Annotated in this window: 116 protein-coding genes, 1 tRNA gene and 1 pseudogene (2 of these 118 running past the window's edge); 49 read left to right on the top strand and 69 right to left on the bottom strand. The window is 64.9% G+C overall.

Features of this window, described 5'->3' with window-relative positions; genetic code table 11:
• From F3H35_RS14190 to F3H35_RS14155, 8 genes are all read right to left on the bottom strand, one after another.
• Nucleotides 1-1,106 carry the 5' end (the start) of a xanthine dehydrogenase family protein molybdopterin-binding subunit gene (locus F3H35_RS14190; protein ID WP_149780205.1) on the bottom strand. Its footprint begins 1,264 nt before the window's first position, so 1,106 of the gene's 2,370 nt are visible here — the first part of the coding sequence; the start codon lies at nt 1,104-1,106; the stop codon falls past the left edge of the window.
• Between the two features lie 55 nt (nt 1,107-1,161).
• Complete coding sequence (locus F3H35_RS14185; RefSeq protein WP_149780204.1) at nt 1,162-1,647, bottom strand: (2Fe-2S)-binding protein; 486 nt, start codon at nt 1,645-1,647, stop codon at nt 1,162-1,164.
• 78 nt (nt 1,648-1,725) lie between these two features.
• A complete protein-coding gene (locus tag F3H35_RS14180) occupies nt 1,726-2,745 on the bottom strand; it encodes a molybdopterin-binding protein (RefSeq protein WP_149780203.1) in 1,020 nt (339 codons plus the stop codon).
• Entirely contained in the window at nt 2,742-3,728 is a 987-nt protein-coding gene (locus tag F3H35_RS14175) for an XdhC family protein (RefSeq protein WP_149780202.1), read from the bottom strand. The genes F3H35_RS14180 and F3H35_RS14175 overlap by 4 nt, the downstream gene beginning before the upstream one ends.
• Nucleotides 3,729-3,841: 113 nt before the next feature.
• Nucleotides 3,842-4,423, bottom strand: coding sequence for a YeeE/YedE thiosulfate transporter family protein (locus F3H35_RS14170; protein WP_149780201.1), 582 nt, complete (start codon nt 4,421-4,423; stop codon nt 3,842-3,844).
• 3 nt (nt 4,424-4,426) lie between these two features.
• Nucleotides 4,427-4,996 (bottom strand): YeeE/YedE thiosulfate transporter family protein, encoded by a 570-nt coding sequence (locus F3H35_RS14165; RefSeq protein ID WP_223228421.1) that lies wholly within the window; start codon nt 4,994-4,996, stop codon nt 4,427-4,429.
• A 177-nt stretch (nt 4,997-5,173) separates the two neighbouring features.
• On the bottom strand, nt 5,174-6,436 hold the full coding sequence (locus tag F3H35_RS14160) for a vWA domain-containing protein (RefSeq protein WP_149780200.1): 1,263 nt from the start codon (nt 6,434-6,436) through the stop codon (nt 5,174-5,176).
• Nucleotides 6,437-6,493: 57 nt separating this feature from the next.
• Nucleotides 6,494-7,414, bottom strand: coding sequence for an AAA family ATPase (locus F3H35_RS14155; protein WP_149780199.1), 921 nt, complete (start codon nt 7,412-7,414; stop codon nt 6,494-6,496).
• Nucleotides 7,415-7,611: 197 nt separating this feature from the next.
• On the opposite strand from F3H35_RS14155, the gene F3H35_RS14150 reads away from it, so the two are divergent.
• From F3H35_RS14150 to F3H35_RS14070, 17 genes are all read left to right on the top strand, one after another.
• Nucleotides 7,612-8,574, top strand: coding sequence for a phosphoadenosine phosphosulfate reductase (locus F3H35_RS14150; protein WP_149780198.1), 963 nt, complete (start codon nt 7,612-7,614; stop codon nt 8,572-8,574).
• A gap of 78 nt (nt 8,575-8,652) precedes the next feature.
• Nucleotides 8,653-9,696 carry a dihydroorotase gene (pyrC, locus tag F3H35_RS14145; protein ID WP_149780197.1) on the top strand — a complete coding sequence of 348 codons (1,044 nt, stop codon included), beginning with the start codon at nt 8,653-8,655 and terminating at the stop codon, nt 9,694-9,696.
• An 81-nt stretch (nt 9,697-9,777) separates the two neighbouring features.
• A complete protein-coding gene (locus F3H35_RS14140; protein ID WP_149780196.1) occupies nt 9,778-10,452 on the top strand; it encodes an orotate phosphoribosyltransferase in 675 nt (224 codons plus the stop codon).
• 258 nt (nt 10,453-10,710) lie between these two features.
• Nucleotides 10,711-12,204: a replicative DNA helicase gene (locus tag F3H35_RS14135; RefSeq protein WP_149780195.1), complete on the top strand. Its 1,494-nt coding sequence runs from the start codon at nt 10,711-10,713 to the stop codon at nt 12,202-12,204.
• Between the two features lie 179 nt (nt 12,205-12,383).
• Nucleotides 12,384-13,424 carry an alanine racemase gene (gene alr / locus F3H35_RS14130; RefSeq protein WP_149780194.1) on the top strand — a complete coding sequence of 347 codons (1,041 nt, stop codon included), beginning with the start codon at nt 12,384-12,386 and terminating at the stop codon, nt 13,422-13,424.
• On the top strand, nt 13,421-14,206 hold the full coding sequence (locus tag F3H35_RS14125) for an MlaE family ABC transporter permease (protein ID WP_149780193.1): 786 nt from the start codon (nt 13,421-13,423) through the stop codon (nt 14,204-14,206). Before alr ends, F3H35_RS14125 begins: the two co-directional genes overlap by 4 nt.
• A complete protein-coding gene (locus tag F3H35_RS14120) occupies nt 14,203-14,949 on the top strand; it encodes an ABC transporter ATP-binding protein (RefSeq protein ID WP_149780192.1) in 747 nt (248 codons plus the stop codon). The genes F3H35_RS14125 and F3H35_RS14120 overlap by 4 nt, the downstream gene beginning before the upstream one ends.
• 23 nt (nt 14,950-14,972) lie before the next feature.
• Nucleotides 14,973-15,419 (top strand): paraquat-inducible protein A, encoded by a 447-nt coding sequence (locus F3H35_RS14115; protein WP_149780191.1) that lies wholly within the window; start codon nt 14,973-14,975, stop codon nt 15,417-15,419.
• A gap of 144 nt (nt 15,420-15,563) precedes the next feature.
• On the top strand, nt 15,564-16,328 hold the full coding sequence (locus tag F3H35_RS14110) for a DNA repair protein (protein WP_149780190.1): 765 nt from the start codon (nt 15,564-15,566) through the stop codon (nt 16,326-16,328).
• A 51-nt stretch (nt 16,329-16,379) separates the two neighbouring features.
• Complete coding sequence (gene radA, locus F3H35_RS14105; RefSeq protein ID WP_149780189.1) at nt 16,380-17,744, top strand: DNA repair protein RadA; 1,365 nt, start codon at nt 16,380-16,382, stop codon at nt 17,742-17,744.
• A 28-nt stretch (nt 17,745-17,772) separates the two neighbouring features.
• On the top strand, nt 17,773-18,384 hold the full coding sequence (locus F3H35_RS14100; RefSeq protein ID WP_149780188.1) for a CvpA family protein: 612 nt from the start codon (nt 17,773-17,775) through the stop codon (nt 18,382-18,384).
• A 35-nt stretch (nt 18,385-18,419) separates the two neighbouring features.
• A complete protein-coding gene (locus tag F3H35_RS14095) occupies nt 18,420-18,866 on the top strand; it encodes a DMT family transporter (RefSeq protein WP_188129978.1) in 447 nt (148 codons plus the stop codon).
• Nucleotides 18,867-19,135: 269 nt separating this feature from the next.
• Entirely contained in the window at nt 19,136-20,590 is a 1,455-nt protein-coding gene (purF, locus tag F3H35_RS14090) for an amidophosphoribosyltransferase (protein WP_149780186.1), read from the top strand.
• Between the two features lie 75 nt (nt 20,591-20,665).
• Nucleotides 20,666-21,310 (top strand): SDR family NAD(P)-dependent oxidoreductase, encoded by a 645-nt coding sequence (locus F3H35_RS14085; RefSeq protein WP_149780185.1) that lies wholly within the window; start codon nt 20,666-20,668, stop codon nt 21,308-21,310.
• Between the two features lie 91 nt (nt 21,311-21,401).
• Complete coding sequence (gene surE, locus F3H35_RS14080; protein WP_149780184.1) at nt 21,402-22,184, top strand: 5'/3'-nucleotidase SurE; 783 nt, start codon at nt 21,402-21,404, stop codon at nt 22,182-22,184.
• Nucleotides 22,181-22,837 carry a protein-L-isoaspartate(D-aspartate) O-methyltransferase gene (locus F3H35_RS14075; RefSeq protein WP_007813499.1) on the top strand — a complete coding sequence of 219 codons (657 nt, stop codon included), beginning with the start codon at nt 22,181-22,183 and terminating at the stop codon, nt 22,835-22,837. Before surE ends, F3H35_RS14075 begins: the two co-directional genes overlap by 4 nt.
• 16 nt (nt 22,838-22,853) lie before the next feature.
• Complete coding sequence (locus F3H35_RS14070; RefSeq protein ID WP_149780183.1) at nt 22,854-24,056, top strand: LysM peptidoglycan-binding domain-containing M23 family metallopeptidase; 1,203 nt, start codon at nt 22,854-22,856, stop codon at nt 24,054-24,056.
• Between the two features lie 107 nt (nt 24,057-24,163).
• Here F3H35_RS14070 and F3H35_RS14065 read toward each other — a convergent pair whose 3' ends face one another.
• From F3H35_RS14065 to F3H35_RS14030, 8 genes are all read right to left on the bottom strand, one after another.
• On the bottom strand, nt 24,164-25,000 hold the full coding sequence (locus tag F3H35_RS14065) for an ATP-binding protein (RefSeq protein ID WP_149780182.1): 837 nt from the start codon (nt 24,998-25,000) through the stop codon (nt 24,164-24,166).
• Entirely contained in the window at nt 24,997-26,043 is a 1,047-nt protein-coding gene (gene tatC / locus F3H35_RS14060; RefSeq protein WP_149780181.1) for a twin-arginine translocase subunit TatC, read from the bottom strand. Before tatC ends, F3H35_RS14065 begins: the two co-directional genes overlap by 4 nt.
• Nucleotides 26,040-26,570, bottom strand: coding sequence for a Sec-independent protein translocase protein TatB (gene tatB / locus F3H35_RS14055; RefSeq protein ID WP_149780180.1), 531 nt, complete (start codon nt 26,568-26,570; stop codon nt 26,040-26,042). The genes tatC and tatB overlap by 4 nt, the downstream gene beginning before the upstream one ends.
• A gap of 7 nt (nt 26,571-26,577) precedes the next feature.
• Nucleotides 26,578-26,802 carry a twin-arginine translocase TatA/TatE family subunit gene (locus F3H35_RS14050; RefSeq protein WP_149780179.1) on the bottom strand — a complete coding sequence of 75 codons (225 nt, stop codon included), beginning with the start codon at nt 26,800-26,802 and terminating at the stop codon, nt 26,578-26,580.
• Nucleotides 26,803-26,946: 144 nt separating this feature from the next.
• The gene (locus F3H35_RS14045) at nt 26,947-28,038 is read right to left on the bottom strand and encodes an ABC transporter ATP-binding protein (RefSeq protein ID WP_149780178.1); all 1,092 of its coding nucleotides are present in this window, start codon (nt 28,036-28,038) and stop codon (nt 26,947-26,949) included.
• A gap of 115 nt (nt 28,039-28,153) precedes the next feature.
• The gene (locus F3H35_RS14040; protein ID WP_149780177.1) at nt 28,154-29,296 is read right to left on the bottom strand and encodes a trans-sulfuration enzyme family protein; all 1,143 of its coding nucleotides are present in this window, start codon (nt 29,294-29,296) and stop codon (nt 28,154-28,156) included.
• On the bottom strand, nt 29,278-30,036 hold the full coding sequence (locus F3H35_RS14035; protein WP_149780242.1) for an aspartate racemase/maleate isomerase family protein: 759 nt from the start codon (nt 30,034-30,036) through the stop codon (nt 29,278-29,280). The genes F3H35_RS14040 and F3H35_RS14035 overlap by 19 nt, the downstream gene beginning before the upstream one ends.
• Nucleotides 30,036-31,157: an anhydro-N-acetylmuramic acid kinase gene (locus tag F3H35_RS14030; RefSeq protein WP_149780176.1), complete on the bottom strand. Its 1,122-nt coding sequence runs from the start codon at nt 31,155-31,157 to the stop codon at nt 30,036-30,038. The genes F3H35_RS14035 and F3H35_RS14030 overlap by 1 nt, the downstream gene beginning before the upstream one ends.
• A 63-nt stretch (nt 31,158-31,220) precedes the next feature.
• On the opposite strand from F3H35_RS14030, the gene tyrS reads away from it, so the two are divergent.
• Together tyrS and F3H35_RS14020 are read left to right on the top strand one after the other, a co-directional pair.
• Nucleotides 31,221-32,471, top strand: coding sequence for a tyrosine--tRNA ligase (tyrS, locus tag F3H35_RS14025; RefSeq protein WP_149780175.1), 1,251 nt, complete (start codon nt 31,221-31,223; stop codon nt 32,469-32,471).
• Nucleotides 32,472-32,605: 134 nt separating this feature from the next.
• Nucleotides 32,606-33,841 (top strand): tetratricopeptide repeat protein, encoded by a 1,236-nt coding sequence (locus F3H35_RS14020; RefSeq protein WP_149780174.1) that lies wholly within the window; start codon nt 32,606-32,608, stop codon nt 33,839-33,841.
• Nucleotides 33,842-34,038: 197 nt separating this feature from the next.
• Here F3H35_RS14020 and aroB read toward each other — a convergent pair whose 3' ends face one another.
• The gene (aroB, locus tag F3H35_RS14015; protein ID WP_149780173.1) at nt 34,039-35,154 is read right to left on the bottom strand and encodes a 3-dehydroquinate synthase; all 1,116 of its coding nucleotides are present in this window, start codon (nt 35,152-35,154) and stop codon (nt 34,039-34,041) included.
• Nucleotides 35,151-35,771, bottom strand: a complete 621-nt coding sequence (locus tag F3H35_RS14010) for a shikimate kinase (protein WP_223228424.1) — start codon at nt 35,769-35,771, stop codon at nt 35,151-35,153. The genes aroB and F3H35_RS14010 overlap by 4 nt, the downstream gene beginning before the upstream one ends.
• Before the next feature lie 51 nt (nt 35,772-35,822).
• Here F3H35_RS14010 and F3H35_RS18895 point away from each other — a divergent pair, with 51 nt between their 5' ends.
• Genes F3H35_RS18895 through F3H35_RS14000 form a run of 3 tightly spaced genes read left to right on the top strand, consistent with a single transcriptional unit; the run spans nt 35,823 to nt 38,459 of the window.
• The gene (locus F3H35_RS18895) at nt 35,823-35,972 is read left to right on the top strand and encodes a hypothetical protein (protein WP_188129977.1); all 150 of its coding nucleotides are present in this window, start codon (nt 35,823-35,825) and stop codon (nt 35,970-35,972) included.
• Nucleotides 35,959-37,491: a hypothetical protein gene (locus F3H35_RS14005; RefSeq protein ID WP_149780172.1), complete on the top strand. Its 1,533-nt coding sequence runs from the start codon at nt 35,959-35,961 to the stop codon at nt 37,489-37,491. The genes F3H35_RS18895 and F3H35_RS14005 overlap by 14 nt, the downstream gene beginning before the upstream one ends.
• Nucleotides 37,488-38,459, top strand: a complete 972-nt coding sequence (locus tag F3H35_RS14000) for a site-specific tyrosine recombinase XerD (RefSeq protein ID WP_149780171.1) — start codon at nt 37,488-37,490, stop codon at nt 38,457-38,459. The genes F3H35_RS14005 and F3H35_RS14000 overlap by 4 nt, the downstream gene beginning before the upstream one ends.
• On the opposite strand, the gene F3H35_RS13995 is transcribed toward F3H35_RS14000, so the two are convergent.
• Nucleotides 38,396-39,220, bottom strand: a complete 825-nt coding sequence (locus tag F3H35_RS13995) for a metallophosphoesterase family protein (RefSeq protein WP_317510573.1) — start codon at nt 39,218-39,220, stop codon at nt 38,396-38,398. The genes F3H35_RS14000 and F3H35_RS13995 overlap by 64 nt on opposite strands.
• Nucleotides 39,221-39,284: 64 nt before the next feature.
• On the opposite strand from F3H35_RS13995, the gene F3H35_RS13990 reads away from it, so the two are divergent.
• Nucleotides 39,285-40,592: an HlyC/CorC family transporter gene (locus F3H35_RS13990; RefSeq protein WP_149780170.1), complete on the top strand. Its 1,308-nt coding sequence runs from the start codon at nt 39,285-39,287 to the stop codon at nt 40,590-40,592.
• Between the two features lie 105 nt (nt 40,593-40,697).
• Here the strand turns inward: F3H35_RS13990 and F3H35_RS13985 are convergent, their stop codons facing one another.
• Both F3H35_RS13985 and F3H35_RS13980 read right to left on the bottom strand, forming a co-directional pair.
• Complete coding sequence (locus F3H35_RS13985) at nt 40,698-43,127, bottom strand: GcvT family protein (RefSeq protein WP_149780169.1); 2,430 nt, start codon at nt 43,125-43,127, stop codon at nt 40,698-40,700.
• Between the two features lie 302 nt (nt 43,128-43,429).
• A complete protein-coding gene (locus tag F3H35_RS13980; protein ID WP_149780168.1) occupies nt 43,430-45,061 on the bottom strand; it encodes an acyl-CoA dehydrogenase family protein in 1,632 nt (543 codons plus the stop codon).
• Between the two features lie 136 nt (nt 45,062-45,197).
• Between F3H35_RS13980 and F3H35_RS13975 the strand changes: the two genes are divergently transcribed.
• From F3H35_RS13975 to F3H35_RS13960, 4 genes are all read left to right on the top strand, one after another.
• A complete protein-coding gene (locus F3H35_RS13975) occupies nt 45,198-45,497 on the top strand; it encodes an FtsB family cell division protein (protein WP_149780167.1) in 300 nt (99 codons plus the stop codon).
• Nucleotides 45,498-45,619: 122 nt separating this feature from the next.
• Nucleotides 45,620-46,630 carry a pyruvate dehydrogenase (acetyl-transferring) E1 component subunit alpha gene (gene pdhA / locus F3H35_RS13970; protein WP_149780166.1) on the top strand — a complete coding sequence of 337 codons (1,011 nt, stop codon included), beginning with the start codon at nt 45,620-45,622 and terminating at the stop codon, nt 46,628-46,630.
• Nucleotides 46,631-46,645: 15 nt separating this feature from the next.
• Nucleotides 46,646-48,028, top strand: coding sequence for a pyruvate dehydrogenase complex E1 component subunit beta (locus tag F3H35_RS13965; RefSeq protein ID WP_149780165.1), 1,383 nt, complete (start codon nt 46,646-46,648; stop codon nt 48,026-48,028).
• A 13-nt stretch (nt 48,029-48,041) separates the two neighbouring features.
• Entirely contained in the window at nt 48,042-49,382 is a 1,341-nt protein-coding gene (locus tag F3H35_RS13960) for a pyruvate dehydrogenase complex dihydrolipoamide acetyltransferase (RefSeq protein ID WP_149780164.1), read from the top strand.
• A 93-nt stretch (nt 49,383-49,475) separates the two neighbouring features.
• Here F3H35_RS13960 and cysE read toward each other — a convergent pair whose 3' ends face one another.
• The 23 genes and pseudogenes from cysE to fabD all read right to left on the bottom strand — a co-directional run bounded on the left by cysE (nt 49,476) and on the right by fabD (nt 69,969).
• The gene (gene cysE / locus F3H35_RS13955; RefSeq protein ID WP_149780163.1) at nt 49,476-50,291 is read right to left on the bottom strand and encodes a serine O-acetyltransferase; all 816 of its coding nucleotides are present in this window, start codon (nt 50,289-50,291) and stop codon (nt 49,476-49,478) included.
• 127 nt (nt 50,292-50,418) lie between these two features.
• Nucleotides 50,419-54,471: pseudogene (locus tag F3H35_RS13950) on the bottom strand (baseplate multidomain protein megatron).
• A gap of 3 nt (nt 54,472-54,474) precedes the next feature.
• Nucleotides 54,475-54,918, bottom strand: a complete 444-nt coding sequence (locus F3H35_RS13945) for an NlpC/P60 family protein (RefSeq protein WP_149780162.1) — start codon at nt 54,916-54,918, stop codon at nt 54,475-54,477.
• Entirely contained in the window at nt 54,915-55,802 is an 888-nt protein-coding gene (locus tag F3H35_RS13940; RefSeq protein WP_149780161.1) for a DUF2163 domain-containing protein, read from the bottom strand. Before F3H35_RS13940 ends, F3H35_RS13945 begins: the two co-directional genes overlap by 4 nt.
• Complete coding sequence (locus tag F3H35_RS13935; RefSeq protein ID WP_149780160.1) at nt 55,799-56,431, bottom strand: DUF2460 domain-containing protein; 633 nt, start codon at nt 56,429-56,431, stop codon at nt 55,799-55,801. Before F3H35_RS13935 ends, F3H35_RS13940 begins: the two co-directional genes overlap by 4 nt.
• A gap of 18 nt (nt 56,432-56,449) precedes the next feature.
• Entirely contained in the window at nt 56,450-57,118 is a 669-nt protein-coding gene (locus F3H35_RS13930) for a phage tail tape measure protein (RefSeq protein ID WP_149780159.1), read from the bottom strand.
• A complete protein-coding gene (locus tag F3H35_RS13925; RefSeq protein WP_149780239.1) occupies nt 57,102-57,314 on the bottom strand; it encodes a rcc01693 family protein in 213 nt (70 codons plus the stop codon). Before F3H35_RS13925 ends, F3H35_RS13930 begins: the two co-directional genes overlap by 17 nt.
• A gap of 29 nt (nt 57,315-57,343) precedes the next feature.
• On the bottom strand, nt 57,344-57,667 hold the full coding sequence (locus tag F3H35_RS13920; RefSeq protein ID WP_149780158.1) for a gene transfer agent family protein: 324 nt from the start codon (nt 57,665-57,667) through the stop codon (nt 57,344-57,346).
• Between the two features lie 5 nt (nt 57,668-57,672).
• Nucleotides 57,673-58,086 (bottom strand): phage major tail protein, TP901-1 family, encoded by a 414-nt coding sequence (locus F3H35_RS13915; protein ID WP_007813552.1) that lies wholly within the window; start codon nt 58,084-58,086, stop codon nt 57,673-57,675.
• Nucleotides 58,087-58,112: 26 nt separating this feature from the next.
• Nucleotides 58,113-58,526, bottom strand: coding sequence for a DUF3168 domain-containing protein (locus F3H35_RS13910; protein ID WP_149780157.1), 414 nt, complete (start codon nt 58,524-58,526; stop codon nt 58,113-58,115).
• The gene (locus F3H35_RS13905) at nt 58,523-58,861 is read right to left on the bottom strand and encodes a head-tail adaptor protein (protein WP_394852318.1); all 339 of its coding nucleotides are present in this window, start codon (nt 58,859-58,861) and stop codon (nt 58,523-58,525) included. Before F3H35_RS13905 ends, F3H35_RS13910 begins: the two co-directional genes overlap by 4 nt.
• Nucleotides 58,861-59,460 carry a head-tail connector protein gene (locus F3H35_RS13900; RefSeq protein ID WP_149780155.1) on the bottom strand — a complete coding sequence of 200 codons (600 nt, stop codon included), beginning with the start codon at nt 59,458-59,460 and terminating at the stop codon, nt 58,861-58,863. Before F3H35_RS13900 ends, F3H35_RS13905 begins: the two co-directional genes overlap by 1 nt.
• Before the next feature lie 162 nt (nt 59,461-59,622).
• Nucleotides 59,623-60,804 (bottom strand): phage major capsid protein, encoded by a 1,182-nt coding sequence (locus F3H35_RS13895; RefSeq protein WP_149780154.1) that lies wholly within the window; start codon nt 60,802-60,804, stop codon nt 59,623-59,625.
• A gap of 37 nt (nt 60,805-60,841) precedes the next feature.
• Nucleotides 60,842-61,405, bottom strand: a complete 564-nt coding sequence (locus F3H35_RS13890; RefSeq protein WP_149780153.1) for an HK97 family phage prohead protease — start codon at nt 61,403-61,405, stop codon at nt 60,842-60,844.
• Between the two features lie 38 nt (nt 61,406-61,443).
• Nucleotides 61,444-61,683 (bottom strand): GTA head formation protein, RCAP_rcc01685 family, encoded by a 240-nt coding sequence (locus F3H35_RS13885; RefSeq protein WP_007813563.1) that lies wholly within the window; start codon nt 61,681-61,683, stop codon nt 61,444-61,446.
• Entirely contained in the window at nt 61,676-62,866 is a 1,191-nt protein-coding gene (locus tag F3H35_RS13880) for a phage portal protein (protein WP_149780152.1), read from the bottom strand. The genes F3H35_RS13885 and F3H35_RS13880 overlap by 8 nt, the downstream gene beginning before the upstream one ends.
• Before the next feature lie 84 nt (nt 62,867-62,950).
• The gene (locus F3H35_RS13875) at nt 62,951-64,210 is read right to left on the bottom strand and encodes a DNA-packaging protein (protein ID WP_149780151.1); all 1,260 of its coding nucleotides are present in this window, start codon (nt 64,208-64,210) and stop codon (nt 62,951-62,953) included.
• Between the two features lie 10 nt (nt 64,211-64,220).
• Complete coding sequence (locus F3H35_RS13870) at nt 64,221-64,571, bottom strand: hypothetical protein (protein WP_149780150.1); 351 nt, start codon at nt 64,569-64,571, stop codon at nt 64,221-64,223.
• 306 nt (nt 64,572-64,877) lie between these two features.
• Complete coding sequence (mltG, locus tag F3H35_RS13865) at nt 64,878-66,032, bottom strand: endolytic transglycosylase MltG (protein WP_149780149.1); 1,155 nt, start codon at nt 66,030-66,032, stop codon at nt 64,878-64,880.
• The gene (fabF, locus tag F3H35_RS13860; protein WP_149780238.1) at nt 66,032-67,291 is read right to left on the bottom strand and encodes a beta-ketoacyl-ACP synthase II; all 1,260 of its coding nucleotides are present in this window, start codon (nt 67,289-67,291) and stop codon (nt 66,032-66,034) included. The genes mltG and fabF overlap by 1 nt, the downstream gene beginning before the upstream one ends.
• Nucleotides 67,292-67,549: 258 nt before the next feature.
• Entirely contained in the window at nt 67,550-67,783 is a 234-nt protein-coding gene (locus tag F3H35_RS13855) for an acyl carrier protein (protein ID WP_007813575.1), read from the bottom strand.
• 427 nt (nt 67,784-68,210) lie between these two features.
• The gene (gene fabG, locus F3H35_RS13850) at nt 68,211-68,948 is read right to left on the bottom strand and encodes a 3-oxoacyl-[acyl-carrier-protein] reductase (RefSeq protein ID WP_149780148.1); all 738 of its coding nucleotides are present in this window, start codon (nt 68,946-68,948) and stop codon (nt 68,211-68,213) included.
• Nucleotides 68,949-69,027: 79 nt separating this feature from the next.
• Nucleotides 69,028-69,969, bottom strand: a complete 942-nt coding sequence (fabD, locus tag F3H35_RS13845) for an ACP S-malonyltransferase (RefSeq protein WP_149780147.1) — start codon at nt 69,967-69,969, stop codon at nt 69,028-69,030.
• 161 nt (nt 69,970-70,130) lie between these two features.
• Between fabD and F3H35_RS13840 the strand changes: the two genes are divergently transcribed.
• A complete protein-coding gene (locus tag F3H35_RS13840; RefSeq protein ID WP_149780146.1) occupies nt 70,131-71,348 on the top strand; it encodes a cytochrome b/b6 domain-containing protein in 1,218 nt (405 codons plus the stop codon).
• A gap of 81 nt (nt 71,349-71,429) precedes the next feature.
• On the opposite strand, the gene F3H35_RS13835 is transcribed toward F3H35_RS13840, so the two are convergent.
• Together F3H35_RS13835 and F3H35_RS13830 are read right to left on the bottom strand one after the other, a co-directional pair.
• A complete protein-coding gene (locus F3H35_RS13835; RefSeq protein ID WP_149780145.1) occupies nt 71,430-72,005 on the bottom strand; it encodes a YceI family protein in 576 nt (191 codons plus the stop codon).
• Between the two features lie 143 nt (nt 72,006-72,148).
• Nucleotides 72,149-72,637, bottom strand: coding sequence for a hypothetical protein (locus F3H35_RS13830; protein ID WP_149780144.1), 489 nt, complete (start codon nt 72,635-72,637; stop codon nt 72,149-72,151).
• Between the two features lie 260 nt (nt 72,638-72,897).
• Between F3H35_RS13830 and rpsF the strand changes: the two genes are divergently transcribed.
• The 3 genes from rpsF to rplI are packed head-to-tail and all read left to right on the top strand — an operon-like array spanning nt 72,898 to nt 74,146.
• Complete coding sequence (gene rpsF, locus F3H35_RS13825; RefSeq protein ID WP_149780237.1) at nt 72,898-73,251, top strand: 30S ribosomal protein S6; 354 nt, start codon at nt 72,898-72,900, stop codon at nt 73,249-73,251.
• A gap of 28 nt (nt 73,252-73,279) precedes the next feature.
• Nucleotides 73,280-73,507 (top strand): 30S ribosomal protein S18, encoded by a 228-nt coding sequence (gene rpsR / locus F3H35_RS13820; RefSeq protein ID WP_007813591.1) that lies wholly within the window; start codon nt 73,280-73,282, stop codon nt 73,505-73,507.
• A gap of 12 nt (nt 73,508-73,519) precedes the next feature.
• Nucleotides 73,520-74,146 carry a 50S ribosomal protein L9 gene (gene rplI, locus F3H35_RS13815; protein ID WP_149780143.1) on the top strand — a complete coding sequence of 209 codons (627 nt, stop codon included), beginning with the start codon at nt 73,520-73,522 and terminating at the stop codon, nt 74,144-74,146.
• Nucleotides 74,147-74,347: 201 nt separating this feature from the next.
• On the opposite strand, the gene tig is transcribed toward rplI, so the two are convergent.
• Nucleotides 74,348-75,679 (bottom strand): trigger factor, encoded by a 1,332-nt coding sequence (gene tig, locus F3H35_RS13810; protein ID WP_149780142.1) that lies wholly within the window; start codon nt 75,677-75,679, stop codon nt 74,348-74,350.
• 189 nt (nt 75,680-75,868) lie between these two features.
• Nucleotides 75,869-75,953, bottom strand: a tRNA-Leu gene (locus F3H35_RS13805).
• Between the two features lie 189 nt (nt 75,954-76,142).
• On the opposite strand from F3H35_RS13805, the gene F3H35_RS13800 reads away from it, so the two are divergent.
• Entirely contained in the window at nt 76,143-76,640 is a 498-nt protein-coding gene (locus F3H35_RS13800; protein ID WP_149780141.1) for a Hint domain-containing protein, read from the top strand.
• 41 nt (nt 76,641-76,681) lie between these two features.
• Here the strand turns inward: F3H35_RS13800 and F3H35_RS13795 are convergent, their stop codons facing one another.
• Nucleotides 76,682-78,262 (bottom strand): NAD(P)H-hydrate dehydratase, encoded by a 1,581-nt coding sequence (locus F3H35_RS13795; protein ID WP_188129976.1) that lies wholly within the window; start codon nt 78,260-78,262, stop codon nt 76,682-76,684.
• Between the two features lie 174 nt (nt 78,263-78,436).
• Here F3H35_RS13795 and F3H35_RS13790 point away from each other — a divergent pair, with 174 nt between their 5' ends.
• The 5 genes from F3H35_RS13790 (at nt 78,437) to F3H35_RS13770 (ending at nt 83,152) form a co-directional block, all read left to right on the top strand.
• On the top strand, nt 78,437-78,775 hold the full coding sequence (locus F3H35_RS13790) for a P-II family nitrogen regulator (RefSeq protein ID WP_007813600.1): 339 nt from the start codon (nt 78,437-78,439) through the stop codon (nt 78,773-78,775).
• A gap of 45 nt (nt 78,776-78,820) precedes the next feature.
• On the top strand, nt 78,821-80,227 hold the full coding sequence (glnA, locus tag F3H35_RS13785; RefSeq protein WP_149780139.1) for a type I glutamate--ammonia ligase: 1,407 nt from the start codon (nt 78,821-78,823) through the stop codon (nt 80,225-80,227).
• Nucleotides 80,228-80,503: 276 nt separating this feature from the next.
• On the top strand, nt 80,504-81,319 hold the full coding sequence (locus F3H35_RS13780) for a hypothetical protein (protein ID WP_149780138.1): 816 nt from the start codon (nt 80,504-80,506) through the stop codon (nt 81,317-81,319).
• Between the two features lie 174 nt (nt 81,320-81,493).
• Complete coding sequence (locus F3H35_RS13775; protein ID WP_149780137.1) at nt 81,494-82,300, top strand: lytic murein transglycosylase; 807 nt, start codon at nt 81,494-81,496, stop codon at nt 82,298-82,300.
• A gap of 114 nt (nt 82,301-82,414) precedes the next feature.
• Nucleotides 82,415-83,152: a hypothetical protein gene (locus tag F3H35_RS13770; protein WP_149780136.1), complete on the top strand. Its 738-nt coding sequence runs from the start codon at nt 82,415-82,417 to the stop codon at nt 83,150-83,152.
• 9 nt (nt 83,153-83,161) lie between these two features.
• On the opposite strand, the gene F3H35_RS13765 is transcribed toward F3H35_RS13770, so the two are convergent.
• Together F3H35_RS13765 and F3H35_RS13760 are read right to left on the bottom strand one after the other, a co-directional pair.
• Nucleotides 83,162-83,911, bottom strand: coding sequence for a heme-dependent oxidative N-demethylase family protein (locus F3H35_RS13765; RefSeq protein WP_149780135.1), 750 nt, complete (start codon nt 83,909-83,911; stop codon nt 83,162-83,164).
• An 85-nt stretch (nt 83,912-83,996) separates the two neighbouring features.
• Nucleotides 83,997-84,428: a DUF6314 family protein gene (locus F3H35_RS13760; RefSeq protein WP_223228420.1), complete on the bottom strand. Its 432-nt coding sequence runs from the start codon at nt 84,426-84,428 to the stop codon at nt 83,997-83,999.
• Nucleotides 84,429-84,531: 103 nt separating this feature from the next.
• Here F3H35_RS13760 and purB point away from each other — a divergent pair, with 103 nt between their 5' ends.
• The 8 genes from purB to F3H35_RS13725 all read left to right on the top strand — a co-directional run bounded on the left by purB (nt 84,532) and on the right by F3H35_RS13725 (nt 90,345).
• Entirely contained in the window at nt 84,532-85,839 is a 1,308-nt protein-coding gene (gene purB, locus F3H35_RS13755; protein WP_149780133.1) for an adenylosuccinate lyase, read from the top strand.
• 138 nt (nt 85,840-85,977) lie between these two features.
• Nucleotides 85,978-86,139 carry a hypothetical protein gene (locus F3H35_RS18890; protein ID WP_007813611.1) on the top strand — a complete coding sequence of 54 codons (162 nt, stop codon included), beginning with the start codon at nt 85,978-85,980 and terminating at the stop codon, nt 86,137-86,139.
• 150 nt (nt 86,140-86,289) lie between these two features.
• Complete coding sequence (locus F3H35_RS13750) at nt 86,290-87,375, top strand: flagellar motor switch protein FliG (protein ID WP_149780132.1); 1,086 nt, start codon at nt 86,290-86,292, stop codon at nt 87,373-87,375.
• Nucleotides 87,376-87,430: 55 nt separating this feature from the next.
• Nucleotides 87,431-87,952 (top strand): CIA30 family protein, encoded by a 522-nt coding sequence (locus tag F3H35_RS13745; protein WP_149780131.1) that lies wholly within the window; start codon nt 87,431-87,433, stop codon nt 87,950-87,952.
• A 49-nt stretch (nt 87,953-88,001) separates the two neighbouring features.
• The gene (locus F3H35_RS19150; protein ID WP_262975133.1) at nt 88,002-88,367 is read left to right on the top strand and encodes a nitrile hydratase subunit beta; all 366 of its coding nucleotides are present in this window, start codon (nt 88,002-88,004) and stop codon (nt 88,365-88,367) included.
• Nucleotides 88,360-88,623 carry an SH3-like domain-containing protein gene (locus F3H35_RS19145; RefSeq protein WP_149780130.1) on the top strand — a complete coding sequence of 88 codons (264 nt, stop codon included), beginning with the start codon at nt 88,360-88,362 and terminating at the stop codon, nt 88,621-88,623. Before F3H35_RS19150 ends, F3H35_RS19145 begins: the two co-directional genes overlap by 8 nt.
• Before the next feature lie 4 nt (nt 88,624-88,627).
• Nucleotides 88,628-89,293, top strand: a complete 666-nt coding sequence (gene nthA / locus F3H35_RS13730) for a nitrile hydratase subunit alpha (protein WP_149780129.1) — start codon at nt 88,628-88,630, stop codon at nt 89,291-89,293.
• Nucleotides 89,294-89,382: 89 nt separating this feature from the next.
• The gene (locus F3H35_RS13725; protein ID WP_149780128.1) at nt 89,383-90,345 is read left to right on the top strand and encodes a lysophospholipid acyltransferase family protein; all 963 of its coding nucleotides are present in this window, start codon (nt 89,383-89,385) and stop codon (nt 90,343-90,345) included.
• Between the two features lie 118 nt (nt 90,346-90,463).
• On the opposite strand, the gene hemF is transcribed toward F3H35_RS13725, so the two are convergent.
• The 5 genes from hemF to F3H35_RS13700 all read right to left on the bottom strand — a co-directional run bounded on the left by hemF (nt 90,464) and on the right by F3H35_RS13700 (nt 94,476).
• Entirely contained in the window at nt 90,464-91,354 is an 891-nt protein-coding gene (gene hemF / locus F3H35_RS13720) for an oxygen-dependent coproporphyrinogen oxidase (RefSeq protein ID WP_149780127.1), read from the bottom strand.
• A 28-nt stretch (nt 91,355-91,382) separates the two neighbouring features.
• The gene (locus F3H35_RS13715; protein WP_149780126.1) at nt 91,383-92,183 is read right to left on the bottom strand and encodes an SDR family NAD(P)-dependent oxidoreductase; all 801 of its coding nucleotides are present in this window, start codon (nt 92,181-92,183) and stop codon (nt 91,383-91,385) included.
• Between the two features lie 45 nt (nt 92,184-92,228).
• Nucleotides 92,229-93,224, bottom strand: coding sequence for a class I SAM-dependent methyltransferase (locus F3H35_RS13710; RefSeq protein ID WP_149780235.1), 996 nt, complete (start codon nt 93,222-93,224; stop codon nt 92,229-92,231).
• 10 nt (nt 93,225-93,234) lie between these two features.
• Nucleotides 93,235-93,558, bottom strand: a complete 324-nt coding sequence (gene clpS, locus F3H35_RS13705; RefSeq protein WP_149780125.1) for an ATP-dependent Clp protease adapter ClpS — start codon at nt 93,556-93,558, stop codon at nt 93,235-93,237.
• A 207-nt stretch (nt 93,559-93,765) separates the two neighbouring features.
• Nucleotides 93,766-94,476, bottom strand: coding sequence for a DUF1223 domain-containing protein (locus tag F3H35_RS13700; protein ID WP_149780124.1), 711 nt, complete (start codon nt 94,474-94,476; stop codon nt 93,766-93,768).
• 222 nt (nt 94,477-94,698) lie between these two features.
• Between F3H35_RS13700 and acnA the strand changes: the two genes are divergently transcribed.
• Nucleotides 94,699-97,452, top strand: a complete 2,754-nt coding sequence (gene acnA, locus F3H35_RS13695; protein ID WP_149780123.1) for an aconitate hydratase AcnA — start codon at nt 94,699-94,701, stop codon at nt 97,450-97,452.
• A gap of 190 nt (nt 97,453-97,642) precedes the next feature.
• Here acnA and F3H35_RS13690 read toward each other — a convergent pair whose 3' ends face one another.
• The 9 genes from F3H35_RS13690 to yajC all read right to left on the bottom strand — a co-directional run bounded on the left by F3H35_RS13690 (nt 97,643) and on the right by yajC (nt 104,487).
• A complete protein-coding gene (locus F3H35_RS13690) occupies nt 97,643-98,182 on the bottom strand; it encodes a DsbE family thiol:disulfide interchange protein (protein ID WP_149780122.1) in 540 nt (179 codons plus the stop codon).
• Nucleotides 98,175-98,333, bottom strand: coding sequence for a heme exporter protein CcmD (gene ccmD, locus F3H35_RS13685; RefSeq protein WP_149780121.1), 159 nt, complete (start codon nt 98,331-98,333; stop codon nt 98,175-98,177). Before ccmD ends, F3H35_RS13690 begins: the two co-directional genes overlap by 8 nt.
• Entirely contained in the window at nt 98,330-99,067 is a 738-nt protein-coding gene (locus tag F3H35_RS13680) for a heme ABC transporter permease (protein WP_007813640.1), read from the bottom strand. Before F3H35_RS13680 ends, ccmD begins: the two co-directional genes overlap by 4 nt.
• 16 nt (nt 99,068-99,083) lie before the next feature.
• Nucleotides 99,084-99,740, bottom strand: coding sequence for a heme exporter protein CcmB (gene ccmB / locus F3H35_RS13675; protein ID WP_007813642.1), 657 nt, complete (start codon nt 99,738-99,740; stop codon nt 99,084-99,086).
• Nucleotides 99,737-100,354 carry a heme ABC exporter ATP-binding protein CcmA gene (ccmA, locus tag F3H35_RS13670; RefSeq protein ID WP_149780120.1) on the bottom strand — a complete coding sequence of 206 codons (618 nt, stop codon included), beginning with the start codon at nt 100,352-100,354 and terminating at the stop codon, nt 99,737-99,739. The genes ccmB and ccmA overlap by 4 nt, the downstream gene beginning before the upstream one ends.
• 66 nt (nt 100,355-100,420) lie before the next feature.
• Nucleotides 100,421-100,774 (bottom strand): Mth938-like domain-containing protein, encoded by a 354-nt coding sequence (locus F3H35_RS13665; RefSeq protein ID WP_149780119.1) that lies wholly within the window; start codon nt 100,772-100,774, stop codon nt 100,421-100,423.
• 12 nt (nt 100,775-100,786) lie between these two features.
• Complete coding sequence (locus tag F3H35_RS13660; protein WP_149780118.1) at nt 100,787-101,539, bottom strand: sulfite exporter TauE/SafE family protein; 753 nt, start codon at nt 101,537-101,539, stop codon at nt 100,787-100,789.
• A complete protein-coding gene (secD, locus tag F3H35_RS13655; protein ID WP_149780117.1) occupies nt 101,532-104,165 on the bottom strand; it encodes a protein translocase subunit SecD in 2,634 nt (877 codons plus the stop codon). Before secD ends, F3H35_RS13660 begins: the two co-directional genes overlap by 8 nt.
• 40 nt (nt 104,166-104,205) lie before the next feature.
• A complete protein-coding gene (gene yajC, locus F3H35_RS13650) occupies nt 104,206-104,487 on the bottom strand; it encodes a preprotein translocase subunit YajC (RefSeq protein WP_007813654.1) in 282 nt (93 codons plus the stop codon).
• A 207-nt stretch (nt 104,488-104,694) separates the two neighbouring features.
• Here yajC and serS point away from each other — a divergent pair, with 207 nt between their 5' ends.
• On the top strand, nt 104,695-105,987 hold the full coding sequence (gene serS, locus F3H35_RS13645) for a serine--tRNA ligase (RefSeq protein ID WP_149780116.1): 1,293 nt from the start codon (nt 104,695-104,697) through the stop codon (nt 105,985-105,987).
• 103 nt (nt 105,988-106,090) lie between these two features.
• On the opposite strand, the gene F3H35_RS13640 is transcribed toward serS, so the two are convergent.
• Complete coding sequence (locus F3H35_RS13640; protein ID WP_149780115.1) at nt 106,091-107,086, bottom strand: fatty acid desaturase; 996 nt, start codon at nt 107,084-107,086, stop codon at nt 106,091-106,093.
• A 179-nt stretch (nt 107,087-107,265) separates the two neighbouring features.
• Here F3H35_RS13640 and F3H35_RS13635 point away from each other — a divergent pair, with 179 nt between their 5' ends.
• A complete protein-coding gene (locus tag F3H35_RS13635) occupies nt 107,266-107,976 on the top strand; it encodes a hypothetical protein (protein ID WP_188129974.1) in 711 nt (236 codons plus the stop codon).
• Here the strand turns inward: F3H35_RS13635 and der are convergent.
• The 3 genes from der to F3H35_RS13620 form a co-directional block, all read right to left on the bottom strand.
• The gene (der, locus tag F3H35_RS13630; RefSeq protein WP_149780114.1) at nt 107,973-109,460 is read right to left on the bottom strand and encodes a ribosome biogenesis GTPase Der; all 1,488 of its coding nucleotides are present in this window, start codon (nt 109,458-109,460) and stop codon (nt 107,973-107,975) included. The two genes, F3H35_RS13635 and der, sit on opposite strands and share 4 nt — an antisense overlap.
• Nucleotides 109,461-109,509: 49 nt before the next feature.
• Nucleotides 109,510-110,820: a PQQ-like beta-propeller repeat protein gene (locus F3H35_RS13625; protein ID WP_149780233.1), complete on the bottom strand. Its 1,311-nt coding sequence runs from the start codon at nt 110,818-110,820 to the stop codon at nt 109,510-109,512.
• 79 nt (nt 110,821-110,899) lie between these two features.
• On the bottom strand, nt 110,900-111,565 hold the full coding sequence (locus F3H35_RS13620) for a tetratricopeptide repeat protein (RefSeq protein WP_188129973.1): 666 nt from the start codon (nt 111,563-111,565) through the stop codon (nt 110,900-110,902).
• 207 nt (nt 111,566-111,772) lie between these two features.
• Between F3H35_RS13620 and F3H35_RS13615 the strand changes: the two genes are divergently transcribed.
• Nucleotides 111,773-112,176, top strand: partial view of an efflux RND transporter periplasmic adaptor subunit gene (locus F3H35_RS13615; protein WP_149780112.1) — the beginning only. The gene runs 841 nt beyond the window's last position; 404 of the gene's 1,245 nt are visible here — the first part of the coding sequence; the start codon lies at nt 111,773-111,775; its stop codon lies beyond the right edge, outside the window.

Here is a 112,176-nt window from a genome sequence, read left to right as displayed (position 1 = left end):
TCGACCGGCACGGTGTTGGTGAACACCGCCTTGACGTTCACATAGACCAGCGGCGTCTTGTAGTTGCCGGCCATCAGCGTGCCATGCAGCCAAGTGGGGATCGAGGGCGCGAAGGTCGACAGATACGCGCCCATATTGGCATAGGTCATGGTGCGCACGGCGGTGAAATTGTTGTCCGCATCCAGCGCCAGTTCGATCTTGGTCACGTGGTCACGGGCTTGCGCGTCGCTCAGAAACGCCTCGGAGCGGGTGCAGGTCCATTTGACGGGACGGTTGAGTTCCTTTGCGGCATAGGTGCAGAACGCCTCTTCGGCGTAATGGTAGATCTTCGAGCCGAAGCCGCCGCCTACATCGGGGGCCACCACGCGCAGCTTGTGTTCGGGGATGCCCAGAACGAAAGCGCCCATCAGAAGCCGGATCACATGCGGGTTCTGCGAGGTCGTGTAAAGCGTATGCTCGCCGGTGCCGCGGTTGTAGTCGCCGACGGCCACGCGCGGTTCCATCGCGTTGGGCACGAGACGGTTGTTGATCAGCTCGACCGTGGTGACATGCGCCGCGTTACGGATCGCCTCGTCGACGGCTTCCTTGTTTTCCTCGACGAAGCCCCAGTCGAAACACAGGTTGTCGTCCAGCTCGTCATGCACCTTGGTGCTGCCTTCGGCCAGTGCCGCCTTCATGTCGATCACGGCGGGCAGTTCTTCGATGTCGAGCACGATCGCCTCGGCCGCGTCACGGGCCTGTTCGCGGGTTTCGGCCACGATGGCGCAGATCGGGTCGCCCACATGGCGCACCTTGCCTTCGGCCAGAACCGGGTGGCGGGGCTCTTTCATGGGATTGCCGAAGCGGTCGGTGACCTGCCAGCCGCAGGGGATGCTGCCGGCGGTTTCGAAATCCTTGCCGGTGAAGATCCGCACGACGCCGGGCATCGCCTCGGCGGCGCTGGTGTCGATGTCGTTGATCCGGCCATGGGCCAGGTCAGAGCGCAGGAAATGCACATAGGCCTGTCCGCGCAGGTTGATGTCGTCGGTGTAGTTGCCGATTCCGGTCAGGAACCGGGCGTCCTCGCGGCGCTTTGTGCTGGCGCCGATGCCTCCGTCCTTGGGCATGAGGTGTCCTCCCTGTTGGTGGGTCGCGGCGGTGCGCCCGCCGAGCGTTTGTTCGTTATTCGGCGGCGATCTTGCTCACATCCTGCCCGGACGCGGCCATGATTGCTTTCACGATGTTGTGATAGCCGGTGCAGCGGCAGATATTGCCTTCGAGATAGTCGCGAATCTCGGCCTCGGTCGGGGTCGGGTTTTCGGCCAGAAGGGCCTTGGCCGACATCACCATGCCCGGCGTGCAGAAGCCGCATTGCAGGCCGTGATGCTCATGGAAGGCCTGCTGCACGGTATCGAGCGTGCCATCGGGAGCAGCGACCCCTTCGATGGTGAGCACATCGGCGCCTTCGGCTTCGGCTGCGAACATCGTGCAGGATTTCACGGCCTTGCCGTTCACATGCACAACGCAGGCGCCGCATTGGCTGGTGTCGCAGCCGACATGCGTTCCGGTCAGGTTGAGTGTCTCGCGGATGAAGTCGACAAGCAGCGTGCGGCCTTCGATTTGGCCGGTCGCGGGCTTGCCGTTCACGGTCATGCTGACCTGTGGCATAGAGTCCTCCCATTTGGCTAGTCATTCGTTAGCTGAGGTGAGTTAAGCACTTGTCCGCGCAGTTGAGAACCCAATTTTTCAACTATCGTCGCCGGGCTTGTCCGGCGGGGTGCCACGGGCGCGGCGTGGCTGGGGCCGGGTCGGGATTTCCTTGAGCAGACCGCCCACGCCCATGCGCGCGATCACCGCGCTGTCCACCGGCAGACCGCAGGCCACACGCGCCAGAACCCAGTCGGCGCCATGCAGCACCGGAGAGCGCGCGCTGCCCGGAAGCCCGATCACCGGACGGCTGTCGATGCTGCCCAGAAACAGCAGGTTTCCGGGATCGACCGGCAGGCCGAAGCGGGTCACCTGCCCGCCTGCCCTGCGCAGCGCTTCAGGGGCAGTGTCTTGCGGGTCGGAGGTGGCCGAGGCGGTGAGGATCAGCACGATCTCGCCGGTGGCGCGGGAAATGGCTTGGGCCAGGGCTGCCTCGTCATGTGCACAGCGCAAGGTCTCGGAGAGCCGCATGCCCAGCCCGGTCAGGCGGTTTTCCACCGCCTCCACGCCCTTGTCGCCCGGCCCGCCGGGAATTTCGGTCAGGATCAGGCTGGCATCGGCATGGACCGGCACCGCCAGCCGAATCGCGCCCCGCGCCAGATCGGCGGCCCGCGCCAGCGCCGCGCCCTCCACCCCGTAGGAGATGATCTTGACCGTCGCCACCATGCCGCCTGCCCGCAGCTGGTGATGGGGGGGCACCGTGGCCACGGTGATCATCGGGTCCACGGCATTTGCGGCATCGATCCTGTCCGCGTCGATCAGAACCACGCCCGGGGCGTCGGCGATCAGGTTCACGCGACCGGTAAAGGGCTGGGTCAGGTGGATGTTCGCGGCGCGGTCGAGCAGCGCCGAGGCCAGCGTTTCGGCGGCGGCATCCTCGTGAATGTCGTCGGGGCCAAGGCGGGCGACGGTCACCTCATGGATGTCTGCCGCGCGCAGATCGTCCAGATGCGCCGCTTGCAGCACCACGCCCTTGCGCAGCCGCCCCGACGGCAGTTGGAGCGAATGGGCGAGGATCGCGCCCTCGGCCTCGGTCAGGGGGACGGGGCCGAATTTCATGCCCCGCGCCTCAGCACCGCGATGATCTGCGCAAGGATGCTGACGGCGATCTCGGAGGGGCTGGCGGCGCCGATATCAAGCCCCACGGGGCCATGAATGCGGGCGATCCGGGCCTCGTCATAGCCCGCCGCGCGGAACCGCTCGACCCGCTTGGCATGGGTCCGGGTGGAGCCGAGCGCGCCGATATAGAACACGTCCGATGCAAGCGCCTGTTGCAGGGCGGGATCGTCAAGTTTGGGGTCATGGGTCAGCAGCACAAGCGCCGTGCGGGCATCGAGACCGAAGGCCTGCACGCCCTCGTCGGGCCAGTCGTTGAGGATCGTCTCGCCGGGAAAGCGCGCCGCATTGCCGAAACTTTCGCGCGGATCGATCAGCAGCGGATCGAAGCCCGCGATCCGCGCCATCGGCACCAGCGCCTGCGCGATATGCACCGCCCCCACGATGATCAGGCGCAAGGGCGGGTTGTGAATGGCCACGAAGGTCGCGCCATCCTCCTCGAAGCCCGACCGGTCCATGCGGAAGCGCTCGGCATGGCCGTCCCTTTCGAGCCGCCGCTCGGCGGTCAGCCCCGTGACATAGGCCACCGGCACACGGGATTGGCGGGCCAGCACCAGATCTTCCAGCAGTGCCACCGGCATCACAGGGCCAATGGGCTCCACCAGCACCCGGATTGTGCCGCCACAGGCCAGTCCCACGGCAAAGGCGTCGCCGTCGCTGACACCGTATTCCAGCATGACGGGCTTGCCCGCCTCGATTGCGTCCAGAGCCTCGGCCACCACGGCGCCTTCGACGCAGCCGCCCGAGACCGAGCCTGCGATCTCGCCCGCGCCCGAGATGGCCAGCTGACTGCCCACGCGGCGCGGAGCGCTGCCCCATGTCTCGACCACCGTGGCCAGCGCCGCGCCCTTGCCCGCGCGGTGCCACGCGAGGGCGGTTTCGGGGATGTCGTCAAATCTGTCGGTCGTCCTCTGGTCGGTCGTCATCGCGGGCCTCCTTGGGGCGCACTATGGGATGCGCGCTTGTGGGGCACAAACGAAAAAGGCCGCCCCCCGGGATGGGAGGGCGGCCCATCGGGCGCGCGCTCAAGCCTTGGGGGTCACTCGGCTGGCGCGACCGCCTGTCCCGCGCCGCGCAGACGCTCGGGCAGGACAAAGGCCACGGCGATGAACATCGCCCCCATCACGATCCCGACAATATCGCCGGAAATGGTCGTCAAGGCAGGGTAATCCGCGCCGGGAATCGCACCAAGTGTCAACTTGTCACCCTCCAGAAGGCCCGCCGCCTTCCACATCGGGTAGCTGACCATATAGGCCGCAGCGCCCAAGAGGCCGCCCGCGATGAAGAACCACGCGTCCTTGCGCCCGGTGGCCGCGGCACAGACGCCAGTGCCGGGGCAATAGCCCGACGCGGCCCAGCCCACGCCCAGCATCAGCCCGCCGATGAACACGCCCGCATAAGCGGTCTTGACGCTCATGTGGCCGACATCGACAAGCCCCGCCATCTGGCCTGCGAACATCAGCACCGAGGCGGTGCCGATCGCCAAAAGGATGGTCTTCATCAGGTGCAGATTGGTCAGGGACAGCATCTTGCCGATCCAGTTGGGATTGGTGGCGCCGATCCGGTCAAGCACCGCGCCGAACGCGGCGCCGATCACAAGTGCGAGCAGAATGGATGTCATGGCTCAGCCCTCTCTTTGATACATCATGATGGCGACGGGCACCGCAGCCGCAAAGGCGCCGGCGGCGAAGACATAGCCGGAGACGGCGGTCTGCATCATGCCGGACATCATGTGCCCCGAGGTGCAGCCCCCCGCCAGACGCGCGCCGTAGAGCACGATGAAGCCGCCCAGAAAGGCCATGCCATAGCGTTTCCAGGGCGTGTCACCGTAATTGGCATACCAGATCGCGGGCAGGCGGCGTTCCTCGCGCCCCACCCCGCCGCGCGCCATCGCCGAGGCGAATGCCCCGAGCGCCATGGCCAGCACGAAGACGAAGCTGTAATTGAGCGGGTTCATCGCGTTCTTGGCATAGACGCCGCCGGATTTGGCGAGATAGGCATTGGTCGAGGTAAAGCCCTCGTCGGTGGCGGTGATGAGACCGGGATTGGCCGCGTCCGCGATGATCGCATCGAGGATCACGAATTGCGTCGAGACGCCGATCGGCTTGACCAGCAGGACCGCGGCGAAGAACACCAGCCCCAGCAGGACACCGCCGGATTTCCAGTTCAGAACCATGGGAGTTCCTTTCGTCATGGCGTGACCGTTGTCACATTCTGGTTTACGAATATATCAGAAATTGAATGTATGCAATGATCCATGTCAATGCCCGCGTATCGGCGTGCATCGGCGCGCAGCGCTGCGGGCCTGTACCGGATACGGACGCGGACAGATTGAGCGACGCGTCAGCTGGGCAAGTTCAGGTGGGCAGGATCAATCGGAGAGCTGCGCCATGAGGCGGGCCTTTTCGCCCGCGTCATCGGGCCGCGATATGGCGGCGGCCAGCTCTTCGAGCGTGGCGATGGAATGGCCCGCGCGGAACGAATCCACATGCGGCAGCATCGCACGGATGCCGCTGGCCCGCGGCGCGAAGCCTTCCCAGCGGAGCAAAGGATTGAGCCAGATCAGCCGCCGGGCGCTCAGATGCAGGCGCTCCATTTCCTTGTCCAGCGCCTCGGGGGCGCCGCGATCCAGCCCGTCGGTGATGAGCAGCACCACCGCCCCCTGCCCCATGACCCGGCGCGACCAGTCGCGGTTGAAGGCGTGCAGACAGTCGCCGATCCGCGTGCCGCCTTCCCAGTCCTGTGCCTCCTGGCCCGCCGCCGCGAGCGCCGCATCGACATCGCGGGTGGCCAGATGCCGGGTGATGTTGGTGAGCCGCGTGCCGAAGGTGAAGGCATGGACCCTGGCCCAGCCCTGCCCCTTTTCATTGGCGACGGCATGGAGAAAATGCAAAACCATGCGGCTGTATTGGCTCATGGAACCTGAAATATCGCAAATCACCACCAAGTTGGGATAGCGCGGACGCGGCTTGAGCCGGTGGATGCGGTCCAGCTCGCCGCCGCGGCGCATGGCAGCGCGCAAAGTGCGGCGCGCGTCGATGCGGGTGCCTTGCGCATGGGCCATCCCGCGCCGCGAGGCCAGCGGTTTGACCGGCAGGCTGAGACGGGCCAGCATGCGCTTGGCGGCGGCCACCTCGGCGGTGGACATCTGTTCGAAATCGAGCCTGCGCAGCCGTTCCTCGGCGGACATCGTGGCCGAGGCGTCGATCTCGATCACGGTGTCCTCGTCGTCCTCATTGTCCTCTGACGCGGGCATCTCGGGCTCGATCCCGTCGAGCAGGGCTTCGGCGGCGCGTTTCTCGGCGGCCTGGGCCGTGCGATCCTCCTGCACGCCGCGAATGGCCGGCAGCATCATCGCCATCATATGTTCCATGTAGCGCGGGTCGCGCCAATAAAGGCGGAAGATCTGCGCAAACACCGCGCGATGTTCGGGCCGCGTGACGAGGCAGGCACGCAGGGTGTAGAAGAAATCGGTCTTCGAGGTGAAGCCCGCCGCCTCGACCGCGCGGATCGCATCGATCACCCGCCCCGTCCCCACCGGCAGCCCGGCCTTGCGCAGCGCCCGGGTGAAATGGACGATGTTATGCGTCAGCCGGGGATTGTCCGGCAGATCGAGCGCGGGATATTCAGGCATGCCACGGATCGGGGGCCAGCCCCCGAACCCCCGGGATATTTGGGGCCAGAAGAAACCTCATGCGGGACCAAGGCTGGCGCGAGCTTCGTCCAGCAGGCGCTTGGCTTCGGAACCCTGGAGTTTCTGGATGTCGTCCTGGTATTTCAGGATCGCGCCGAGCGTGTCGGCGATCACCTCGGGGCTGAGCGAGATCACGTCGAGCGCGAGCAGGCATTTGGCCCAGTCGATGGTTTCCGCGACGCCGGGTTTCTTGAACAGATCCTCGGTGCGCAAACGCTGCACGAAGGCCACCACCTCGCGGCTGAGGCTTTCGGCGGCTTCCGGCGCGCGGGCCTGAAGGATCTCGATCTCGCGGTCGAAGGACGGGTAGTCGACCCAGTGATAAAGGCAGCGGCGCTTGAGCGCGTCATGCACTTCGCGGGTGCGGTTGGAGGTCAGGATCACGATCGGCGGGGCGGGTGCCGCGATGGTGCCCAGTTCGGGGATGGTGACCTGAAAATCCGAAAGCGCCTCGAGCAGGAACGCCTCGAACGGCTCGTCGGTGCGGTCGAGCTCGTCGATGAGCAGCACCGGCGGGCCGCCATCCTGAGGCCGCATGGCCTGCAGGAGCGGGCGTTCGATGAGATAGTCTTCGGTGAAAAGCTCGTCCTTGAGGGCGATGCGGTCGGCGCCCGCCCCCTCGAACCCCATCGCCTCGGCGGTACGGATGGCAATCATCTGTTCGGCGAAGTTCCATTCATAGACCGCACTGGCGGAATCGAGACCCTCGTAGCATTGCAGGCGAATGAGGCGCCGGCCGAGACCTGCGGCGATGGCCTTGGCGATCTCGGTCTTGCCGACCCCGGCCTCGCCTTCCAGAAAGAGCGGCCGGCCAAGGGTGAGCGCCAGGAACACCACCGTGCCGAGCGCACGGTCGCAGACATAGCCCTGACCGGTCAGCATCGCCTGCACCTCGTCGATCGATCCCGGTGTGTTCATCTGCGCCTCCGCCCGTCCCATGCACTTTCGCCATGAAGTGCATGGCGGGCGGGGACACGTCAAGGTGCCGCACTTGGGCAAGGGTCAAAGACACGCCACAAAGCCCTTGGAATTTCCAAACTTTCGCCCAGATTGCAGCCTATCCCGACGGCAACAGAGCCGTTGTCAGCGGCCAGCGCCCTTGAGGATCAGACCCGATGCAGGACAGCCCGAACGCCTTCGACACCGCCTTGACCGGGCTCGAGTGGTCGCCCTGGCTGGAGGCGGCGGAGGATATGGTGGGCGAGGATGGCTATGTGGAGCGCCTCGGGCAGCGCCATGCGGCGATTTTCCTTGAGCAGAAACCCACCCTGCTGGTCAGTTTCGAGAGCCGCCAGTCATTGGCGGGCCTGTCGCGCAGCGAGCACCCGATGGGCTGGAGCATGGTGCGGGCGCTGGGCTGGTCGCATCTGTGCCTGCTCAGCGATGGCGAGACCTGGTTCCGGGACCGGACGGTCTATGGCTATTTCGACCGGCTGGTGGATGACGGGTTTTTCGACGAGTTCGAGACGGTGATCTTTTACGGCGAGGGGGCCTGCGGCTATGCGGCGGCGGCGTTTTCGGTGGCCGCCCCCGGCGCCAAGGTGGTGGCGCTGCGCCCGCAGGCCACGCTTGATCCGCGCATTTCGGAATGGGACGACCGCTATGCCGAGATGCGCCGGGTGGCCTTTGATGATCGCTATGGATATGCGCCCGACATGCTGGATGCGGCCGAACAGGCCTTTGTTATCTATGATCCCGAGATCGCGCTTGATGCGATGCATGCGGCACTGTTCACCCGCGCCAATGTCACGCAGTTCCGGGTGCGTTTCCTGGGCTCCAATCTCGAGCAGGCGCTTTGGGAGATGGATGTGCTCTTGCGCATTCTGGCGCAGGCCAGTTCCGGCAAGCTGAACCGGCTGAGCCTGGCGCGGCTGTTTCGGGCGCGGCGCGGATATCTGCCCTATCTCAAGCGGGTGCTGGCGCGGCTCGAGCGCGAGAACCGGCTTTACCTGATTGCGCTCTGGAGCCAGGCGGTGATGCGCGAAATACCGGGGCCGAGATTCCGCCGCGCGATGCGCAACGCCTTTGCCGCGGCCGAAACCCGGGGCCTGCCGATGCCGCCGCGCGAGATCGACTGACGCCACAAGGCCGGGCGCGCGCAGGTCACGCATTCGCACTCTGGCGGTGCGCCGCGCGATTGTGTAAAGCCTCGGCTCATGAGCGAGACCCTGACCCTGACCCGCCCCGATGACTGGCACCTGCATCTGCGCGATGGCGCGATGCTGCGCGCCGTGCTGCCTGAAACCACCCGGCATTTCGCGCGCGCCATCGTGATGCCCAATCTGGTGCCTCCGGTGGTGACCGCCGCCGATGCGCGCGCCTATCGCGACCGGATCCTTGCGGCCCTGCCCGAGGGGGCGGGTTTCACGCCGCTGATGACGCTTTACCTCACCGAAGAGACCGATCCCGCCGATCTGGTAAGCGCCCATGCCGAAGGGCTGATCACGGCGGTCAAGCTCTATCCCGCCGGGGCCACCACCAATTCGACCAGCGGCGTGCGCGATTTCGACAAGGTGCGCGGTGTGCTCGAGGCCATGGCCGAGGCCGGCTGCCCCTTGTGCGTGCATGGCGAAGTGACCGATCCTGCGGTCGACATCTTCGATCGCGAGGCGGTGTTCATCGACCGCGTGCTCGATCCGCTGCGCCGCGCCACGCCCGGTCTGCGCGTGATCATGGAGCATATCACCACCCGGGACGGCGTCGACTATGTCCGTTCGCAGGAGTGCGATCTGGGCGCAACGATCACCACGCATCACCTGATCATCAATCGCAACCATATCCTCGTGGGCGGGATCAAGCCGCATTACTATTGCCTGCCGGTGGCCAAGCGCGAAGTGCATCGGCTGGCGCTGCGGGAGGCCGCCACATCGGGCGATGCGCGGTTCTTTCTGGGGACCGACAGCGCGCCCCATACCGATGACGCGAAAGAAAGCGCCTGTGGCTGCGCGGGCTGTTTCACCGCCTCTAACACTATGGCGCTTCTGGCGCATGTCTTCGAGGAAGAAGGCGCGCTTGACCGGCTGGAGGGCTTCGCCTCGCGGCATGGGCCGGGCTTTTACGGCCTGCCGGTGAACAGCGATACGATCACGCTGGTGAAATCCGCCACGCCCACGCCGTTTCCGGCGCGGATCGAGACGGGCGATGGCCCGGTCACGGTGTTCGACCCCGGATTTCCCGTCCATTGGTCGGTCGCCGACTGAGCCGCGAACCATCGCACAGACACAGATACAGACACGGGTACGGCCCCCGACACTGACGCAGACAACAGGAGCAGATCCCGCATGATCCCCACCGCCTACCCCCCGCGCGAAGAGATCGCCCGCCTGACCGCCCGCATGCTGCTGGAAATCGGCGCGGTGCATTTCAACGCCGACGAGCCGTTCACGCTGGCCTCGGGGCTGCCCTCGCCCACCTATATCGATTGCCGCAAGCTGATCTCCTATCCGCGCATCCGTGCCACGCTGATGGATTTCCTGACCGTCACGGTGATGCGCGATGCGGGGCTCGAGGCGTTCGACAATATCGCCGGCGGCGAGACGGCGGGCATTCCCTTTGCCGCGCTGGTGGCCGAGCGCATGGCGCTGCCGATGAGCTATGTGCGCAAGAAGCCCAAAGGGTATGGGCGCAACGCCCGGATCGAGGGCGTGATGACCGAAGGCGACCGGGTGCTTCTGGTCGAGGATCTGACCACCGATGGGGGCTCGAAACTGAGCTTCGTGGATGCGATCCGCGAGACCGGTGCAAGCTGCGGGCATACGGCGGTGATCTTCTATTACGGGATCTTCCCCGACACCGAAAAGACCCTTGCCGATCATGGCGTGGCGCTGCACCACCTGTGCACATGGTGGGATGTGCTGGCCGAAGCGCGCGCGCAAGGCGCGTTCGATGCGGCGACCCTGTCGGCGGTCGAGGCGTTCCTGGGCGATCCGCGCGCCTGGCAGGAGGCGCGCCGCTGAGGCGAATCGGCTCAGGTCACGCGGCGGCGATGCGCCGCTGACCGCGCGTCGGGGCGCAAAAAACGCCCGGCTGCGTCCTATCTGTCACGCTGGCGCCGATCCGCTGGCTGCGCCACACAACATATTGACGCCAAGCCCCCTGACACGGCAATATGATGCGTCACCAGGATATCCACAAGCTATCCACAGCTTTGTTCCACGTTGCCGGCACGCCCGCACCGGGTTTATGACCGTCGGACAGCAAAATCGGGGGAGAGCATGAACGAGGTCACACGGTTCAACGCCACAGGCGCCCGGATCGACGACGCGGAGACGATGCCGCATTCGATCGAGGCCGAACAGCAATTGCTGGGCGCGCTGCTGACCAATAACGAGGTCTATGACCGCGTTGCCTCGATCATCAAGCCGCAGCATTTCTACGATCCCGTGCATCAGCGCATCTACGAGACCGCGGTGGCGCGGATCTCCAAGGGCAATCTGGCCTCTCCGGTGACGCTGCGCGCCTTTCTCGAGGATGACGAAGGGCTCAAGGAACTGGGCGGCCCGGCTTATCTCGCGCGCCTTGCGGGCGCCGCGATCAGCGCCTTTGCGGTGCGCGACTACGCGCAGATGATCCATGACATGGCGGTGCGCCGCGAATTGATCGCTTTGGGCCAGGAAATCGCCGGCAAGGCGGCGCGCGCCGATGTCGAAAGCGAACCGCGCGACCAGATTGTCGAGGCCGAACAGAAGCTCTACCAGCTGTCGGAACAGGGTCAGACCGAAAGCGGATTTCAAAGCTTTCTCAAGGCGGTAACCGACGCTGTTAATGTTGCCAACGCCGCCTATCAGCGCGATGGCGGGCTGGCGGGCATCTCGACCGGGCTGATCGACATGGACCGCAAGCTGGGCGGTCTGCACAAATCCGACCTGCTGATTCTCGCCGGGCGTCCCTCGATGGGCAAGACCTCGCTGGCCACCAACATCGCCTTCAACATCGCCAAGGCCTACAAGCGCGGCATCCGTCCCGACGGCACCGAAGGCACGATCGAAGGCGGCGTGGTGGGCTTTTACAGCCTCGAGATGAGCGCCGAACAGCTGGCCGCCCGGATCCTCTCCGAGGCCGCCGAGGTGCCCTCCGAACAGATCCGCCGCGGCGACATGACCGAACAGGAATTCCGCCGCTTCGTCGATGCCGCCAAATCGCTGGAATCCTGCCCGCTCTATATCGACGACACCGCCGCCCTGCCGATCAGCCAGCTGGCCGCCCGCGCCCGCCGCCTCAAGCGCACCCACGGGCTCGATGTGCTGATGGTGGACTACCTGCAGCTGGTGCGCCCGGCCTCGGCCAAGGACAGCCGCGTCAACGAGGTGAGCGAGATCACCCAGGGTCTCAAGGCCATCGCCAAGGAGCTCGACATCCCCGTGATCGCCCTCAGCCAGCTGTCGCGCCAGGTCGAATCGCGCGAGGACAAGCGCCCCCAGCTCAGCGACCTGCGCGAATCCGGCTCGATCGAACAGGATGCGGATGTGGTGATGTTCGTCTTCCGCGAGGAATATTACGCCGAACGCGAAAAACCCTCGGATGACCGGCTCGATGAAATCGCCGCCTGGCAGGAGCGCATGGAGCGGCTGCATGGCAAGGCCGAGGTCATCATCGGCAAGCAGCGTCACGGCCCGATCGGCTCGGTCGAGCTCAGCTTCGAGGGCCAGTTCACGCGCTTCGGCAACCTGGTCAAACCCTGGCAGCAGGGCGGCGACAGCGAATTCTGATCGTCACGGCGCTTTCTTCTGGCCTGAAATATCCCGGGGGAGTCGTTGAAATCCCCTATCCGGATTTCAACGACGGGGGCTGGCCCCCTGCCCGTCCCGCCAGGGTCGCGCCGCACCTGCCCGACCCGTGGCCCCTTTGCCACTTGACCCCGCCTCGTCCTGTGTCAAAACCCGGTAGCATGAGCACAGCACTCCTCACGATCGATCTCGACGCGATCCGCGCCAACTGGCGCGCGCTTGACGCGCTTGGCACATCGCAGACCGCGGCGGTGGTCAAGGCTGACGCCTATGGGCTGGACGCCGGCCGCGTGGCCCCTGTTCTGGCCGCGGCGGGCGCGCGGAGTTTCTTCGTGGCCGTGGCCGAGGAAGGCGCCGCCCTGCGCAAGGTGCTGGGGCCGGATGTGGCGATCAACGTGTTTTCCGGGCATATGGCGGGCGATGCCGAGCTGATCGGCGGCGCGGGGCTGGTGCCGATGCTCAATTCGGTCGATCAGATGATCCGCCACGCCGAGGCGCTGCCGGGCCATCCGTTCGGGGTGCAGCTCGACAGCGGGATGAACCGTCTCGGCATGGAGCCTTCGGAATGGGCGGCGGTGCGCGATGTGGCGCTTGACCAGTCCCCCACCCTCGTGATGAGCCATCTGGCCTGCGCCGACGAGCCGGATCATCCGATGAACCTCCAGCAATTGCAGGCATTCCGCGAGATGACCGAGGGCGTCACGGCCCCTTTGTGCCTGGCCAATACGGGCGGGATATTGATGGGGCCGGAGTATCATTTCGATCTGACGCGCCCCGGCATCGGGCTTTATGGTGGCCGCCCCTTCGAGGGCGCGCGCGCGGTGGTTACGCTGGATATCCCGGTGATCCAGTGCCGCGATCTGACGCCCGGGGAAACCGTGGGCTATGCCAACAGCTTCACCGCCACGCGCCCCACCCGTATCGCCACGATCGGCGCGGGCTATGCCGACGGGATCATCCGCGCCATGGGGCCGCGCAGCCATGTGCTGGCCGATGGCGTGCCCTGCCCGATTGCGGGGCGTATCTCGATGGACCTGATCGGCGTGGACATCACCGATCTGGGCCATGATCCCGAGCACCTGCAGCTTCTGGGGCCGACGCAAACGGTGGATGATCTGGCCGACAATGCCGGCACCATCGGCTATGAAATCCTGACCTCTCTGGGCGCGCGCTATGCGCGGCGCTATGTGGGCGGCGCATGAGGCTGATCCTCTCGCTTCTGGGGCGCCTGGGCGCGCAGGTGCTGGCGATGCTGGCCGCTGTGGGGCGTGTCACGCTCTTTGCGCTTGAGACGGTGACGCATCTGATGCGCCCGCCCTTTTATGCGCGTGAATTCGGCCATGCGCTGGTGCAGATCGGCTGGCTGTCGCTGCCCGTGGTGGGCATGACCGCACTGTTCACCGGCGGCGCGCTGGCGCTGCAGATCTATGCGGGCGGCGCCCGGTTCAACGCCGAAACGGTGGTGCCCTCGATCGTGGCGATCGGCCTCACGCGCGAGCTTGGCCCGGTCCTCGGCGGGCTGATGGTGGCGGCGCGCGTGGCCTCGTCCATCGCCGCCGAGATCGGCACGATGAAAGTCACCGAACAGATCGATGCGCTCACCACGCTCTCGACCAACCCGATGAAATACCTCACGCTGCCGCGCGTTCTGGCCGCCACCCTGGCGGTGCCGCTGCTGGTGGGTGTGGGCGATGTGATCGGGATCATGGGCGGGTTTCTGGTGGGCGTGGGGCGGCTCGATTTCGGGGCCGGCACCTATCTGCACAACACGATGGATTTTCTCGAGACATGGGATGTCGTGTCGGGCATGATCAAGGGCGCCGTCTTCGGCTTCATCGTGGCGCTGATGGGCTGCTATTACGGCATGAATTCGGGCCGCGGCGCCCAAGGCGTGGGGCGCGCCACCAAGGCGGCGGTGGTCGCGGCCTCGGTGCTGATCCTGGCATCCAACTATATCCTGACGGAGCTGTTCTTTTCCGCATGATCGAGCTTAGGGACGTTCACAAGGCCTTCGGGTCCAACCAGGTGTTGCGGGGGGTCGACCTGACCATTCCGTCGGGCACGTCCATGGTCATCATCGGCGGCTCGGGCACCGGCAAATCCGTGGCGCTGAAATGCGTGCTCGGCCTGATCCGGCATGACAGCGGGCAGATCCTTCTGGATGGTCAGGACGTGACACGCGCCGACCGCGATGCGTTCCTTGCGCGCTTCGGGATGCTGTTCCAAGGCGGCGCGCTGTTCGATTCGCTGCCTGTCTGGCAAAACGTGGCCTTCCGCCTGCTGCGCGGCTCGCTCAAGCGGCCACGGGCCGAGGCCCGCGAGATCGCCATCGAGAAACTGCGCCGCGTGGGGCTGACGCCCGAACAGGCCGACAAGTTCCCGGCCGAGCTGTCGGGGGGCATGCAAAAGCGCGTGGGGCTGGCCCGCGCGATCTGCGCCGAGCCCGAGATCATCTTCTTCGACGAGCCGACCACCGGGCTCGACCCGATCATGTCCGGCGTCATCAACGACCTCATTCGCGAGATCGTGACCGAGATGGGCGCCACCGCCATGACCATCACCCATGACATGACCTCGGTGCGGGCCATCGCCGACAATGTGGCGATGCTGCATGACGGGGTGATCAAATGGACCGGCCCGGTATCCGAGATGGACGACAGCGGCGATCCCTATCTGGATCAGTTCATCCACGGCCGCGCCACCGGCCCGATCGCGGCGGTCCGGTGAGCGCCGAGCCCCGCGCCGGACTCATGCTCAAAGCCGTCAATCTTGCCCTGCTGATCGCCTATCCCGTGGCATGGGCCGCCCCCCTGATGCGCGCGGGGCTGGACCTGCCGCTGTTCGGCCTGTCGGAAATCAGTGTCCTGTCGGGCCTGCGCAGCCTGTGGCAGACCGATATGGCGCTGGCGGCTGTGGTCACGCTCTTTGCGCTGGTGGCGCCTTACGTCAAGACGCTGGGTCTGGCGCTCGTGCATTTCGGGCGCATGCCGCGCCGGGGGCTGGCGGCGCTGCAGGTCATGGGCAAGCTGGCGATGGCGGATATCTTCCTGATCGCGCTCTATATCACCGTGGTCAAGGGCATCGGGCTGGCCCGGATCGAGACGGCCTGGGGGCTTTATCTCTTTTCGGGCTGCGTCATCGCCTCGCTCATCATCGGCTGGCGGACAGACAGGCCGGGCGCGACGCGGGTCACCTGACACGGGCTGTCGCGCGCGGGGCGCGGCGCAAGCGCAACATCTGCGTCATTCCCGCCTGTTCAGCCGCAGGCTCGCCCGAAAGTTGACGACATTCAGCAAAAACCCGCTTATAGATAAAAGCATGTCTTTCTGGGGGGAAAGGTCATGTTTGATCGGTTGCATACGTTTTTCATTTTGACTCAGACCCTGCTGCAGCGGCTTGCGATGGTCGTGTTTGTCATCGCTGCGCTGACACTTGCAACGCTCACAGTTCTGGCCGCATTGGGCCATGCGCCCTGGCTGGAATTCACCGTCCATATCGGCGGCACGCCTTACGATCAGGCCGGGCGCGTGGCGCAGATCGCCGTCACCGGGCTGGCGGTGCTGCTCTGTGTCTACCTGCCCTCCAACTGGCGCATCCTGCGGCTGGAAAGCTCGCACCGGCGATTCGAGATCGGGATGCGCGATGTGGCCCGCGCCTATGCCATGGCCCATGCCGCCGACCGCGAAGGACTGTTTCAGCTCAGCTCCGAGTTCGACGCCGTGCGCGAACGGCTCGCCTATCTGCGCGATCATCCAGATCTGGGCGCGCTGGAACCCGCCCTGCTCGAGGTGGCGGCCCAGATGTCGCATATCAGCCGCGAGCTGGCCGAGGTCTATTCCGACGACCGCGTGGCGCGCGCCCGCGCCTTCCTGACCCAACGCCAGCAAGAGGTCGAGGCGTTCAATGCAAGGCTCGAGCAGGCCAAACAGACCTGCCGCGAATTGAAGCACTGGGCGCATCAGGTCGAGCTGGAGGAAAGCGTCGCGGTCAGCCAGTTGACCCGCCTGCGCGACGAGCTGCATGCCATCCTGCCCGAAATGGGGCTCGAGGATACCGTGGGTCCCGATGGCAGGATCGTGGATATCGCCAAGAAGGCCGCCGAATAGCCGCTGCAATAGGGGTTTGACGGCCCCTGCCCCTTGGGGCATGACGGATCCATGGCGAAAACAACCTCCTTTTCCTGCACGGCTTGCGGCGCGTCCTTTTCCAAGTGGTCGGGGCGCTGCGATGCCTGCGGCGAATGGAACTGCATCGCGGAAGAGGCGCCGCTGTCCACCGGCCCGGCCTCGAAGTCGCTTGGCGCCAAGCGCGGCACGCCGATCACCCTGAGCGATCTTTCGTCGGAAGAGGCGCCGCCACCCCGCACCGTCTCGGGGCTGGGAGAGCTGGACCGCGTTCTGGGGGGCGGGCTGGTGCCGGCCAGTGCGATCCTTGTGGGCGGCGATCCCGGCATCGGCAAATCCACGCTGCTCTTGCAGGCCGCCGCGCGCTTTGCGCAGGCAGGGCTCAAGACGATCTATGTCTCGGGCGAAGAGGCCAGCGCCCAGGTGCGGATGCGGGCGGGGCGGCTGGGTCTGGCCGAGGCGCCGGTCAAGCTGGCCGCGGCCACCTCGTTGCGCGACATCCTGACCACGCTCGAGGCCGAGGCGCCGGACCTCGTGATCATCGACTCGATCCAGACGGTCTGGGCCGATCACGTCGACAGCGCCCCCGGCAGCGTGTCTCAGGTGCGCGCGGCGGCCCATGAGCTGACCAGCTTCGCCAAGCGCAAGGGCGCGTCGGTGGTGCTGGTGGGCCATGTCACAAAGGAAGGCCAGATCGCAGGCCCCCGCGTGGTCGAGCATATGGTCGACACGGTGCTCTATTTCGAAGGCGAACGCGGCCACCAGTTCCGCATCCTGCGCAGCGTCAAGAACCGCTTCGGCCCCGCCGACGAGATCGGGGTGTTCGAGATGACGGGTGGCGGGCTGGCCGAGGTGGCCAACCCCTCCGAGCTGTTCCTGTCGGGGCGCGGCGATCCGGCCCCCGGCTCGGTGGTCTTTGCCGGGATCGAGGGCACCCGCCCCGTGCTGGTCGAGATGCAGGCGCTGGTGGCCCCCACCCCGCATTCGCAACCCCGCCGCGCGGTCGTGGGCTGGGATGGCGGGCGGCTGGCGATGATCCTCGCCGTGCTCGAGGCGCGCTGCGGCATCCCCTTTGCGGGCCTCGATGTCTATCTCAACGTCGCGGGTGGCATCAAGATTTCCGAACCCGCCGCCGATCTGGCCGTCGCCGCCGCCCTGCTGAGCGCACGCGAGGATACCAGCCTGCCCGCAGAAACGGTGATTTTCGGTGAAATCAGCCTCTCGGGCGCGCTGCGCCCGGTGGGTCAGATGGAAAACAGGTTGAAAGAAGCGCGAAAACTTGGTTTCACGTCTGCAATCCTGCCATCCGGGGGAAAACCCGGCGGCAGTGGCGGACTTGCGCTTACCCGCATGGGTGATCTGACCGCCTTCGTGGGTGAGGTATTCGGCGCAGGGTAAGTGCCGCAAAAGACAGGACGGAAGATACATGGACGGTTTCACCATCATCGACGGCGTCGTGGCGCTGGTCATCGTCTTGTCGGCTTTGCTGGCCTATTCGCGCGGCATTGTCCGCGAGTCGCTGGCCATCGCAGGCTGGATCGTCGCGGGCATTCTGGCCTTCATGTTCGCCCCGCAGGTCGAACCGCTGGTCAAGGAAGTGCCTGTGGTGGGCGATTTCATCGCCGACAGCTGCGAATTGTCGATGATCGGGGCGTTCGCGGTGGTGTTTGCCGTGGCCCTCATCGCGGCCTCGCTCATCACGCCGGTGTTTTCGTCGCTCGTGCAACGCTCGGCGCTTGGCGGGCTGGATCAGGGGCTTGGCTTTCTCTTCGGCGTGGTGCGCGGCGTGCTGCTGGTGGCCATCGCCTATTTCGTCTATGAAACCGTCGTCACGAGCCAAAGTATCGCGATCGTCGATGACAGCCGCTCGGCGCGGGTGTTCAGCCAGATGACCGGCAAGATCGAGGACGGCAATCCCGAACGCGCGCTTGGCTGGATCACCCTGCAATACGAAGAGCTTGTGGGCGCCTGCGACGCCCCCGCAACACCGGCCCCCGCCACGGACACCTCGACAACCGCCCCCGCCCCGACCGAGTAACGCGGCCCGGCGCGGCAAGACCCACAGGACAGATCATGCCCCAGACCCCTGCCCTTGCCATGATCCTCGTCGCGGTCGCCGGGGCGGCGATCGCGCTGCAATCGCCGATCAATGCCGCCCTTGGACGCCAGATCGGCAGCACGCTTGGCGCGGCCACGATTTCCTTCGGCGTGGGCTTTGTTCTGTTGCTGGCGATCACGGTGATCTATGGCGACGGCGCGCGGCTCGCCCATGCGCTGCAAGCCCCGCTCGTCTTGCTGACCGGCGGTATCCTCGGGGCGTTTCTGGTTTGGGCGACGCTCTGGTCGGTGCCGGTGCTGGGGGTGCTGACCCTGACGGCGGTTCTGATCCTCGGTCAGATCGTGGCGGCTCTGGTGATCGACCATATGGGGCTTTTCGGGCTGGTGGCCCGCGATATTTCCCTCACCCGTGTGCTGGCGGCTGGTCTGGTGGGCGCGGGTGTGATCCTGTCGCGCTTCTGATCCCCCGCTTAACGCTACGTAAAAGCGTTTCGCGAAAAACCCGGCTCACAGAGTTTCGCGACATGCAGTGCTCCCTTCAATCGTTGCGCGCGTTCCGCCTGTCGCTGATGCCTCAGGTTAAAGGCGGAACGCTTTAACCAAAGCGCAGGCCGGATGATCGCGGATCCAATCGAAAGATGATGTGATAGTTTCGTGACAAGTGCGGTCGCAGCCCTTATCTAGGGGGCGACCGCGTGATCGGGATTCGGAGCTGCACCTTGTCCAAGCACATGCCACCCGCCCATCCTTTCGACGATGACAAGCTGAAGGAAGAGTGCGGAATTTACGGTGTGATCGGGTTGACCGACGCATCGAACTTCGTGGCCCTCGGGCTGCATGCCTTGCAACATCGCGGACAGGAAGCAGGCGGGATCGTCTGTTACCATCCCGACCACGGGTTCAATTCGGCCCGGCGGTTCGGCTATGTGCGCGACAATTTCACCAAGCAATCGCTGATGGAAACCCTGCCCGGCCCGCTGGCCATCGGGCATGTGCGCTATTCCACCGCCGGCTCCAAGGGCCAGACGCAGATCCGCGACGTACAGCCCTTCTTCGGCGAGTTTGCCATGGGCGGTGCGGCGATCGCGCATAACGGCAACATCACCAATGCCGAAGCCCTGCGCCGCGAATTGATCGAGCGCGGGTCGATCTTCCAGTCCAGCTCGGACAGCGAATGCATCATCCACCTGATGGCCCGCTCGCTGCAGCGCACCATCCCGGAACGCATGGAAGATGCGCTGCGCCGGGTCGAAGGCGCGTTCTCGGTCGTGGCGATGACACGCACCAAGCTGATCGGGGTGCGCGATCCTCTGGGCGTGCGCCCGCTGGTGCTGGGTCAGTTGGGCGATGGCTGGGTGCTGTCGTCGGAAACCTGCGCGCTCGACATCATCGGGGCCAAGTTCGTCCGCGAGATCGAGCCCGGCGAAATGGTCGTGATCTCGGATAGTGGCGTCGACAGCCGCTTCCCCTTCCGGCCGCAGAAATCGCGCTTCTGCATTTTCGAGCATGTGTATTTCTCGCGTCCCGATTCGATCATCGGCGGGCGCTCGGTCTATGAGACGCGCCGCCAGATCGGTGTGGAACTGGCCAAGGAAAGCCCGGTGGACGCCGATCTGGTCTGTCCCGTTCCCGACAGCGGCACGCCCGCCGCCATCGGCTTCAGCCAGCAATCGGGCATTCCCTATGCGATGGGGATCATCCGCAACCAGTATATGGGCCGGACCTTCATCGAACCCACCGAGCAGATCCGCAACATGGGTGTGCGGCTCAAGCTCAACGTGAACCGCGCCCTGATCCAGGGAAAGCGCGTGATCCTCGTGGATGACAGCGTGGTGCGCGGCACCACCAGCCGCAAGATCAAGGAGATGATCCTCGATGCCGGCGCCGCCGAGGTGCATTTCCGCATCGCCTCGCCGCCGACCGCGTGGCCCTGTTTTTACGGCGTGGACACGCCACAGCGCGAAAAGCTTCTGGCCGCCACCATGTCCGAGGACGAGATGCGCGAGCATCTGGCCGTGGACAGCCTCAAGTTCATCTCGCTCGACGGGCTGTACCGCGCCGTGGGCGAGGCTTCGGGACGCAACAAGGCCTGCCCGCAATATTGCGATGCCTGTTTCTCGGGGGATTACCCCGTGGCCCCATCGGACCAGATCAAGAACGGGTTCGAGTTGAAGGCCGCGGAATAAGCCGATGCCGCCCTTTGCCGCCCCGGTTCCCGGTTTGCGCTTGACCTCGGGCCGATTTGTGACAAACCCCGTGCCATGACAGAGCAGATCGCCCTTATCACCGGCGCGTCGCGCGGCCTTGGTTTTGCCATGGCCGAGGCGTTGGCCGACAGCTACCACATCGTCGCCGTCGGGCGCACCACCGGTGCGCTCGAAGAGCTGGATGACCGCATTCAGGCCAAGGGCGGCTCGGCCACCCTCGCGCCGATGGATATCACCAAGACCGATGCCATGCGCCAGCTCTGCCGCTCGATCCATGACCGTTGGGGCGGCCTTGCGCTTTGGGTGCATACGGCGGTTTACGCCTCGCCGATGATGCCAGCCGCGCATCTCGACGAAAAGGACTGGGCGAAATCGGTCGATGTCAACGTGACCGCCACGGGCCAGCTCATTCCCTTCATCGCGCCGCTTCTGGGCACCACCGGGCAGGCCGTGTTCTTCGAGGATGACCGCGCCGGGCAGAAATTCTTCGGCCCTTACGGCGCCACCAAGGCCGCGCAGATCGCGCTCGCGCGCAGTTGGGCCGCCGAAACGGTGCGCACCGGACCGCAGGTGCATGTGCTCCAGCCCGCGCCGATGTCCACCGCCGTGCGCGCCCGCTTCTTCCCCGGCGAGGATCGCGCGCCGCTGGCCTCGGCCACCGATGAGGCGCATCGCCTGCTGGCTGCGCTGCGCGGCTGACACACCTGCCCGACGCGACTTTCGCAAACGCTTGCCGCAGGCAAGGCCCCCGGATACACAGGGTCCGACAGGGCAACAAGGGGCAGAGCTTTTGCGCATTCTCATCACCAATGACGACGGTATCAACGCACCCGGCCTGAAGGTGCTCGAAGAGATCGCGACCGAACTTGCCGGACCCGATGGCGAGGTCTGGACCGTCGCGCCCGCCTTCGAGCAATCGGGTGTCGGCCATGCGATTTCCTATACCCGTCCGATGATGATCTCGCAGATGGACGAGCGCCGCTTCGCCGCCGAAGGCAGCCCCGCCGACTGCGTGCTGGCGGCCCTGCATGACGTGATGGCCGACAAGCGCCCCGATCTGGTGCTCTCGGGCGTCAATCGCGGCAACAACTCGGCCGAGAACGCGCTCTATTCCGGCACGATCGGCGGTGCCATGGAAGCGGCCCTCCAAGGCGTGCGCGCCGTGGCGCTGAGCCAGTATTACGGCCCTGCCATCAAGGACGCCCCCGACCCGTTCGAAGCCTCACGGGTGCATGGGCTTTCGACGATGCGCGCCCTGCTGGAGCGCGGCGTCTGGACCGACGATGATTATGGCATTTTCTACAACATCAATTTCCCGCCCGTCGCCGCCGCCGATGTGAAGGGCCTGCGCGCCTGTCCGCAAGGCTTCCGGCGGGACATGGGCTTTGGCGTGCAGCCGGTGCATTCGCCCTCGGGGCGGCGCTTCTTGTGGGTCACCGGCGCGCCGCAGCAGCAGCCCACCAGCCCCGGCACCGATGCCGATCTGAACCTCAAGGGGTATATCTCGGTCACGCCGATGCGCGCGGACCTCACCGCCCATGACGCATTGGAGGCGCTCAAAGCCATCGAATGACCGAGGACGCCACCGATATCGCCGAACGCAAGATGCAGTTCCTCTTCGCGCTGCGCTCCAAGGGCGTGACGGATATGCGTGTGCTCAACGCGATGGAAAAGATCGACCGCGGCCCGTTCATCCGCGGCTATTTCGCCCATCGCGCCTATGAGGACATGCCGCTGCCCATCGCCTGCGGGCAGACGATCAGCCAGCCTTCGGTCGTCGGGCTGATGACCCAGGCCCTCAAGATCAGCGCACGCGACAAGGTGCTCGAGGTGGGCACCGGCTCGGGCTATCAGGCGGCGATCCTCAGCCAATTGGCGCGGCGGGTCTATACCGTGGACCGCCACAAGCGGCTGGTGGCCGAGGCCTCCGAGATCTTCCGCGAGCTCGACCTCACCAATATCACCGCCGTCACGGGCGATGGCAGCTTCGGTCTGCCCGATCAGGCGCCGTTCGACCGCATTCTGGTCACCGCCGCCGCCGAGGATCCGCCCGGCCCGCTCTTGGCGCAATTGAAAATCGGCGGTATCATGGTGTTGCCGGTCGGACAGTCCGACACGGTGCAAAGCCTGATCCGCGTCACCCGGCACGAGAACGGCTTCGACTATGACGAACTGCGCCCGGTGCGTTTCGTGCCGTTGGTCGAAGGGCTGGGGCGCGACAATTGACGACGACACGAGTTTCATGACGCAGCCCCGGACAACAGGGGCGCATACCGAGGACCTGATCGAGATGACCAAATCCCTCCGCTCTGCGCCATTTCTGGCGGGCACCGCGTTTCTGGCTCTGGCCGCCTGCAGCGATCAACCGCTGGATTTCGACCTTCGCGGCAATTTCGGCAATGCGCCCAGCACGGCGCAGGCCGCCGTCAACGCGACCGCAGCGCGCCCGCAACCGGATGCGCGCGGGATCATTTCCTATCCCGGCTATCAGGTGGCGGTGGCACGCCGCGGCGACACGCTGGCCAGCCTCGCCACACGCATCGGCGCCGATCCGCAGGCGCTGGCGCGGTTCAACGGCATCCAGACCGGCGACACGCTGCGCGATGGCGAGATCATCGCCCTGCCTAGCCGCGTGGCCGAAACCCCCGGCGCAGAGGTGGACATCGCGACGCTTGCAGGCGACGCGATCAATTCCGCCTCGGACCCCGCATCGGTGCAGACCACCGCGCTCGAGCCTGCCGCCTCTTCCGGCCCCGGCGGGGTCGAGCCGGTGCGCCACAAGGTCGAACGCGGCGAGACCGCCTATACCATCGCGCGGCTTTATGACGTGTCGGTGCGCAGCCTTGCGGACTGGAACGGGCTTGGCCCCGATTTCTCGGTGCGCGAAGGGCAATATCTGCTGATCCCGGTGACGCTGCGCGAAAGCCGCGCGAGCGAGGCGGATGCAGCGCCCCCGCCTCCCGGCGCAGGCTCGCCCACGCCCGAGCCGCCCTCGGCCTCGCGCCCGCTGCCGCGCGAAACCACCGTGCCCGTCGCACAGCCCGTCGAGAACAAGGCCCCCGATCTCGGCGCCAGCCAGACCGCCAGCGCCAGCTCCGCCCGGATGAGTTTTCCGGTGCGCGGCGACATCATCCGTGATTACGTCAAGGATGAATATGACGGCATCAGCATCGCCGCCAGCCCCGGAACCCCCGTGGGCGCCGCCGCCAGCGGCGTCGTGGCCGCGATCACCGAAGACACCAACGGCATTCCGATCATCGTGGTCAAGCATCCCGACAACCTGCTGACGGTCTATTCCAATATCAGCGGGGTCGTGGTGAAAAAGGGCGATCAGGTCAGCCGCGGCCAGAAACTGGCCGAGATCCGCAGAGACGGCACCGCGGCACTGCATTTCGAGGTGCGCGACGGGTTCGACAGCGTGGATCCCACGGATTACCTGGGCTGATCATCAGGGCCTGATAATCAGGGCTGGGCGCGGGTGGCAGGTGGCGGATTGGGGGCCAGCCCCCAAACCCCCGGGATATTTTCGGCCAGAAGAAGCCGCAGCCCCCGTCAGAGAGCGACGCCGCGCCGGCCTGCAAGATCGGTGAAATATTGCCAGGCGACGCGCCCCGAGCGCGCACCGCGCGTGGCCTGCCATTCGATCGCCTCGGCGCGCAGGGTGGCGTCGTCGATCTCGATCCCGTAGGCGTCGCAATAGCCGCGGATCATTTCCAGATATTCGTCCTGACCGCAGGGGTGGAAGCCCAACCACAGGCCGAAGCGGTCGGAGAGCGAGATCTTTTCCTCGGCCGCCTCGGAGGGGTTGATCGCCGACGAGCGTTCGTTCTCGATCATGTCGCGCGGCATCAGGTGACGCCGGTTCGAGGTGGCGTAGAACACCACATTGTCGGGCCGGCCTTCGATGCCGCCATCCAGAACCGCCTTGAGCGATTTGTAATGCTGGTCGTCATGGCTGAACGAGAGGTCATCGCAAAACAGGATGAAGCGCGCGCGGCTCGAGCGCAGGTGGTTGAGCAGGCGGCTGACCGTGGGCAGGTCTTCGCGCTGCAATTCGACGATTTTCAGAGGATGGCCTTCGGCCCGCACGGCGGCATGCACGGCCTTGACGAGGCTCGATTTGCCCATGCCGCGCGCGCCCCACAAAAGCGCATTATTGGCCGGCAGGCCGCGCGCGAAATGACGGGTATTGGCCAGCAGCGTGTCCCGAGACCGGTCGATGCCCACCAGCAGGTCCATCTCGACGCGGGCGACATGCGGCACCGGTTCGAGCCGGTCCGGCTCCACATGCCACACGAAGGCGTCGGCGGCATCGAAATCGGGGGCGCTCAGCGGCGCGGGCGCCATACGCTCCAGCGCCGCCGCAATACGGTCCAGCGGATCGCTCACTTGGGTTTGTCCTCGTCTTTTCCGTCGGTGTCCTTGGCGTCCGTGTCCTTGGCGTCCGTGTCCTTGGCGTCCGTGTCCTTGCCGTCCGCGTCGCGGTCGAAGGCCTCGAGCAGCGGATCGTCGTCGAACGCCTCTTCGCCGTAAGGATCGCGGGCGGCATCGGGGCGGTCGCTGCGCGTCTCGTCCGAGGCATCCTCTTCGTCCTCGTCCTCGTCGAACCACAGCCCTTCGGCGCGCAGCCGTGCTTCGCGCTTGGCCTCGACCCGGCGCACGAGGAAGATCGAGATCTCGTAAAGCCCGTAGACCACCACGAAGAGGATGATCTGGGTGATCACGTCAGGCGGTGTCACCAGCGCGGCCAGCAGCAGGATGCCCACCACCGCGTATTTGCGCACATTGCCCAAGCCTTCGGCGCTGACCAGCCCGGCCTTGCCCATCAGCGTCAAGAGCACCGGCAGCTGGAAGCACAGCCCGAAGGCCACGATGAACTTGATCGTGAGGTTGAGATATTCCTGAGCCGAGCCCTGGAACACCACGCTGAGCGGCGCGGCGGTCTGCGGATCGCCCGGCAACGCCTCGCCGCTTGCGCCGAATTGCTGGAAGCCCAGGAAGAATTCATACGCCAGCGGCGTCACGACATAGAAGGCAAAGGCCGCGCCCAGAAAGAACATGAAGGGCGAGGCGATCAGGAAAGGCAGAAACGCACCTTTTTCGGATTTGTAGAGCCCCGGTGCCACGAAACGCCACATCTGGTTGGCGATGAACGGAAAGGCCAGGATGAAGCCGCCCAGAAGCGACACCTTGATCGCGACGAAGAAGCCTTCCTGCGGGCTTATGAAGATCAGGTCGCAATCCTGACCGCGGCTGGCCAGAACCGAGCAAAGCGGATCGGTCAGGAAGTTGAAGATCGGCGTGGCCACCGTGAAGCAGATGATCATGCCTATCAGGAAGGCCACCACCGATTTGATCAGGCGGTTGCGCAACTCGGCCAGGTGTTCGATCAGCGGGGCGGAGCTGTCTTCGATGTCGTCGCTGGGGCTCATGCCTTGTCCTCGGAGGATGAGCCGGCGGGCTGATCCTTGGCGGCCTTGGTGCTCTTGGTGGTCTTTGCAGTCTTTGCGGCCTTGGCAGGCGCGGCGTCACGGGCGGCAGCGGCCTCGGCATCGGCCCGGGCCTGCGCTTCCTTGGCGAGACGCGCCTCGGCGGCCTCGGCGGATTTCTGGCGGATCTTGTCGGCCTGGGCCTGACGCTCTTCGCTCAGGCGGCTTTTCTTGGGACCGGCCATCGTGTCCTGCGTGAAGCTGTCGGTCGCTTCCTTGGCCGTTCTCTTGACCTCGTCCATCGCGCTGCCAATGGGGTTGGACGCTTTCTTGAAGGTGTTCGACACATCCCGCACCCCGGCCTCATCGGCGGCGTCGTTCATGGCCTTGCTGAAATCGCGGGCCATCCCCTTGGCCTTGCCCACGAAATTTCCCACCGTCCGGAACATGCCCGGAAGGTCCTTGGGGCCGACGACGATCAGCGCGACAATGCCGATCACCAGCAGCTCGGTCCAGCCCAGGTCGAACATCTAAGGATCAGACCTTGTCTTTTTCGTCTTTGGGCGTGACGTCCTTGGCGGTTTCCGAGGCGTCGTCCTTGCCATCCTCGAGCTCCTTGGTGCCCTCAGCCACGCCCTTCTTGAACGAGGTGATGCCCTTGCCCACTTCGCCCATCAGCGACGAGATCTTGCCGCGCCCGAAAAGCACCAGCACGACGACGGCGATCAGAAGAAGGCCCGGAAGGCCGATATTGTTCAGCATGTCTCAATCTCCCAATGTCGGGGTTCGTTTCTGCGCGTCCCCGGGAATTTCGTCAACCGTATCTAAGCCTTCACGGCGGCACTTGGAAGGACGAAAAAAGCCCGGCGGCCAACAAATCGGCAAAAAACCACTCTGGCGGCGCGATCAGGGGCGCTTGCCCACCGGAAACACAAAGCAGCGGTCGCGCCGGATCATCAGCCACAGGGGCTTGCCGGGACCGGGCAGAAACACGTTCGGCACCGTGGCGCGCAGGATCGAGCCGTCGTGATCCATGCGGAATTCCACAAGGCTTTCGCTGCCCATGAAGCGGGCGCGCTGCACGATGCCGCGCGCCGCGGTTCCCATTTCGATCGTGGGATCGGGGCCGCGCCCGGCGCGGTCGAAGTCGATCTTGATGTGCTGGGGGCGGATCACGATCTCGACCTCGTTGCCCTCATGCACCCCCGGCGCAAGGAACTGGCCAAAGGCGGTCTGCACCAGAGATCCCTGAACCCGGCCGCGTATGATATTGATATCGCTGAAGAATGCCACCGCGTCGCGATCCACCGGCGCGTTGTAGATATTATAGGGCGCGCCTTGCTGCACGATCCGGCCATTGCGCATCAGCGCGATCTCGTCGGCCATGCGCATCGCCTCTTCGGGCTCGTGGGTGACCAGCAGCACGGCGGTTTCCTGTTCGCGCAGGATATCCAGCGTCTCGTCGCGGATGCCGTCGCGCAGCCGGTTGTCCAGCCCCGAAAACGGCTCGTCCATCAGCATGATCGACGGGCGCGGCGCAAGCGCACGGGCCAGCGCCACGCGCTGCTGTTCACCGCCCGACAGCTCGTGGGGGTATTTGTCGCCATAGCTCCCAAGCCCCACCCGGGTCAGAAGCTGATCGACGCGGGCGCCCATCTCGGCCTTGTCGCCCGACAGGCCGAACGCCACATTGGCCCCCACCGTCAGATGCGGAAACAGCGCGAAATCCTGAAACATCAGCCCGATATGGCGCCGTTCGGGCGGCACGCGGAACTTGCGGTCGCAGACCAGCGCGCCATCCACCCAGATCTCGCCCTCGTCCTGCATCTCGACCCCGGCGATCATCCGCAAGGTGGTGGACTTGCCGCAGCCCGACGGCCCCAAGAGGCACGTCACCTGCCCCGGCAACACCTTGAGCGACACGTCATCGACCACCCGCCGCCCATCGTAAAGCCGCACGAGATTCTTGATTTCCAGACGCGGAGTTGCTGACTGCACCTTGGCCTCATGTCTTCCCGATCAATTTGATCGGATTTATCCATTCGGCAGATAGCAACCCTTGCGCGGGGGCGCAAGACGGCACGCGCCCACAAAGGCACCTCCGGAGCAGGTCTCAGCCCGCCAGCGCCCGGTCCAGATCGGCGATCAGATCGCCCGCATCCTCGATGCCGATGGACAGCCTGAGCAGGTTTTCGGGAATGCCGGTATGCGGCTCGATGGTGGCGCGATGCTCGACAAGGCTTTCGACCCCGCCAAGCGATGTGGCGCGATGGAAAAGCTCAAGCCGCCCGTTGACAGCCAGCGCGGCGTCGCGCCCGCCCCTGACCAGCACCGACATGAGATACCCTGACCCGCCGCACATCTGGCGCGCTGCGATCTCATGGCCGGGATGGGCGGGGAGGCCCGGATACAGCACCGCCTCGATCCTGTCATGCGCGTCCAGATGCCGGGCGATGGCAAGCGCGTTGGCGCACATCCGCTCCATCCGCAAAGGCAGCGTGCGCATCCCCCGCATCAGAAGCCACGCCTCGAACGGGCCGAGAATCGCCCCCGCATCATGGCGGTCGGCCTCGATCATCGCCCAGACAGGCAGACCCGAATCGCGGCACGACAGCACCCCCGCCACCACATCGGTATGCCCGTTGATCGCCTTGGTGCCCGAATGCATCGAGATATCGGCCCCCAGTTCCAGCGCCCGGGTCAGAACCGGTGTCGCCGCCGTGCCATCCACCGCCAAAAGCGCGCCCGCGCCATGCGCCAGATCGGCGGCCCTCGCGATATCCACCACCTTCAACCACGGATTCGACGGCACCTCGATCCAGACCAGATCGGCGCGCGTGGCACAGGCCGCTTCCAGCGCCGCGCCATCCGCCGCGTCCACCTCGTCCAGCGTGATGCCGCGCCGCGCGCAGAACGCCCTGACCCAGACCGTTGCCCCCCAATAGATGCCCGACTGCACCACGACGCGCCCGCCGCCCGGCACCGTGCGAAAGAGCGCCGCAATCGCCGCCATGCCCGACGGAAAGAGAAGGCTCGCCGCCGCCCCTTCCAATTGACGCAGAACTTCTTCGGCCTGCCGGATCGTGGCGCTGTGATCGCGCGCATAGACATTGCCGGGCACCAGAAGCGCATTGTCCGGCCCGCGCCCATAGGTGGTGGCCATGCTGATGCCGGGCACGACACCGCCATCGGCGGCATTCATGGCGCCCGCCGCCTGTGCTGCGATGGTGGCGGGCTTCAGATCGTCGTCTCGCATAGTGCCTCTCTTTGGTCAAAAAGCCGCCCCGGTCCCCAGCCCCGCGCCTCGACACCCGCGCAGCGCAGCATGTGCCACAAGAGCGCCTGGTTCGAGCTGATGACCGGAACGCCCAGTTCGGCCTCGACCTCGTCGATCACCCCGAAAGTGCGCAGGTTGGTGCAACTGGCGAACACCGCCTCCACCCCCGGTGCGCGCCCCGCCTCGAGCATGGCGGCGCGGGTGCTGGCCTCGGATATCCGCGCCACGGTCCAGTCGTCTTTCTGGCCAAAGCTGACCTCGCTCAGCACCTCGATGCCCTGACGGCCCAGATAGGCGCGCATTTCGGCGGTCACACTCTGGACATAGGGCGTGACCAGCGCGATCCGCCGCGCGCCCACAGCCTCCAGCGCCGCCAGCACCGCGCTGATCGGGTTGCTGACCGCAACGCCCGGATGCACCCCTCGGATGGCCGCCTCGACCGCCTGCGGCCCGATCACCGTCGACGCCGAGGTGCAGCCATAGCCCACCGCCTGCAAGCCCTGCGGCAGCAGCCCCGCCGCCGCAGGCAAGGCCACCTCCATCCTGCGCAACTGTTCGGGCGTCACATCGGGCTGTGCCGGGATGCGCGTGTGCAGCAGGTTCGCCGCTCGGCCCGCCAGAAGCGCGCGCGCCTCGTATTCCAGCGTCTCATCGGTGCTCAGCACGATCAGCCCAAGCCGAAGCCCCGCGCCCGCGCCCGCATCCAGCGCATAATCCATCATCCCGTCTCCTGCCGTTGGGGTCGGCTCAACGTGCCGCCTGCCACACTCGCCCTGACCCCGGTCGTGCCGGGGCACGAGGTGGGCAGCCCGCGGGCCACCCGTACCGCCAGATGCGCAAAAGCCTGCGCTTCCAGCATGTCACCGTCAAGCCCCGCCGCCTCGACCGGCTCCACCGGGCAATCGAGCGCCGCACGCAGCATCTCCATCATCACCGGATTATGCCGCCCGCCCCCCGTCACCAGCAACCGCTCGGGCGGCTCGGGGCAATGCTCCATCCCGCGCAGCACCGCCGTGGCGCTCATCGCCGTGAGCGTCGCCACCGCATCGGCATCGTCCAATTCCGTCACCAGCCCGATCATGTCGGCAAATGCATCCCGGTCCAACGACTTGGGCGGCATCCTGAGGAAAAAACCGTCCTCCAGAAACACTTCCAGCGCCCCCTGCGCCACCCGCCCCTGTCGCGCCAGCGCCCCATCGCGATCGAAGGCCTCACCGCGCCGCGCCTGCATCACATCGTTGATCGGCGCATTGGCCGGCCCGGTGTCGAACGCCAGCAGCGCGCCCTCTTCGTCGGGCCGCCCCTTGCGCGGATCGACCCAGGTGAGGTTCCCCACCCCGCCGAGATTCAGGAACGCCAGCGGCGCCTCCGCCCCCATCCATTGCGCACAGGCGAAATGATAGAACGGCGCCAGCGGCGCCCCCTCGCCCCCCAGCCGGATATCGGCGCTTCGGAAATCCCACACCACCGGCAGGCCCAAGCCCTGCGCCAGCGCATCGCCATCGCCCAGCTGATGCGTCCCGCGCCCCTGCGGCTCATGCGCCAGCGTCTGGCCGTGAAACCCCACCAGATCGATATCCTCGAACCCGCTCAGCGCCTCCAGATGGGCTGTCTGCACCACCTCCAGCGCCTCGCCCAGATCCTCACCCGGCCACCGCCCGAGCGCGCGCGCAAGCACCGCCCGCTCGGCTTGCGTATAGGGCCTGTAGCGGCTTGGCCCGAAGCCGAAGATGCGTGTGCCATCGGTCTCGACCACGGCGGCATCCACCCCATCCAGCGACGTGCCCGACATGGCCCCCAACGCCCGGATGCGCCCGGCTGGCAATTTGGCCTGCAACATGGCCTTTCCCTTCGCGTTCTGCGTGCCTATACATGCCGCGCAATCAAGACCGGGACAAGCGATATGACCTACCACCCCAAGTCCGATTTCCTGCGCGTGATGATCGAGCGCGGCTTTCTCGCGGACTGCACCGATCTGCAGGCGCTGGATGACAGCCTGACATCGGGCACGGTGACGGCCTATATCGGCTATGACGCCACGGCCAAATCGCTGCATGTCGGCCATTTGCTGAACATCATGATGCTGCGCTGGCTGCAGAAAACCGGCCATCGCCCGATCACCCTGATGGGCGGCGGCACCACCAAGGTGGGCGACCCCTCGTTCCGCTCGGATGAACGCCCGCTTCTGGACGAGGCGCAGATCGCCGAGAATATCGGCGGGATGCAGCAGGTCTTCGCGCGCTATCTCGACTATGGCGACACCGCCCCCGGTGCCTTGATGCTCAACAATGCCGAATGGCTGGACGGTCTGAAATATATCGAGTTCCTGCGCGATATCGGCCGGTATTTCTCGGTCAACCGGATGCTCAGCTTCGAATCGGTCAAATCCCGGCTCGACCGCGAACAATCGCTCAGCTTCCTCGAATTCAACTACATGATCCTGCAGGCCTATGACTTTCTGGAACTCAACCGCCGCTATGGCTGCACGCTGCAGATGGGCGGCTCGGACCAGTGGGGCAATATCGTCAACGGGATCGACCTCACCCGCCGCGTCGTGGCGCACGAGGTGTATGGCCTCACCTCGCCGCTTCTGACCACCGCCGACGGGCGCAAGATGGGCAAATCGGCGGGCGGCGCGGTCTGGCTCAATGCAGACATGCTCTCGCCTTACGAATTCTGGCAATTCTGGCGCAACACGCTGGATGCCGATGTGGGCCGGTTCCTCAAGCTTTACACCGAACTGCCCGTCGAGGAATGCAATCGTCTCGGCACGCTCGCGGGCTCCGAAATCAACGCCGCCAAGATCATCCTCGCCAACGAGGTGACGACCCTTCTGCACGGCGCCGACGCCGCCCGCACCGCCGAGGCGACCGCCCGCGAAGTGTTCGAAAAAGGCGGTGTCGGTGATGATCTGCCCACCCTCGAACTCAGCCTAGATGAGCTGGCCGAGGGTATGTCCATCGTGCAGCTTTTCGTGCGCACCGGGCTGGCCAAATCCGGCAAGGACGCCAAACGGCTGATCGCCGAACAGGGCGCGCGGATCGACGACGCGCCGCTCACGGATTCGGGGCTGATGATCGACGCGGCAGCACTGGCCTCCCCCATCAAACTCAGCGCCGGCAAGAAACGTCACGCGCTGGTCAAGCTGGCATAACGCCGGGGCAAGGCGTGGTCGGTCGGGGCTTGATCGGCCCCGACGGCTGCGACACTATCCCGGCAAGATCCCGCGCTTTGGGACCGGGGATGTAAATCGTATGGGCGTGTTGCTCAAAGGGTATCAGTACAGCCATGGCACGGCCCAGGAAAAAGACCAAAACCAAGGTGTCCGCCAAAGAGCTCGAGGCCAAGGGCGCCCTTTTCCTGCAACATTTTCGCGCAGGACATTTCGACAAGGCGCTGGCACTCTCCCGATCCATGATCGCGCAAGGTGTGAAGCGTCCCGTTGTCTTCGCGGATGCCGGCGTTGCCGCCATCAAACTCGAGCTTTGGCGCGACGCGATCACCTATGCGACGCGCGCTCTGTCCCTTGACCCCAACCATATTGGCAGCCTCGACACTCTGGCCCATGCCCATGGCGCCTTGCGCGAATGGCCCCAGGCGGCGCAGGCGGGCCGCCGGGCCCTGACCCTGCGCGACCAGATGATCGCCAAACAAGAGCCGCCCTCCCTGCCCCTGTCTGCCTGTCCTGCGACCGCCGACAAGGACGTGATTGCCTTCTCGCTGTTTGGCGGGTCGTCGAAATACTGCGAAACGGCGGTGCTGAACTGCATCGACCAGCCCGAAATCTATCCCGGCTGGCTGTGCCGCTTCTATGTCGATGACACGGTCCCCGATCAGATCGTCACCCGGCTGCAGGACAACGGCGCCGAGGTGATCGCGCCCCCCCCCGAGATGAAAACCTGGCCCGGCCCGATGTGGCGCTTCGCGGCCTATGACGCGCCCGATGTCCGGCGGGTGATCTTTCGCGATGCAGACAGCGTGATCTCGCAGCGCGAGGCCGGCGCCGTGCGCGACTGGATCGCAAGCGGCCACGCCTTCCACGCCATGCGCGACATCGGCAGCCACACAGAATTGCTGCTGGCCGGTCTTTGGGGCGTCGTGAAAGGCGCGCTGCCATCCATGACACAGATGGTCGAGGCATTTCTTGCCAAGCCTGTGAAAAACGCCCATTTCGCCGATCAGTTTTTCCTGCGCCAATATGTCTGGCCCTTCGCCCGGCAAGATATCCTGCAACACGACTCGATCTTCGGGTTCATGGACGGCATCGCCTTTCCCGATGGACCTCATCGCGACGATTTCCATGTCGGCTATGCCGAAGGCTCTCCGTTCCTGACCTTCACCAGCGCCCTGCCCGACGGGTCGGACGTGTTCTGGGAAATCTACGCGGCAAACGGGGATGACCCGCGCACGATCTGCCGCTATCCCGGCGTGATCAGGGACGGCAAGCTGCAGGCTCATGTGCCAGCGCGCTACGTGACCAGGTTACGCTCCAAGGAATGGGCGCTGCGACTAGACAAGGCGTGATCGGCTGATCCGGTCGCGGGCGCGAGACGTGGCGCCGTGCCGCGCCCTCCGCAGATGCGCAGCCCCGTCGCATCTGCCATGGCGCGGCTCTGAAATCGGGATTTGCGTACGGGATGGACACAAATTCGGCAGATCGGGCCGGGTTTGGTCCTGAACGGCGTTTAAATCGTACGAAACCTACACAATCGCCGCTCTGGTCAGCCCCGGTCCTGCAAGGCCTCGGTCAGCAGGTCACGCACCGCTGCCGGGTCCACATCCGAGGTGACGAAGGCCTCTCCGATACCCCGCGCAAGGATGAATGTCAGCTTGCCATCGACCACTTTCTTGTCCTGCGACATCAGCTCCAGAAGCCCATCGGCATCGGGCAATTCTCCTGCGATATCAGATAGATCAGCCTTCATACCCATGGCTTTCAGATGGGCGCGCACGCGGCTTGGGTCTTCCTGCGAACACAGTCCCATCCGCGCCGAAAGCTCGAACGCCAACCCGCAGCCGATCGCCACCCCCTCGCCATGCAGCAGCCGGTCCGAATACCCCGTCGCCGCCTCCAGCGCATGACAAAACGTATGCCCCAAGTTCAAAAGCGCCCGATCCCCCTGTTCCGTCTCGTCTCTGACGACGATCTCTGCCTTCATCTCGACCGAGCGTTTCACAAGGTGGATCCGGGCCTCCATGTCACCCTCTGCGGCACGTGAAGAATGGTCTTCAAGCCATTGGAAAAAATTGCAATCTCCCAAAAGCCCGTATTTGACGACCTCGCCGTAACCCGCCAGGTAATCGCGCTTTGTCAGGGTGGCCAGGATGCCCGTATCAGCCAGAACGAGGCTCGGTTGATGGAACGCGCCGATCAGATTCTTGCCTTGCGGCGCGTTGATCCCGGTCTTGCCGCCCACCGAACTGTCCACCTGCGCCAGAAGGCTGGTCGGCACCTGCACGAACCGCACCCCCCGCCGCAACACCGCCGCCGCGAACCCCACAAGATCGCCAACCACCCCGCCACCAAAGGCGATGACGATATCCTTCCGCTCGATCTTTTCGGCCAGAAGCCATTCCACGACCCGTTCGAAATGCGGCCAGGACTTGGTCGCCTCACCTTGTGGGAGGGTCATGCTGGAGACAGAAATACCGTTCTTTTCCAATCCCTTGCAGAGCGTTTCCAAATGCAGTTCCGCCACATGCGCATCCGCCACGATGGCCACACGCGGGCGTTTGAGCAAAGGCGCGATCAACGCCCCCGACCGCTCCAGCAGCCCGGGGCCGATATGGATGTCATAGGCCCGGTCATCCAGCGGCACGTGGACAATTTGCGTCATGTCAGACCCTCCAGCACATCCTCTCGCGTCGTCAGCGCCTCAAGCACCTTCTCCGCCATCGTGTCGATAGAATAATCCGGCTGCGCCGTCACCGTCAGATCCGCCTGCTGGTAGAAGGGCAGCCGTGTCTCATACAGGTCCCGCAGCGTCCCATAAGGATCAGCTGTGCGCAGCAAGGGTCTGGTATCCTTATGTTTTACCCGGCTCCAGAGCAGCGCCAGATCGGCCTTCAGCCACACCGAAACGCCCTTACGGGAAATCAGATTGCGGTTGCGCTCGGACAAAAACGCCCCGCCCCCCGTGGACAGGATGCCCCGTTCCCCCTCGAGCAACCGGTCGATGACCTGCGTTTCACGGTCGCGGAAAAACGCCTCGCCATCGCGCGCGAAGATTTCCGCGATGCTCATGTTGGCGGCCTGCTCGATCTCGGCATCGGAATCGAGGAACGGCACGGCAAGACGCACCGCCAAGGCCTTGCCCACAGCGGTTTTTCCGGCCCCCATCATGCCCACAAGCACGACCGTCTTCTTGAGCTTCCACCGCTCCGGCGCTGTCACGTTCGGCGCTCCCTTGGCAATATTTCGCGCTTTGCCACTGAATGACGTGATCTTGCCCAAAAGGCCAGTTATAAACATGCAAAAATACCGGCACAAACAGGCAGGCCCAACATGCTGAGATTGATCAAATGGCTGTTTTACCTCGCCATTCTGGCGTTCATCGCGCTTGTGGGCTATGCATATATCGGGCCGTTTTTCGGCGCGGATTTCTCCCCGCCGACCGAGGAAATTCGCCAGGACATCATACTTGAGACGGATTGACGCGCTGATCGCCGCTTTTCTGATCGCTCCGGCCGCCGCCGCGCAGCAACCGCTGTCGGCCATCGACTGGCTGGACGGTGCGGCATCGGTCAGCGTCGCGGGACCGCGCGTCGAACCGCTTGGACTTCCGCCACAGGCCTCAGGCGTCGACACGCCGACCGTGTCGGTCATGGCGCTTGACGCGGCCCGATCGGATTCGGTCGGGCTTTTGCCCGCAACGGTCACCGGTCTGCCGGTCACGCTGTGGCAGGCCAGCGGCGAAGCCGCGATCGTGGCCTTGCTCGAGCGTCTCTCGCCCGAACCGCTGCCCGCCATTCAGGCGCTCTATTACACGCTGCTTCTGGCTGAGGCCGAGCCGCCCGGCGATGCCGGATCGGACGGGTTGTTCCTCAAGGCCCGGGTCGCGGCACTTCAGACCTATGGCGCAACCGACCCGGCGCTTGCGCTGATCGAACGCGCCGGTCCCGCAACGCCCGCTCTGTTCGACACCTGGCTTGATCTCGCGCTTCTGGCGGGAACCGAAACCGAGGCCTGCGCGGCACTGGCCGAGCGCCCTGCGCTGACCGATGATTACGGCGCAAGGGTGTTTTGCATCGCGCAGACCGGAGACTGGCAGACCGCGGCGCTGATTTATGAAACATCAGTCGGGCTTGGCCTTCTGTCGACGACGCAAGAGGGTTTGCTGGCGCAATTCCTGGACCCCGAGATGGTCGAAGGCAGCCTTGCACTGGCCCCGACCGCGGGGATCACACCGCTGATTTTCCGGCTTTACGAGGCGGTCGGACAGCCCTTGCCGACCCAAGGCCTGCCGCGTGCCTATGCCTCGGCCGATCTGCGCGCGAGCGCGGGTCTCAAGGCCCGTCTCGAAGCGGCCGAACGTCTGGCCCATACCGGCGCCTTGCCACCCAATCGCCTGCTGGGTCTTTACACGGAACGCGCGCCCGCGGCATCGGGAGGGGTCTGGGACCGCGCCCGCATCATCCAGACCTTCGATCAGGCGATGACCCGCGAAAACCCCGGGCCGATCGCCGATATCCTGCCCGACGCCTGGCAGGCGATGCGCGATCAGGGGCTGGCCGTGGCCTTTGCCGAACTTTACGGCGCGGCTCTGGCGGGCATCGAATTGCCGCCACGTGCGCAAGCGCTGGCGTTCCGGGTCGGCCTGCTTTCGTCGAGTTATGAAAGCATCGCAAGTGCTGCCCGGCCTTTGGATGATACCGAGACCTTCCTTGCCGGCCTCGCCCGTGGCATGCCGCCCGCCGATCTGGCCGATACCGCGCTCAAGCAGGCCATCAGCCGGGCCTTCGCCGCCGGTTCGGTTTCGGCAGATCACGCAAGTTTGCTGGAGGGTGGCAAACTGGGACAGGCGATCCTGTCGGCCGGTCTTCAACTTGATCGTGCCGGGCTGCGCGGCTTTGGCGACATCACCTCGGCCTTGTCCACCTTGCGCGCCCTCGGGCTCGAGGAAACCGCCCGCCGCGCCGCGCTCGAGCTTCTGATCCTCGAAAGCGGCGCATGAGGCAGGGGCGGCATTGGATATCCGCCTTTCTCGAGGCACAGGCGGCGGAACTCGGCGCGGCACAAAACACCTTGCAGGCCTATGCCCGGGATCTGAGCGATTTCGATGCGTGGCTGGCCAGTCAAGGCGACACCATAGAACAGGCCGACCAGAGCCGCGTCGAAGCCTATCTGGTGCATTGCGACGCCCAAGGGCTCGCCCGCGCCACCCGTGCGCGCCGTTTGTCAGCCATCAAGCAGCTCTACCGCTTTGCCTTTGAAGAGCGCTTGCGCGACGAAAACCCCGCCATCACCATCAAGGGGCCGGGGCGCTCGCGAAAACTGCCCAAGACCCTCAGCGAAAAAGAGGTCGATCTTTTGCTGGGTGCGGCGCGCACGCATGGCCGCAGCGCCACGGACCGGGTGCGCAATACCTGCCTGATGGAGCTTCTATACGCCACCGGCATGCGTGTCAGTGAACTGGTCGCCCTGCCCGTGGCGGCCGCGCGCGGCAATCCGCAGATGCTGCTGATCCGTGGAAAGGGCGGCAAGGAACGCATGGTGCCGCTGTCCCCCGATGCGCGCGATGCCCTGATCGCATGGCTGAAGCTGCGCGATGCCGCGGACGCGGCGGCACGCAAGGCAGGCAAACCCGGCTCGCCGTTCCTGTTCCCGTCCTCGGGCAAGATCGGCCATCTGACGCGGCACCGCTTCTACATGCTGATCAAGGAGCTGGCAGTGGCCGGGGGTGTCTCACCGGACAAGGTCACACCGCATACGCTGCGCCATGCCTTTGCCACGCATCTTCTGGCCAATGGGGCCGATCTGCGGGCGATCCAGACGCTTTTGGGCCATGCCGATGTCGCCACCACCGAGATCTATACCCATGTTCTCGAAGAGCGGTTGAGCGAGCTTGTTCAGGAGCATCACCCGCTGGCCGTGGCCTCGCGGCGCAAGTCGGGCGGCAGCACATCTTCAGACGGCCAATAACCGCTGCCAAGCGCCAGATGATAGCCTTGGGTCAGACCCGCGCGCCGCATCGCCTCCTGAGCCGCTTGGTGATCGTAGCTCAGCCGCTCGATCCGCGGCACGCCCGTCTCCAGCACGGCAAAGCGCGTCTCGGGGCTGCCATCATTGGCGGGCATCCCGATCACCCCGGCATTGACCCAGTCGACATGTCCGATGCGGCGCATGAACGGCACGCCGCAATGCCCGGCCAACACCATGTCAACCGGTCCATGCACCGCTTCGATCCGGGCGATTTCCTCCGCGAAATCGGCCTCGGGCGAGGTCGGCCACAAAAACCGCGCCACATCCGCGACCCCGCCATGGATCACCGCGCAGCGCCGCCCGTGATGCGTAAAGATCACCAGATCCGGCAGGCCCGCCATCCAGTCGCGCGCGTCAGCGTCAAGGCTGGCACTTGCATGGGCAAACCAGCCCGCCGACAAAAGGTCACAGGTGCTGCCCGGCGCAAAGCCGCAACCGCAATTCATCTCGCCCGCCGCCAACTGGATTTCGCAATTCCCCGCCACCACCGTGCAGCCCGCCTCGCGGATCGCCGCGACCGTGCCCGCGGCATCGGCGCAATAGGCCACGACATCGCCCGTGCAGATCATCCGCTCAGCCGCGAGTCCTTGGGAGACGGCCCTCCCGAGAAGCGCCCGGGTGGCCTGCAGGTTCGAATAGGGACCGCCAAAGATCAGCACCGGCCCGTCCAACTGCCCCAGATCGCATCCATTCATCGCCATTCATCCCTTGATTGCCGCGCAACCCGGCCCCATAACCCTACTGAATAAAGGGACCCCGTACCGTATGGAACCAACTTCACCAACACTTGATGCCGCGTTCTGGATCACCTCGGCCTCCATCCTGCTGCTTCTGGTCATGTCGGGCTTCTTCTCGGGCAGCGAGACCGCGCTCACCGCCGCCTCGCGCGGCAAACTGCGCGCCCGCGCCGACAAGGGCGAAAAGGGCGCCGCCCGCGCGCTCAGCATCACCGAAGACAACGAGCGGCTGATCGGCTCGGTCCTCTTGGGCAACAATCTCGTCAACATCCTCGCCACCTCGCTGGCCACGGCCATGTTCACGCGGCTCTTGGGCGAATCCGGCGTGGCCCTCGCCACGCTGGTGATGACCCTGCTGGTGCTGATCTTCGCCGAAGTGCTGCCCAAGACCTATGCCATCACCAATGCCGAAGCGGCGGCCTCGAAGGTGGCGCCGGTCATTCAGGTGGTGGTCAAGGTCTTCTCGCCCGTGGTGGGCGCCGTGCGCTGGCTGGTGCGCGGGGTGCTGCGGATCTTCGGTGTCAACGCCGATCCCGACAGCCATATCCTCGCCGTGCGCGAGGAAATCGCCGGCGCGCTCTATCTCGGCCATTCCGAAGGCATCGTCGAGAAAGAGGACCGCGACCGGATCCTCGGCGCGCTCGATCTCGGCGAACGGGCCGTCGAAGAGATCATGCGCCACCGCAGCCAGATCGAGATGATCAATGCCGAGGACGATCCCGAAGCGATCCTCGAACAATGCCTGCAATCCAACCATACGCGCCTGCCGGTATACCGCGATGATCCCGACAACATCATCGGCGTGGTCCATGCCAAGGATTTGTTGCGCGCCATGCACAAGCTTGTCATGGGAGGCGACGGGTCTCGCAACACGTTGAAGTCCTTCAACATATGCGATGTGGCGATGAAGCCCTATTTCGTGCCCGAAACCACGACCCTGGACGACCAGATGCGCCAGTTCCTGCGGATGCGCAGCCATTTCGCGCTGGTGGTGGACGAATACGGCACGCTCGAAGGGCTCATCACCCTCGAGGACATCCTCGAGGAAATCGTCGGCGAGATCACCGATGAATTCGACCCTGACGCCGAACACCCGATCCGCAAAAGCGAGGACAACCAGTTCCTTGTGGACGGCGCCATGACGATCCGCGATCTCAACCGCGCCACCGACTGGAACCTGCCCGACGACGAGGCCAACACCATCGCCGGTCTGGTCATCCACGAAGCCCAGATGATCCCCGAGGTGAACCAGGTGTTCAACTTCCACGGCTTCCGCTTCGAGGTGGTGGCCAAGGCCGACAACCGGATCACCCGGCTGAAGATCCGCAAGATCTGACGCGGCACCGGAGCGAAACGCGCCGCACCGGGCCTCGTTTCTTCTGGCCCCAAATATCCCGGGGGGTCCGGGGGGCTGGTCCCCCGGCGCCCGCCACGGGGTGGCTTACGCCCGCAAGACCTCGCCCTTGGGATCGAAGGGCGGCTCATGCAGGATCCGGCCCTTGTGCGGACGACCCAGCACCATGACCTCGACCTCATCGCCGGGGGCGGCCTGACCGTGGCGGACATAGCCAAGCGCAAGGCTCATGCCGACGGTATAGCCATAGGTCCCCGAGGTGACGCGCCCCACCGGTTTGCCCCGACAGAAGATCGGCTCGCCGCCCGTGGCATCGGCATTCGACGCGGTCACATCCGCCTCGTCGATATGGATCAGAACGAGCTCCTCGCGCGGGGTCTTGGCCAGCACCGTCTCGAGCGCGGATTTGTGCAGGAAGTCCTTGTCCATCTTGCACAGCGCCGCCAGCCCCACCTCTTGCGGCCAGTATTCGGGACTGTATTCGCGCGACCACGAGCCATAGCCCTTTTCGACGCGCATCGACATCAGCGCGCGGGCGCCCACCGGCCCTGCACCGAAGGCCTTGCCCGCCTCGAGAAGTGCGGCGTAAAGCTGCGCCTGATCCTGCGCGGCGCAATGCAGCTCCCAGCCCAGATCACCGGTGAAGCTGACGCGCAAGGCCAGGCAATCGACCCCGCCCAACTCGATGCGCTGCGAGCGCATGAACGGGAAATCCTCGGTGGCGAGCGACGCGTTCGTCAGGCGCTGCAAAAGTTCGCGCGATTTCGGCCCGGCCACGTTGAAGCCGCACATGGCCTCGGTCATGCTTTCGAACGTGGTTGCTTCGGGCAGCGGCACCATGTCGAAGAAGCGCTTGTGGTAGCGCTCGGCCATGCCCGAGGACACGACCCAGAACTCGTCCTCCGCGGTGCGCGTCACGGTGGCGTCACCCGCGATCCCGCCGCGCACCGAGATCAGCGGGGTGAGGCATGACCGGCCCACGGATTTCGGCATCCGGTTGGCGAAAACGGCGTTCAGCCAGTCTTCGGCCCCCGGTCCCTTGACCCGGTATTTGGCGAAGTTCGAGATATCGATGATACCCGCACGGTCGCGCAGCATCCGGCATTCCGCGCCCACCGGTTCCCACCAGTTCTGCCGGGTGAAGCCGTTGGTGTCACTTGTTCCCGGCGCATCGGCGAACCACTGGGGATGTTCCCAGCCATAATTGAGGCCGAACACCGCGCCCATGTCCTTTTGCATCTGATAGACGGGGCGCGTGCGCAGCGGGCGGCCCGCGGCGCGTTCCTCGTTGGGGTAATGGATGGCGAAGCGGTGGGCATAGACATCCTCGACCTTGGCCATGACGAACTTGCGGTCATTGGCCCACAGGCCAAAGCGTGCGACGTCCCATGGGAACATGTCGTATTGCATCTCGCCTTCGATGATCCACTGGGCCACCATCAGCCCCATCCCGGCCGACTGGCTGAAGCCGGGGATGATGCCGCCGCACATGAAATAATTCTTCAATTCCGGCACCGGGCCAAGGATCACGTTGCTGTCGGGCGACCAGATCATCGGGCCATTGATGACCCGCTTGACCCCGGCCTCTGCGGCGACTGGCACCCGGTCCATGGCACGCATCACGTTTTCCATGATCCGTTCCAGATCGTCGGGGAAAAGATCATGCGCGAAATCCAGCGGCGTGCCATCCTCGGCCCAGAATTTCATGTCGCGTTCATAGGCCCCGATCAGCAGGCCCTTGCCTTCCTGGCGCAGGTAATATTCGCCGTCACGATCCGCGACCGATGGCAGGCGGCGGCCAATCGCCTCGATCTCGGGGATGGTTTCGGTCACGAAATACTGGTGTTCGGTGGGTTGCAGCGGCACTTCGATGCCCGCAAGCTTGGCCACTTCGCGCCCCCACAGACCGGCGGCGTTGATCACCCATTGGGTTTCGATATTGCCCTTCGGCGTCTCGACGATCCAGGTGCCGTCGGGCTTTTGCCGGGTGGCTGTCACGGGCGTGAAGCGGTTGATCTCCGCGCCGCGCTGGCGCGCGCCCATGGCATAGGCGTTGGTCACGCCCGAAGGGTCCACATTGCCGCCATCGGGTTCCCACATGATGCAGCGGATCCCGTCGAAATTGACCAGGGGATGCTTTTCCTCGGCCTCCTCGCGGGTGATCTCGGAGAAGTTCATCCCGTAAAGCTGCGCCTTGGCGGCCTGCAGGCGCAGCTGATGCTCGCGCGCTTCGGTCTGCGCCAGATACAGGCTGCCGGGCTGGAACACGCCGCAGGACTGGCCGGTTTCGGTCTCAAGCTCCTTGTAGAGGTTCATCGTGTAATGCTGCAGCCGAGAGATATTCGCGCTGTCATGCAGGCCGTGGATATTGGCGGCGGCGTGCCAGGTCGAGCCACTGGTCAGCTCGTCGCGCTCCAGAAGGACGACATCGCTCCAGCCCAGCTTGGTCAGATGGTAGAGAATCGAGCATCCGATGACGCCCCCGCCGATCACGACGGCCTGTGCATGGGTTTTCATTTTCGGTCCCTTGACTGTTCTGGCCTGACCCTGACGTGGCGCAGGGCTTTTGTGCCGCCGGTTCACGACATCATTGGTCGCGGCGATGCAAAAGTCCTTTTGGTTTGCGACAGGATTTTTCGCTTTCCGGCAGGCGGATGTCAAAGCCGCTCAAGGATCAGGCAGGTGTTGGTCGGCTGGATTGCCCTCGGGGGCGGGACGCGCCGGATGCGCGGTGGATCCGGTGGGGCGCGGATCTGCGCGGGCGGGATGCCTCCGGCGGGGATATTTGAGGCCAGAAGAAACCGGCGGGGGCGAGTTGTTCAGCAGGTCAGACCGCCGAGGCGGGACAGGATCGCCGTCTCGTCGACCGCACCGATGGTGCCCGCCGTGCGACCGCGCGCGCCTGAAAGGCGCGTGGCGATATAGGCTTCGGCGATGGCGGGCGGGGCGTTCTGCATCAGCACCGAGGCGGTGAGCAGGGTGCCGAGGCTTTCGGCATACCAACGCGCCTCGCGCGGGTCGGGCAATTTGGGAAAACGGTCCATATGCGCGCGCAGGGCCGCATCGTAGCGACGATATTGCCCGCTGACTGCGCCAAGCTCGGCGCTCAGAACCTCACCGGCCAGCGGCGCGCGACGCAGGGTGCGCAGGATATCGAGGCAGATGACATTGCCCGATCCTTCCCAGATTCCGTTGAGCGGGGCTTCACGATAGAAAAGCGGCAGGCCGCTGTCTTCGACATAGCCCGCGCCGCCGATCGCCTCCATCGCCTCGTAGACAAGGCCGGGGCAGAGCTTGTTGCCGAGATATTTTGCCAGCGCCACGGCAAGCCGGGCGAAGGCGCGCTCGGGCTCGGACGGGCTGTCGAAGGCGCGGGCGACGCGCAGGCTAAGGGCCAGTGTTCCCTCCCAATCGAGCGCCAGATCGGCAAGGACCGTGCGCATCAGCGGCTGGTCGATCAGGCGCGCCTCGAAGGCGCTGCGATGGCGCGCCCAATGGGCCGCGCGATCGAGCGCCGCGCGCATCAGACCGGCGGGCGCCATGGCTGTATCGAGCCTTGTGTGATGGACCATTTCGATGATGGTGCGGATGCCCTCGCCCTCGGGACCAAGGCGATAGGCCAGCGCGCCGTCATACTCGATCTCGGCCGAGGCATTGGCCCGGTTGCCCAGCTTGTCCTTGAGCCGCTGCAGACGGATCACGTTGCGCCCATGGTCGAGCCAGCGCGGAACAACGAAACAGGTCAGCCCGCCCGGCGCCTGCGCCAGCGTCAGAAACCCGTCCGACATCGGCGCCGAGCAGAACCATTTATGCCCTGTCAGCCTGTAGGCATCGCCATCGGGCACGGCCCGGGTGACCGTGGCGCGCAGATCCGACCCGCCCTGTTTCTCGGTCATTGCCATCCCCATGGTCAGGCCCGGTTTGCGCGTCATCGGCCGCACCGCACCGTCATAGGCCCGCGCGATCAGCTTGGGCACCCAGGCCGCGAAGAGATCGGCATCGGCCTTCAGCGCGGGCACCGCGGCATAGGTCATGGTCATCGGGCAGCATACACCCGGTTCGATCTGCGTGGTGAGATAGACCATCGCGGCATGGGTGGCATGACCGCCCGCCCCTCCTTCCCAGGGGATGGCCGCATAGCCCGCGCTCAGCCCGGTCTCGAGCAACCGGTGGTAATCGGGGTGATAGCGCACCTCATCCAGACGCCGCCCACCGGCATCGAAGGCCAGAAGTTCGGGCGGATGCCGGTTGGCCAGACGTCCAGCCTCCTGCATCTCGGCGGTGCCGATGGTGGCGGCATAGCTTTCGAGCGCGCCAAGCTGCGCGCCTGCGGCAGCGGCATGGCCCTGCAGCGCCGGGTCATCGCCCCAGAGCGCCAGATCGCCCCGCGGTTCGGGCTGGTTGGTGACCTCATGGCCGGGCAGATGAGCGTTTGGCGGCAGGTTGGGCATGGCGGTTCTCCTTAAAGGTGAGTTTATGACGCAGCAGGCACAACGTGGAAAGGGGATTCACAAAGCGAATCACTTGTGGCATGGTAGTTGCAGACCGCCCGTCAGAGGCGGCACAAAAGGCAGAGCAACGGCATCCATGTCACAGCGCATACGACCCCAGATGGGGCTTTTCATTTATTCATTGATCGCCTTCGGCTTGGGCGCCTATTTCACTTTTGCCGCGGTGCAGGGGGATTATGGCCTCTTCCGCCGCGCCGAGATCGATGCCGAATCCGACGCGCTGCGCGCACAGCTGAAGGATCTGTCGGTGCAGGTGGCACGGATGGAAAACCTGACCCGGCGGCTGTCGGACGATTTCCTGGATACCGACCTGCTGGATCAACAGGCCCGCGATGTGCTGGGCCTGCTGCGCCCCGACGAGATCGTCATTCGCTGAAGGGCGGGGACCGCACATCGCCGCCCAACCACCCTGCAAAATTTGCCCTATCACTGCGGCCCCGCTTGGGATATAAATAGTTTAACGCTAAACTATTATCATCCGCAAAGGGGAGATGCGGCATGTCTGCCAGAAAAACCCAAGCAAAACCAAATGTTTCCGCCGATGAGCTGAAACAGTATTACCGCGACATGCTTCTGATCCGGCGATTCGAAGAAAAGGCGGGCCAGCTTTATGGCATGGGCCTGATCGGTGGGTTCTGCCATCTCTATATCGGTCAGGAAGCCGTTGTCGTCGGGCTCGAGGCCACCGCCGAAGAGGGCGACAAGCGCATCACCACCTATCGCGACCACGGCCACATGCTCGCCTGCGGAATGGATCCCAAGGGCGTCATGGCCGAACTCACCGGTCGCGAGGGCGGATATTCGCGCGGCAAGGGCGGATCGATGCACATGTTCTCGAAGGAAAAGCACTTCTATGGCGGGCATGGCATCGTCGGGGCCAACGTGCCGCTTGGGGCGGGGCTGGCCTTTGCCGACAAATATCTCGGCAATGATCGGGTGACCTATACCTATTTCGGCGACGGTGCGGCCAACCAGGGCCAGGTCTATGAGACCTTCAACATGGCGGCCTTGTGGCAATTGCCGGTGATCTTCGTGATCGAGAACAACCAATACGCCATGGGCACGTCGCAGAAACGCTCGACCTCGACGCCGGATATCTACACCCGCGGCGCCGCATTCGGCATTCCCGGCGAGGCGGTGGACGGAATGGATGTTCTGGCCGTGCGCGACGCGGGGCAGAAGGCGGTGGCGCACTGCCGCTCCGGCAAGGGGCCTTATATCCTCGAAATCAAGACATACCGCTATCGCGGCCATTCGATGTCGGACCCGGCCAAGTACCGCACCCGCGAGGAAGTCCAGAAAATGCGCGAGGAAAAGGACGCCATCGAACATGTGCGCGACCTGCTTCTGTCGGGCAAGCACGCGACCGAAGACGATCTCAAGGCGATCGACAAGGAGATCAAGGCCATCGTGAACGAGGCGGCCGAATTCTCGAAGGACAGCCCCGAACCCGATCCCGCAGAACTCTGGACCGACATCTATGCCGATGTCGCCCCGCAGAACGCCTGAGGAGGAGTGACGACCATGGCGACAGAAATTCTCATGCCCGCCCTCTCCCCCACGATGGAAGAAGGCACGCTGGCCAAATGGCTGGTCAAGGAAGGCGACGAGGTGTCCAGCGGCGACATCATCGCAGAGATCGAGACCGACAAGGCCACGATGGAATTCGAAGCGGTCGACGAAGGCACCATCGGCAAGATCCTGATCGCCGAAGGCACCGAGGGCGTGAAGGTCAATACCCCGATCGCCGTGCTTCTGGAAGACGGTGAAAGTGCCGATGACATCGAGAGTGCCGCAGCCTCCCCTGCCCCGCAGGCCACCAGCGACACCGACGCCGACGCCCCCAGCCAGGCCGCGCCGGCCAAGGCCAAGGCCCCCGACGCCCCGCAGCCGGATCGCTCGCCCGATTGGCCCGAAGGCACCGAGACCCGCAAGCAGACCGTGCGCGAGGCGATCAACGCCGCGCTGGCCGAAGAGATGCGCGCCGATCCCACCGTGTTCATCATGGGCGAGGAAGTCGCGGAATACGAAGGCGCCTACAAGATCACCCAAGGGCTGCTGGATGAATTCGGCTCCAAACGCGTGATCGACACGCCGATCACCGAACATGGCTTTGCCGGGATCGGGGTCGGCGCGGCCTTTGGCGGCCTGCGCCCGGTCGTGGAGTTCATGACCTGGAATTTCGGCATGCAGGCCATCGACCAGATCATCAACTCCGCCGCCAAGACGCTCTATATGTCCGGCGGTCAGATGGGGTGCCCGATGGTGTTCCGCGGCCCCAACGGGGCGGCGGCGCGCGTGGGCGCACAGCACAGTCAGGATTACGCGGCATGGTATGCCCATATTCCGGGCCTAAAGGTGGTGCAGCCCTATTCGGCCTCCGACGCCAAGGGCCTGCTGAAATCCGCGATCCGCGATCCCAACCCGGTCGTGTTCCTTGAAAACGAGATCCTCTACGGCAAGAGCTTCGAGGTTCCGGTGATGGACGATTTCACGATCCCCTTCGGCAAGGCGCGCATCTGGCGCGAAGGCACGGATGTCACCATCGTCAGCTTCGGGATCGGCATGACCTATGCCATCGAAGCCGCCGAGAAACTGGCCGAGGATGGCATCAGCGCCGAGGTGATCGATCTGCGCACGCTGCGCCCGCTGGATTACGACACCGTCATCGCCTCGGTCATGAAAACCAACCGCTGCGTGACCGTCGAAGAAGGCTGGCCCGTGGCATCGATCGGAAACCACATCTCTGCCACGCTGATGGAACGCGCGTTCGACTATCTGGATGCGCCGGTCATCAATTGCACCGGCAAGGACGTGCCGATGCCCTATGCCGCCAATCTCGAAAAACTGGCGCTGACCTCCACCGCCGAGGTGATCGAGGCCGTGCGCACGGTCACCTACCGTTAAGGAGACAAGAGCGATGCCAACCGAAATACTCATGCCCGCCCTGTCGCCCACGATGGAAGAGGGCACGCTGGCGAAATGGCTGGTCAAGGAAGGCGACGAGGTCAGCTCCGGCGACCTGCTGGCCGAAATCGAAACCGACAAGGCCACCATGGAATTCGAAGCCGTGGATGATGGCACCATCGGCAAGATCCTGATCGCCGAAGGCACCGAGGGCGTGAAGGTCAACACCCCCATCGCCATCCTTCTGGACGAGGGCGAAAGCGCCGATGACATCGACAGCGCCGCCTCCTCGAACAGCCCGGATGACGCCGCCAAAGCCGCCGCGCCCGCACAGACGGCCGGCGAAGGCTCGGGCAAGGGCGCACCCGCGGCGAAAGCATCGGACGCCAAGGCACCAGCCGCGCCGCAAGACGACGGTGGCAACCGTATCTTCGCCTCGCCCCTCGCCCGCCGGATCGCTGCCGACAAGGGTGTGGATCTTGCGCAGATCAAGGGCTCCGGCCCGCATGGCCGCATCGTCAAGGCAGATGTCGAAGGCGCCAAGGCCGGCACAGCCGCTGCCGTCGAAACGCCTGCCGCCGCCTCCACCGCCGCGAAGCAGGCCGCTCCGGTGGCACCCACAGGCCCCTCGGCCGATGCGGTCGCCGCCATGTACAAGGACCGCGCCTATACCGAGGTCAAGCTCGACGGGATGCGCAAGACGATCGCCGCCCGCCTGACCGAGGCCAAGCAGACCGTTCCGCATTTCTACCTGCGTCGCGACATCCGTCTGGATGCGCTGCTGAAGTTCCGGGGCGAGTTGAACGCACAGCTCGAAGAGCGCGGCGTCAAACTCAGCGTCAATGATTTCATCATCAAGGCCTGTGCCCTGGCGCTGCAGGCCGTGCCGGATGCCAATGCCGTCTGGGCCGGTGACCGCGTTCTGAAACTCACACCCTCGGACGTGGCCGTTGCCGTCGCCATCGAAGGCGGGCTGTTCACCCCGGTTCTCAAGGATGCCGAGGCGAAATCCCTGTCGGCCCTCTCCGCCGAGATGAAGGATCTCGCCAAGCGCGCCCGTGACCGCAAGCTCTCGCCCGAGGAATATCAGGGCGGCACCTTCGCGATCTCCAATCTGGGGATGTTCGGCATCGAGAATTTCGACGCCGTCATCAACCCGCCGCATGGTGCGATCCTTGCGGTCGGCGCGGGCATCAAGAAACCCGTTGTCGGCAAGGATGGCGAGCTTTCGGTGGCCACGGTCATGTCGGTGACACTCAGCGTAGATCACCGGGTGATCGACGGGGCACTGGGCGCCGAGCTTCTCCAGCACATCGTCTACAATCTCGAAAACCCGCTGGTCATGCTGGCATAGGCAGAAGTCGAACCATAAAAAAACCCCGGAAAAGCAATCGCTTCTCCGGGGTTTTTCATGCACTGCATTAAGTGTTGTTTCGTGGACCGCCCGTCACTCGGACCCTTTGGTGCCCAGCAACTGATCCATGCTGACCGAGGGCTGATCGCAGCCCGCCTCGCCCACGATCTTGGCCGGCACGCCCGCCACGGTCTTGCAGGGCGGCACCTCCTGCAGCACCACCGATCCCGCCGCGATCCGTGAGCAATTGCCCACACGGATATTTCCCAGAACCTTGGCGCCCGCCCCGATCAGCACGCCGTCCCCGATCTTGGGGTGGCGGTCTTCCTCTTCCTTGCCGGTCCCGCCAAGCGTCACCGAATGCAGCATCGACACATTGTCGCCCACCGTCGCCGTCTCGCCGATCACGATGGAATGCGCGTGGTCGATCATGATCCCCTTGCCCAGACGGGCCGCCGGGTGCACATCCACCCCGAACACCTCCGAAGCCCGCATCTGGAAGAACCGCGCCATGTCCCGGCGCCCTTCCACCCACAGCCAATGCGACACGCGATAGGCTTGAATGGCCTGAAACCCCTTGAAAAACAGCATCGGCTGGATGAACCGGTCACAGGCCGGATCGCGATCATGCACCGCCACGATATCGGCCCGCGCGGCCACCGACAGCGATCTGTCGCCCGCATAGGCGGCATCGCAGATCTCGCGCAAGATCTGCTCGGGCATCTCGGTCGAGGCAAGCTTCAGCGAAATCCGGTAGGCCAGCGCCGATTCAAGCGTCTTGTGATGCAGGATCGACGAATGAATCACCCCGCCCAGCAACGGCTCGTGATCGATCGCTTCCTGTGCTTCGGCCCGGATACGGCCCCAGACAGGGTCCAGCTCGGCCAGTTTCGCGTGGGTTTTCACCATGATCAGGCTCCTGTTTTCGGCTCGAGTATACCAGATAGGCGCGTTTGGCAAAACGCAAAGCTGTCATGGCAGTCATCACCGACAGGAATATCGCCGTCGTCCTCAATGCCCCTTGCCGCGCGCCCGGTCACTCCGCAACGACCAGCCGCGCCACCGCGCCTTCCCCGAACAGCCCCGAGACCTGCGCCACCTGCAGCTCGAACGCGCCCGTGATCCCATCCTGCGCCTGCGCGGCTACGCCATAGCTCCATTCCGGTGCCGCCACCGTCTATTCGCGCCGCACGGCATCCCCCTGCAGGACCTTCACGACATAGCGTTCCACCTCTTCGCCAAGCGGCACCTCGGGGCCATCCCACCTGTCCCCGCCAATCCGCGTGCGCCGGATCCAGGTCAGCCGCCGGTCCTGCCCGGCCAGCCCCTCGAGCCGCAGATGCACCGGCGACAAGGGCCGCAGCCCCAGGCCGTCAAAGGCAATCCGCGCCCCGCGATACGAGGGATCGTCAATCGCGCGCTCTGCTGGTCCGATCCGGTAGAAGCGCGCAAGACCGCGCTTGGCCTCGGGAAGGGTGATCTGCCGCGCGCTGCCATCCAGCCGCACCACGAAGGCGCCGACGGGCCAGGGTGCGGCCATCGCCCCTTCGGTGCCCAATTGCCCGCGCAGCCGGTGGCGCAGAACATAGGTGTCCTCGCCGATCAACTCGGCATCGCGGAACTGGAAAAGCTCCCAGCCATCCGGCGTCCCGTCCCCGATGGCGCATAGATTGGCCCCCCCGAGAAATGCGGGATCATCCACGCTTTGCAGCCCGCCACTCAGCATCCTGACGACCAGCCCCTCGCCCCGGTCGATCCGGCCCATGGGCGCGGGTGCCAGCGGTGACGCGGTCACGCCCACGGGCGTGCGGGCCTCCAGAAGCGTGTTCAGCGCATAATCCGCATCCGCATCCGCCGCATACAGCGCCGCAGCACCGGGCCAGGGCTCCGCCGTCACCGCAAGATGCGGCGCATGAGGCACCTCGTCCCCGCTCATCAGCGGCAGATCAAGGAAAAACGGCGTGACCGACGCCGCCGCCACAAAGCTGCGCGTGCGCGGTCCTTCGGTCTCGAAATCGGGCACAGGGCTGGTTTCGGGCACGATCCGCACCGCGTCGATCCGTTGCGCCAGCCCCATCTGCTCGACCCGGTCGATCCGGAAATACCCGTCGCCTCCCATCTCGGGCAAGACGATCACATCCCCCGCACCGGCCTCCAGCCGCGATGGCGGCAGCGCAAGGCGCAGCGTATCGGTGGCCATGCGCGCATCCGACAGCCAGCGTTCCACCGTCTGGCGCCCCTCCCCGCGCGTCATCGACAGCGCCATCTCCGAGCTCGAGACCCCCCGGCTTGCCTCGTCCGGCAAGATCGCCTCCTCGGCGATCACGTCGTAATCCGCATCGGCTTCGACAAAGCGCAGCCGCACCCGACCGGCCAATTCGACCTCGCTGGCGCGGGTCTGCTCCAGCACCCCGTCCATCTCGGGATCACGTACCAGACGCTCCGGCTCCAGCCGATGATCGGCCCGCCCGTCGCGCAGCCGGAACAAAAGCCGCCCATCGCGCTCGATCGCATCGAACCCATAGCGCAGCATCAGCGGTTGCAGGGTGCTGCGCCCCTCGCCCACCTCGTCCACCAGATAGCCGCGCACATACCCGTGCAGCCCCTCGGTGTCGCCATGCCTCAGACCGGCGCGCGCCGTCACCTCGTCGACCACCGAGGCCAGCCGCCGCGCCGACATCCGCCCGTTCAGCCAATGACCCCGGGCGTAATTGGCGCCATCGCTCCACAGGGCGCCATTGTTGGGAAAGAACGGAAACGGCCGCGCATCCCAGGCCCAGGCACAGGCGTGATCCCAATCCACCATCGCCCCCTCATAGACAGGCGATACGGGATTGTTGGCCGGATCGGTCCAGTATCCGGCCATCGCCCGCAGATATTGCATCTGGATCAGATCGTCGCGTCGTCCGTCGGAATGATAAGGCAACCGCGATTCCGAGGATTTCTGATCGAGAAACTTATTGGGCTGGTTGGTCGCGCGGTCCAGCGCCGCACAGCCATATTCCGTGAAGCGGATCGGCTTGGAGCGCGGCACCCATCCCGTGGGAAGCCCCGATCGCACGCCGTCCACCCGCTCGTGATGGGTGTTCTCCCACCAGTTGCGGATATCCTTGTAGCGCCAGACCCACGGCTCGCCATGGTCCTCATCGGTGATCGGGGTGCGGATCTGCGCCGCGCGCGCCGCATCCGAGGCATAATACCAATCATACCCCTCGCCGCCAGCGACATTGGCCTTGAGATAGTCCAGATCATAGATCGTGTCCCACGCGCCGGCATCCAGATGGTCATGCCCCTCGCGCCAGTCGCTCAGCGGCATGTAATTGTCGATGCCGATGAAATCGATGTTGGGATCGGACCAGAGCGGATCGAGATGAAAGAACCGGTCGCCATTGCCCGGCTGATAGCCGAAATATTCCGACCAGTCGGCGGCATAGCTGATCTTGACATGCGGGCCGAGCAAGATGCGCACCTCTGCGGCCAGCGCGATCATCTGCGCCACTACCGGAAAGCTGTTGCCGCCGCCCCGGATCTGCGTCAGCCCGCGCATTTCCGACCCGATGCAGAAGCTTTCCACACCCCCCGCCGCCCGGCACAGCGCCGCCTGATGCAGGATGAACCGCCGATACCCCCACTCATCCGGCCCGCTGTAATGCACCGGGCTCGAAGGCGGCTCCTCGACCGGCCCGTATATCAGCGTTTCCGGCCCGAAATCGAGGCTCTCGGTGGTCAGGCGCGGCACCCGCGGTGCCTCCTGCACCTCAGGCGCGCGCAGGAAATCCGCCGCACTTGCCGTGCCGAAAAACGCCGCGACCTCAGCCACGGCTGCGGCAGTCCCATCCGGGCTGCCGGGCCGTCCCGGCGCCTCCGAACTCGTGATCCTTCCCCGCCACGGCAGAACCGGCTGATCGGGCGCATCGCTATAGGGATCGGGTCGGCCATTGCCCGGCATCTGATCCATCAGGATGAACGGGTAATACATCACGTCAAGGCCCCGCGCCTTCATCCCCTGGATCGCCTGGATCACCGCCGCATCCGCAGGCGTGCCGCCGTAAACAGGCCGCCCCGCACCATCCAGCGCCACCCGCTGCGCCGTGGCGCGCGTCGCCCCGCCCGCCATCCACCGCATCCCTCGCGCGTCGAACTGCACCTGCTCCACCTTGGGCCTGATCCTGCAGACCCCGCAGCGCAGATCGTCCCCGAACCAGCTCACGATCAGCGACGCCGTGCGGCAGGCGGGCAACTCGCCCTGCAACTCATCCAGCGAGGTGGCGAAATCCGCCTTGCCCGAGGGCGAGTTGACATTGATGAGCCGCCCCGATCCCGGCCCGTAATTCATCTCCACCGGCTGCATCGCCAGCGTATATTCCCCGCTGCCCGGCAGGATCGCCACACCGCGCATCGCATACGGCGGATCAAGCTCGTGACCGGGGCTGCCCGGCTGCGCGGGACGGCACAGCTCGAAGCTGAATTGCGGCACCCGGTTGCCGAACCGCTCCAGCGCCAGCCCCTCGATCAACACATAGGCCGTGCCGCGATAGGCCGGCACCCGCCCTGCGCCCTCGACCGCCTCGATCTTGGGATCGGGCCGCTGGTCTTTCGTGCCCCGGTAGACCCGCATGTTCAGACTGTCGCGCCCGATTTCCTGCCCATCCGCCCAGACCCGGCCCACATGGCTGATCTCGCCCTCGCACAGCGCAATCGCAAGGCTCACCGAATAGCTGTGCACGCGCTGGAACGACTGCGGCGCGCTGCGCCTTGACCCCTTGCCGCCGCCACCGCCCCCGCCTCCGGCAAGGTGATAGGACACCGTCTCAAGAAATTCCGTGGCCCAGATCACCTGACCCGACACCCGCATCCGGCCATAGACCTGCGCGATGGCATCGCCCTCGCCCGCCCCCGTCAGCCGCAGCCGCTTGACCCGGCCGGTCTCCACCGTCTCGGATCCCTGCCCCATCAGCCGCTGGTCGATGGAGCGCCCGATGACCGCCCCCGCGAACCGGCCCACCGCCGCCATCGACAGCCCCAGAACCGAGCCCCCAACCGAGCCGCCGATCGCAGCGCCCGCCGCGGAAAGAAGTATCGTCGCCATGTCCTAGACCTCCAGAGGAAAGGCGAAACGGGCCACGATCCGCCGCTCCCACGGCGGCGTCAGCGGGCTTTCCAGCACCGCGTGACCCGAATACGCATGTATGAAACTGGCTCTCTCGCCGGTCTGCCCGACGATCCCCAGATGCTTGGCCACCGCATCGTCGCGCATCCGAAACAGCAGCACATCGCCCGCCGCCGCATCCGTCAGCGGCTTTTGTCGCAAATGCCTCAGCGCCGCGTGCCACAGCGCCTCGTCGCGCGCAGGCTCGGACCAGTCCATGCTATAGGCCGGCGGGCGTTCAGGCTCCGGCCCCAGCACCTCGCGCCACACACCCCGGATCAGCCCAAGGCAATCGGCCCCCGCGCCCCGGCAGCTTGCCTGATGCCGGTAGGGCGTTCCGATCCAGCCGCGTGCGGCTGCCACGACATCCTCGCGCGCGCCGCTCATGCGCGCCTGCTCCCGCCGTTCCGGCTCCCCGCCCGCATCGGATCGCTGATCGACCAGTCATCGCCCGGAATATCCGGAAAGCCTTGGAAATTCAGCAGGTTCGCGAACTTCACCCGGCAGGTGTCCGACCGCTTGTCACAGCCCGCCGTCAGTCGCAGCGCGTCTCCCGCCGCGACCGCCGCGCGCAGCGGATGCCACAGCTCGATCACCCTTAGACCGCTCTCAAGCCGGTCTTCCTTGATCAGCCCACTCAGCCCCTGGGCCTGCCCGCCCATCATCTTCACAACACCATGACGGAACCAGCCCGGCGCCTGCCCCTCAAGCCCCTCGCAGCGCAGCACCCGGCGGTCGTCCCCCTCGGCCAGCACCGTCTCCACGCTCCAGCCCGCCGTCAGATCAAGCCCGCAGGCCGCATCCCCCAGCACCGCGCTGCACGGCGCCTGATAGACCCGCCCCATCGGCACATTCAGCAAATCGGTCAATCCGCGCAGCTCGGCCTGAAACGCGCCGCCCGCGCGGCGCAGCTCTCCGATCGTGCCGCGAAACTGCAGATGGCGCTGCTCGACATCGGCCCAGTTGACCAGCCAGGCGCGCACCTCGGCCCCGTCATAGCGGCCCGCCTCGATATCCTCTTCGCGGATCGCCGCATCGCTCAGCGCGCCAAGCGCCTCGGTATTGTCCACCGACAGCCCCGTGCTTTGCTGCAGCGCCAGCGCGCTCATCCCGGTATCGGCGCGAAAGGTGATCCCCTCGAAACTCAGCGGCGCGTCATGATCGGTGAAGCCCATCACCACACCGTCGCGCCGGCTCAGCGCCCAGGCCCTGCAGGTGGTGGTCACGCCGGTCTCCAGATGGGCCTTCAGCCCTGCATCCAGCCCGCTCACAGCCGCAGCTCCACCACCGGCACGCTCGGCACTTCACCGGCCTGGAAACTCGCCATGCTGATCTGGATACTGTCCGTATCGAAGCGCACCGGCACATCGAACTCGTAGCCCGCGGTGATCTCCACCCCGGCATTGGGCGGATGCTCGAAGGTGACCAGCCCCGTGGTGCTGTCCACTTCGAAATGGATACCCTCCTGCTGCACATCGCCATCCAGCCCGATCCGGACACTGCCCTTGACGGGCTTGGTGATGGGCCGAAGGTAGCTCTGCTCGCCCGAGCGATAGGTCTTGCTCAGCGCGATCTGCGCCGTCACATCGTCACCATAGCCGATCACCTGATCCCCGAAATCGGGCTCGGCCTTCGCGGCGCCGGACTTGTAATCGCTCCAATCCTTCCAGCGAAACCCGTGGATGCGCCCCTGCCGCGCCTCGAAAAAGGCGATCAGCCGCTCCAGATCCTCCAGCCCGCGCATCGCCACGCCCGCATCATAGCGGCGGCGCGAATGGCGCCAGGGCGTATTGCGCTCCTCGAACCCATTGGCCAGCGTGACCACATCCGTCAGCCGCTCCGGCCCGCCGACCGACCCGAAGCTCAGGCTGGCGGGAAAGCGTATCTCGTGAAATCCCATGATCCTCGTCCCCCATGATTACCGATTGCGCCCGCCGCGGCCGATCACCCGGCCCAGTTCGGCGGCGATCTGCCCCTGCGAGCGGCGAAAGCCCTCCGCATCGGGCGTCGAGATGTTCATCACCACATGCACCGCGCGCCCGCCCCCGGCACCGCTGCCGCCGCGCGCCTGCACTCCCAGCTTGCCGTCAGGCCCGCGCGCCAGCGGCATGATCGCCTCGGGGCCGGCCTCGCCCATCAGCCCGGTACCGCCGCGCATCGGAAAGGCCACCGGCCCGCTCACGATGCCGCCGCTGGCAAAGGGCTGCACCCGGCCTTGCGCGAAACTGCCGCCCTTGGCGAAGGGCAACAGCCCTCCCAAAAGCCCGCTCACGCCCTCGGCCAGCAGGCCGCTCACGTGATCGCTCACCGGCTTCACCGCCGCGCTGAACGCCGTGGTGATCATCGTGTTCGCCATCTTGTCGAGCGATTGCGCCAGGCTGTCGCCCTCGACCACGGCGCCCTTTATGGCCCGGCTCAGCCCCCGGCTCATGCCACGCTCCAGCGTCGCGGCATCCTGCCCGGCTCCGGCAAATCCCGCCCTCACCCGGGCAAGCTCGGCGTTGAACGCCGCCGCCATCCCGGTCGCCTGCCCAAGGCTGTCATCCAGCGCCTCGACCTGGGCATCCAGATCATCCATGCCTTCCATGTCCCGTCTCCTTTCGCTCTCTATCCGCCCCGTCACGGCCCGCCCCGTCGGGATAAGCCTCCAGCAATGCCTCGAGCCGCGCCCGCGCCAGCGGCGCCACGACGCCCCCCCGGCCCAGCATCAGCTCCAGCTCGGCAGGCGTCAGCGCCCAGAATTCCGCCGGGCGCAGGCCCAGCCCCCGCAGCCCCGCGCGCATCAGCGCAGGCCAGTTCACCCGCGCCCCGCTCAAGGGCCGACCTCCGGCGCCATGAAGGCCCGCGCCAGCAAGTCCGCCGCCGCCTTCGCCGCCCCCAAAGGCCCGCCCTCGATCTCGGCACTCAGCAGATCACCCGCATCGCCGCGCCAGCCCCCGCCGCGCAGCCCCGCCACGATCAGCCGCAGCACATCGCGGCTCGACAGCGCCCCCCCCTCGAAGCGCGCCACCAGATCGACAAGCGAGCCGCTCTCCAGCTCCGCCTCCAGCTCCGCCAGCGCCCCCAGCGTCAGCTTGAGCACATGCCGCCGCCCGTCGATCATCAGCGCCACCTCGCCCGCCCAGGGGTTCGCCATCGCGCCTACGCCGCCGTGAAGGTCAGCTGCCCCGCCGAGGCCAGCGCCATCTCATAGGTCGCCTCGCCGTCATGCGTCCCGGCATATTCGATCGCCGTCACCTGAAACGGCCCCTCGACCGTGCCGAAATCCGGGATCACCACCTGGAAATCCGGCACCTCCCCGTCAAAGAAGATCTGCCGTGCGCGCGCGTCGCTGGCCGCATCACGGAAAATCCCCGAGCCGCTGATCGCCGCCGATTTCACACCCGCACCGCCCAGCAACTCGCGCCAGCCGCCACCCGACTCAAGGCTGGTGACATCCACGCTCTCGGCGTTGAAACTCACCCGCGTCGCGCGCAGCCCCGCCACCGTCTGGAAATTGCCATCCCCCGTCAGGTCGATCTTCACCAACAGGTCCTTGCCATTCTGTACCGCCATTTCACTCTCTCCATGAAATCAAGGGGTTAAACCGTGTCTTCCACCCGCGCCCGAAAGGTCAGGTCGATCCGCCTCTGCGCGCCCGTCCCTTCCCTCTGTGCCCGTGCGCGGTAAAAATGCAGCCCCGCCAGACGCCCCCGGCTCAGGCTCAGACCGCCCTGCGCCAGCGCATCGCCCACCGCCGCCGCCACCTGCTTGGCCGCGTGAAATCCCGCCGCCGAGGTGACCACCGACACCGTCAGCCGATGCCATGCACCGCCGCCGCTCGCATCGCTGCGCGCGCGCACCTCTTCGGGTCCAAGCGTCACATAGGTTTCCGGCAGGCCGCCCGCGGGCAGCGTGTCATAAATCGCGCCCCCGACCAGCGCCGCCAGCGCCGCATCGCCCGCCAGCTTTTGATAAACCGCCTCCTGCAAGGCCGCCGCCACCGCATAGCTCATAGCGCCACCTCTTCCTCGGCAAAGCAGACCAGGTATTTCGCGCCCGCATCGCGCTCGGCCACCGCCTCGATGCGGAACACCCGTGTGCCCTCTCGAAACCTCTGACCGGGCCGGGGCCGCATCGCGGCACCCTCGGGCGCCGCCCGCACCCTGATCCGGTAGCCCGTGGCCGAAACCGGCACCCCTTCGCCGCTGCGTTCTCGCCCGGTGCGCGCCACCAGCTCGGCCCAGAGCGTGCCAAGGCCCATCCAGGCTTCGGTGAACCCGCCTGCGCCATCCGCCACGCGCTCGGGCGCCTCCAGCACCAGTTGCCGGTTCAGATGCACCCGCCCCATCATCCCGCACTTCCGTGAAACAGCCGCACGGTGCGATAGCGCTCGATCAGGCTCGACACCCCGAAAGGCATGCATCCCCCGCCCAGCGCGGTCTCGTCGCGATATTCATAGTAGTGCGCCGCCAAGAGCAGCACCGCCTGCGCCAGATCCGCCGGCAACCCGGCCCAGTTTTCGGAAAACCCCGCCTCAAAGACGATCTCCGCCGTGCCGCCGCGCGGGATCGCCGGCAGCATCGCGCCTTGCGGGCGCAGGACCGGGCGATGCGCATCGGTCTCGAGCCGGTAGAACGCAGGCCCGATCCCCTCGTGATCGCCATCCCGGCTGTGCAAGGTCAGCGACGTGATCGCCGTCACCGGCGCCACCGGCATCGGCTGGCCATCGGGCGCGCGCCACTCCGAGTGCGTCCAGTGAAACACCCGCCGGATCAGAACCTTGCCGGTCCGCGCCTCGATCGCGGCGATGGCCGCGCGCAGGAAGCTTTCCAGCACAGGCTCCTGAAGACCCTCTTCGGCAAATCCGGTTCCCAGCCGCAGATGCGCCTTGAACTCGGCCAGCGGCAACGCATCCCGAGACACCCCGGTTTCTTCAATCAACATCATGGACCTTCTCCACAAATCCCGGCCCCCTCCCGTCGTTCAGGCGCGCGCCGCCCCATTGCCCGCCCGGAGGGGGGAGCAGCCGGACAACACATTCGGGGACTCCGGCGCACGCCCCGGAGGCAGGCCGGCACATGTCCGGCCCGCCCCCCATCCGCGCATCCCTTACGAGACGGCGAATTTCAGCAGCTTGATCGCGGCGAAATCGCTCACATCCCCGCCCACGCGCTTGGTCGCATAGAACAGGACATGCGGCTTGGCGCTGAACGGATCGCGCAGCACCCGCAGATCCGGGCGCTCGGCCACGGTATAGCCCGCGGCGAAATCGCCAAAGGCGATGGCCGTCTCGCCTGCCGCGACATCCGGCATGTCCTCGGCAATCAGAACCGGATACCCCAGAAGCCGTGCAGGCTCTCCGGCGGCCAGCCCGTCGGACCACAGGAACCGCCCGTCATTATCCTTGAGCTTGCGCACCGTTCCGGCGGTTTTCGAGTTCATCACGAACACCGCATTGGCGCGGTATTGCGCACCCAGCGCATAGACCAGATCAATCAGCGCCTCGGCCCCCGCAAAGGCGCCCTCGGCCCCTGTGGGCACATAACCCAGATTGCCCCAGACCCAGACATCATTGTCCACATCGGGATGGGTCAGAAAACCCTTGGGCTTGTCGATCCCGTCACCTGCGACAAAGGCCGCCGCCTCGGCGCGGGCGAACTTGTCGGCGATGCGCCCCGCCAGCCAGGCCTCGATGTCGAAGGCGCTGTCATCCAGCAGCCGCTGGCTGGCTTTCGGCAAGGCGCTCAACTCGTGCAGCGGAATGGTGATCCGGTCGATGCTGGGCGTGCCGGTCTCTGCGGTGGCGCCGCTCTCGGTGGCCCAGCCATGGCCCACATCCGTGTGGTCGATCAGCACATCGAAGGACGTGGCCTCCACCTGCACCACATTGGCGATCGCCCGGATCGACGCGGTCGAGGCCAGCGTCGAGCGGATCGTCTCTGCCGTCTGCGGGTCCACCAGATAGCCGCCATCGCCCGCCACCGCACTCGACATCGCCTTGCTGTCCAGCTCCAGACCGCGCAGCCCGTCATCATCGCCCGTGCGCAGATAGGCGTCGAACGCCTTCACATGCGGCGCGGCGCTCTCGGCGCTGGCGGACAGAATGGGGCGCGCCTGCGCCAGTGATTTTCGTTCCATCTTCGTCATCTTGTCGTCCTGCTGTTTGAAACGTTCCAGAATATCGGCCCGAAAGCCCATGAACTCGGTCATGAATCCCGCCACGGCGGATTTCACCTCGGCCACCGGAGACACATCTTCCCCGGTCCGAGCCTTCGCCTCGGTCTTGCTCATCGCTTGATCCCGTCTGTTTGAGGTGATCCTCGGCGCGTCAGTCGTCCCGGCGCGCCAGCTCCTGGCGGGCGACCTCGAAGATCGCCGCCACGTCACGCAAGGCAGGGTCATCTTGCGGGGTCTCCCCCTTGGCCCCCACCCTTGCACTGGGCAGCATCGGGAAGGTCACCAGCGACACCTCCCACAGCTCCAGTTCCGTCAAAAGCCTGTGGCCCTTGTCCGTCTTGACCGCGCGCAGCGTGCGGTAGCCGATGGACAGACCATCCAGCGCCCCCGCCTCGATCAGCGCCGCGGCCTCGCGCGCTCGGGCGACACCGTCCAGCAGACGGCCCTTCACCCACAAGCCGCGCGCATCCTCGCGCGCCTCGTCCCAGATACCGATCGGCTGGGCCGGGTCGTGCTGCCAGAGCATCCTCACCCTCCGGCCCTCGTTCGCCATCCGCTGCAACGAGGCCGCGAAGGCGCCCGGCGCCACCACGTCACCGCCCCTGTCCGGATCCCCGAACAGGCTCGCATAGCCCTCGATCCGCGTGCCCTCGGTCACGCTCAAGCCCTCGCCCATCCGGCAGAACTTGTGTTCCAGCCCGCTGTCGCCCTGCATGTCACTCATCCTTCGCTCACCCGTCATTGCCTCGCCCCTCATGGCAGCGCCGCCAGCAGCGGATGGAACGCCTGCGCAAGGATCGCGCCCACCACGCCGTAAACCGCCAGCCACAACCGCTTCTCCAGCCGCTCCAGCGCGCCCTCGATCTTCTCCAGCCGGTGCAGCAGCGCATCATGCTGCAGCTTGGCCACCCTCTCATGCGCCTCCAGCCTCAGCGCCGGCGCACAGTCGAACGCCTCGAACCCGTAGCGCTCCGGAAGATAGGGATCACCCATCGTCTGTTTCCCGCGCAGGCAGCCCCAGCATCCGGCGCTTTTCCGCCTCGGTCAGAAACTCCGCCCCCGCGATCCGTGCCCATTGCGCATCGCGCTCCGCACCCAACGCCGGCACCTGGTCCAGATCGGGACGCAGCTCGAGCCGCTCGCCGGTGAACCCCGCCAGCCAATGGCCGATCCCCGCCGCCACCCGCGACACCATCGGCAGCACGCTCAGCCTGTAGAACGCGCGATGCGCCTCCTGGTAATTGGCATAGGTCGCATCCCCCGGTATCCCCAAGAGCATCGGCGGCACCCCGAAGGCCAGCGCGATCTCGCGCGCCGCGGCCTCCTTGGTCTGCTGGAACTCCATATCCGACGGGCTGAACCCCATCGGCTTCCAGTCCAGCCCCCCCTCCAGCAGCATGGGCCGGCCCGCATTGCGCGCCCCCTGATGATGCGTCTCCATCTCCGACACCAGCCGGTCATACTGATCCGCACTCAGCGCGCCCTGCCCCTCGGCCCCGCGATAGACGATCGCGCCCGAGGGCCTTGCCGCATTGTCCAAAAGCGCCTTCGACCACCGGCTGGCCGCATTATGCACATCCACCGCCTGTGCCGCCGCCTGCAAGGCCGACAGCCCGTAATGGTCATCCTGCGGATGGAACGACTTCAGATGACAGATCGCCTCGGCCCCGAACCGGTGCTTGCGCCCGCCCACGGCATATTCATACCCCACAGGCCAGCCATCCGCGCCGGGAATGACACTCATCCGGTCCGAGCGCAGCACATGCAGCTCCCCCGGCACGCCACCGGCCTCGCCCGCCACCGCCTCGAGATAGGCATTGCCGGTCAACAGCAACTGCCCGTAAAGCGCCTCCAGCAGCGCCGCGCGCCCCTGCGCCGGGTTGGGCCGCGCGATCAGGTCGATCAACGGATGCTTGGCAAAGCGCGCCTCATCCATCTCCACCACCAGCGGCAACGATGCCGCCGCCTCGGCCAGCATTTTCACACAGCGAAACCCGACCGGGTTCCCGGCAAAGCCGGTGCGTGTCAGCGTGGCGCTGTCCCTCGGGCTCCAGACAACCCTGCCAAGACCCATGCCCTGCCAGGCCGCAACCCGCCCCGCCGCACTCGCCTTGCGCTCAGGCGCGCCGGCTTCCTGCGCCGCAGCACTCCCCTGTCGGAAGAAATCCAGTATCATCTCGGCTCATCTCCTTGGCTCGGCCCGCCGCCTTGTCGCATCACATGCGGGGCATCAGACCGCGAAAGGTTTAACAAAAGTAAATCAGACCGCGCGCACCTGTGGCCGCCGCCAATGCGCCGCCGGCTCGATCATCAACTCGGTCAACGCCCAGACCAGCGCATCCACCCGGTCAGGGCTGCCCTTGCCCTCGAAGCCGCGCGCCGTCATCGCGCACATCTGGTCCTCCAGCGTGCCCAGCCCCCGCAGATGATGCACCCGCCCCTGCTCGTAAAGCGCCGCCACAGGCTCGGCCCTCGTCACCTTGCCGCGCCGTGCATGCACCGCTTTCACGGGCACCAGCGGGTCCACCTGCCGGATCACCTGCGCCACCATGTCCCCGCCCTGGTTGACCTCGGCCACCAGCCGGTCCGCCCCCCAGTGCTCCATCGCGGAAATCGCCGCATTGGCCCAGCTGAGCGGCCTTGCCGCCCCCACCGAGCAATCCGCCAGCACATAGGCCCGCCAATCCTGCACCGGGCCGCGTGTCACGGCCCCCGCCACCACGATCCCGCATTCATCCGATCCCGCCCGTCCGGTCACCGGCGGATCGATCGCCACCACGATCCGATCCAGTTCCGGCAGAGTGTCGACCCGGCAGGCCTCGATCCCGCGATTGCTCCACAGCGCGCCCTCGGCCTCCGACAGCAGCACACCGTCCAATTCCTGCCGCCCCAGCCGTGTCCCCGCATAGCGCGCGCGCACCTCCTCAAGGAAGGATTGCGCCAGAAACGCCCGGTTCGCCTCGGTCGGGGCGCTGGTGACCACGGTGCTCTTTTGCTCCAGCAGGTCCTTGAGCACCCCCACATTGCGCGGCGTCGTGGTGATGCAGACCTGCGGATGATCCCCCAGCCGCAGCCCGAATTGCAGCATGTCCCACGTGTCGCGCGCCTTTTTCCACTTGGCCATCTCATCCACCCAGGCCCCGTCGAATTGCGGCCCCCTGAGCGCCTCGGGCTCATGCGCCGAAAACGCCTGCGCCACAGCCCCATTGGGCCAGACAAGCCGCTTGCGCGTCGCCTGCCAGTCGGGCCTGCGGTCGGGCGGCGAACAGGCCATGATCCCGCTTTCGCCGAAAATCATCACCTCGCGCACCTGGTCTATCGTCTCGCCCACCAGCGCCATGCGCCGGCACAGGCCCTCGCTCAGCGGTCGCGCGCCCTCGACCTGCGCGCGCACCCATTCCGCACCGGCCCGCGTCTTGCCCGCGCCCCGCCCGCCAAGGATCACCCAGTTGCGCCAATCCCCCTCGGGCGGCAACTGATGCTCCAGCGCCCAGAACTCGAACAGGAAGGGCAGCGCCATCAGCTCCCCCTCAGCGAGACTTTCGATAAACGCGTCCTGGGCATCTTGCCCTTCTGAGACGATCCAACCGGCCGCAAACCGAAGCCCGTGCTTCGGAAAGGTCGAGCGCGTAGTCGTTGACGATGCCCTTTTCGTGTTTTCTGCGTTTTTCAAGATGTACCTCCGCTTCAATCGCGATCTTCAGCCATTGCCGGATTTCCGCCGTGGCCCGGTTCGCGTTTTTCAGGTTCTCAAGATCGCCGTCTTGAATCCGATCGTAGAGTTTCTGCAGCTCGCCCCGCATGTCCGACAATTGTCGCTCCAGCGAGTCGATGGACGTGGTCAGGCCCGTGGGGCCTGCGTCCGGGGTGATCAAAACCATGTATGCTCATGCCTCTTGTGCCTTTTTGATGTCGGCCCCTCCGGATCGTCGGGACCAGCACAAATCGCCTCGACGGCTGCATCAGGGTCGGGCCATGGCGTTAAGACATGCTGAAGGCACCGCGCGGTGCTCCGGGCGGTGTGACTCGGGTCGGGCTGGTCTTGCCGTCAGAGTGTCAGGGGGGCTGAATGTCAGGCCGCTCAAGCGCCTGTCAGCCCGCATTTGTGTACGAGATGGACACAAATTGCGGGCTGGCAGTCAAGTTTCGTCCCAAACGCGTGTAGGTTTCGTACGGATCGTACGACCTCAGTCCGTGGCGCGCTGCGCCTCGATCTCGCGCCAGCGGGCGACGTTGCGGTTATGCTCGTCCAGCGTGATCGCAAAGGCATGTCCGCCCGTGCCATCGGCCACGAAAAAGATGTAATCGGTGCTCAGCGGATTGACCGCCGCCTCGATGCTCGCGCGCCCCGGATTGGCGATCGGCGTGGGCGGAAGCCCGTCAATTACGTAAGTATTCCAAGGGGTTTCGGCCCGAAGTTCACTTCGCCGCAGCCCCCGGCCCAGCACGCCCTGACCCTCGGTGATGCCGTAAATCACCGTCGGATCGGTCTGCAACCGCATCCCGCGGTTCAGGCGATTGACGAACACGCTGGCCACCTGCCCGCGCTCTTCGGCGACGCCGGTTTCCTTCTCGATGATCGAAGCGAGGATTAACGCCTCGTACGGGCTGTCCAGCGGCAGACCCTCCTGCCGCTCCTCCCAGGCTTCGGCAAGGATAAGATCCTGAGCCTGCCGCATTCTTTCGATCACGCTGGCCCGTGTGTCGCCCTCGCGCACCTCGTAGCTGTCGGGCGCAAGACTGCCTTCGGGCGGGGTCTCGTTAACCTCTCCCTCCAGCACGTCCACCGCCGCCAATCCTTGCATCACCTGCCAGCTCGTGACCCCCTCGGCGACCGCGATCCGGTACCGCGTGTCGGCTTTTTCCCGAACGGTTTCAAAGGCTTCCGGCACGTCGCCCTCGCCGGGGACAAAGGCGGCCTTCTCGACATAGCGGTTGGTGGCGGGGTCCAGTTCGCGCACTTCGATCTCGGCATCGGTCACACCGATTCGATAGACCACCTCGGTCCCGCAGGTGCTCGCCCCTCCGCGGGTGATGATGTCGGAGATCTCCGACATGCTGGCGCCTTCCGGAATGAGCCAGCTACCGGCCTTCAACAGGCTGTTCTTGTTGGCATAATCCACGCCGACCCGGAAAATCGTACCGTTGGAAATCGCCCCTTCCTGCTCCAGCTCGCGCGACACCGCCCGCATGTTGCTGCCCCGCTCCACCCTCAGGCAGATCGGTTCATCCAACGGGCCTTGCGCCGTGTACTCCGACTGGCCCCACAGGATCACACCCCCCACAAGGAAAACCAGAACAACAAGGAAAGTCAGGAAGTTAGAGGCAATATGCCGCCACATCAGCGCGGTTTCCCAAGACACAGACAGGCATTCGTACCCCCGAACCCGAAGCTGTTCGAGATGGCGACATTGATCTTCCGCTCCCGTTTCGCGTTCGGCGCAAGATCAAGCACCGTCTCCACCGCCGGGTTGTCCAGGTTGATCGTCGGCGGCGCCACATCATCGCGCACCGCCAGGATCGAGAAGATCGCCTCGATCGCCCCCGCCGCCCCCAGCAGGTGCCCGGTCGAGGACTTGGTCGAACTCATCGTCGCCTTGCTCGCCGCATCCCCCAGCAGTCGCTCCACCGCCTTCAGCTCGATCGGATCGGCCATGGTGCTGGTGCCGTGGGCATTGACGTAATCCACCTGATCCGGCGTCACGCCGGCATGTTTCAGCGCAGCCTGCATGGCGCGGAACCCGCCATCGCCATCCTCGGACGGCGCGGTGATGTGATAGGCATCCCCCGACAGACCATAGCCCAGAACCTCGGCATAGATATTTGCGCCGCGTGCCTTGGCGTGCTCGTATTCCTCCAGCACAACGACGCCCGCGCCCTCGCCCATGACAAACCCGTCCCGGTCTTCGTCATAGGGCCGGCTTGCCGCCTTCGGGTTGTCCGCCCATTTGGTGCTGAGCGCCTTGCAGGCGTTGAAGCCCGCGATCCCGATCTCGCAGATCGCAGCCTCGGCCCCGCCCGCGATCATCACGTCGGCATCGCCGAACTGGATCAGCCGCGAGGCATCGCCGATCGCATGCGCGCCCGTCGAACAGGCGGTGACGACCGAATGGTTCGGCCCCTTGAAGCCATAGCGGATGCTGACCTGACCGCTGATCAGGTTGATCAGCGCGCCGGGAATGAAGAACGGCGACACACGCCGCACACCCTTGTCGCGGATAATCAGCGTCGTCTCCTCGATCGAGCGCAGCCCGCCGATCCCCGATCCGATCATCACGCCCGTGCGCAGCTGGCCCTCTTCGTCCTCGGGCGTCCAGCCCGAATCCTTGACCGCCATATCCGCCGCCGCCATCCCGTAAAGGATGAAATCATCCACCTTGCGGCGCTCCTTGGGGGCCATGTGATCATCGGCGTTGAACGTGCCGTCGCTGCCATCGCCAAGCGGCACTTCGCAGGCATATTTCGTCGCCACGTTCACCGGATCGAACCGCGTGATCGTGCCCGCGCCCGACTGTCCGGCCAGCAGGCGTTTCCATGTTTCCTCGACGCCCGACGCCAAAGGCGTGACCAATCCCAGCCCGGTGACAACCACACGACGCATCATGCTGCCCTTTCCACGTGTTTTCTTCGGTTGCTCTTAACCCGCCTTGCCCCCAAGGAGCAAGAGCACTGCAAGCCCGGCCTGCCCATGGACGCAAGATTGCCGATGCCTTGACCTGGCGGAGACAGGAGCGCTGCCGCTTGCCTGCTGGACGGCGCCCCTTGGCCCCAGATGTGCCGACGATGTTCCGGAGCCGCACATGAAAAAGGCCCCCGCGCTTGCGCAGGGGCCTTTTGCCGTCAGGCAGTGTCGGTCGGCTTAAGAGGCGTCGCTGATGAACTTGACCGCATCGCCGAAGGTCTGGATGGTCTCTGCGGCGTCATCCGGGATCTCGATGCCGAATTCCTCTTCGAACGCCATGACAAGCTCGACCGTGTCAAGGCTGTCAGCACCCAGATCGTCGATGAACGACGCGTTCTCGGCCACCTTGTCTTCTTCCACGCCGAGATGCTCGACTACGATTTTCTTCACGCGGTCTGCGATATCGCTCATGTCTTAATCCTCATCTTCTTTCGGGTCGCTGAACCCGCTTTTTGCCCCTGCCCCAGCCGGGAGGCGGCTTGGTGATGCCCCTTGCCGGGCGATTTTTCGAACCCGTCCACGCGGGCAGCCGAGCGTCTGGTCCGGGGTCACCCGGCCAGTCTGCGCCGCCTATAGCATATGCCGCGCCATTGGCAAATCCTTTCGCAAATGGCTCGCCACGGGGACACCACCCCGTCCGACCGGCGTTGCATCAGAGCCGCAGCAGGGCCCTAATCCGCTGAACGAAAACCGAAAACCCCGCTTGCCGCAGCCTCGGACGGGATGCGCCACTGGCCTTGCGGGGCGCATCTGCGGTTCGGGCAAGGGCAGCATTTATCCGCCACGCCGCCCGCCCGCTTGCAGCCCGCCGAGTTGATTCCCGCGCACAGCCGGAGCGTCAGAGCATCGCCATGCCGCCATTGACGTGCAGCGTGGTGCCCGTGACATAGCCCGCCTCGGCGCTGGCGAGATACAGGACCGCCGCCGCGATCTCTTCGGCGCTGCCCATCCGCGCCATCGGGATCTGGGCGTTGATCTTGTCCTTCTGGTCGTCGGTCAGCTTGTCGGTCATGGCCGTTCCGATGAAGCCCGGCGCCACCGCATTGGCGGTGATCCCCCGGCTTGCGACCTCATAGGCGATGGATTTGGTCATGCCGACCAGCCCAGCCTTGGAGGCCGCGTAATTCGCCTGTCCGGGATTGCCCGTGGCGCCCACGATCGAGCTGATATTGATGATCCGCCCCCACCGGGCCTTCATCATCGGGCGCATCACGCCACGGCACAGCCGCATCGCCGAGGTCAGGTTCACATCCAGCACCTGCGACCATTCCTCGTCGGACATGCGCATGAAAATCTGATCCCGGGTGATGCCCGCATTGTTCACGAGGATATCGACCGATCCCATCGCCTCGATCGCCTGCTTGGGCAGCGCCTCGACCGCCTCCGCGTCACCAAGGTTGCAGGGCAGCACATGCGTGCGCGCGCCCAACGCGGCGGCCAGCGCCTCGAGCGGTTCGGTGCGCGTGCCACTCAACCCGACGGTTGCTCCGGCTCCGTGCAGCGCCCTTGCGATCGCGCCCCCGATGCCGCCCGACGCGCCGGTGATCAGAGCGGATTTCCCTGTCAGATCAAACATTCTCGTGCTTCCTTCTGGTCTGGTGCCGGATTTGTCACTGCAAATCCGGACTGAAAAATGCAATTTTTCGCGCCCGGGCTCAGCCGTTCATCGCCTCGAGCGCCGCCGCGACATCTTCGGGCGTGCCCACCGCGCGGGTCTCGATGTCACGGTCGATCCGGCGCACCATGCCCGACAGCGCCTTGCCCGCGCCGATCTCCCATGTCTCGGTCACGCCCTGGGCGGCCATAAAGAGCACCGACTCGCGCCAGCGCACCGCACCTGTCACCTGCTCCACCAGAAGCGCGCGGATGCGGTCCGGATCGCTCACCTGCTCGGCCACCACATTGGCCACCAGCGGCACGCGCGGCGCGCTGATCGCCACCGCACTCAGAGCCTCGGCCATCGCATCGGCCGCAGGCTGCATCAGCGCGCAGTGAAACGGCGCGCTGACCGGCAACAGCATGGCACGTTTTGCACCGCGGTCCTTGGCCATCGCGACCGCGCGCTCCACCGCGGCGCGCTGCCCCGAGACGACCACCTGACCGGGATCGTTGTCATTCGCCGCCTCGCAGACCTCGCCTTCGGCGGCATCCGCCGCCAATGCGCGCACCGACTCCAGATCGAGCCCAAGGATCGCGGCCATCGCGCCCACACCCACCGGCACGGCCTTCTGCATCGCCTCGCCCCGGATGCGCAGCAACCGCGCGCAATCGGCCACGCTCAGCGCCCCCGCCGCAGCCAGCGCCGAATATTCGCCAAGCGAGTGGCCCGCCACCATCGCGGCGGCATCGATCGTGATGCCCTCAGCCTCCAGAGCGCGCATCGCGGCAAGCGACGTGGCCATCAGCGCAGGCTGGGCATTCTGCGTCAGCGTGAGGTCATCCTGCGTGCCCTCCCAGACCAGCGCGCTCAGCTTTTCCCCAAGCGCATCATCCACCTCGTCGAAAACCGCCCGCGCGGCAGGATAGGCCTCGGCCAGGGCCTTGCCCATCCCGATGGTCTGCGCCCCTTGTCCGGGGAATACGAATGCTCGGCTCATCTGATCGTCTGCCTCCCTGATCTTGCGCCCCCCGGATAGCGCGCCTCGCGCCCGGAGGCAACGACCAACACCCGCGCACGTCGCCTGTGCGCAGGCGGGCATTGTTCCTGTCCGAAGCCCGGCTAGATTGGCCTGCAGACGCAACCGACAGGAGCCAAGCGATGCCCACCAGCAACTCCAGCACGACCTATGGCAGCGTGACCAAGACGTTCCACTGGCTCACCGCGCTCCTGATCCTTGCGGTGATACCGTTGGGGCTGATCGCCAATGACCTGGCCCATCAGATACGCAATCCCGATGCCTCCGCATCCGAGGCGACCGTGCGGCTGGCCACCACGCTCTTCTCGGCTCACAAGACCCTCGGGCTTGCCGTGTTCTTCGTGGCGCTGGCGCGTATCGGGTGGGCCATCAGCCAGCCCAAGCCGGGCCTTCTGAACGGCGACAAGCGGGCCGAGGCGTGGTTGGCCGAAACCGTGCACTGGCTGCTTTACGGCTCGCTGGTGCTGGTGCCGTTGTCGGGCTGGGTGCATCACGCCGCCACCACAGGGTTTGCGCCGATCTGGTGGCCCTTCGAGCAAACCTTGCCCTTCGTGCCGCAAGACCCGCATCTGGCCGAGATCTCCAGCGTTGTGCATTTCGTTCTGCAATGGGTGCTGGTCGGCGCGATCACGCTGCATGTGGCGGGCGCGCTCAAGCATCACGTGATCGATGGCGATGCCACCTTGCGCCGGATGCTGCCCGGCCTGAACCCCGCGCATCCCACCGCGAGGCAACCCGGGCATCTCCTGCCCTTCGTGACAGCACTTGCGGTCTGGGCGGCGGTGCTGGGTGGCGCCGGTGCCTTGGGCTGGTTCTCGAAGGGGGCGGGTGCCACGGGCATGGCCACTTTGGCCGCCGTCGACAGCGAATGGCAGGTTCAGCAGGGCACGTTGAACATCAGCATCACCCAGATGGGCAGTCAGGTCACCGGAAGCTTCGCCGACTGGACCGCCGAGATCAGCTATGCCGAGCAGCCCGACGCAAACAACCGCCACGGGGAGGTCACCGTGACCATATCCATCGGATCGCTCACCTTGGGATCAGTCACCGATCAGGCCATGGGCAAGGAGTATTTCAACGCCGAAAACTTCCCCACAGCCACCTTCCAGGCCGATATCCTGACCACTGAGACCGGCAAACTGGCGCGCGGCACGCTGACGATCAAGGATCAGTCGGTCCCGGTCGAGATGCCGTTCGACCTGAGCATCGACGGCGACACGGCCTCTGCCGGTGGCGGGCTGAGCGTGGATCGGCGCAACTTCGGGATCGGCGGCGATGGCACGGACTCTCTGGGCGCGACCGTCGATATCAGCTTCGATCTGACCGCCGCGCGCGGCTGATCGCTCCCCGATCCATCTGCACCAAAGAAAAAGGCCAGCCCAAACCGGGCTGGCCTTTCATCTTTTGAAACTGCTGCAGGCTTACTGCGCCTTGCCGGCCTCGATCGAGATCATGACCTCGACCTCATCGCTGACGGCGGGGGCGAACTGGCCCACACCGAAATCCGAGCGCAACAGCGTGGTTGTCGCATCGAACCCGGCCCAGGGCTGGCCGTTCTTCATCGGATGGCCTTCGACCTTGTTCAGCTTGGCATCCAGCACCACCGATTTGGTCACACCGTTCATCGTCAGATCACCGGTGATCTTGGCCGTGTCATCTCCCGTCACCTCGATGCCGGTGGAGGTAAAGGTCACCATGTCCCCCTCGGCTGCGCCGAAGAAATCATCGGACATGAAATGCTCGAACCGCTTTTCCCAGCCGGTCAGCATCGAGCGCACGGGCATCGACACCGTCACCGACGAATTGGCCGGGTTTTCCTGATCGAACATGATCTCGCCCTCGAAGCCCGAGAACATGCCGAAGGTCGTCGAATAGCCAAGGTGGTCATACGAGAACACGATCTGGCTGTGGCTCGCGTCCAGCTCATAGGTCTCGGGGGCAGCAAAGGCGGCACTTGCACCAAGCGTCAATGCTGCGGCCAGAAGGGTCTTTCTCATTGCAATTCTCCCTGTAGGGTTGTGTGAAAACGCGTGTAAAGCAAACGTGGGGCGTCCGCTACAGCGGACAATCCCCCAGAATTCAACAAAATGTGTGGATCAGCGAACAGATGTGGCGCAGGTTTTCGCTTGGCGCGGACCGCTCACGCCCGAAGATCGAACACCCGGCACAGTTGATCATGCAACCGGCGATCGGTCACCCGCACCGACACCAGCTCCCTGCCGCCTGCGTCGCGCACCGAAAAGAACCCGTTGTCCAGCGTCGCCTCCTGCAGGCTGTCCAGCTGATGAGAGACCGCGACCTGCAGGGTGCCCCTTGCATCGCGCTCGATCACGCGCAGTTCGCCCCGGGCCCGGTCGATGTGAATTTCGGGATCGGCGCGGTCACTGCCCAGACAGGAAAGACAGGTCAGACCGGCGATAACCGCCACTGCGGAGATCAGCAGCTTGATCACCTTCATCGCGTGATCGCCCGGCTCTCCCGGCATGATCCACAGGCCCATGGCCGACATCAGGAACGCGGCGCCCAGACACATCAGCACCGCGCGACGCAGCGCGGAACCGGGCTTGTATCCATTTTCGGGGACGCCGTCTTGTATCTTCGAACGATACTGATCGGGAAAGGCAACCATTGCTCGACCTCATTCTTGTTACTCGTACACAATTGAACATCGGTATACAGACCATCCAAATCGGGCAGGTTTTTGGCGCATACGCGGAGAAATCTTGCTTCTGCGCCGCCCCGTTCGGCGGGCCTTGCCACGCGGCGCAATCCGTCGTAAGGACCGGCTTCCTTTCGCAAAACGATTTGAACCGCGCAGTCTCTCGTGGTGGGGCAGCGGAAGGACATGACCCCACCTATGAAATGCGCCTTGAAAAAAGTGGAGATCACATGCCGCTCTACGAGCATGTATTCATCGCGCGCCAGGATCTGTCCAACGCGCAGGCCGAGGGCCTCATCGAACATTTCGGTACCGTTCTGTCCGACAACGGCGGCAAGATCGTCGACAGCGAGTACTGGGGCGTCAAGACGATGGCCTACAAGATCAACAAGAACCGCAAGGGGCACTACGCTTTCCTGAAAACCGACGCACCCGCGCCGGCCGTTCAGGAAATGGAGCGCCTGATGCGTCTGCACGACGACGTGATGCGCGTCATGACCATCAAGGTCGACGAGCATGCCGAGGGTCCCTCGGTCCAGATGCAAAAGCGCGACGAACGTGAACCCCGTCGCGAGCGCCGTTGATATTCGCCTGAAGAAAGGACACTAAACCATGGCTGCAAAACCGTTTTTCCGCCGCCGCAAGGTCTGCCCCTTCTCGGGCGACAATGCACCTGCGATCGACTACAAGGACACGAAACTGCTCCAGCGCTATATTTCCGAGCGCGGCAAGATCGTCCCGTCGCGCATCACCGCCGTTTCGGCCAAGAAGCAGCGTGAACTGTCCCGTGCCATCAAGCGCGCACGGTTCCTCGCCCTGCTCCCCTACGCCGTGAAGTAAGGAGAGAGCATCATGCAAGTTATCCTTCTCGAACGCGTGGCCAAGCTGGGCCAGATGGGCGAAGTCGTCGACGTCAAGCCCGGCTATGCGCGCAACTACCTGCTGCCGCAGGGCAAGGCGCTGACCGCCTCCGAAGCCAACATCAAGGGCTTCGAGAACCGCAAGGCACAGCTTGAGGCGCACAATCTCGAAAGCCGCAAGGAAGCCGAGAAACTGGCCGAGCAACTCGACGGTCAGCAATTCGTGGTGATTCGCCAGGCATCCGACGGCGGCAACCTCTATGGCTCCGTCTCGACCCGTGACGCGGCCATCGTTGCCACCGAGGCCGGGTTCACCATCGACCGCAAGCAGGTTCTGATCCGTCAGCCGATCAAGACCCTCGGTCTGCACGAAGTCGAGGTGCATCTGCACCCCGAAGTCGACGTGACCATGCAACTCAACGTCGCCCGCTCCCCCGAGGAAGCCGAGCTTCAGGCGTCCGGCAAGACCATTCAGCAGGTCGCAGCCGAGGAAGAAGAAGCCGCGGATTTCGAGATTGCGGAACTCTTCGACGATATCGGTGGTGCAGCGGCGGACGACGAAGACCTCGCCGAAACCGTCGAAACCGCCCGCCCCGCGCAGGACGACGAAGAGCGCTGAGCCGCCTCAGAGCCGAATATACCAAAGGGCCGCATGGATCATGCGGCCCTTTTTGTGTGTGCCTGACGGGTATCTGCCCCGCCTTGCCGCCTGTCGGTGCACCGATGGACAGGCGCCGCAAGGCGCGAACGAAAAAGGGCCGCTCCGTCAGATCGGAGCGGCCCATCGTGGTCCGGCGCGGTCTGAAAGACCGATTGCGCCTTATTCCTCGTCCATCGCCTCGACAGCCTTTTCAAGCTCGTCCTTGGTGCTCTCTTTTTCGGTGACCTGCGCCAGCTCGGCGACATAGTCGATCACCTTGTCCTCGAAGATCGGCGCGCGCAGCTGCTGGCGCATCTGCGGGTTGTTCTGCACGAATTCGAAGAACTGACGCTCCTGCCCCGGATACTGGCGGGCCTGCTGCATCACGGCCTGTGTCATCTCGGCATCGGTCACCTCGACCTCGGCTTTCTGGCCCAGATGGGCCAGCAGAAGGCCAAGACGCACGCGGCGCTCGGCCAGCTTGGTGTGCTCTTCGGTCGGCTCGATCTCGGGGTGATCGTGGCCCTGCACCTCGGGGTTTTCCTCGTGCCAGAGCTGATGGGCGATCTGGTTGGCCTCGGCCTGGACCATGCTGGGGGGCAGATCGAAATCGACGAGCTTGTCCATCTCGTCCAGCAGATGGCGCTTCATCACGGCGCGTGCGGCGCCGGCATATTCGGCTTCCAGACGCTCCTTGATCTGACCCTTCAGGGCATCCAGGCTTTCGGCGCCGTATTTCTGGGCCAGATCGTCGTTGATCTCGGCCGCGACCGGCTCCTTGATTTCCTTGATCGTGCATTCAAAGACGGCATCCTTGCCGGCCAGATGCGCGGCCTGGTACTCGTCGGGAAACTTGACGGTGACGTCCTTTTCCTCGCCGACCTTCACGCCGACCAGCTGATCCTCGAAACCGGGGATGAAGCTGTTGGAGCCAAGCACCAGCGGATAATCCTCGGCGCTGCCGCCTTCAAAGGCCTCACCATCCACCTTGCCGACGAAATTGATCACAACCTGATCGCCGTCCTTCGACTTGGAGCCTTTCTTGCGGTCCTTGAAGTCCTGTGCGCTCTCGGCAAGGTTCTTCAGCGCCTCGTCCACGGCCGCGTCATCGGCCTTGGCGACCAGTCGCTCGACCTTGATCACCGACAGATCGACCTCGGGGATCTCGGGCAGCGCCTCGTAGGACATCTCGATCTCGACGTCGTCGCCCTCTTTCCAGTCCTCGTTGACCATCTTGACCGCAGGCTCTGCCGCCGGACGCTCGCCCTTTTCCTCGAAATGGGCCGACATCGCGCCGTCCACGGCTTCCTGCATGGCCTCGCCGAGCACCCGCTGCCCGAACTGCTTTTTCAGCAGCGCGAGCGGCACCTTGCCCTTGCGGAAGCCCTTCAACGCCACATCCGGCTGAGCCTCTTTCAGCTTTTCGGTTACCTTGTCTTCCAGCTCCTGCGCTGTCAGGATCATCTTGTAGGCGCGCTTCAGGCCTTCGTTCTGGGTCTCGGTGACTTGCATGAGCTTCCTCGCATAAGCTGACAGGGCGCCCGAACGGCGCCCCGGTGAAATTTTCGTCTTACTAGTTTGGCCCCGAGGCAGGATCAACCCTGAATCAGCACGCAACGCGCGCAAGGCACATGCCCCTTCGGCCAAATGCATGAAGGCGTGCAACGCCTCGGCCATGGCCGCCCTTTGCTCAGGGATCACTGGTGCGGGTGGAGGGACTTGAACCCCCACGCCTTGCGGCGCCAGAACCTAAATCTGGTGCGTCTACCAATTCCGCCACACCCGCCAGTTCCACGCCGCCTGCCATGGCAGGCCAAGCGTGATAGAGCGGTCTCTAGCAAAGGCGCATTCCGGATGCGAGAGGAAAAATAATCTCAAGTTTGATGTATCCAGCCCGCAAAAAGATCGCGACATTTACATATTCTTGCCATATTGTGGCAGAAAAAATTGAGGCAGTAACAGAGTGAGTAACGCCATGAAACCGAAAACGGTCGGGCGGATCAACGGTGGACAGTCCACCGGGAATCCGAATGAATGCACAGGGCTTATGGCCCAATCGATCATTCTTACACTAGACGGCGAAAAACTGGTCGGCGACGTCAAGCCCGGCGACCGCATCGTGACCCGTGACAGCGGCATGGCCGTTCTGCGCAAGGTCCATCAATGCCGCATTCAGGCTGCCGCAGTGCATATCGCCGCGGGCTCGCTTGGCCACACGCGCCCCGATCGGGACGTGACCTTGCCTGCGGGTCAAATGGTGCTGATCCGCGACTGGCGGGCCGAAGCACTTTTCGGCACGCCACAGGCGCTTGTGCCCGCGGAACGTCTGGTCGATGGCGAATTCGTCCGGTTCGAGGATGCGGTCTGGATGACCCTCTGCACCCTGGAATTCGACCGCCCTCACATCCTTTATGTCGACGGGATCGAAGTGGCCGGGCATGTCGCTGCGGAAGCGACCTCCGCCGCCGCCTGATACGACGGCTCTCTCCACCGATCACGACGGGGGCTGGCGCCTCAGCAGGCGCCCAGCCCTCGCAAGACACCCGGCAACGCCTCGGGCAGATCTTCGGCAATCAGCCCCGGACCATAGCGGCGTGCCGCCTCCACATGGCACCATGCCGCCAGCTCGCTGGCCTGCATCGGGCCGAACCCGCGCGCCATCAGCCCTGTAATCAGCCCGGTCAACACGTCGCCTGATCCAGCCGTCGCCAGCCAGGGCGCCGCGCGCCCGTAACAGGCCGCATGGATCGACACCCGCCCATCGGCCGCCGCGATCACCGTATCCGCCCCCTTGAGCAGCAGAACGCAGCCCGCCCGCTTTGCCGCCGCGCGTGCCGCATCCACCCGCGACATGGCCGGGCCGGTCGTCGGCACCGCCACCAGACGCTCGGCCAGATCCGGGAAAAGCCGCGCGAACTCTCCGCCATGCGGGGTCAGGACGCACTGCGTCCCCGTCGTCAGATCGAACAGCTCGTCCGGATTATCCGCAAAGACGCTCAGCGCATCCGCGTCCAGAACGCAGGGCCGCCCCGACGACACCGCCACCGCCGCCAGACTGGCCGTAGGCTCGCTCACCCCCATCCCCGGACCAAGCCCGATGGCCGAAAACCTCGGATCGTCCAGCAGCTCCGCCAGCGCATCGATATCCGGCACAGGGCGCATCATCAGCGCGGTGATCTGTGCTGCGACCTCGGCCTGCGCCCCCGGCGGCACGCCAAGCGTCACAAGCCCCGCCCCGATCCGCAGCGCCGCACGCGCCGCCAGCCGCGCCGCCCCGGTCTGCCCCGCATCTCCCGACAGGATCAGCGCATGACCATGCCCGTATTTATGCCCCTGCCGCTTGTTCAGAACCTCCCCATCAGGCGCATCGACAAGCTGCGCCACCAGCGGATCCTCCGGCCCCTCCAGCCCGATATCCGCAATCGCCAGCGCCCCACAGGCCGCAGGCCCATCCTGCAGGTAATGCCCCAGCTTGGCCGCGTGGAAACTCACCGTCAGATCGGCGCGCACCGCCTCATGGTATCGCGCCGCGCCCTCGCGCCTCAGATAGCGGCCTGAATCCGCGCAAAGCCCGCTTGGCACGTCCACCGCAACAACCCTTGCGCCCCGCCGTGCCGCCATCTGCGTGGCCAGCCCGAACGCATCCACCCCTTCGAGCGGCCGCGTCAGCCCCGTGCCGAAAAGCGCATCCACCAGCAGCGCCCGCCCGTCATGCCCCCTGTCCGGAAGGGCGAACGCGCCCTCCCCCTCCTCGCGATAGGGGCGCACCGCGCCGCCCATCGCGCACCAGCGGTCGTGATTGGCCCTGGCATCGGGCGGCAGCGTCTCGGGATCACCCAAAAGCCACAGATCGACCTCCCAGCCCCAGTTGCGCAACAGCCGCGCGATGACGAACCCGTCGCCGCCATTATTGCCCGGCCCGCAGAGCACAGCCGCCCATCCCGGCGCCTGCGCCAGATCCGGCCATTGCGCGAAAACCGCCTCGATAACGCCCCGACCGGCGCGCTCCATCAGCTCCAACTCGGTCACCTGCCCCGACTCGATGGCCTCGGCTTCAAGGGCGCGCATCTGCCCGGCACTCAAGACTTCGGTCATCATCTCACTCCCAAGTTTCCAAAACGGCGCAAAATTATGCATTTTGATTAAATTTTATGCACCACTCAAGCGCCACCCGGCCGATACCAGCGCCTTTTACCCTATCCGATTGAGCCACCCGGTGAGAAGTGGTCTCACAACCCCCGAACGACGTGGCGAGGGAGGCCGAAGCCGATGAAGAAAATCGAAGCGATCATCAAGCCGTTCAAGCTTGACGAGGTCAAAGAGGCCCTTCAGGAGGCCGGGATTCAGGGGCTTTCTGTCATCGAGGTCAAGGGTTTCGGGCGCCAGAAAGGCCATACCGAACTCTATCGTGGGGCGGAATATGTCGTGGATTTCCTGCCCAAAGTGAAAATCGACGTCGTCATCGACGATGACCAGGTCGATCAGGCCATCGAGGCGATTATCGACGCCGCCAAGACCGACAAGATCGGCGACGGCAAGATCTTCGTCAGCCCCGTCGAACAAGCCATTCGCATCCGGACCGGCGAAACCGGCCCCGACGCTCTTTGATCAACACCCAATACAGACCCACTATCAGAAAAGGGAAGAAGGCACATGAGCCAGAAAGCAATCCTCCAGCAGATCAAGGAAGAAGACGTTGAATACGTCGACATCCGCTTCACCGACCCGCGCGGCAAGCTGCAGCACGTCACCGTGATGGCCGATCTGGTCGATGAAGACTTCCTTGAAGAAGGGTTCATGTTCGACGGCTCCTCGATCGCCGGTTGGAAATCGATCGAAGCCTCCGACATGAAACTGATGCCCGACACCGAGTCGGCCTATATCGACCCGTTCTATGCCGAGAAAACCCTCTGCGTGCATTGCTCGGTGGTCGAGCCCGACACCGGCGAACCCTACGAGCGTGACCCGCGCGGCACCGCCCAGAAAGCCGAAGCCTATCTGAAAGCCTCGGGCATCGGCGATTCCGCCTTCTTCGGTCCGGAAGCCGAATTCTTCCTGTTCGACGACGTCCGCTTCTCGAACAAGATCAACAAGGTCTCCTACGAAATCGACGCGCTCGACGCCTCGTGGAACACCGACACCGAGTACGAAATGGGCAACACCGGCCATCGTCCGGGCGTCAAGGGCGGCTATTTCCCCGTGAACCCGATCGACGACGGTCAGGACATCCGCTCGGAAATGCTCAGCACCATGAAGCGCCTCGGCATGAAGGTCGACAAGCACCACCACGAGGTGGCCTCGTGCCAGCACGAGCTGGGCCTGGTCTTCGGCACCCTGACCACTCAGGCCGATGAGCTTCAGAAATACAAATACGTGATCCACAACGTGGCACAGGCCTACGGCAAGTCGGCAACCTTCATGCCCAAGCCGATCTATGGCGACAACGGCACCGGCATGCACGTGAACATGTCGATCTGGAAAGACGGCAAGCCGCTCTTCGCAGGCGACAAATACGCCGATCTCAGCCAGGAGGCGCTGTATTTCATCGGCGGCATCCTCAAGCACGCCAAGACGCTCAACGCCTTCACCAACCCGTCCACCAACTCCTACAAGCGTCTGATCCCCGGCTTCGAAGCCCCGGTTCTGCGCGCGTATTCGGCCCGCAACCGGTCGGGCTGCGTCCGGATCCCATGGACCGAGTCGCCCAAGGCAAAGCGCGTCGAAGCTCGCTTCCCCGATCCTTCGGCCAACCCCTATCTGTGCTTCTCGGCCCTGTTGATGGCCGGCCTCGACGGCATCAAGAACAAGATCGATCCGGGCGAAGCCATGGACAAGAACCTCTACGATCTGCCCGCCGAGGAACTCGAAGGCATCCCCACCGTCTGCGGCAGCCTGCGCGAAGCGCTCGAAGCCCTGCAGGCCGACCATGCCTTCCTGCTGGCCGGTGACGTCTTCACCAAAGACCAGATCGACGGTTACATCGACCTCAAGATGGAAGAGCTCGAAACCTACGAGCACACGCCCCATCCGGTCGAATTCATGATGTATTACAGCTGCTGATCGCGTTCCCGCCCCTTCGGGCGGGATCACGCAGCACCATCATGGGACAGTGAAAAGATGCGCCCCCTCTGCCGGAGGGGGCGCATTTTCGTGATTGCACCCAAAGGCCCGGCGCCGTGGCTGGCGGGCGGTGCCCCCCGGTGACAATCCCCGGATCGGAAACAATGCACGCAAAAAGTGTGCATTGCCCCAATGTTTTCGCAATTCAACCAAACCATGCCCCATATCGCACCCCAGACTTGTCCTCGCAGTGCGCCCCCAACGACAGGCAACGATATGACGAAGCAGATTTCCCGGCTGACCGCGGGGCTGGTGTTTTCCAGCGATCGCGAGATCGACATGACGCGCAGCGCGCGGCATGCCGCCGCGACGCTCGACAGCCTGGGGCACACACCCTCCGGTCTGCGCATCCTGTCTGACGGGACGGCGCAAATCGCCACATCCCGGCACGTGATGCGTCTGCGGACAAGGCCCGAAACCACGCCAGAGCACGCATCTCCGCAGCCGGGCATCAGCCTCGAGCTTTCGTTGACCGCGTCTTGCGCGCCTTTCGGCACCGATCCCTCCGGCTTGAGCCACGATATGGTGGTGACCCATGTGCTCAAGGCGCTGCATGGCCTGCTTCATGCCGATCACATCCGGTGGGTCGGCGACACCCGCCTGATGTCGCGCGGTGACTTCGATCTCATCACCGCCAATCTGCCCCGGATCAGCACCACCGCTCCGCGCGTCGATCCCGCGCCCGATCCCGGCCTTCACCCTCTCGCCAAGCCCACAGCCCCGCCCGAGGCGACCCGGCAGGACTTGCGCGACTTCCTGTGCCGCATCGACGCCGAGGACAATGCCCCTCAGGCCCGACAGGTGATCCGACCCATCAGCGACCTGCAGCGCCTTTCTGCGTGGCTGATGACTTATGCCGTGGTCCTTCTGGCGCTGCCCGTTGGGCTGGCACTTCTGCTGATCACCGTCATCAAGGGTGAAAACCCCCGCCTCGCCTCACAGACGGCGGCTCTCACCGGACCCTTCATCGCCTTTCAGACCTATGGCACCACGGCCCAGGCGATGAGCGCGGTGCAATCGCTTCTGTTCTGAAGCGTTTCTCGAAAATGCACTGCTCCGTTCCATCCTTGCACGCGGTCCGCCTTTGGCCTCCGGGCTGCACCGCCCTGTGCGCTCCTTGATTTTGGCTTTGTGGACAGCCGATGCTCCGCTAAGCTTTCACTTGGTCCGTTTTGTCCCGAGGATGTCATGCCAACCCGCCCTCTGATGATCCGCCTTCTGGCTCCGCTCGGTCTGTGCAGCCTTGCGCTCTTCGCCCCCCTGCCCGCTCAGGCCGCAGCCTGCGGCAATGACGGCGCGGGCTTCGCCGCCTGGAAATCCGCCTTCGCCGCCGAAGCCGCGCGCGCCGGGGTGGGCCAGCCCGGCCTTCGCGCCCTTGCCGGCGCCCAATATGCCAGCCGCACCATCGCCGCCGACCGCAACCAGAAAAGCTTCCGCTACACGCTCGAGAAGTTCATGCAGGTCCGCGGCGCCGAGACGATCATCGCCCAAGGGCGCAAACGCAAGGCCCGCGACGCCGCGTTCTATGACGCGCTGGAGCGTCAATACGGCGTGCCTGCGGGCGTGCTGATCGCCATTCACGGCATGGAAACCGGCTTTGGCGGCTTCATGGGCGACAGCGCCGTGGTCTCGGCCATCACCACGCTGGCCTATGATTGCCGCCGCTCCGACTTCTTCATCCCCCACGCCATCGGCGCGCTCAAACTGGTGGATCGCGGCACGATCACTGCCGACACACGCGGCGCCAAACACGGCGAGCTCGGCCACACCCAGTTCCTGCCCGGCAACGCGCTCACCTACGGCGTCGATGCCAATGGCGACGGGCGTGTCGACCTCTACAATCTCGCCGATGCGCTCGCCTCGACCGCCAATTTCCTGCGCCAGAAAGGCTGGCAACCCGGCGCGGGCTATCAGGAGGGCGAGCCCAATTTCCGCGTGATCCAGCAATGGAACGCCGCAGGCGTCTACCAAAAGGCGATCGCGATCATGGCCGCGCGGATCGACCGGCCCTGACCCGTCTCCCCCGAAAGTCACCTTTCTGCCGCATTTCGATCAATTTAGCAGCATGATTGAGCGCTTTACTCGGCCGTGAACCAATACATGAACGGGCAGGTCGGGGGGATCCTCATGCAGACCCAAGGATATGTTGTCGGTTTCGAGTATGGCGCATGTCCGCGCATGGACTTCCACGATATCGTCGAGGAGTTCGACCTCGCATTCCACCTCGTCGACGCCCAGACACGGGCTCTGATCTGGGATTGCGACGATATCGCGGTGATCGAACGCGACTACGTGCGCGTGGCCCTTGGCTGGCTGCCACCCGACGAGGATGATGGCGCCTGGCACGTGATCGCAGCCGTCGGTCCAACCAATCAGGACCGCCAGCCCCCCTTCATCATCTCGTCCTTCCGCCAGATCGCCGATCAGATCGCCGAGCGGATGCAGGAGGTCCTGCCCCCCCGATCCGTGATGCGCGGCGAAGCACATGCGCAGGTCGGTCCGGACCTGATCGACTCGCTCTTCGATCTGCTGCGCGACACCGCGCATACGCCCTGTGACACCGCGCCGCCGGTCAGGCCAACGCCCGAGCCGGAGCCGGGCTGCGACAGGCTCGTGGGCACCCGGGACATCTCGGGACGGGACGACACGATGTACGAATACGACGAGCGCGGGATCGACGCGCTGCCCATGCAGCCCCCCGCCGCCGCCCTGACGCACTGGCTGGGCCAGCGTGCGGAGCCCACGAAACCGATGCGCCTGACCATTCACGCGCTGGCCCTCACCATGATGCTCTACGTGCCGCCCGTGGGGGCCTTCATGTTCGTCTACACGATGCTGCGCGACATGGCGCCCCTGTCGACCTGACCCCTCGGATCAGCCCGGTTCCTCCCCCACCTGCAGCATGTAGGTATGGATCGAGAACACGCAGGCCCGCGTCTCGGGCAGGCGCAACACGCATTGCCGCTCCGAGCGCAGATAGGGATAGCGCGCATCCGCCTCGGCCAGATCCTTTGGCGCGATGCGCGAGCGCGGCTGGAAAAGGTCGGGCCGCGCATAGCGCAGCGCGTTGAACCGCCACAAGGGCCGATCCACCTGCACCCCGTCGAACAGGCGCTGCACCCGCCGCGCGAGACCCTCGTCATATTCCGGCACCGGGACGTGGATGGCGGTGAGCGCCCGGCCGATCTTGTCCGCCAGCCGCCAGCTTGCCGGAAAACACAGCACCGCCGCGGTCAGCACATGCTCATCGCCCCGCTTTTCCATCAGGCACAGGTCTTCCTGCACCAGATGCCCCAGCGTACCCATCGGATCATCCCGGTCCAGCGGGATCCGCGCGCCATCCGGTCGCGTCACTTCTTTTGCAGAAATACTGTAACCCTCGCCATGTTTTGCCAACCAGTCCAGTACATATTGCAAAAGCTCATCCGCCGCCGCGTGCCCCTCGGGGCGCAGGGCCAGCACATCATCGCGCCGATCGCGCAACAGCCGGGCACGCTCGGCCATCTGCGCGGCAAAAGCGTCGTCCACCTGCAACCATGTCGCGGGATCAAGCGGCTGGATCCCCGGCAAGGGGCGCGGCGCCATGGCATCATAGGGCAGTCGGGTCTGGAATATGCCTGTCATGCCCGCATGTTTAGAAACACCACCCCCCAAAAGACCAGCCGATTTTTCGCAGAAAAATCGCCCCCCACGAAAATTCGCGAATTTTCTAACCACCCGATGCGCGGCGATACTCGGTGCGCATGCGGTAACCCTTGCGCGGGCCTTTCACCTGCCAGACAACCTGCCAGACGGGCCAGGCGTCGAACGCGTAACACCCGTCATACTGATCGGGATCGCACCAATGCCCGGTCTCGCCGCCCCAAAGCGGCACCTGGTGAAAGAACCGCCCATCCTCGAACCACACCGTCAGATCGTCGCGCCAAAGATAGCTGCGCCGCGCCTCGACCGCCGGCTGGTCACCGATCTGCAGCCGTCCCGCCTCCTCGCACAAGAGCCCCTCGGGCACCGCGCGCCATGTGGCCATGCCCGCCAGCCGGGCCTCCGGCCCGTCCGCCTGCACGATATGGCGCGTCATGTGCCAGCGGCCCTCGAAATCGGCCAGCCTGCGCGCGCGGCCCTTCGGCGCTTCATCCGTCATCTGCCCGGTCAATCGCTTGCCATCCTCCGCCATCTGCTTGCCGCGTGGCGCCCATCCGTCTAAACCCGCGACAACCGTTACAGGATACGCAAAGGCCCGTCACATGATTCCCCGCTATTCCCGCCCCGACATGGTCGCCATCTGGTCGCCCGAAACCAAGTTCCGCATCTGGTTCGAGATCGAGGCCCATGCCTGCGACGCCATGGCCGATCTGGGCGTGATCCCCCGTGCCAATGCCGACGCGGTGTGGAAAGCCAAGGACGTGGAATTCGACGTGGCCCGCATCGACGAAATCGAGGCCGAAACCAAGCATGACGTCATCGCCTTCCTGACCCATCTGGCCGAACATGTCGGCAGCGACGAGGCGCGTTTCGTCCATCAGGGCATGACCTCCTCGGATGTGCTCGACACCTGCTTCAACGTGCAGCTCACCCGCGCCGCCGATATCCTTCTGGCCGATATGGACGGGCTTCTGGCCGCCCTCAAGCGCCGCGCGTTCGAGCACAAGGATACCGTGCGCATCGGCCGAAGCCACGGCATCCATGCCGAGCCCACCACCATGGGCCTGACCTTCGCGCGCTTCTACGCCGAGATGGACCGCAACAAGCGCCGCCTGCAACAGGCCCGCGCCGAGATCGCCACCGGCGCCATCTCGGGGGCTGTCGGCACCTTCGCCAATATCGACCCCCGCGTCGAAGAGCATGTCTGCGCCAAGCTCGGGCTCGAGCCCGAGCCCATCTCGACGCAGGTCATCCCCCGCGACCGCCACGCCGCCTTCTTCGCCACGCTTGGCGTCATCGCCTCGTCGATTGAGAATGTCGCCATCGAGATTCGCCACATGCAGCGCACCGAAGTGCTCGAAGCGGCGGAATTCTTCTCCATGGGGCAAAAAGGCTCCTCGGCGATGCCGCACAAGAAAAACCCCGTCCTGACCGAAAACCTCACCGGTCTGGCGCGGCTCGTGCGCATGGCGGTGGTGCCCGCGATGGAAAACGTGGCCCTCTGGCACGAGCGCGACATCTCCCATTCCTCGGTCGAGCGCAATATCGGCCCCGACACCACGATCACGCTGGATTTCGCCCTGCACCGCCTGACCTCGGTGATCGACAAGCTGCTGGTCTATCCGCAGAACATGCTGGACAACATGAATAAATTCCCCGGCCTCGTGATGTCGCAGCGCGTGCTGCTGGCGCTGACCCAGGCCGGTGTGAGCCGCGAGGACGCCTACCGCCTCGTGCAGCGCAACGCGATGAAGGTCTGGGATCACCGCACCGATTTCCGCGAGGAACTGCTGGCCGACGACGAGGTGCGCGCCGCCCTCTCCGAGGACGAGATCAACGAGAAATTCGATCTCGGATACCACACCAAGCATGTTGATACGATTTTCGCGCGCGTCTTCGGCGAGAGCTGACGATCCCATCCCGTTTGCCCGATTTTCAGGCAGGGCGGCTCGCTTGGGCCGCCCTTCGCGCGTCCGGCGCGATTCCGGATTTTGCCGAACGGCAAACTCGTGCTATCCTCTGGTTGAGTGCAACAGGAGAGATGTAAGATGAAAGCGAAGATCGTTCTGACCACCGCCGCCCTCACGCTTGCCTCGGCCATGTCCGTGCAGGCCGGATGCGGCAAGCATGAGCAGCAGGCCATGTCCTGCGCCGATGGCGCGACCTGGGACAGCGCAACCAAAACCTGCGTGCCCCAGACCACAAGCTGACCGGCAATCATCAATTCCGAACCTGTCCGGGGCGCCCTGCGGCGCCCCGTTTCATACGGGCGCATCCCCCTTCGAATTCGGCCTGCCTTAGCCCTTTCTTCATCCCTTGTATCTAGGCTTCAGCCATTGACCTGAACGGGGGACAGGCGGATGACCCAGACACAGCTTGCGCGCCTCTCGCCGCCGCGTGCGGCACGGCCCGCCGCCGCGCGCCTGACCAAGGCGCAGAAGGCTGCGATCATCGTGCGATTCCTGCTCAATGAAGGCGCCGATGTGCCGCTCACCGATCTGCCCGATGCGCTGCAGGCCACATTGACCACCCAGATGGGCACCATGCGCTATGTCGACCGCAGCACGCTCGCCGATGTGGTCGCCGAATTCGCGGCCGAGCTTGAGGCGATGGGCCTGACCTTTCCGCGCGGCGTGGCCGGGGCGCTCTCGGCGCTCGATGGCCGGATCAGCCCGCAAACCGCCGCCCGCCTCAGAAAGGAAGCCGGCGTGCGGCAATTCGGCGACCCTTGGGAACAGGTCCGCGCCGCCAGCCCCGATGATCTGCTGGGCATTCTCGGTCGCGAAAGCATCGAGGTGGCCGCCGTCATGCTGTCGAAACTCGATGTCGAACGCGCCGCCGATCTCCTGGGGCGCCTGCCCGGCGATCAGGCCCGTCGCATCACCTGTGCCGTGTCGCGCACCGGCGCCGTGACGCCCGCCGCGGTGGACCGGATCGGCCTTGCGCTGGCCGCGCAACTGCATGATGTGCCCGAAACCGCCTTCGATGACGGGCCGGTGGAACGGGTCGGCGCGATCCTCAACGTCTCGGCCGCCGCCACGCGCGACAACCTGCTGACCGGGCTGGACGAAACCGATCAGGATTTCGCCCGGCTGGTGCGCAAGGCGATCTTCACCTTCGTGCACATCCCCGAACGGGTCGCCCCGATGGATATCCCCCGCGTCACCCGCGAAGTGGATCAGAAACTGCTGGTCACCGCCCTTTCGGGCGCGCTCAAGGGCGACATGGCCGCCGATCTCTCGGGCGTCGCGGATTTCATCCTCGACAACATGTCAAAACGCATGGCCGACGCCCTGCGCGACGAGATCGAGGAATTGGGCAGCGTCAAACCCCGCGATGCCGAAGCCGCGATGACCCAGGTCATCAACGCTATCCGCCGGCTCGAGGCGGCGGGCGAGCTGACCCTCATCAAACCCTCCGACACCGACGAGGATGCCACCCCCTGACACCGCGGATGATCCGAAGATGGACAGGGCCGCGCCCGGGCCCTACCTTGCCGGCATGACCGCGCACCCCCTCATTCTCGACGATCTCTCCTGCCCCGCACCCCGCACCCCGCTCGGCACCACATGGGAGCTGGTGTCGGACCGCGTGATGGGCGGCGTCTCGGACGGGACCCTCACCCGCACCACGCTGGACGGGCGCATGGCCTTGCGCCTCAGCGGATCGGTCAGCCTTGAAAACAACGGCGGCTTTCTACAAATGGCGCTTGATCTGCGCCCTGATGGCTCTGCGCTCGATGCGCGCGCCTTCACCGGGGTCGAGCTTGATGTTTTCGGCAATGACCAAAGCTACAACCTGCATCTGCGCACCGCCGATGTGATCCGCCCCTGGCAATCCTACCGCCTTGCCTTCACCGCCCCTGCACAATGGAGCACGCTGCGCCTGCCCTTCTCGGATGTCACCCCCCACCGCGTCGATGCGCCCTTCGATCCCGCCACGCTGCGCCGCATCGGCATCGTCGCCATCGGGCGCGCGTTTCAGGCCGATATCGCCATCGCCCGGATCGCGCTTTATCCCTGACCCAAGCAGCCACTGGACAGCGCCCGCATCCGCGCTTACCCTGCCGCTCATGAGCGATACAACTGGCAAACGCTGGCACGACATGGGCGGTCAATCCGCAGGCCCGATCTGTGCCGATCAACATGATTTCGCCCTTTGGGAAAAGCGCGTCGATGCGCTTATGGTGCTGTGCTCAGGCGCGGGATTCTTCACCGTCGACGGCCTGCGCCGCGCGCTCGAGGACATGGGCGAAGAGGCCTTCGAAACCATGAGCTATTACGAACGGTGGATCGCCGCCATCAACCAGAACCTGGTTGAAACCGGCGCCTACACGCTCGAAGAGCTGGGCCAGCGCATGGACGAGATCGCCGCGCGCGGCCCCACCTATGCCGCCGCCCAGAAAGAGGCCGGTACCGATGGGGCCAGCCATGGCTGAGCGTGTCCGCGTCAAGGCGATGATGCCGCCGGGCCATGTGCGCACCCCCTCTTACCTGCGCGGCAAGACCGGCGTGATCGAACGCGCGCTCGGCCCCTTCCCCAACCCCGAGCAACTGGCCTATGGCCTGCCCGCCCCCGAACAGCCGCTCTACCGCGTGCGCTTCACCATGTCCGAGATCTGGGGCGACGCCGCCGAACGCCCCTCCGATACGCTCGACGCCGAAATCTACGCCCATTGGCTGGAAAGGGTCTGACGCGATGCCGCATGACCATCACGACCACGACCATACCCACGATCACGATCACGGCGGGCTCAGCCCCTCGGGCCATCCCTACCGCGCCGATAACGACGCACCGCTCAGCTATTGGCAGCGCATGGAAATCGCCGTGCGCGAGTTGATGATCGAAAAGGGTCACCTGACCGCCGATCAGGTCTCGGCCCAGATCGACAGGATGGATGCCCGCAGCCCCGCCAATGGCGCCGCCGTCGTGGCCCGTGCATGGGTCGATCCGGACTTTCGCGCGCGCCTTCTGGCTGATGCCGGCGACGCCAGCCGCGAGATGGGCTTCGATATCGGCCCGCTGCACCTGATTGCCGTGGAAAATACCGAAGACGTGCATAACCTCATCGTTTGCACGCTCTGTTCGTGCTATCCGCGCAACCTGCTGGGCCTGCCGCCCGATTGGTACAAGACCCGCGAATACCGCTCGCGCGCCGTGCGCGAGCCGCGCGCCGTGCTGCGCGAGTTTGGCCTCGACCTGCCCGACAGCACCACCATCCGCGTGCATGACAGCACCGCCGACATGCGCTATATCGTGCTGCCCGCGCGCCCCTCGGGCACGGACGGGATGGACCAGGACGCCCTCGCCGCCCTCGTCACCCGCGATTCGATGATCGGCACCGGCCTGCCGCGGCAGCCGTGACCGCCGCCGCCCACACCCCCTGAGCGCCGGATCGGCTTGTGATCCGGGGCGCTGCGGCATATGTCTGCGGGCCAACGACTGCCCTGCACATGGACCCGATGACCGACACGCCCTCTCCCCCCTCCCTTGTCAGCCGCTGGCGCGACACCGGGCTTGGCCTCGCGATCTACGCGCCCATCGCCCTGGCCCGGGTGCTGCCCTATCGCTGGCGCGTGCCGGTGATGGGCTGGGTGACCTCGCGGATCATCGCGCCCATCGCGGGCTATGACCGGCGGGTGCGCGAAAATCTCGACCATGTGCTGCCCGATCTTCCCGAGGCCGAGGTCAAGCGCCTCGCCCGCGCCGTGGCCGACAATGCCGGGCGCAACATGGTCGAGCTGCATTCCACGCCCGAATTCATCGCCCGCACCCGCGACATCCCCCTCGAAGGCCCCGGGCTCGAGGCGATCCGCACCGCCCGTGCCGAAGGCCGCCCCGTGATCTTCGTGACCGGGCATTTCGGCAATTTTCACGCGGCCCGCGTGGCCCTCGTGGCGCAGGGCTTCGACATGGGCATCTTCTACCGCCCGATGGCCAATGCCTTCTACAACCGGCGCTACACGCATTGCATGGAAATGCTCAGCACACCGATGTTCCAGCAGGGCCGCGGCGGCATGCGCCAGATGGTACAGCATCTGCGCTCCGGCGGGGTTCTGGCGATCCTGACCGATCTCAACGCGCTGGACGGTGTCCCGCTCAGTTTTTTCGGAAAGCCCGCCCTCTCCTCGCTGGCCACCGCCGAGCTTGCCCTGAAATTCGACGCGCCGCTGGTGCCGGTCTGGGCGATCCGCAATCCCGACGGGCTGAGTTTCCGGGTCATCGTCGAAGAGCCGATCCGCGCCACCGACGCCGTGACCATGACTCAAGAGGTCAATGACCGGCTCGAGGCGCAGGTGCGCCAGAACATGGACCAATGGTTCTGGATTCACCGCCGCTGGAAAAACGGCACCGGCCCGCTGGCCGATCGCGCCGCCAAACAGCTCGAACGCCAGCAAGGCCGCGACCGTCCCTGAATCTGACCCTGACCCTGCGCCTAGGGCCTCCCGCCCGCGCGCCGGCCCGTCAGGGCCGACAAGCCCAGCCCCATCAGGGCCGACAAGCCCAGCCCCATCAGGGCCGACAAGCCCGTGCTCAGGTCCACTTCGCCAAGGGCGGCAGGCTCATCAACACCGCATTCGCGTCATGCCCCGTGGCCAGCCCGAACTTGGTGCCCCTGTCATAGACCAGGTTGTATTCCGCATAGAGCCCGCGATGCACAAGCTGCGCGTCCTTGTCGGCCTCGTTCCAGTCCTGAACCCGGCGCTTTTCCACCAACGGCACATAGGCCGGCAGGAAGGCCCGCCCGATATCCTGCGTCAGCGCGAAATCCGCTTCCCAGTCGCCGGTGTTGCGATCATCCATGAAGATGCCGCCGACACCACGCGCGCGGTTGCGGTGCGGCACATAGAAATATTCGTCCGCCCAGGCCTTGAGCGCGGGGTAAAGCGCCTCGTCATGCGGGTCCAGATGCGCCTTTTGCGTCGCGTGGAAATGCGCCGTGTCCTCGTCATATTCGAGGCACGGGTTCAAATCCGAGCCGCCTCCGAACCACCACGCACCCGGCGTCCAGAACATCCGCGTGTTCATATGCACCGCCGGGCAATGCGGGTTCTGCATATGCGCCACAAGGCTGATGCCGCTGGCCCAGAACCTCGGATCGCTCTCCATCCCCGGCACGCCGCGCGCCGCCATCGCCTGCTGGGCCGCCGCACCAAGGCTGCCATAGACCTCCGAGACGTTCACGCCGACCTTCTCGAACACCCGGCCACCGCGCATCACGCTCATCAGCCCGCCGCCCGCATCCGAGCCATCGTCGCTGCTGCGCTTGGTCTCGGTCACCTCGAAGCGCGCCGCCGGCGCGTCGCTCATCGGACCGGCCGCGTGGCTGTCCTCCAACCCCTCGAAGGCCGCCACGATCTCGTCGCGCAGCTGGCGAAACCATGCCGCCGCGCGCTGTTTTTCCTCCAGCATCTCGCCACTCATCCCCGTTCCTCCCGGTCTGTCCCTGATCTCAATGCGCCGGCGCCGCCACCGGGTCCAGCAGGCAGCGCCCGCCATCCACCGTCATGATCTGCCCGGTCATGAAACATGACCCGTCGCTTGCCAGATATTGCACCGTCTCGGCAAGCTCCGTCGGCGCCGCGATGCGCCCAAGCGGCGTGTGATCCTCGATATCCGCGCGATAATCGCGATTGTCCCGCAACGTGTCCTGCAGCGAGGCGCTCATCACCGATCCGAAGGCCACCGCGTTGACCCGGATGCGGTGCGGCGCCAGCGCCACCGCCAGACTGCGCGTCATCTGATCCAGCGCCGCGGTCGACACCGAATAGGCCAGCAAATTGGGATGCGTGCGCCGCGCGGCAATCGACGACAGGTTGACGATCGTGCCGGCCACGCCCTCGTCCTGCCCTTCGGCCTGCTTTATCATGCGCTTGGCGACCATCTGGCTCAGCCGGAGCGAGATCATCAGGTTCTGCTGCAACAGCACCTCGATCGCGTCGTCATCGGGGTCCAGCGCATCCGAGGGCATGATCTGCCGCGAGGCGTTGATGAGGATATCCACCTGATCGAAGGCATCTATCGTGGCCGACAAAAGATTGGCCAGCGTCAGCCGCTCGCGCAGATCACCGGCGAAATAGCGGATATTGCTGTCCTCGTCATTCTCGCCCAGTTCCTTGATCAGATGCGCCTCGTCGATATCGGCGAACATCACATTGGCGCCCTTGTCCGCGAAATGCCGACCGATCGCCAGCCCGATCCCGTTGGCGCCGCCAGTCACGATGGCGGTCTTGCCGGAGATGGAAAAAGACATGTGCAGACCTTCCCTGATGATTCTGCCCGGCCAATTTAGGCCACATCACGCCCCTTTGCGAGACGGGCCTTTCGGCCCTTTCCCGTGCAGGATCTTGAACCGCGCATCGCCGGCGATTTCCTCGACACGGGCAAAATGCCTTGCCATCGCGGTCTCGTAGGGCAAATGGCGATTGGCCACCAGCCATAATTGCCCCCCGGGCTTGAGCATCGCGGCCGCCGCCGCGATGAAGGCGCGGCCCAGATCGGGGTCGGCGGCGCGCCCTGCGTGAAACGGCGGGTTGGTGACCACCGCATCCAGTGCCGTCTCGGGCCGCCAGCGGGTCGCGTCCTCCCAATGCAGCACCGCGCGCGCATCCGCGATGTTGCGCCGCGCACAGTCCAGCGCCGCGTGATCGGCCTCCACCAGATGCAGCACCCGGATATCCGCGCGCTCCAACAGGCGCGCACTCAGATAGCCCCAGCCGCCGCCAAGATCGGCAATCGACTTGCCCAGCTTCGCAGGCAGGTGATCCGCCAGAAACCGCGAGGCCGGATCGATCCCATCCGCCGAAAACACCCCCGGCGCGGTGACGTAGCCGCCCTCGATGGTCTGCGGTCCGGTGTCTGCCCAATCCTCCAGCCCCGGCCCCGCCTCGAACCAGAACAGCTTGCCATGCGCCTTGGACAGCGGCGCCGAGACCTCCATCCGCTTGCGGCACTCCTTGAGAATGGATTCGACCCCGTCGGTCTTTGCCCCGTCCACGATGACCACGCCATCGGTCACCGCCACCGCCTGCGCCACCAGCGCGCGGGCCAGCGCCTTGGCGCGCGGCACAAACACCACCGCCGCGCCATAGCGCCCCTCGGGCGTCACCGCGCAGCGATAGCCTTGTGCGGCGAAATGGTCGTGATCGGGCCGGAACCCTGTCAGGATGTGACAGCGCTCGCCGGGCAGCGCCGATAGATCGTGATCCGCGCGCGGGCCGAACACCGCGATCCGGCCCGCGTCCGGCAGGGCGACATCTCCGGCCTCCAGGGCCAGTGCCAGGCGCGATTGCAGACCTGCCACGTTATTCTTTTTCCATGGTGCATTGCAGCGGATGCTGATGACGGCGGGCGAAATCCATCACTTGCGCCACCTTGGTCTCGGCGATCTCGTGGCTGAACACGCCCACCACGGCGACCCCCTTCTTGTGCACCGTCAGCATCACTTCGAAGGCCTGCGCGTGATTCATGCCGAAGAACCGCTCCAGCACCGCAACCACGAATTCCATCGGGGTGTAGTCGTCATTCAACAAAAGAACCTTGTAGAGCGGCGGTCGCTTGGTCTTGGCGCGCGTCTTGACCACGACCGAGGTATCCCCCTCGTCGCCATTCTCATCGTCGCCGGCCATCCATACTCTGTGCTCGTTCATGATCTTCTTTGCGGTTTGTGACGTGGCATCCCGTGACCCCGCAATATAACCTGTGTGGCGCCCGAGAAAAGGGGCCGCGAACGACAGTCTTGCGTTCATCTGCGTTGATCCGCGGTGATCCGCGCTTATTCGCTCCCTATGCCACACGCCTGCGCGCCGCAAGGCGGGATCGTGCCGCGCCGCGCGTTACTTCAGCTCGGCCACTGCAAGGATCGGGCCATGCCCGCCGCGCTGCACCATGACAACGACCGGGGCATCGCCCTCGACCGGCATCTGCAGCGCCAGACGCTCGGCGGGATCCCATTCTCCGGCCACCTGCCAGTCGGTCACGATATTGGAATATTCCAGCATCTTTCCCGCATTCTCGCCGCGGCGCACCTCGACCACATCCTTGGGGCGATAGCGCACCACATGCACCACAAGCGGCCCTTCGAGCGATGCATCCGGCGCCTGCGCCGAAATCCGCAGCACGCCCGCCTCGCGCGTTGCGACCAGCACCACCTGTGCAGGCATCGCGCGATGCGCGGCAATCAGATCGACCACCTTCATTTCCTTGGTGCCCATGACCTGATCGCGCCCGCCCACGATCATCTGCGGCGTATAGACCATCGGATTGCCCTGCGCCTTGGCATAGGCTTTCTGCCGCGCGGTAAAGGCCGGGCTTGCGAAACTGTCCTTCCAGCCGATGTAATCCCAGTAATCCACATGCAGCGCCAATGCCACCACATCGCCGCGCTTGGCCAGTTCCCGCATCAGCTCATCCGCCGGCGGACAGGCCGAACAGCCCTGCGAGGTGAACAGCTCCACCACCACGCGCCGCTCCTCTCCCGCATGCGCAGCAGGCGCGGCGAAAGCCGTCAGGGCGATCAGGATCAAGCTCAGAACGGATCGGATCATGGGGTGAAATCCATGTGCTGTTGGCGGGATATCGCTGATCACCTGTACCTAGTCCAACCTGTAATGACCAATCAAGGTTTCGAGAGACACAAGTGAAGCGTGACTTTCGTATTTTTTTGTGCACAACAGTATACAAATTGCTCCGGACCCCTTGATCGCTCTTTGCAAATGGGTCAGAAGCGAGCCAGCGAATTCCTGCCTTGAGAGTGAAAGGAAGGCCAAATGCCCATCACCGTCGGACACGACACCGCCAAGACACGCCAGACACTCCGCGTGAACGGCAAGTCCTATGCCTATTATTCCATCAAGGCGGCCGAAGCCGCCGGCCTCGGCGATTTCTCCCGCCTGCCCGCGTCGCTGCGCGTGGTGCTTGAAAACATGCTGCGCTTCGAGGATGGCAAGACCGTCTCGACCGACGATATCAAGGCCTTCTCCGACTGGGCCGACAATGGCGGCAAGGGCAACCGCGAACTGGCCTACCGCCCGGCCCGCGTGCTGATGCAGGATTTCACCGGCGTTCCCGCCGTCGTGGACCTCGCCGCGATGCGTGACGGGATCAAGGCGCTCGGCGGCGATCCCCAGCAGATCAACCCGCTCAACCCCGTGGATCTGGTGATCGACCACTCGGTGATGATCGACGAATTCGGCAATCCCCGCGCCTTCCAGATGAACGTGGACCGCGAATACGAGCGCAACATGGAGCGCTACCAGTTCCTCAAATGGGGTCAGGGCGCGTTCGACAATTTCCGCGTCGTGCCCCCCGGCACCGGCATCTGCCATCAGGTGAACCTCGAATACCTGGCCCAGACCGTCTGGACCGACACCGACCAGAACGGCGAGGAAGTCGCCTATCCCGACACGCTTGTCGGCACCGACAGCCACACCACCATGGTCAACGGTGCTGCCGTTCTGGGCTGGGGCGTCGGCGGGATCGAGGCCGAGGCCGCGATGCTCGGTCAGCCGATCTCCATGCTCATCCCCGAGGTTGTCGGGTTCGAGCTGACCGGCGCCATGATGGAAGGCACCACCGGCACCGATTTGGTGCTCAAGGTGGTCGAGCTGCTGCGCGCCAAGGGCGTCGTCGGCAAATTCGTCGAATTCTACGGCACCGGCCTTGATAACCTGCCCCTCGCGGATCGGGCGACCATCGCCAACATGGCCCCCGAATACGGTGCCACCTGCGGCTTCTTCCCGATCGACGACGAAACCCTGCGCTACCTGCGCAACACCGGGCGTGACGAAGACCGCGTGGCGCTGGTCGAAGCCTATGCCAAGGAAAACGGCTTCTGGCGCGACGCCTCCTATGCGCCGGTCTATACCGACACGCTCAGCCTCGACATGGGCACCATCGTTCCGGCCATCTCCGGCCCCAAGCGCCCGCAGGATTACGTCTCGCTCGATCAGGCAGCCACGAAATTCTTCGACGTGGTCGCCGAATACCGGGGCGAGGATGAAACCGCCGCCGCCACCGCCATGGCCAGCGAAGGCCCCGCCCCCGACGCTCTGATCGACCCTCGCAAGACGGTCGCGGTCGCGGGACAGGACTACACCCTGCGCGATGGCTCGGTTGTGATCGCCTCGATCACCTCCTGCACCAACACCTCGAACCCTTACGTGATGATCGGCGCCGGGCTTGTCGCCCGCAAGGCGCGTGCCCTCGGCCTCGATCGCAAGCCCTGGGTCAAGACATCGCTCGCCCCCGGTAGCCAGGTGGTCTCGCACTACCTCGAAGCCGCCGGCCTGCAAGAGGATCTCGACGCCATCGGCTTCAACCTCGTGGGCTATGGCTGCACCACCTGCATCGGCAATTCCGGTCCCCTTCAGGAAGATATTTCCAAGGCGATCAACGACAATGACCTGATCGCCACCTCGGTGCTCTCGGGCAACCGCAACTTCGAGGGGCGCATTTCCCCCGATGTGCGCGCCAACTATCTGGCCTCCCCGCCGCTGGTGGTGGTCTATGCCATCGCGGGCGACATGAATGTCGATCTGGTCAACGATCCCATCGGCACCGACAAGGACGGCAACGATGTCTACATGAAAGACATCTGGCCCACTCAGGCCGAAATCGCCGAACTGGTCGAACGCACCGTCACCCGCGAAGCGTTCCAGTCGAAATATGCCGACGTCTTCAAGGGCGACGAGAAGTGGCAAGAGGTCGAAACCTCCGAGGGCGAAACCTATGACTGGCCCCCGCAATCCACCTATGTGCAGAACCCGCCCTATTTCCGTGGCATGGCCAAAGAAGCCGGGACCATCTCGGACATCAAGGGCGCGCGGATGCTGGCGCTTCTGGGCGACATGGTCACCACCGACCACATCTCGCCCGCAGGCTCCTTCAAGCCCACCACCCCGGCAGGCGAATACCTCACCGAACGTCAGGTACCGGTGCGGGAATTCAACTCCTACGGTTCGCGGCGCGGCAATCACGAAGTGATGATGCGCGGCACCTTCGCCAATATCCGCATCCGCAACGAGATGCTGGACGGCGTCGAAGGCGGCTACACGCTCGGGCCGGACGGCGCACAGACCTCGATCTTCGACGCCGCGATGGCGTGGCAGGACAAGGGCGTGCCGCTGGTCATCGTCGCAGGCGAACAATACGGCGCAGGCTCCAGCCGCGACTGGGCCGCCAAGGGCACCAGCCTTCTGGGCGTCAAGGCCGTGATCGCCGAAAGCTACGAGCGCATCCACCGCTCGAACCTCGTGGGCATGGGCGTCATCCCGTTCGAATTCACCGGCGACGACACCCGCAAGTCCCTCGGCCTCAAGGGCGACGAGAGCTTCGATATCACCGGCCTCGAAGGCGACATGAAACCGCAGGCCGAAGTGCCCTGCACCATCACCTATGGCGACGGCACGACCAAAGAGATCACGCTCAAGTCGCGCATCGATACGGCGGTGGAAAAGGAATATGTCGAAAACGGCGGTGTGCTGCATTACGTGCTGCGCAACCTCGCCCGCTCCGCCGCCTGATTTCAGGCTCGGACGCAAAGATCAGGGGCGGCCTTCGGGCCGCCCTTTTTTCTGTCTGGCTGTCGGGGAAAAGGCGCGTGCCTCGGGGGTGAAAAAGCCATTTGCGTACGGGATGGACACAAATCCCGGGATTTGCTCCGGCTTTCGTCCCAAATGCGTGTAGGTTTCGTACGAACCCTACACTTTTTGGTCAGCGTGACCGGGCCTCTTCGATGGCCGGCAGGATCGTGCTTTCCAGCACTTTTTCGGTGATCGGCCCGGCAAAGCGCAGCACGATTTGTCCTTTGCCATCAATAACATAGGTTTCCGGCACGCCATAAAGACCCCAATCCAGCGCCATCCGCCCATTGGCATCGGCCCCGAGCGCCGCATAGGGATCGCCCAATTCCTCAAGGAATTTCAAGGCGTTATCCGGCTTGTCCTTGTAATTGACCCCGTAAATCGTGATCCCCTGATCGGCCAAAGTCTCCAGATGCGGATGCTCCACCCGGCACGGCGCGCACCAGCTGGCCCAGTAGTTCACCAGCTTGACGCCACCATCCCGCAAGTCACTGTCTTTAAACGGATTTTTATCCGCCAACTGTGTCACCTGGACAGCGGGCGCAGGCCGCCCCTCCAGCGCAGACGGCAGCGCATCGGGATTTTCACGCTGCATCCCGAAAAAGAACAGCGCCGCCAGACCGGCGAACAGCACTGGTGGCAAGATCATCAAAGGCGATACTTTAGCCATTGTTTTTTGCTTTCGTTTCAATATCTTCCAGCTGTTTCTTCACCTTGCGTGCGCGCCAGATGCTGACCCAGACAATCGCCGCCAGCAAAACGATCGACACCGCATAGGACGACAAAACCGCGTCCGCGTATTTCCCAAGATCCGGCATCATCCCATCCGCTCCCTCGCCAACAGCGCGCGGGTGCGCCGCGCCCGGATTTCCGTCTGCGTCCGAAGAAAGACCAAAGCTATGAAAAGAAACACAAATCCGGCGATGCAGACCAGCAGCGGATACCAGAAAACATCCGCCACATTCTCTTCCTTATCAAGGCTCAGCGACGCCCCCTGATGCAATCCCTGGTTCCAGAAATTCACCGCATAGCGGCTCAGAAGCGCAAAGACCGACCCCACCAGACACAGGATCGAAGTCAGATCCGCTGCCGTGTCGTCATTCTCGATTGCCTCCCACAGGGCTATGTACCCGAGATAAAAGAGAAAAAGGATCAGGAAGCTGGTCAGTCGCGGATCCCACGCCCACCATGTGCCCCACATCGGCTGGCCCCAGATCGCCCCCGTGGCCAACGCAATCACCGTCATCACCGCCCCCACCGGCGCCGCCGCCCGCGCCGCCAAGGCACTGACATGATGCCGCCGCACGATCCAGATCAGCGACGCCACGAGCATCATAAGCCATGCATTGATCGCCATAAGGGCGCTAGGTACATGAAGATAAATGATTTTTACGGTCGAGCCTTGCCGGAAATCATCCGGCGTGAAGAAAAATCCCCAGATCAGACCACCCACCAAGGACACCACAGCCAGCACAGCGACCCATGGCAAGACGCGATCCGTCGTCTGGATGAATTTCTTGGGATTTGCATATTCCCAAAGTGATTTACCGCTCATTCCCGTTCCCATTTGCTCAGCGCAGGTTGACCTTCAATACCGCAGCAGAGGCGAAAGGCAAAAGCGCGATGGTGCCGCAGGTGATGCCAGCCAGCATCAAAAGCGGCGTCATGATGTCCAGCCCCTCAACCCCCCGGCGCGCCATCTCGGCGCCGAAAATCAATGTGGGGACATAAAGCGGCAAGACAAGAAGGCTCAACAAAAGCCCGCCCCGTTTCAGCCCGACAGTCAGCGCCGCCCCGAACGTGCCGATCACGCTGAGTGCGGGGGTGCCGAGAAAAAGGGATAATATCAAGGGCTTGTACCCCGCCTCGGGCAGGCTGAGAAGCAGCGCGAAAAGCGGTGCCGCCAAGATCAGGGGCAAGCCGGTGGTCAGCCAATGCGCCAGAGCCTTGATGGTGACGATCGCCTCCATCGGCAGCGGGGACGTGGCCAGCAGATCAAGGCTGCCATCCTCCCAGTCCAGCGCGAAGATCCGGTCCAGCGACAGCAGGCATGACAGCAACGCCCCCAACCACAGGATCCCCGCCGCGATCCGCGCCAGCAACTCGCTCTGCGGGCCAACGCCAAAAGGCACGAGCGTCACCACGATCAGGAAAAACGCAAGCCCCAGCCCGAAGCCGCCCCCGGCCCGCATCGCCAGCCGCAAATCCCTTGTGAGCAGCGCGATCACAGAAACGCCTCGTCGAACTCATCCAGCGCCGCCGCGCGGGCGCGGAACCGTCCGGCATCCAACAGCTCGGCCTCGGGCAGGCCCAGATCGATATGCGTGGCGATGAGCGCCGATCCCCCCGTCGCCAGATGCGCGCGCACCGCCGTCGCGAACATCCCCACCGCCTCGACATCCAGTGACACGGTCGGCTCGTCCAGCACCCAGATCGGGCGCCCCGTGACCAGAAGCCGCGCCAGACCCAGACGGCGCTTCTGCCCCGCCGACAGTGCGCCTGCGGGTCGTGATGCCAGTCGCTCCAGCTGGAACGCCTTGATTGCATTGGTAATATCTGCCTGCCCAAACACCTGCGCCCAGAAGGTCAGGTTTTCGGCAACGGTCAGCGTGGCCTTTATCCCGTCGGCATGCCCGGAATAGACAAGGCTTTCGGGATCCGCCTCGATCCGCCCATCCACGGGCGGCTGCAGCCCGGCCACGGTGCGCAAGAGCGTCGTCTTGCCGATCCCGTTGGGGCCACGCAAAACGATGGCGCTACCGGCACGGAGCGTGAAGCTCACGCCTTCGAGCACCTTTATGCCACCGCGGGCGATCGTGAGGTCGGACACATTCAATCCCATGAACCTGTCCCTACCCCAAAGCAAGGTCCACGGAAAGTGACCTTCATCAAACGGCCTCCGGAAAATTCAGACCGGCAAAAGAGCCGCGGCCACACGCCGCCCCTCGGACAGCAGGACATTATATGTCCGGCAGGCGGCCGCGGAATGCATCACCTCGACGCCAAGCCCCGCCTCTTCCAGCGTGCTGCGCAGGTCGCGCGGCATATGGGCCGTCTCGGCCCCGGTGCCGATAAAGAGCACATCGACATCGCCCGCGAGGGCCAGGAGGGGCGCTGCGTCATCATACCCGCCCCAGCCCTGTGCGCGGCTGGACGTAACCAGCACCGCGCCCTGCAAGACATCATCGCCTACGCGAAAGAACCCCGGTCCATAGCCGGCGATCGGCGTCGCATCCTTGAAGGTGACTTCGTGCATCTGCATGGGCGTTCCCCCTCAATTCAAGATCGGCAATCCCGAGATGACCGCAATCGCGATCACCCCATAGGCGGCCCATCGGTAAAGCCGTTCGTGGCGCGGGTCAAACAGCGACTGCCCGATCAGCGTGGTGATGAAATAGGGCACCGCCAGCACCAGAGCCAGAACAAGGGTGGACCAGGCGATGCTGTCTTGCCACAGAAGATTGGCCACGATCACCACATCCAGCGCCGCAAGAAAGAGGATGGTATTGGCCCTGACCGATGCCACCGCAGCCTGACCGGCCAGATAGAAGAGGATGACCGCCGGCCCTGTCAGGCCGGTCAGCCCACCGATCACCCCGGCAAAGCCACCGATTGCCGCCAGCCCGGGGCGGGACATGCGGCCAGAAAACCGCCACCCCGAGACCAGCGATGTCAGGGTGATGACCGCGACAATCGCCACGATCCAGCGTACCATGGACGTATCCAGACGCGTCAGCAGCCACAGCCCCACCGGCACCGTCACCAGCGCCGCAAGCGCCAGAACCCCAACCTCGCGCCGGTCGGCCTGCCCCCAGGCCTTGGGCAGCAATGCGCTGGTGCTGGCGATGCCTGTAAGGGTGATGACGCCGATCACCGTGGCTGGCGGCAGAAAAATACCCGCCACCGGCACAAAGATCAGAGCCGTGCCGAACCCGGTGAAGCCGCGCACAAGCCCCGCGGCCCCGATGGTCAGCGCCAGCCAAAGGATGCCCGGCGTGGCCCACACCTGGGCCAGCGCGTCAGGCATCCACGTTGGCGAACTGATTGCCCTGATTGGCGTCCGGCTTGGACCAATCGCGCTTGACCCCCAGCCAGAGCAACATCGTGCTGGCGACGAAAACCGACGAATACGTGCCCACGATCACGCCCCAGATCATCGCGAAGACGAAACCACGGATCACATCACCGCCCAGAATGAACAGGGCGATCAACGCAAGCAGCGTAGTGACCGAGGTCATCAACGTACGGCTCAGCGTTTCGTTGATCGAAATGTTCAGCACCTCCGCGAGGGGCTTTTTCTTATATTTCCGAAGGTTTTCCCGCACCCGGTCGAAGACCACGACCGTATCGTTCAACGAATAGCCCACGATGGTCAGCAGCGCCGCGATAATCGCCAGATCGAACTGGATCTGTAGCTCGGAGAAGATACCGATGGTCAGCACAACGTCATGCACGAGCGCAATCACCGCCCCAAGGGCGAACTGCCATTCGAACCGAAGCCAGATATAGATCAGCACCGCTCCGATCGCGAGGGCGACGGCGATCATGGCCGTCGTTATCAGCTCTCCCGAGACTTTGGGGCCGACGCTTTCCACCGACGTGAATTTGAGATCCGGCGACACGGCCTGCAGCGCGGTCTCCACCTGGGCGATGACATCGGCGGACACGGCCTCTTCGCCTTCCTGCGCCTGCACGCGGATCATGGCCACGTTCTGATCCTCTGCGAAGGTCGGATCGAAGACTTCGGTGATGCTCACATCGCCCAGTTGCAGCGGCTGTATCGCATCCCGGTACAGGCCTATATCCACGGGTTGCGGCGCCTCGGTGCGGATCGTGGTGCCCCCTCGGAAGTCGATCCCGTAGTTGAGCCCCTGCAGCAGGAAAGACCCCCCTGCGATCACGATCAGAACGGCCGAGAGGCCAAGCGACAAACGCCAGCGCTTGAAGAAATCCCAATTGGTGATTTCCGGCACAAGCCGGATAGAGCGGCCCTGAAGCACCGATTTGGGGCGCTTGCGCTCGAACCAGATGATGACGATCAGACGCGTGACGAAGATCGCGGTAAAGACCGACGTGATGATCCCCAGACCAAGCGTGATGGCAAACCCACGCACCGGCCCGGACCCCATCGCATAAAGGATCAACGCCGTGATGAAGGTGGTGATGTTGGCGTCGGTGATCGCACTCAGCGCCTTTTCATAGCCCAGTTCGATGGCCCGTGCCGGGCCCTTGGCGGATTTCATTTCCTCGCGGATACGCTCGAACACCAGCACGTTGGCATCGACCGCCATACCGATGGTCAGCACGATCCCGGCAATGCCCGGCAGCGTCAACGTGGCGCCGATCAGGCTCAGAAGGCCGAAAATCAGGCCAACGTTGATAATCAGTGCGATATTGGCGAAAATCCCGAAGGTGCCATAGGCCATGACCATGAACACAAGCACCATGACAAAGGCCACGATACAGGCGATCTGCCCCGCTTCGATACTGTCGGCGCCCAGTTCCGGACCGATGGTCCGTTCTTCCAGGAATTCCAGCCCCGCCGGCAAGGCGCCAGCACGCAACAGCACCGCGAGACTGGTGCTCTCCTCGACAGTGAAATTGCCAGTGATGATGCCAGATCCGCCGGGAATATGGCTTTGGATAACCGGCGCGCTGATCACCTCGCCATCGAGCACGATGGCAAAGGGGCTGCCGATATTCTCGGCGGTGTAGTCGCCGAATTTCCGCGCCCCTGTCGGATCGAAGCGGAAGGACACGGCGGGGCGGCCGTTCTGATCGAAATCAGGCTGCGCATCGACCAGCTCATCACCCGTGACCACCGGGGCGCGTTCAAGGATGTAGAACGTCCCCTCCTGATCCATCGAGGGCAGGATTTCGTTGCCGGCACCGGGGTTGTCATCGGCGTTCTGCGTGCGGCTGACCACCGGCTGGAAGGTCAACTGCGCCGTCGTTCCGATGATCTCCTTGAGTTCCGCAGCGCTTCCGACGCCCGGCACCTGGATCAGGATCCTGTCCGCGCCCTGCCGCTGGATCGTCGGCTCGCGCGTGCCAACTTCGTCGATACGACGACGAATGATTTCAAGGGCTTGGCGAACGGTTCTGTCGTCCGTGGCACGCTGTTCCGCCTCGCTGAGGCGCACGACGATCTCATCACCCTCGGTGCTGACCTCGATATCCGACGCCCCTGCACCAGTCAGGCTGGTGACCGGCCGCGCCAGTCCTCGCACCAGCCCCGCGGCATACTCGACCTCGTCGGGCCGCTCCATCAGCCGCACCCGCAATTCCGCCGCCTGCGTCGGCTGCAACCGGATCGGGCCCACGCGATCGCGCTCCTCGCGCAGCAGATCCCGGATTTCAGGCCACATGCTTTCGATGCGCGACTGGTAGACATCCGCCACCTGCACTTCAGCCAGCAGATGCGCGCCCCCTCTCAGGTCAAGCCCCAGATTGACCAGCCCGGAGGGCAGGAAATCGGGCCAAAGTCCTGCATCTTCAACGAGTTGCGGCGTCTGAGATCCAGCCTCGATCGCCTTGACCGCGTCGTTGTGCGTCTCCACCCTGCTGTAGAAGGCATTGGGCAGGGCCAGCAGCAAACCAAGGGCCACCAAAGCCCATATCACCGCGCGTTTCCACAGATCGATTTGCAGCATTATCCCGCCTTTTCAGAAGGTTGCAGGGTGGTCTTGACGCTTAGCTTTCGGCGGGTTCGGTCTTGCTCAGCACTTGCGCGATCGTGGATTTGACAACCCGCACCCGAACCGTATCGGACAGATCAAGCTCGATCTCGTCACCATCCTTGACCTTGGCCACCTTGCCGATCAGCCCGCCTTGCGTGACGACCTGGTCGCCGCGGCGCAGGGCATCGACCATCGCCCTGTGTTCTTTCAGTTTTTTCTGCTGCGGACGGATCAGCAGGAGATACATGATCGCAAAGATCAGGATGAGCGGAATGAACTGTCCTATGGCTTCCATCGGGGGTTTTTCCTCTGTTTCAAGGGCCCGAGGGCCCGGCCGAATTGCGCCGGAACCTATGACCGGCGCAGGGCTTTTGCAAGGCGACAAATCCGCGTCGGTATCACGTCGGTGCGCGCCGAGGGCCATTCGCACCCTACACCCCGGCCCAATTCTGGTGCATAACCGCGCGCAGACCGATTCAACCACGTCCGAGGACCCCAGCCCATGCACGACATCCGCGCGATCCGTGAGAACCCCGCCGCTTTCGACGCCGCCATGGCGCGCCGCGGACTGGAGCAGGCCTCGGACGAGATCCTGGCCCTCGACGAGGCGCGCCGCGCCTGCATCCATGCCGCCGAAACAGCCCAGGCCGAGCAGAACAGCGCCAGCAAGGATGTCGGTGCCGCCAAGGCCCGCGGCGACGAGGCCGAATTCGACCGGCTGCGCGCTCTGGTCAGCGACAAGAAATCCGAAGTCGCCCGGATGCAGGCCGAAGCCAAGGACCTCGACCAGCGCCTGACCGACCTGCTGATGGGACTGCCCAACCTGCCGCTGGACGAGATCCCCGACGGTCAGGACGAGGCCGACAACGTGGAAATCCACCGCTGGGGCACGCCCGCCAGCTTCGATTTCCCCCCGAAAGAGCATTTCGAGATCCCCGGCGTCATCCCCGGCATGGATTTCGAAGCCGGTGCGAAGCTTTCGGGCGCGCGCTTTGTCGTCATGCAGGGGGCTGTCGCCCGCATCCACCGGGCGCTGGCGCAGTTCATGCTCGACACCCATATCGACGAGAACGGCCTGCTGGAGACCTGGACGCCCGTGCTGGTGCGCGAGGACATGATGTATGGCACCGGCAACCTGCCGAAATTCGGCGAAGACAGCTACCAGACCACGAATGGCTGGTGGCTGGTGCCCACCGCCGAGGTGACGCTGACCAATCTCGTGCATGGCGACACCGTCGACGAGGCCACATTGCCGCGCCGCTATGCCGCACATACCCAGTGCTTCCGCTCGGAGGCCGGCAGCGCCGGCAAGGATACCGCGGGCATGTTGCGCCAGCACCAGTTCGAAAAGGTCGAGATGGTCTCGATCACCCATCCCGATCACTCCCGCGCCGAGCTGGACCGCATGACCGGCTGCGCACAGGGCATCCTGGAATGTCTCGGCCTGCCCTATCGCACGGTCGTGCTGTGTACGGGCGACATGGGCTTCGGCGCGCGCCGCACCCATGACATCGAGGTCTGGCTGCCCGGACAGAACACCTATCGCGAAATCAGCTCGGTCTCGCTCTGCGGCGAATTTCAGGCCCGCCGGATGAATGCCCGCTTCCGCCCTGCGGGCGGTGGCAAACCGCAATTCGTGCACACGCTGAACGGCTCGGGGCTTGCGGTTGGGCGCTGCCTGATTGCAGTGCTGGAAAACGGGCAGCAGGCGGATGGCTCGGTGGCGCTGCCCGCAGTGCTGCACCCCTATCTCGGGGGCCGCTCCCTGCTGCAAGCCGACGGCACCCTGGTCTGATCCGGCGCTTTCTTCTGGCTGAAAATATCCTCGGGGGGCGTTGAAAATCCATGATTTTCAACGAAGGGGGGCAGACAGCCCCCCTGCCCGGCCCGTCACGGGGTCACTCGGCCAGAACAGTGGCCTGCGCCGAGGACACCCGCGGAAACGGCACCAGCTTTTCCTGCGCCTCGTCCCACAGCTTGAGCCGGAAACTGGCGATCGCCTCGGGCCAGCGGATCACGTCATGGCACTTCAGCGCCTCGGGCAGCTCGCGCTGGCAGCGCCGCAGCCGGTAGGACGGAATGCCGGGATTGAAGTGGTGCAGATCGTGATAGGCGATATTGCCGGTCCCCAGATCCCACAGCCAACCCAGATCGAGCGAGCTTGACCCCTCGAGCGTGGCGCGGCGGAAATCCAGATCGGGTTTGCGATCCCAATAGGTGTCCTCGAAATTATGCTGCAGATAGACGAGGAACACCCCGATCACGCCCGCCAGCACGGCGCTCAGCGCCCAGACCAGCAGCCCGTCCCAGCCCAAGGCCCACCAGATCGCCGTCAAAAAGCCCGCCAGCGCGATGTTATGCGCCACCACGCTCCAAGGCCCCACCTTCATCGTGTTGCGCGGCCAGCGATAGGCGATGAAATACGCATAGATCCCGCCAAGCGTCAGCATGATCGCGGGATTGCGATAGAGCCGGTACCCGGTCCGCTTCCACCAGGGCGCCGCGTGCCACTCGGCCAGGGTCATCGTGTAGACCTCGGTGGTTTCGCGGTGATCGAGATTGCCCAGATAGGCATGGTGCAGGTTGTGATTGTACTGCATCACCCGGTAGGGCGTGAGTGACGGCACCGACAGCACATGTCCGGCCAGATCGTTTAGCCTGCGCGCGCGAAAGAGCGCATGATGCCCGCAATCATGCTGCAGCACGTAAAGTCGCACCGAGGCGAAGGCGAGGATCACCACCAGACCTGCGCAGATCAGAGGCGCCTCGATCATCGCACCCCCGAAGCCGAGGGCCGCGACATACACCAACACTGTGCCGAAGAAGGACAAGGCCCCCAGCAGATCGCTTTTCCGGGTATAGGCGCGCGTGTGGTCCCGAATCGTCGCAATCATGTCAGTCCCCCTAATTGAGACATCGTCAGATGAACTTGAAACATACGGTGCTGCAATATCGCATGATGTGAAATTTCCATGACGTTTGGCAAGTCTCGCGTGGGCCGGGGCGGCTGAGCAATGGCAAGAACAGGCCGACGGCCATTGACCATGAGGGTCAAGGGGGTCAAATGGACGGCATGGAACGCATGAAAGCCATTCTGACCCTGACCGCCGCGCTGGCCTTTGCGCTCTCGCCTTTGGTCAGTGACGGGTTCAACGGGTTTCGGCCCGATCAGTTTCCCATTCCGCAGATCGATCCGCCCGGCCAGCCTGCGGGCTATGCCTTTGCCATCTGGGGGCTGATCTATCTGTGGCTGGTGGCGGGGGCGCTGTTCGGATTGCTCAGGCGCGATGTGGCGCCGGGGTGGGACCGGGCGCGCTGGCCGCTGATCGCCAGCCTCGTGATCGGGGCGGCGTGGATTCCGGTGGCGCAGGTCTCGCCGTTCTGGGCCACGGTGCTGATCTGGGCGATGCTGCTCAGCGCGCTTTGGGCGCTTCTGGCGGCGGGCGGAGAGGATCGCGCGTGGCTGCGCACGCCGATCGCCCTTTATGCCGGCTGGCTGACGGCGGCCAGTTGCGTGGCACTGGCGCTGATGCTCGCAGGGCATGGGATCATGGGCGCGCAGACGGCGGCACTGGCGATGATCGCGCTGGCGCTGGTGATCGCGTTGATCGTGCTCAGGCTGCGTCCGGACACACCGGAATATGCCGGAGCGGTGATCTGGGCGCTGGTCGGGATCGTCGTGGCCAATGCGACCCCGCCCAACCTGCCGGTTCTGGCGCTGGCGGGCGCAGGGATCGCGGCCTTGGCCGTGAGCGCGCTGCGCGGCCGCGCAGGACAGGTCTAGCCCGGCTGCGAGCCGCGCCCGTGGATATGCTTGCGCAGCCGCGACGGCGTTGATTTCTTCTTGGATTTATAGGGGTTGCGGTCGGATTGCGAGCGCATGTGCAGGCGGATCGGCGTGCCCGGCATGTCGAAATCCTGACGCAGGCCATTGACCAGATAGCGCGAATAGCTTTCCGGCAGCTTGTCGGGATGCGAGCACATCACCACGAAATGCGGCGGGCGCGTCTTGGCCTGGGTCATGTAGCGCAGCTTGATCCGGCGGCCGCCCGGCGCGGGGGGCGGGTGCGCCTCGACCATGCCGGCCAGCCAGCGGTTCAGTTGGGCGGTGGGCACACGGCGGTTCCACACGTCATAGGCCTTGGCCACGGCGTCGCGCAGCCGGTCCAGCCCCTTGCCCGTCTTGGCCGACACGGTGACCAGAGGCGCACCCCGAAGCTGCGGCAGGAGCCGTTCGAACGCTTCTCGCAGGTCACGCAGCTTTTGCTGCTTGTCGTCCTCGATATCCCATTTGTTCACCGCCACCACGACCGCGCGGCCCTCGCGCTCGGCCAGATCGGCGATGCGCAGATCCTGTTGCTCGAAGGGAATCGCGGCGTCGAGAAGCACCACCACCACTTCGGCGAATTTCACCGCGCGCAGCCCGTCGGAGACCGAGAGTTTCTCGACCTTGTCCTGAACACGGGCCTTCTTGCGCATCCCGGCGGTGTCGAAGATCCGCACCGGCAGCCCGTCCCAGTCGATCTGCAGGGAAATGGCGTCGCGGGTGATCCCGGCCTCGGGGCCGGTCAACAGGCGGTCTTCGCCCAGAATGGTGTTGATCAGCGTGGACTTACCCGCATTGGGGCGGCCGACGACGGCCACCTGCATCGGGCGTTCAGGCGTCGGAATGCGGGCGGCGGTAGGGCCTGACACCCCATCGGGCTCGTCGTCGATATCCTCGTCTAGCACCACATCGGTTTCGGGCGCATCGGCGCGGGCGCGGTCCTCGAACTCGTCCGAGATCGGCATGAGCAGCGAATAAAGCTCATTGAGGCCCTCGCCATGTTCCGCCGAGAGGCGCACAGGCTCACCCAGTCCCAGGCCATAAGCCTCGTATATTCCCGCATCGGCAGCCGAGCCTTCGGCCTTGTTGGCGCCAAGGATCACGCGGTCTGCGCGCTTGCGCAGGATATCGGCAAAGACCTCGTCGGTGGGGGTGACGCCGGCGCGCGCATCGATCAGGAAGAGGCAGACATCGGCCATGTCCACGGCGCGTTCCGTGAGCTTGCGCATCCGGCCCTGCAGCGACTCGTCGGTGGCCTCTTCGAGACCGGCCGTGTCGATCACGGTAAAGCGCAGATCGCCAAGCTTGGCCTCGCCCTCGCGCAGGTCGCGCGTTACGCCGGGCTGGTCATCGACCAGCGCAAGGCGCTTGCCCACAAGGCGGTTGAACAGCGTGGACTTGCCCACATTCGGGCGGCCCACGATGGCTAGGGTGAAACTCATGTCTCAGGCTCCGGGACGGATCAAGCCGCCCTGTTACAGTATCGCGGGCCTAACGGAAAGCGTGCAATTGTCCATTGGTCGACACGACATAAAGCGCGCCTCCCGCCACCACGGGGTTGGTCGTCGCGCCGCCCGGCAGATCGACCGTGCGGATCAGCGTGCCGTCCCGCGGATCGAAAAACCGCAGCAAACCGTCGCCCGAGGCCACAACCAGCTGTCCACCGGCCATGACCGGGCCGTGATGCGCCACGATCTCGGACTGGCGCCGCGGGCGGTCCTTGGTGAAAAGCTGCAGCTTGACCGACCAGACCTGTTCGCCATCTTCGGCCTGCAGGCGGACCAGTTCGTTGCGATCCGAGATCATGTAGACCGAATCGCCCGAAGGCCATACCCGGTTCAGCGGGCCTTCATTGGCCGTCCAAAGCCGCTCGCCATTGGCGAGACCAAGCGCCACCATCCGCCCCGAGTGGCTGCCGACAAAGACCCTGTCGCCGTAGATCACCGGATCGCCGGTGATATCAGCGACGCGCGCACCGGCATAGCCCTCGCGCTGACCGGCGATCTGGGCATCCCAGAGCCGCAAACCGCCCTGACGAAACGCGCCCTGAACCTCGGCGGCACCAAAGGCGAAGACCACGTATTTGTCAGACACGGCAGGCGCCGGACCGCCCATCACGTTGTTGATATCGGGCGTGCCGGTAAGCTGCCAGCGGATGCGCCCATTCTGCGTATCGAGTGCCCAGGCGACATCGTCACCGGCGACCAGATACACCAGATCGCCCATCACGGTCGGGTTGCCCGTTCCGGTGGCGCGCAGGTTCTGTTGCCAGAGCTCGGCCCCGGTTTCGGCATCAAGCGCCGTCATCAGCCCGAAGCCCGAGGACACGAAGAGCCGCCCGTCGCCAAAGGCCAGACCGCCGCCCGACGCATCGCTTGCGGAATCGTTGGGAGGCACGAGATCGCGACGCCACAGCACCTCGCCGGAGGTGGAGACCGCGCTGACCTGGGATTGCGCATCGAGCGTAAAGATGCGCCCACCCGCCACGACCGGATCCGCGGTGATGCGCACCTTGCGACCATCGCCCGCGCCGATCGAGGTCGACCAGATGCGCTGAGGGCTCGCCGACAGGGACGGGTGATCGGTGCGGGTGGATGGCGTGCCGATGGCCTGCGTCCAGTTTGCATTGGAGACGGCTGCGGGCAGGGTTACGGGCTGAGACCTGTTGACCTGAGCGCTGTCATCCACGGGCGCGGGCGACTCTGTCAGGATATTGCGGATGCCTTCACGCTCTCCCTGAAGAAGCGCTTCTTCTCTGGAACAGGCCGTGACGGCCAGCAAGGCCGCAAGCCCCAGAAACATCGCGTTTGGTTTCAAAGCCGAAGCCCCCTCACTTGTCGCGCCCCTCTGGGCCGTAAAGACCCGGCGGCGGCGTGTTGTTCTACTCGCCCTGACCGGGACCAGGCAGGTCGCCCCCCAGTGCCACAATCACTTGTGATGCGCGGCGACGCAAGCCCGGCGTGGACTGCGCATCGCCGACGATCGCGACGAGACGCTCGAGCGCCGCGCCGGTGTCACCGGTTTCGATGTCGATCATGGCCAATTGTTCTTCGGCAAGAAGCCGCGTCAGCCCCTCGGCCAGCGCCAGCCCTTCGAGACGGGTGCGGCGATCCTCGACCGACAGGCCCGAGTCGGGCATCGCCACGGCCTTGAGCGTTGCGATCTGGCGATAGACCGGTTCGATCCCGCTGCTTTCGGCAAGCGCCATGAGGCGGCTTGCCGCGTCTTGCGGGGTTGCGGCCGAGGCTTCGGCTGCGGCCAAAAGATCGCGCATGACGGCGGCACCGGGATTTGGCGCCTCGACCCCTGACAGGGCTGCGGCGCGGGCATCGCGGCTGTCGGCCTCGAGCGCAGCGAGCACGGCATCGCCGAATGCCTGCGCCGTCTGACGCTCCTGCGCCTTGCGCCATTCGTTCCAGGCTGTGCCGCCGACCAGAAGCAACACAAGCAAGACAGCAATCCAGCCATAGCGCCGCATCAGCCCGAACAGCCGGTCGCGGCGGACCTCTTCGGAGACTTCGTCGATGAAACTGTCTGTGTCGCTCACGCCCTGCACCCCTTGCGTTTGCGCCCCTCTTAGCGCGTAGACCCGGCCCTGCCAAGGGGCCGGAGATTCGGGAGATATCGGCCATCTTGCGACAACACACGGAAACGTTTAATCTGAACAGGATAGTTTAGCGTATCTTCACCATGTCCGGCGATTCCGTGCTGGTGTATGCGACATGTGCTGTCGACCGTTGATAGGGTATCAAAGATGCGACTGTTTCCGATTATCGCCGCGATTGTGGTCACAGCGCTTGTCTACGCCTTCGTGTTCGAGCGTGACAGGCTTGTGGCGGTGCTCACGGGTGGCGTGGAGACGCAAACATCCCAGACCGCCGAGCCCCCTGCTCAGGAAATGGCCGACGATACCGACGGCGCGGCAGATCCGGTGCGCGTGGTGGCGGTGAAGTCGACGGCGCGCATGATCGACAGCGCGGTGATCCTGCGCGGCCAGACCGAGGCGTTCCGGCAGGTCGACCTGCGGGCCGAGACCACGGGACAGGTGGTTTCGGAGCCGCTGCGCAAGGGTGCCTTCGTAGAAACGGGCCAGACGCTGTGCGAACTCGATCCCGGAACCCGGGAGGCGGCCCTTGCCGAGACGCGCGCAAAGCTGGC

Source organism: Roseovarius litoreus, from assembly GCF_900142765.1.
Lineage (GTDB): Bacteria > Pseudomonadota > Alphaproteobacteria > Rhodobacterales > Rhodobacteraceae > Roseovarius > Roseovarius litoreus.
This window is presented reverse-complemented; position numbering and strand designations above follow the sequence as displayed.

Coding starts and splice junctions, on each gene's coding strand:
- F3H35_RS14185 (WP_149780204.1), bottom strand. CDS start 1,647: ATGCCACAGGTCAGCATGACCGTGAACGGCAAGCCCGCGACCGGCCAA.
- F3H35_RS14180 (WP_149780203.1), bottom strand. CDS start 2,745: ATGAAATTCGGCCCCGTCCCCCTGACCGAGGCCGAGGGCGCGATCCTC.
- F3H35_RS14175 (WP_149780202.1), bottom strand. CDS start 3,728: ATGACGACCGACCAGAGGACGACCGACAGATTTGACGACATCCCCGAA.
- F3H35_RS14170 (WP_149780201.1), bottom strand. CDS start 4,423: ATGACATCCATTCTGCTCGCACTTGTGATCGGCGCCGCGTTCGGCGCG.
- F3H35_RS14165 (WP_223228421.1), bottom strand. CDS start 4,996: ATGACGAAAGGAACTCCCATGGTTCTGAACTGGAAATCCGGCGGTGTC.
- F3H35_RS14160 (WP_149780200.1), bottom strand. CDS start 6,436: ATGCCTGAATATCCCGCGCTCGATCTGCCGGACAATCCCCGGCTGACG.
- F3H35_RS14155 (WP_149780199.1), bottom strand. CDS start 7,414: ATGAACACACCGGGATCGATCGACGAGGTGCAGGCGATGCTGACCGGT.
- F3H35_RS14150 (WP_149780198.1), top strand. CDS start 7,612: ATGCAGGACAGCCCGAACGCCTTCGACACCGCCTTGACCGGGCTCGAG.
- pyrC (WP_149780197.1), top strand. CDS start 8,653: ATGAGCGAGACCCTGACCCTGACCCGCCCCGATGACTGGCACCTGCAT.
- F3H35_RS14140 (WP_149780196.1), top strand. CDS start 9,778: ATGATCCCCACCGCCTACCCCCCGCGCGAAGAGATCGCCCGCCTGACC.
- F3H35_RS14135 (WP_149780195.1), top strand. CDS start 10,711: ATGAACGAGGTCACACGGTTCAACGCCACAGGCGCCCGGATCGACGAC.
- alr (WP_149780194.1), top strand. CDS start 12,384: ATGAGCACAGCACTCCTCACGATCGATCTCGACGCGATCCGCGCCAAC.
- F3H35_RS14125 (WP_149780193.1), top strand. CDS start 13,421: ATGAGGCTGATCCTCTCGCTTCTGGGGCGCCTGGGCGCGCAGGTGCTG.
- F3H35_RS14120 (WP_149780192.1), top strand. CDS start 14,203: ATGATCGAGCTTAGGGACGTTCACAAGGCCTTCGGGTCCAACCAGGTG.
- F3H35_RS14115 (WP_149780191.1), top strand. CDS start 14,973: ATGCTCAAAGCCGTCAATCTTGCCCTGCTGATCGCCTATCCCGTGGCA.
- F3H35_RS14110 (WP_149780190.1), top strand. CDS start 15,564: ATGTTTGATCGGTTGCATACGTTTTTCATTTTGACTCAGACCCTGCTG.
- radA (WP_149780189.1), top strand. CDS start 16,380: ATGGCGAAAACAACCTCCTTTTCCTGCACGGCTTGCGGCGCGTCCTTT.
- F3H35_RS14100 (WP_149780188.1), top strand. CDS start 17,773: ATGGACGGTTTCACCATCATCGACGGCGTCGTGGCGCTGGTCATCGTC.
- F3H35_RS14095 (WP_188129978.1), top strand. CDS start 18,420: ATGCCCCAGACCCCTGCCCTTGCCATGATCCTCGTCGCGGTCGCCGGG.
- purF (WP_149780186.1), top strand. CDS start 19,136: ATGCCACCCGCCCATCCTTTCGACGATGACAAGCTGAAGGAAGAGTGC.
- F3H35_RS14085 (WP_149780185.1), top strand. CDS start 20,666: ATGACAGAGCAGATCGCCCTTATCACCGGCGCGTCGCGCGGCCTTGGT.
- F3H35_RS14075 (WP_007813499.1), top strand. CDS start 22,181: ATGACCGAGGACGCCACCGATATCGCCGAACGCAAGATGCAGTTCCTC.
- F3H35_RS14070 (WP_149780183.1), top strand. CDS start 22,854: ATGACGCAGCCCCGGACAACAGGGGCGCATACCGAGGACCTGATCGAG.
- tatC (WP_149780181.1), bottom strand. CDS start 26,043: ATGAGCCCCAGCGACGACATCGAAGACAGCTCCGCCCCGCTGATCGAA.
- tatB (WP_149780180.1), bottom strand. CDS start 26,570: ATGTTCGACCTGGGCTGGACCGAGCTGCTGGTGATCGGCATTGTCGCG.
- F3H35_RS14050 (WP_149780179.1), bottom strand. CDS start 26,802: ATGCTGAACAATATCGGCCTTCCGGGCCTTCTTCTGATCGCCGTCGTC.
- F3H35_RS14040 (WP_149780177.1), bottom strand. CDS start 29,296: ATGCGAGACGACGATCTGAAGCCCGCCACCATCGCAGCACAGGCGGCG.
- F3H35_RS14035 (WP_149780242.1), bottom strand. CDS start 30,036: ATGGATTATGCGCTGGATGCGGGCGCGGGCGCGGGGCTTCGGCTTGGG.
- F3H35_RS14030 (WP_149780176.1), bottom strand. CDS start 31,157: ATGTTGCAGGCCAAATTGCCAGCCGGGCGCATCCGGGCGTTGGGGGCC.
- tyrS (WP_149780175.1), top strand. CDS start 31,221: ATGACCTACCACCCCAAGTCCGATTTCCTGCGCGTGATGATCGAGCGC.
- F3H35_RS14020 (WP_149780174.1), top strand. CDS start 32,606: ATGGCACGGCCCAGGAAAAAGACCAAAACCAAGGTGTCCGCCAAAGAG.
- aroB (WP_149780173.1), bottom strand. CDS start 35,154: ATGACGCAAATTGTCCACGTGCCGCTGGATGACCGGGCCTATGACATC.
- F3H35_RS18895 (WP_188129977.1), top strand. CDS start 35,823: ATGCTGAGATTGATCAAATGGCTGTTTTACCTCGCCATTCTGGCGTTC.
- F3H35_RS14000 (WP_149780171.1), top strand. CDS start 37,488: ATGAGGCAGGGGCGGCATTGGATATCCGCCTTTCTCGAGGCACAGGCG.
- F3H35_RS13995 (WP_317510573.1), bottom strand. CDS start 39,220: ATGGCGATGAATGGATGCGATCTGGGGCAGTTGGACGGGCCGGTGCTG.
- F3H35_RS13990 (WP_149780170.1), top strand. CDS start 39,285: ATGGAACCAACTTCACCAACACTTGATGCCGCGTTCTGGATCACCTCG.
- F3H35_RS13985 (WP_149780169.1), bottom strand. CDS start 43,127: ATGAAAACCCATGCACAGGCCGTCGTGATCGGCGGGGGCGTCATCGGA.
- F3H35_RS13980 (WP_149780168.1), bottom strand. CDS start 45,061: ATGCCCAACCTGCCGCCAAACGCTCATCTGCCCGGCCATGAGGTCACC.
- F3H35_RS13975 (WP_149780167.1), top strand. CDS start 45,198: ATGTCACAGCGCATACGACCCCAGATGGGGCTTTTCATTTATTCATTG.
- pdhA (WP_149780166.1), top strand. CDS start 45,620: ATGTCTGCCAGAAAAACCCAAGCAAAACCAAATGTTTCCGCCGATGAG.
- F3H35_RS13965 (WP_149780165.1), top strand. CDS start 46,646: ATGGCGACAGAAATTCTCATGCCCGCCCTCTCCCCCACGATGGAAGAA.
- F3H35_RS13960 (WP_149780164.1), top strand. CDS start 48,042: ATGCCAACCGAAATACTCATGCCCGCCCTGTCGCCCACGATGGAAGAG.
- cysE (WP_149780163.1), bottom strand. CDS start 50,291: ATGGTGAAAACCCACGCGAAACTGGCCGAGCTGGACCCTGTCTGGGGC.
- F3H35_RS13945 (WP_149780162.1), bottom strand. CDS start 54,918: ATGAGCGGCGCGCGCGAGGATGTCGTGGCAGCCGCACGCGGCTGGATC.
- F3H35_RS13935 (WP_149780160.1), bottom strand. CDS start 56,431: ATGGGATTTCACGAGATACGCTTTCCCGCCAGCCTGAGCTTCGGGTCG.
- F3H35_RS13930 (WP_149780159.1), bottom strand. CDS start 57,118: ATGGAAGGCATGGATGATCTGGATGCCCAGGTCGAGGCGCTGGATGAC.
- F3H35_RS13925 (WP_149780239.1), bottom strand. CDS start 57,314: ATGCGCGCGGGGCTGCGGGGGCTGGGCCTGCGCCCGGCGGAATTCTGG.
- F3H35_RS13920 (WP_149780158.1), bottom strand. CDS start 57,667: ATGGCGAACCCCTGGGCGGGCGAGGTGGCGCTGATGATCGACGGGCGG.
- F3H35_RS13915 (WP_007813552.1), bottom strand. CDS start 58,086: ATGGCGGTACAGAATGGCAAGGACCTGTTGGTGAAGATCGACCTGACG.
- F3H35_RS13910 (WP_149780157.1), bottom strand. CDS start 58,526: ATGAGCTATGCGGTGGCGGCGGCCTTGCAGGAGGCGGTTTATCAAAAG.
- F3H35_RS13905 (WP_394852318.1), bottom strand. CDS start 58,861: ATGGGGCGGGTGCATCTGAACCGGCAACTGGTGCTGGAGGCGCCCGAG.
- F3H35_RS13900 (WP_149780155.1), bottom strand. CDS start 59,460: ATGATGTTGATTGAAGAAACCGGGGTGTCTCGGGATGCGTTGCCGCTG.
- F3H35_RS13895 (WP_149780154.1), bottom strand. CDS start 60,804: ATGAGCAAGACCGAGGCGAAGGCTCGGACCGGGGAAGATGTGTCTCCG.
- F3H35_RS13890 (WP_149780153.1), bottom strand. CDS start 61,405: ATGCAGGGCGACAGCGGGCTGGAACACAAGTTCTGCCGGATGGGCGAG.
- F3H35_RS13885 (WP_007813563.1), bottom strand. CDS start 61,683: ATGGGTGATCCCTATCTTCCGGAGCGCTACGGGTTCGAGGCGTTCGAC.
- F3H35_RS13880 (WP_149780152.1), bottom strand. CDS start 62,866: ATGATACTGGATTTCTTCCGACAGGGGAGTGCTGCGGCGCAGGAAGCC.
- F3H35_RS13875 (WP_149780151.1), bottom strand. CDS start 64,210: ATGGCGCTGCCCTTCCTGTTCGAGTTCTGGGCGCTGGAGCATCAGTTG.
- F3H35_RS13870 (WP_149780150.1), bottom strand. CDS start 64,571: ATGGTTTTGATCACCCCGGACGCAGGCCCCACGGGCCTGACCACGTCC.
- mltG (WP_149780149.1), bottom strand. CDS start 66,032: ATGTGGCGGCATATTGCCTCTAACTTCCTGACTTTCCTTGTTGTTCTG.
- fabF (WP_149780238.1), bottom strand. CDS start 67,291: ATGCGTCGTGTGGTTGTCACCGGGCTGGGATTGGTCACGCCTTTGGCG.
- F3H35_RS13855 (WP_007813575.1), bottom strand. CDS start 67,783: ATGAGCGATATCGCAGACCGCGTGAAGAAAATCGTAGTCGAGCATCTC.
- fabG (WP_149780148.1), bottom strand. CDS start 68,948: ATGTTTGATCTGACAGGGAAATCCGCTCTGATCACCGGCGCGTCGGGC.
- fabD (WP_149780147.1), bottom strand. CDS start 69,969: ATGAGCCGAGCATTCGTATTCCCCGGACAAGGGGCGCAGACCATCGGG.
- F3H35_RS13840 (WP_149780146.1), top strand. CDS start 70,131: ATGCCCACCAGCAACTCCAGCACGACCTATGGCAGCGTGACCAAGACG.
- F3H35_RS13835 (WP_149780145.1), bottom strand. CDS start 72,005: ATGAGAAAGACCCTTCTGGCCGCAGCATTGACGCTTGGTGCAAGTGCC.
- F3H35_RS13830 (WP_149780144.1), bottom strand. CDS start 72,637: ATGGTTGCCTTTCCCGATCAGTATCGTTCGAAGATACAAGACGGCGTC.
- rpsF (WP_149780237.1), top strand. CDS start 72,898: ATGCCGCTCTACGAGCATGTATTCATCGCGCGCCAGGATCTGTCCAAC.
- rpsR (WP_007813591.1), top strand. CDS start 73,280: ATGGCTGCAAAACCGTTTTTCCGCCGCCGCAAGGTCTGCCCCTTCTCG.
- rplI (WP_149780143.1), top strand. CDS start 73,520: ATGCAAGTTATCCTTCTCGAACGCGTGGCCAAGCTGGGCCAGATGGGC.
- tig (WP_149780142.1), bottom strand. CDS start 75,679: ATGCAAGTCACCGAGACCCAGAACGAAGGCCTGAAGCGCGCCTACAAG.
- F3H35_RS13800 (WP_149780141.1), top strand. CDS start 76,143: ATGAAACCGAAAACGGTCGGGCGGATCAACGGTGGACAGTCCACCGGG.
- F3H35_RS13795 (WP_188129976.1), bottom strand. CDS start 78,262: ATGACCGAAGTCTTGAGTGCCGGGCAGATGCGCGCCCTTGAAGCCGAG.
- F3H35_RS13790 (WP_007813600.1), top strand. CDS start 78,437: ATGAAGAAAATCGAAGCGATCATCAAGCCGTTCAAGCTTGACGAGGTC.
- glnA (WP_149780139.1), top strand. CDS start 78,821: ATGAGCCAGAAAGCAATCCTCCAGCAGATCAAGGAAGAAGACGTTGAA.
- F3H35_RS13780 (WP_149780138.1), top strand. CDS start 80,504: ATGACGAAGCAGATTTCCCGGCTGACCGCGGGGCTGGTGTTTTCCAGC.
- F3H35_RS13775 (WP_149780137.1), top strand. CDS start 81,494: ATGATCCGCCTTCTGGCTCCGCTCGGTCTGTGCAGCCTTGCGCTCTTC.
- F3H35_RS13770 (WP_149780136.1), top strand. CDS start 82,415: ATGCAGACCCAAGGATATGTTGTCGGTTTCGAGTATGGCGCATGTCCG.
- F3H35_RS13765 (WP_149780135.1), bottom strand. CDS start 83,911: ATGACAGGCATATTCCAGACCCGACTGCCCTATGATGCCATGGCGCCG.
- F3H35_RS13760 (WP_223228420.1), bottom strand. CDS start 84,428: ATGACGGATGAAGCGCCGAAGGGCCGCGCGCGCAGGCTGGCCGATTTC.
- purB (WP_149780133.1), top strand. CDS start 84,532: ATGATTCCCCGCTATTCCCGCCCCGACATGGTCGCCATCTGGTCGCCC.
- F3H35_RS18890 (WP_007813611.1), top strand. CDS start 85,978: ATGAAAGCGAAGATCGTTCTGACCACCGCCGCCCTCACGCTTGCCTCG.
- F3H35_RS13750 (WP_149780132.1), top strand. CDS start 86,290: ATGACCCAGACACAGCTTGCGCGCCTCTCGCCGCCGCGTGCGGCACGG.
- F3H35_RS13745 (WP_149780131.1), top strand. CDS start 87,431: ATGACCGCGCACCCCCTCATTCTCGACGATCTCTCCTGCCCCGCACCC.
- F3H35_RS19150 (WP_262975133.1), top strand. CDS start 88,002: ATGAGCGATACAACTGGCAAACGCTGGCACGACATGGGCGGTCAATCC.
- F3H35_RS19145 (WP_149780130.1), top strand. CDS start 88,360: ATGGCTGAGCGTGTCCGCGTCAAGGCGATGATGCCGCCGGGCCATGTG.
- nthA (WP_149780129.1), top strand. CDS start 88,628: ATGCCGCATGACCATCACGACCACGACCATACCCACGATCACGATCAC.
- F3H35_RS13725 (WP_149780128.1), top strand. CDS start 89,383: ATGGACCCGATGACCGACACGCCCTCTCCCCCCTCCCTTGTCAGCCGC.
- hemF (WP_149780127.1), bottom strand. CDS start 91,354: ATGAGTGGCGAGATGCTGGAGGAAAAACAGCGCGCGGCGGCATGGTTT.
- F3H35_RS13715 (WP_149780126.1), bottom strand. CDS start 92,183: ATGTCTTTTTCCATCTCCGGCAAGACCGCCATCGTGACTGGCGGCGCC.
- clpS (WP_149780125.1), bottom strand. CDS start 93,558: ATGGCCGGCGACGATGAGAATGGCGACGAGGGGGATACCTCGGTCGTG.
- F3H35_RS13700 (WP_149780124.1), bottom strand. CDS start 94,476: ATGATCCGATCCGTTCTGAGCTTGATCCTGATCGCCCTGACGGCTTTC.
- acnA (WP_149780123.1), top strand. CDS start 94,699: ATGCCCATCACCGTCGGACACGACACCGCCAAGACACGCCAGACACTC.
- F3H35_RS13690 (WP_149780122.1), bottom strand. CDS start 98,182: ATGGCTAAAGTATCGCCTTTGATGATCTTGCCACCAGTGCTGTTCGCC.
- ccmD (WP_149780121.1), bottom strand. CDS start 98,333: ATGATGCCGGATCTTGGGAAATACGCGGACGCGGTTTTGTCGTCCTAT.
- F3H35_RS13680 (WP_007813640.1), bottom strand. CDS start 99,067: ATGAGCGGTAAATCACTTTGGGAATATGCAAATCCCAAGAAATTCATC.
- ccmA (WP_149780120.1), bottom strand. CDS start 100,354: ATGGGATTGAATGTGTCCGACCTCACGATCGCCCGCGGTGGCATAAAG.
- F3H35_RS13665 (WP_149780119.1), bottom strand. CDS start 100,774: ATGCAGATGCACGAAGTCACCTTCAAGGATGCGACGCCGATCGCCGGC.
- F3H35_RS13660 (WP_149780118.1), bottom strand. CDS start 101,539: ATGCCTGACGCGCTGGCCCAGGTGTGGGCCACGCCGGGCATCCTTTGG.
- secD (WP_149780117.1), bottom strand. CDS start 104,165: ATGCTGCAAATCGATCTGTGGAAACGCGCGGTGATATGGGCTTTGGTG.
- yajC (WP_007813654.1), bottom strand. CDS start 104,487: ATGGAAGCCATAGGACAGTTCATTCCGCTCATCCTGATCTTTGCGATC.
- serS (WP_149780116.1), top strand. CDS start 104,695: ATGCACGACATCCGCGCGATCCGTGAGAACCCCGCCGCTTTCGACGCC.
- F3H35_RS13640 (WP_149780115.1), bottom strand. CDS start 107,086: ATGATTGCGACGATTCGGGACCACACGCGCGCCTATACCCGGAAAAGC.
- F3H35_RS13635 (WP_188129974.1), top strand. CDS start 107,266: ATGGAACGCATGAAAGCCATTCTGACCCTGACCGCCGCGCTGGCCTTT.
- der (WP_149780114.1), bottom strand. CDS start 109,460: ATGAGTTTCACCCTAGCCATCGTGGGCCGCCCGAATGTGGGCAAGTCC.
- F3H35_RS13625 (WP_149780233.1), bottom strand. CDS start 110,820: ATGTTTCTGGGGCTTGCGGCCTTGCTGGCCGTCACGGCCTGTTCCAGA.